This is a genomic window from Exiguobacterium sp. OS-77 (genome assembly GCF_000414195.2).
GTDB lineage: Bacteria > Bacillota > Bacilli > Exiguobacteriales > Exiguobacteriaceae > Exiguobacterium_A > Exiguobacterium_A indicum.
In genome coordinates, this window is record NZ_DF239008.1 from 2822175 (window position 1) to 2937517 (window position 115343).

Sequence of the window (115343 nt, forward strand, 5' to 3'; positions counted from 1 at the left end):
CTACGCTTACAGTAGAAAAGACGTTTTTTCGATTCATTCCGGTTCGACGTGAACATGGATATCGTAGACACCATATTCTTCCGTCAGCGTATCCTCGACACGTGTCGCAATATCGTGCGCCTGATGGATATTCAAGGTGGAGTTGACAAGGATGACGACATCGACGACTTCATTGTTGCCGTAGTTACGTCCTTTGATTGACTTGATCCCTTTGACACCTTCGAGATCGAAGATGACATCTTCATACATCTTCAGCTTCTTCTCATCGAAGCCATCCGTCAGTTCGTGTGACGCTTCCGTAAAGATGTCCCACGCTGTCTTACAGATCAAGAAGCCGACGATGATCGCGGTCACGACATCAAGCCATGGCATGCCGAACTGTGATCCGACGATTCCGATCGTCGTTCCGACACTGACCCACGCATCGGATAGATTATCTTTCGCTGCTGCCATGACGGCTTTGCTTTCAATCTCCTCGGATAACTTCTTATTGTAGCGGTAGACGAAGTACATCACGAGAGCTGAACCGATTCCGACGTATGCTGCGAGAATATCCGGTGACTCCTGTTTGCCTTCAAACAACGTCGAGATCGTATCGATCAAGACTTGAAGACCGACTGCCATCATGATGAAGGAAGCTACGAGCGAGGCAATCGTTTCACTTTTCCAGTGTCCGTATTTGTGATCGTCATCTGCCGGACGTTGTGAAATCCGTAAGCCGATCAAGACAGCGATCGACGCGATGATATCGGTCGCGTTGTTCAAACCATCCGCCCGGAGTGCGGCAGAATCTGCTGTATACCCAATGATTAATTTTAAAGATGATAACAAGATATAGGCTGCGATACTGATCATTGCACCGCGTTCGCCACGTTTTAGGTTATCGTATTTTTGTTGTTCCATTCTCGTCGCCCCCACTTTCTCTGCGATTAGCAAACCTCATCGTACCAGTCGGAAATCGAGTGGGTCTAGAGAAATCATTTTGTTTCGAACTAGGTAATTAACAAATATACAACAATGTTTCCCTATACCAAACCAAATTCGATTGAGTCATGTGGCTCTTTTCAAGAAAATCAGTAGCATTATCTTAAAGAGCAACCAACTTTTTTGACTTGTCAGACTCTTTGACGAACATAATTCGTGCAAGTTCTGAAGGGAATCGGTAGACTAAAGGTACAACACCAAGAGGAGGAGTTCTCACAATGGCAGAATTCATTAAGAGTGAAGAAACATTCAAGGAATTGATTTCAAGTGACGCACCGGTCATCATCAAGTTCGAAGCAGACTGGTGCCCGGACTGCAAACGGATGGATTACTTCATGCCGGACGTCGAGTCACAATTCGACCACTTACCGATCCACACGATCGACAAGGATGAGTTCCCTGAAATCGCATCGAACCACGATGTCATGGGAATCCCAAGCTTGCTCGTCTTCAAAAACAATGAAAAACTGGCGCACTTGCACAGTGCAAATGCTAAAACACCAGAAGAAGTGACAGCCTTCTTAAAGCAAAACTTCAACTAAGCAAAAATAACCTGACGCCGCAGCGTCAGGTTATTTTTATGTATCGATCTGATTTGGGTGCTACTTCAATCCATCTCAGCTTTTCTTAAAAAAGATACGGGTGAAGAGATTCGTAATCGTTCCCGCTATCGCTGCTTCGATCATAGCGACGACTACAATCGCTAAAACATCCTGCATGCCTAGTGTTCCTAAGAAATTAATAAGGTTCAGAATAAAAAATAAAATAAAGAAAATGAGATAATCTCGCTTTCGCATCGTAGTCCTCCTACTCAATACATATTTGTCGTCTTTTGTCGCTACAACACTACCATACATAATGATTTCTAAGGATTACATAATTGAAAGGAACAACGAGCCTCTACAAAAAAGTAGTCTTTCTCCCGCTCGAGAAAGACTACTTTTGCTTATTTAACGTTCACACGCGATACCGTCTTTATCCCGGTCGCTCTTCGTGTTTACGTTATACGTCGCAAGGCTCACGTACGCCTTGTACTTTGTTGCTTTGTAGATCGGTTTTCCATTCTTGTCATACCCTGTCCGATTTTTTAGCCCCGCTTTTTTCGCAACGCCGCCTTTGTACGTCTTTTGCATTTCCGTACAGTTTTTAAAGGCTTTTGCTTTCGTTGCCGCTTCACTAGCTGCTGGAACATGGATCAAGGCGAGACTGACGACACCCGCGAGTACAAGCCGACTCCATTTTTTCATAGGGATTCCTCCTTTTTTTCAAAAAACAACGATTCGTCTTTTGATTATAAGAGGTTATTTTTAAAAAATGGCTATTTTTTTAGAATTTATATCAATGGTTACATTTTTTGAAATTCAGCGAATATAATGCGGACTAACGAGTTCACCTTTTAAAATTGACGTCGGAATCTTAAATTCGACGATGCCCATATATCCTGGAGCGATACTGTACTCGTCAAACGACAGGACTAATTTGTGATCTGCCGTAATATAAAAGTTTTGTTTTGCGGAAATCTGCTTGAACTGCTCGTCCTCCGGTACATCCGGTGTTCCTTCGACGAAGTAGACTTTCCCTTCATCCGTCTTCATTTGCCGACGCATCTCTTCTTTTAGGTAATCACTGATCGTCGTGATATATCCGTCATCCTTGAACAAAGATGGTAATGTCAGGATGAGCTGTTGTTTCTTATCGATCGTATCGTACTGGACGCTTTCTGATGCACTCGCCCGTGTTTCAGTGACGGTTCGACCGATCGACAACAAGTCTTCCGTATCCGTCTTGACGTCATAGCGGCTATCGACGGCAAATGCCCCTTCCTGTCCGTGCGTCTCCTGCTCAAACTTTTCGTAGAGCGCTTGTCCTTCCGCAATATACTTTTCGTTCAATTGTTGCTCGAGTGCCTTGTCCGGTAACGTCACTTGAGGAGCTTTAATATCAGCCGACTGCTGTGTTTTCGTCTCTTTCCAGTCAATCGTCACGATCTCAGTCAGTTGACCAAAAACTGGCACCTTCGCCATCGCGTCCGCAAACGACGCATTACTATTTAATCCACCAACGAATAACGTGATCGCGGCGGCTGTGATCCACACGGAGCGTTTTGTTCGCGAGGGACGCATCCGGCGCTCGACTTGTGCAATCATCTCATCGAGTTCTTTTGGAACCGGTGGTTGTTGGTAAGCTTGTTTCAGATCGTCAAGTTTGTTCGACATCTAACTCATCTCCATTCAATTTCATTTTTAATAAGGTCAATCCTTTATACAGCCGGGACTTGGTCGTGCTTAAATTCAGCTCCAAAATCGTTGCGACGTCTTTTAAGATCAAGTCCTCGAAATAGTGTAAGATGACGACTTCCCGGTACATAACTGGGAGCTCCTCAAGCGCCTGTCGCAAATCGGAATCCGGGTATGTATCTTCTTTTGTCGCGACGAGTTCGATCAGTCGATCCGTATCATAACTGATACTATGCTGACGCTTCCGGATCGCATCAATCGCTGTTCGTGTCAAAATCTGATAGAACCAGGCTTTCATCCGTTCCTCATCTTCGAGTCGATCGAGTGATTGCAACGCTTTTTGGATGCTGTCCTGAATCACATCCAGACTATCCTGTTCATTTTTCATATAACTGTAGGTCAACCAGTAGAGATTCGGTTTGTATTGCTTTAAAAAACGGACGAATGCTTTTTCCCGTTTTCTCATTTGACGAGAGGTCATAGGCCGCGACTCCTTTTTTCGATATCGTTCTGTGTATACATCATTAAGACGGGCGAGTCGAGAAAAAAGTTGACGACACAACAAAAAAAGGTGACACAAGGTCACCTTTTCATGGAGCAGACTTCATTAAGATAAGGATAATCAACAGAAACGGAACGATGAAAAGTAATGGAATACCGACAATCGTGATACATCCAATATCAACCTTTCGCTGTTTTCGGCGTTCACGTTTCCCCGTCCGTTCTTCACGTTCATTTACGGGACTCAACATACAACTCACCTTTTCTACTTAATAATGCAAATGTCGTGATGTATCACTCCACATTTTCACCTGAAGTAAAATGAGCGCGATACCGTATAAGACACTCATGTATAACGAAAATTCACCAAACTGGACATTCGTCCAAGCATTTAATCCAAACAATGGAATGACAAAAATAAAATACAGTAAAAACTCAAGACTCGCTAATAGATCAAACCAAAGTGTCTCTGAAAACATTCCTTCGAGCAACCAGACACTATAAATATACAGTGTCGAAATCAGACCGAACCAAAGATACCTCGCGATTAATCGATACATCTTCTCTTCCTTTATGTAAAACAGCGAGCCGACTAAATAGCCGAACCAGATGACTGAAGCAATGCTTTGCCATCCATTTATCGTTCCGTCGGGATGAAGTATAGCGGACCAACCATTGATGCCAATCATACTCATTAAAATTAACAGAAAGAGCAGTCGATATGGTATGTTCCTTTGACGCATGATATGTTTCCTCCCCAAAGCATAAGTACCTATCTTTTCTTTTACTTAATATTCCATATGATTGGTTTTGTTCCTCTTCCATTTCAATAAATTATTCGTCTCTGTCGTTTAAACCACAACAAGGCAATGGACGTGTCCATTGCCTTGCCTTAGTCATTCCTTCACTTTGAGATTCACATCATCAATCGTTACGTCATGGACAGCGAACGGCGAACCTTCTGCGCGTCCCATCAGGAACTTCAACGCACCTGTATCCGTTTGTTCCATCGTAAAGGTATAGCTATACGTCTTCGGTGTTGTCGTGATTGGCTCGACTTGACTGAAGTAACGCGTGTACGAAGCATTTTCAATCGTCACTTCGATCGGACGCGATACAGTCGACGATGCCGTGAAGCTCAATTCATATGTTTTGCCTTTCGCGAGTGACAAGTTTCCTTGCTCGAGCAAGACACTCCATGGTTCTTGTCCTTCCGCTCCAATCTTTATGCGTGCTGCTTCATTGACAGCTTCGATAGCGGCTTGCGCATCATAGTGGACGTATGACGACCATGACGTCAATCCGTTTGCAAACGAACCGTTTTTCAGTGGTGACGGATCAACCGGCACCGGTGTCACATCAATCAACTCCACATCATCGAGCGAGATTTTCCCGGCTTGTCCACTGAAGTCAAACACAAGCTGATTGTCGTCTGCCGTTTGTGTAGCCGTGAACGGAATGTCGACAGTCGTTGCTTGTTTCGTCAACGGTACAGTCGTCTGCTTCAATTGCTCTTGTGCCCCAGTGATTTTCACCTGAAGTGATTTCGCTTTTTTCGCACCTGCTGTGAATCGAAGCTGATACACATGCCCAGCTTCTAGTTGAAGTCCCTTTTGCGTTAAACGTGCCGTCGTTTTTTGTCCATGTCCTTCATAACGGAAATCACGTGACTCAGGATTAACAGCCCCTGTCGTCCGCTTGTTACCGTTGAAATGCCAGTACGTCAAACGGTCCATCGCCCCTTGATCGAACGTCCCGTTGTAGACGAGATTCCCGTCCGGTAGTGCCGGTTTTGTTGCATCTTCATCGATGACGCCGCTCGGAATCTGTTCGACACGGACGTTCCCGATCTGAACACCCGCTTTTTCAAGTCCGAGGTTGAACTCAAGACGTGCTGCGAGATCCGTCTCTGCCGCCATATCGAATGTGAACGTATGCCGTTTGACGCTCGGTGTCAGAGCAATCGACTGTTCATTCGAATATTTCGTGTACCCACGCTCTGCTCCACCGCCGACTTTGACCATCATCTTCCGGTCTGCTGTGCTGCTCGCGTCAAAGCTGACTTGGTAACGTCCACCTTGCGCGAGGGATACGTTTTGAATCAACTGATGGGAGTACGTCTGTGAACCAGGCTGATCAATCGTGACGTCCGCCATCCGTTGCCCCTCTTTTTCAATGATCGCAAGACTTCCTTTGCCACCGAAGTCCGGGAGCGTGACGTAGTTCCAGTACAGCGGATTAAACGACTGATTCCCGGTGATCATCGTGACCGGTTGTTCAAATGCTGTGTCGTAGACGAGGTTACTATCGATCGGTTGCTTGGCTCCGTCCGGTAACGTCACGTTTTCGTAGCTCGGTTCGACCGGTTCACGGTACGCTCGATTTTTCAAATCATAGACCCGGACGTAGTCGACTTCCATCTCGGCTGGGAACTTCGTCGTCGCATCGACTTCTCCATCGAACCAACCACCGACCGCGAGATTCATGACGAGATAGAAGTTTTGGTCGAACGGTGCCGGATAACTATAATTCGTCGCTGCGTTCAAGCCTTTACTGTACCAATCGTTTTGTGTTTGATAGAGATTGCCGTCAACGTACCAGCGGAGTTCGCCCGGCTCCCATTCGACTGCGTACGTATGCCATTGGTCGATCCGCTGTCCGTCTGGGAAGTGATAGTCTTTCCCCGTGTATTTATTGTTCGGCCAGTTTTCTCCGTAGTGAATCGTTCCGGCGACCTTGTCCGGCTGACTGCCCCAAGCTTCCATGACGTCAATCTCACCGGACGCTGCCCAGGCCCCGTATTTATCTTGCTCCGGTAACATCCAGAACGCAGGCCAAAGCCCTTTTCCGGTCGGCAGCTTCGCTTTGATCTCATAACGACCGTACGTCTTACTGAACAACCCTTTCGTCTTCAGCTTCGCCGACGTGTAATCGTATGTACCGAGATCATCCGTCGTCTTTTCCTGCTTCGCCTTGATGACGAGTTTCCCGTTGCGAATAAACGAGTTATCTTGCTTCGTCGTGTAGTATTGTTTTTCATTGTTGCCCCAACCCGGTGAGACCGGTTGTCCGTTCGCATCCTTGATCCAATTCCCCGTATCATACGTCCATTTCGTCCGGTCGAGTTGTTTTGCCTGAAACTCATCCGACCAGACGAGTTTCCACTTCGTCTCTTTTTTGTCTGCCTTCGCGTCGACCGCTTGACCGCTCAGCAATAAACCAGTCCCGACCGCCAGTGCTACCCATGTCTTCATGTCTGTTTCCTCCTCTTAGTCAAAAAGAGGCAAGGACGAATGTTCGACCTTGCCTCCTTTGTCACGCTTCTTGTGGAATCGTTGCCTTATGTTGCTCGATGACGCCCGCATACCAGTGGGCGCTGTCTTTCCAAATCCGTTCCTGTGTCTCGAAATCGACGTAGAGAATTCCGAAACGCTTATCATAGCCGAAGCTCCACTCGAAGTTGTCGAGCAGTGACCAAAGATAATAGCCTTGGATGTTCATCCCTTCTTCGTTTAAATCAGACACCGCTTGGAGGTGTTGTGCGACGTAATCAATCCGGTTCTGGTCAGCGACGCGACCATCGACCAATTCATCGTCGAATGCCGCACCGTTTTCCGTGATGTAGATTGGTAAATCCGTATACTCGGCACGCAAACGACGAATCAAGTCCTTGAATTCGCTCGGGGCGATATCCCAGCCCATACCTGTCTTGTCGTAATCCGAGTACGCATCCTTCTGCAGGAAATCGTTCGCAGCACTGAACTCGACGAGGTTACGGCTGTAGAAGTTGATCCCGAAGAAGTCACATGGGACGGAGATCGTCTCCATGTCGCCTTCTTCGATGAACGCGTAGGAATGGACGTATTTTGAGAACAAGTTCATCATATCGACCGGATACTGACCTTTGAAGACTGGGTCGAGGAACCACCGATTCGCATATCCGTCTGCATTGTTCATCGCCAGCTGATCGTTGACGGAGTCCGTCTTCGCATACTTCGGTGCCAAGTTCAACGTGATACCGATCGGTGTGACCGATTTGAATTCACCCTTCAACAGTTCGACTGCTTTTCCGTGCGATAACAACAAGTGGTGCACGGCACGAACGGCTTCGTTCATGTCCGTATGACCTGGTGCATGTTGTCCGAGATGGTAGCTGAGGAACCCGGCACACCATGGTTCATTGTGTGTGATCCACGAGTCGACGATCCCGTCGAGCTCCGCAAAACAAGCACGGGCGAAGTCAAGGAACCAGTCGACCGATGCTCGGTTGACCCAGCCGCCTTCTTCATGTGCCCAAAGTGGTAAGTCCCAGTGGTACAGCGTCACGGCTGGCTTGATGCCTTCTGCCCGCAGACGTGTCGCGAGTTTCTTATAGAACGCCATGCCTTCCGGATTGTAGACCCCTTTTTGTGGGAAGATCCGTGGCCAGGCAATCGAGAAGCGGTACGTATCGACGCCGAGACGTTTGATGTGCTGGATATCCTCTTCATAACGGTGGTAATGGTCACAAGCGACATCCCCATTATGTTTCTCGAAGACTTTTCCATCCTCATCACAGAAGGCATCCCAGATCGAAGGCGTACGTCCGCCTTCGTTGTGGGCTCCTTCGATCTGATACGACGACGTCGCCGTTCCGAATACGAAGTTCGGTGCAAATTTCATATGTGTACTCTCCTTTAAGCTACTTATTCTTTAACGGCACCTGCCGAGATACTGCTGACGATATATTTCGAGAGGAACAAGAAGGCGATCATGATCGGTACGACGGAAATCGCGATTCCGAGATAGAGCGAGCCTAAGTTCTCTGCGACTTGTGACCCTTTCAAGAAGCCCATCAAGACCGGTAACGTATACTTCTCTGGGGAGAAGAGTAAGACGAGCGGCATGATGTAGTTGTTCCATGAACCGATGAAAGTAAAGATCGACATCGTCGCGATCGCCGGCATCATCATCGGTAAAGCGATCGTATGGAAAATCCTGAACTCACTTGCTCCGTCCATCCGTGCTGCCTCGATCAAACTCGGATGCAGGACGGTCTGGACATACTGCCGGACGAAGAAGACCGTGAACGGACTCGCAATCGCTGGAACGATCAACGGGATATAGCTATCGAGCAAGCCAAGATTTTTACTTAATTCGTAGAACCCGATTAAACCGAGTTGACCCGGAACCATCATCATGACGAGCATGAAAACAAACATCGCGTTCTTTCCTTTGAACTGATAGAAAGCGAATCCGAATGCTGTCAACGCCGAGAAATACCCTGATAGGACGGTAACGAGAACGGCAATGATCAAGCTGTTCTTGAACCCAGACCAGATGTTGACGTATGAACTGAGGGCGGCGTAGTTCTCAGCAAGTGAGTTCCCGGGAATCAACGAGAACCCGGACAAGACTTCTTCGTTCGAGCGCGTTGCGTTGATGATCATCATCAAAAACGGGATGATACAGGCGATCGTTAAGACGACGAGACCAATATAGATGACACTTTTGCCGAACCAGGCTTTCTTTTGTTTCGGTGGTGGCGTCAACTTGAGCGGGCGTTCGGAACGCTCCGGTTGTTCCTCCGTTTGTGGCACGATCCGACGTGCTTCTGCATTTCGTTCCATCGGTCAGGCTCCTTTCGGCGAACGTTCTTTTCGGAACATCCCTTTGAAGACGATGATTGAAAAGACGAGCGTGATGGCAAACAGTCCGTATGCGACAGCAGCGGCGTAGCCATAGTTGTTGTATTTGAAAGCTTGGTTATAGAGATAGAGCACCATCGTGTTCAAGGCACCATCTGGCGCACCGACACCATCCGTAATCAACATCGGGAGGTCGAACAATTGCAGACCACCGATCAACGACGTGATCATGATGTAGAGCAAAATCGGTTTTAAGAGTGGCAACGTGATGCGTGAGAAAATCTGCCAACGTGTTGCCCCGTCAATCAAGGCTGCTTCGAAGTAGTCCTTCGAGATCCCGGATACGCCCGCCATGACGACGATGAACGAGTGACCGAGCCACATCCATGTCAGGATAAGCGAGACGGAAATTTGTGCGGTCACCGGTTGCGTCAACCAGTTGATCGGCTCCGAGATGATTCCGATTTTCATCAACATCATGTTCAGTGAACCATGCTGCCAGTCGAGCAAGATGCCGAACAATAAGGCGACCGAGCTAATCGTGATCAAGTTCGGTAAGTAGAACGTCGCCCGGAAGAAGGCAAGCCCTTTTAATTTCAATTGGAGATCCGAGAACAATAAGGCGAGTAATAAGGCGCCGCCAATCTGAAGGATGAAGTTAAGACCCCAAATCTTCAGGGTGTTAAAGAACGCTTCGATGAAGTACGTATCCCCGAGTAACCGCGTATAGTTCGCGAGTCCGACGAGTTGTTCGCCTTCAGCGCCTGTGTAGTTCGTGAAGCTGTAATAGAAAGTCAAGGCAACCGGATAGATGCTGAAGATCAAGAAGACGATCCAAAACGGTGCGATGAACAGATACCCATGGCGATCAAGTTTTTTCACAGGTCAAACCCCTTTCTTAAACAAGAAGAGATGAGGCGAGGATCGCCCCACCTACTCTCCTTATTCCGGTACTTTTACGTCCGGGTACGCGTTTTTGACTTTTTTGTAGAATTCAGCAAGTGCTTCGTCTTTTGATTTTTTACCTTGGACGTATTCCATGACCGATGCACCGTATAATGTATCGAGCTGTTGGTCATACTTCGTAACGATTCCTGGTGTGATCTTGTCTGCTTGATCAAGGAAGAACTCGTAGTTGTTCTGTCCGCCGAGGAACTCATCTTTGAAATCTGTTTTGATTTTCTCAGTAACTGGTTTGTACGCTAATACGTCACCTGTTTCTTTTGCCCAGTCCGTTAAGAACGCTTCGTCCTGCGTCATCATCTTGACGAAATCATACGCAAGCTTTTGTTTCTTCGAATCTTTGTAAACACCTAACCACGTACCACCCCAGAAGTATGGGCTTGGTCCGCTTGTGACCGCCCAGTCACCCGCTGATTTTTTCGCGTTTTCTTTGAGGACACTGTGAAGACCCCATGTCGGTAGGACGTAAGAGAAGACTTCTGTTTTTGTCTCTTTACCGTTTTCTTTAACTTTGACTGGTTTATCCATGCCTGCGAACCATGATGGTGACCATTCTGGTGCAAGTGCTGTGTATTGTTTCGTCCGAAGTTCTTTCGCGTAATCCATGTAATCCTTCTTGTCTTGCGTCAAGACGAGCTCTTGCTTATCGTTGACCCAAGGTTGTGGGTCATTTCCTTGTGCGAACCAACGGATCGATCCTTCATCCGGGAACATCTTGTAACCTTTGCTCTTCATTTTTTCAGCGACTTCGAAGACGCCGTCCATCGAGTCCATCATGCCACCGATTTCTTTTGGATCATCTGTGCCGAGGACTTTTTTCGCGATGCTGCGTTTGTAGTAGACGCCACCTGGTGTCGTTTGCCATGACAGCGCACGAACGTTGCCGTCTTTATCTTTTCCCATGTCATAGACGTACGGGATATAGTCATCTTTGACTTCGTCTGCGTTAAACGGTTTTTCAGAGAGGTTCGCCCAGTAGCCGGCATCAACCCATTGTTTGAGGAACGCGATCTCGCCTGTGAAGATATCCGGTGCTCCGACGCCACTTTCAAGGGCTGGTTTCAATTTCGTCGGGTAGTCAGCGATCGGTACGATCGTCAATTCGACTTTGACACCATTTTTCTCTTCGAACTTTTTAATTGGCTCTTTTAACTCATCCGTGAACGACCAGATTTTTAAGACGTCTTTCCCACCGCTCGTCTTTTCTTCGCTGCTACCTGTACATCCAGCAAGGACGCTTGCTGTTAACGCACCGACTGTTAACACGCTAACTAATTGCTTCTTCATCTCATCTCATCCTTTTGTTAAGTATTCCGCTTATAGGTAAGCGGTTTCAATTAATTATTCAAAAATACCGAAAGCGCTTTCGAAAAGGCTTTAAAGAAAATTCCCGAAAGCCCTTTCGGAAAAAGTGATAAAAAATGATTTCGAAATCGCTCTCGCTTTTCCTCACTGACAACGAGCGAGAGCGATTCCGAAACAACCATTGTGTTATTCAGGTACTGGACCTGTCGATTGACGAACCATCAAGTTAACCGGAATGACATCGCGTGTCGTAACCCGTTTTTTGTTGACGATCTGTTCAATCAAGACTGATGCTGCATGTTGACCAATCGTTTCCGTATCTTGTCGGACCGTCGTCAACTTCGGTGTGATGTACTGCGACATGTAAATATCATCGTACCCAACGACTGAGATGTCTTCTGGAATCCGTAACCCGGCTTCATGAATCGCTTCAATCGCACCGATTGCCATTTCATCCCCGGCAACAAAAACTGCTGTCGGTCGTTCAGGTAATGCTAGCAATTCGTTCATTGCCCGCTTGCCTTCTTCCCCGGAAAAGAATCCACCGTTGACGAGATACCCGTCCGGAATCGGCAAATCAAGTTGTTCCATCGCTTGCTGATAGCCTTCAATCCGCGCTCTTCCGGCATCTGTCGACGTATCCCCCGCAATGTGGGCGATCAACCGATGACCGAGTTCGTGCAGATGATTGACGGCGAGCGTGCCACCGGTGATGTTATCCGAGTAGACGACACTACAATCAGCACTGTCCATATCGACGACGACGATTGGAATCGTACTTTGAATCAATTCTTGGACGTGTTGATCCATCTGATCGGAACAGATGACGACGATGCCGTCGACTGCTCGGTGTCGGAAATGCTCGAGGTAGCTCATGTCGCGATTGCGTAAATTCCGCGATGCGAAGATGAGATCATACCCTTGTTGCTCTGTTGCTTTTCGGAAACTTTCAATGATCGCGTTGAAGAACGGATGCATCATTCCGACGCCATGTGCTTCCGAGAACATGACACCGATCGTCCACGAACGTTTCGTCGAGAGCGACTGGGCGTGCGCGTTCGGTAAGTATCCCATCTCGGCTGCTGCCTGGACGATTTTTGCTTTCGTCTTTTCGCTGACATCCGAATAATTATTTAAAGCTTTTGAGACCGTTGTAATCGAAAAACCGGTCATCTTCGCTAAATCATAAATTGTTCCCATGTTACTCACTCCATTTCACCGAAAGCGCTTTCGATAAATTTAGTATACGAAGTCTCTCTGGAAGTTGCAACCTATTTTTTTATAAATATCAGAAAATATGAAAACGTTATCATTAATACTCGATTCACTTCGAAAAGAGTTCGATTTTTCTTTTAATACGAACAAATGTTTGGTATACTTAAAAAAACACACTTCGCTTTTTTAGAGAGGAGCTTTCCCATGCCAATCAATCCGTATCTCGTCTTTAACGGCAACACGCGTGAGGCACTAACGTTCTATGCACACGTTTTCGGTCAAGAACTACCGGAGATCATGGAGTTCGGACCCGGTCCCGGTCCTGACGGTCAGCCCTACCCTGAAGAGATGCAGTCACTGGTTCTACATGCTGAACTGATCGTTCATGGTACCCGCTTAATGTTCTCAGACGCAATGCCGCATGATCCGGTCACGATTGGTCAGAATGTTACCTTGGCACTCCACTTATCTGACGTGGATCTGTTACAGAAGACATTTGATCAACTCGCAAAAGACGGCACCGTCATCATGCCGATCCAAAAGACATTCTGGAGTGAAGCGTACGGAATCGTCGAAGATACGTTTGGTGTCCAGTGGCAAGTCAATCACGTAGTGAGTGAAGTGTCGGTGTAACCTTTAAACTCCTCGAGAACTCGAGGAGTTTATTTTTAGTCTATCAAGCCATGGTATACTTTGAAAAAAAGGGTTAGAAGGAGCGAATCACATGATATCGATGACGTTGCGACAACAACTCGTTCAAGCGATTAACGTACACGTGCATGCTCATTTTATTATCTTATTCGGCTCCGGAGCTACGGGAAACATGACAGACGATAGTGATCTGGATATCGCTTATTTAAGTGACCACCCCCTCTCCGCCTACGATCGATTTTTATTGGCCGGTCAATTAGCACGACTCGCTGGTCGTGAAGTTGATCTCGTCGATATAAAACAGATTGATCCGATTTTGACGATGCAAATCTTCACAGAAGGTTTAGTCATCGACTGTCAAAATCCGAATGAGCTGACACGACAACAAATGCGTGCATATAGCATGTATGCTGCCTTTTCTGAGGAGAGGGCTCCAATCGTACAGTCAATCAAAGATCAGGGGAGTGTTTTTTAATATGAACGATGTGTTGTTAAATAAGATAGCGACCATTGAACGTTGTTTATTAAGAATACAGGACGTCTACCAGAACGAACCTAGTCATTTAAAGGATTACACCAAACAAGATAGTATCATTTTGAACATCCAGCGTGCATGTGAGGCAAGTATCAATATCGCCATGCATCTAGTTCGAACACGGAAGCTTGGTCTACCTAAATCGAGTCGTGATGGATTTCACCTGCTCGAGGAAGCTCAGCTCATCGACGCTTCACTGGCTACTAGTCTCATGAACATGGTCGGATTTCGTAACATTGCAGTACATGACTATCAATCACTGAATCTAGACATTCTTCAAGCAATATTAGATCGTCATCTTAATGATTTTTTGACATTCACTCGAACTGTCATTGAACTAGAAGATTGATTCGCTACGAAGCTTTTTTATAAGTAAAGGCGATTCCGTAAATTGGAATCGCCTTTTGTTTAGCTATCGCTTAAAGAGTGAAATGCATACTTGGCTGAATTAACGGCTCCAACTAGTATTGTCTTATGTATGTGGAAAATTCTCCATTTTCACACACCTCCCTATTGTAATGTAGCCAAACAAAATAGAGTGATCTTTCAAATGTTTCTACAAATTCAAAGCAATCTACAGGAGCAGTTGATGATATAAAATATGTCATGAGCGTTGAAAAAGGACATATGCATTAACTTAATTCATGAATGGAAGAAGGAGTGGGCTTTATGGATATCCAAACCTTTATCTTTTTAGAAAATGAACAGAAACATGTGAACATCACAGAACAAGATCGCATTCAAGTATACATTCAGCAAAAAGAGGATTGGTTAGAGGATGGCTTTTTAAATTTAGACGGTACAATTTCTTTTGCCCAGAATGGAATCATACAAGGAGCCGATTACTCAGACGAACTTGCACCACTGTGGCAGTATTATGCAGACGCTTTGAAAAACTGTCTAGAGTATGGATCTGCTACATTCTATTACCCGAACACACCTATTGAAGTGTGTTTGAAAAAAGTAAATAACAATCGATTTTCATTAACCATTGATCAAGAAGAAGCTGTCTATACTACATTAGATTTCATTCAAGCTTTTAAACAAGCAGCTTTATCTTTTCATCAGCTCATCGAGATCATTTCTGATCAAAAATACGAAGATGATTTACTCGAAAAAATCGAGAACTTGTCATAATGCTAAAAGGCGATTCCGTAACTTGGAATCGCCTTTTACTTAGCTCTCGTTTAAAGAAGTTGAACGCGCAGTCGACTGAATCAATTGCTTTAACCAGGCTTGTCTTGCTTCTACTGAAAAATCTTCATTTTTGAATACTTCTACTCTGAATGGAAGTAATTCAAACAACTGACGCTCCAGTGCTTGCCGTGCCTGTAGAATCGCAATCGTCCCTTTCACTCCTGATAACGAGTGACTCACACCATATGCTTGCTCGGTGTAATAAGCTACGAATCCATCCGCCCATTCTGTCGGACGATCGTTTAGTGCTTTACGGAAGCTTCGTTCTACATTCGGTTGATCAACATAAACGAGAACTGGTTGTAGCGGCGTAATGATCGTTGCTATGCGTTCAATATACGCTCGCAACGTCGCTTCCGGTAGATCGTATTTGATGAGCCCCATCGTCAACGGATTTTGTAAGAAACAGCACTCAAAAACATATGTTGTATCCATCGTTAACGCTTGAGCGACGAATTCTTCCCACTTTTTAAAGATCAATGACTGATGTAACTCAAATGGTAGTTCATAGATATCTCTTGCTTGCAGAAACGCAAGTTCTGCTTCAGGAATATCTATTTCTGACTGCCACTGGCGATATGATACCAGCACGTAGTCATTGAACACCTCAGCAAATCGTAAGACATCGAGTGAAGCGTATTTACTTTGAAAGTCTATCCATTCATTCATCGTTAAGTAAGCGACACTCTCATAATCTGCAGGATGGCTGAGGTCTCCTTCGATATGAAGACGCGTATCAGGTTGTTGCTCTTGCAATAGACGAGTTAATGCTTCAGCTGTTGTTGTTTTGCCAGAGCCGGGGAGACCTTCTACTAGAAACATTTTTACCGACATCACAAAATTCTCCTAATTATATTACTTCAGAATTAATCTTTCTTCTTCAACTACACGTTTGTATATTTTGTATAATTCTACACACTGATTTTCAGTAGGAAAATATCCTTCTGTATTCGAGAACTTTGATAACGCCGTAAATGCAAACGAAGATATTCCTTTTCTATTTTCAACTTTACTACAGTAATTAAATATTTGCTTCCACTGATCTTTTGGTAATTCGAAAATAAAAGTTTGTATTTCAATAATCGAATCTACCTTTTTTAAAGATTTTTCTTGCCTTTTTTCATACTTTACTTCTTCTTGATTTTTATAAAATCTTTTTGGTACATTTAAATCTATTTTTAAATCTTTTATTTGTGTCCAACATCCTTCTTTTTTACACCATTGAGATATATTTGAGTATCCTGTTGGTGGTTTAATGATTTCAAAATGTATTCTTTTAGCTATCTTCTCAATTTCTTCGAATAAATCATTATCTACAGCCTGCTCATCCCAGATAATCTTAAAATTAAAATTCTGTTTCGAGTCTGCAATATAGTGAGCAAGATATGAAATGGTATATGTTACTGTTTGAGCTCTATACCCGCCAGTGTACCAATCTGAATTTGAAATCATACGCTCAATAGTTCTAAATAGTATTATTTTAGATACAGCATCTTGAAAATATTTTTCTGTAATAGCTAAATTATTCTTTTCTAGTAGTTCAGAAATGTAAGTAGCAAAGTCGCTAAAACAGTACTGTGCTCCTCTACTAACGATGTGAGGTTTTTGAAGCCATGAGCTCTCACTTTTCGCTAAAAATGTTTTATCAATCAATTGATTTTTAGGATTTTCTAATAAAAATTGTTTTTGCTTCGATTTACTTAAATAAATTTGTTCATTTAGAAACTCACCTCTAACTCTTTCATAGTACCATCTAGTCTTTTTCTGACTACCATTAATTGGATTCACCCAAGTATGTGATGAGTATTTTTTCATATCTTTATGGAATGGACTATTTGAGAAAAAGTCTGATTTATTAACTTTATTTTGTGTATTTGCATATTCAGCAACTCTTGATACAAATTCGCTATGTTCTTCACCTGCTTCAATTACAGATAATTTCATTTGAACAGAAACTTGACTTACATCTAATCCTTCTTTTTTCTTTGCAGCGTATATAGAAGAAGTTGTTTGTCCTCCATTCACGATTTGAAAATCAAAAAGTTTGACGATATGATCATCCTCAATCAATATTCTAGACGCCGTCGCAGTTATACCATTATTAAAAGCAAAAAAATTACTCGGAGCCCCACTAATTGTGTTTCTTATCCCCTTATTTACAGATCCTTTGAATTGTAAAAATGTACGAACATTTTGTTCTAACAAACGTTTCCCATATTGATCATATATTTCAAACAGTTGATCTCCGCTCAAATAAGTTAAGTAGGATGTATATACCTGAGAATCTGAAGGTATTTTTAAATATGGTATTTTTACATCAACAGCGAAGGTAGTGTCTACGTTTTTAGAGCTATAATTTTTAAATAAATAATCGACATCTACAATTCTAAGTTCTAAATCAGAAATACCATCTATTTCATCTAATTTTTTCCCTTTAAAATTTTTGCTTATTTGACCATCAGTTAAAAGGAAGAATTTAACTTTATTGATTTCTTTATCTTTAAATCTACAATAAATTTGATAAGCCATAGAATAAGCTGGTGAAGTTTCTTCTAATTCTTTGAAAAATCCATCCATACACCTAATCAAGAAATTTTTAAGTCTTTTTATTTTTTTATCTATTGCATCTAAAGTAAGAGTTTGTATTTGATCTTCTTGAAAAAACTCGTGTGTTAGAATCGAGAGAACTCCTCTTTCATCATCAAAGTCATATCCATAGGCTTCAACTGGATTTCTGCCCTTCAAAATTCTTATATCAGCTTCGCTATAGTTTACGGATAACTCACCTGTTGAACTTAGCTCTTCACAAACATATTCAAAAAAAGCTTGCGAGTTTAATAAACCTCTACTATCGGCAATTGATAGTGTAGTTTGAATTAAATCATCATGAAAATCTTCAAGTGTTGTCATCATACTTCATTCCAATCATCAATTAAATAGTCCTTACAGTTGTTTAAATTAAGCTGGTATTTCATATTAATAATTCCACTCGGAATACTTTCTAAGTCGACTCTAGGAAAGTCATTTCTAACATCAAAATTAGAAATTTTATCAATATGAAACTTATAAAGAGTGTCTTTATGGAAGTTATCCTTATAGCCGTACTGAATGATCTTTTGTTCAAAAATGTACATTTCATTGAATAAATTATTATTCTTTAAATCGTGTTTAATTTGCTGAATAAGATTTTCTACAGTATCTCCATTTTCTTTAATGTCCAATGAATATACTCTTAAAACAAGACGATTTTTAGATGAAAATAACTGTTGCGGACTAGATACATGTATAACTTCATTTTTTCCTGTTTTATGAGACTTTACTTCAAGAGCTAGTTTATCTAGTATAAAATCTTGCTTATCTGAATCCGGTCCTCCCCAAGATAACACTGCTTCTTTTAAAGAAGTTTTTTTAGTTAAAACAATACTTAACAATGTATCTAATTCTGAGAAAAGACCCATTTGCAATTCTATCGGAAGAGATTTTTCTTTATTATTCAAAAGAAGATTTTTCCATCTTGTTAATCTATTAAAAACTACAACATAAATCTCTACTTTTTCACTATAATTTTCACATTCCTCGATTAAATCCATGCATAAACTATTAAAAATATCATAATCATATAAACTATTGAGCATTAAATATAAATCCGTTTTATCCTCATTTTTATTTTCAAAAATATCAATATTTTTAAGCTTTAGTTCTTTGATTTTCAAATTTTCTTCGCTATTTTTTAATGACAACTTTAAGCCGTAATTACCCTCCATTTCTTCTTTGATCCAATAAATATCATGATACAAACTTGCTCTTCTTTGACTACCTCTCGCCATATCTTTCCAAGGATTTTTAATCATCATATACCTCGTCTTCAAGCATGTTTTTCATATTTCTAAGGTATACCGAGTTAACTTGCAATCTTACATTTCTCGTCATACTTTTTATTCCACCCGGGAAACTTATCCCAAAAGCTGCAAGATTAACTTTTTCAGCCTTGTCCGTTTTAATTTTAGAGTCAACTAAATGTCCGTCAATTATATGAAGCATTAGTAAAGGTTTTTTCATAATATTCCTTACAGCTTTACGAACGCTGTAAAGTTCTACTTCATTCAACTCGTTCTCTTTTTTTTGCTCCTTAACAATTTTTCGATCCTCTTTATTTTTTCTTTTTATATTTTTTATTTCATTATATTCTTCAACAGTGATTGCGATATTTTCAGCATTACCTGAAGAAACTTGACGATGTTCAATTTCATAAAAGCGCCCTCTATCGTTTATCTTTCTCTCTTGATAGAAGCCTTCTAAATTTTCTATATCTAATCTTTGTTCACTATTACCTGAATAAATAGCTACATCCCAAAAAGTATCTACCGATTCGATGTACTGTTTTATAAATTTAATTGGCATCTTAGATCTCATTCCAAAATCGTCATCTGGTACTTCATAAATAGAGAAGTTATTTATAAATTCTGAGACTACATTTTTAGGAACATCGATCCAGTATCTTGGTTTTGGTTGCGTATAGTAAGGTGTTATTTTATTTTCTATTAAATTCTTAATTAGATTTATATTTTGTTCGTTTTTTTCTTTATCTTTGATTATCCAAGATGTTTCTTTTAAATGACCATCTAATTTCATTTCATAATAAAGAGATTCAGAATTTTTAAGTTTATTTTTAGCTGTTACTTGTAATCCGCTATCCGGATGTTGCTTAACAGCTAAACCAAAATCTCTTGGAGTCATTTCATTTCGAGCCATATCGTTCAAATCACTTACTAAATCTAGAGTCGCTTCAGTTATAGTATTAAATCGATCAAAAATCTCATTAGTTGTATATATTTTACACAAATCTTCGTACCCAGGTCGGTAACCAAACCATCTACCCATTTGCATCAATGTGTCATAAAAAATTGTATTTCTTAAGAAATAACTGACTGATAGTCCTTCCAAAGTGTACCCCCGTGCTAAACTAGTGCCCCCTATTGCAATTACGTTACTAGCAATGTCATCTCGATATTCTAATTTTATTTTTGTATCTTTATGAACTTGAACAATTAAAATTTTAGAAATGAATTTTGCAATTTTTTTAATAATAGATTCCCATTCAAACTCAATATTATCTTTATAGTGAATTTCAAAAGTATTTTTAAGGTCTTCTAAATGTTCATTTTTTTCATAATGTTTTTCTTTTAGTCCGTCAATGCTTATAACTTCACTTAAATCTTTAAAATATTTTTCTACATGTCCTGCAATATTCTTATGAACTTCTGTAAACCTTGTAGCGTGAATTAACATGCTGTTATGTTTGTTTTCTTGATTTCTCAGATGTCTAATTGCAATATTTATCAAAAATGATCTCATTGCCTCTTTCATACTCTCTGGTAAACAGGGTAATTTGTAATCTTTTTTATGATTAAAAGGTATAATATCTTCTACATCTTCTACTTCATAAAAATGCGTTTTTTTCTTATCTAAGAATATTTTTTCTGCTCCAAAATAATTACTAGGTGCACTTAAACAATATATAAAATCTTCTGGAAATAGGTCTTTCCCCAAATTTTCGGTATCTGTATTATGATCTATAAATATGTTTGCATAAGGAGTTGCTGTATAGGCTACATATGAACTTTTTTTAAACAATTTTAGTAATGCTCTTATTTTTTCATTTATTTTTGTAGGGTCTTCCTCATCCTTTGTATTAATAGATGCATAATCTGATTCGTCATCAATTAATAACATTGCATGATTCTCTACTCCTTGTGAATAATGCGTAGTTATCCATTGAATAACGTTTTTTAATGTGCTTGTATTTTTTTTTATTACTACGATTACCGGACTAGTAATGCTATCTAAGCTAATTCCTTGTGAATTCCGATTAGCGTCAGCCCTATTAAAATCTTTCAATTTTGACGTCAAACTTATCGGTCTCTTGTCTTCTCTATACCCAGCTAAATTAGCTACACCAATTTTTTTATCTATATCTCTCCCAATAAAAGAGGCATTAAGTCTTTCCTGCGTTTGATTTCTTAAATTATTCATAGCTCCAGCAATTATGACTATAAATTTATATCCAGCGTCGGCTGCTTTGCATACTAGTGATGAATAGTTAGCTGTTTTTCCTGATTGTACATGCCCTACGACCATTCCATATCTCTCGAATTGATCATCACTAGGGTTTCCTAAATGATTCATTATGGCATCTGTATCTTCTTCGATTACTTTTATAACTTCATTGGGCAATGAATTACTTATGAATTTTTTATAATTATCTGAATAATAATTTTCTCGTTCAATTTTTTCTTTCATTGTCCACCAAGTATAATCTCTCTGCTTTTGTTCCTCTCCCATAACAACTATCCCTAAATTTGTTTGTACATCAAATTCAACTTCTAATTCTCTAACCATAAGTTCCCATTGTTTTTTGTCTAGCTTATCCATTTTCTCTATATTATGTTTACGTTCAAACATTTTTAAAATCTCAGGAACTTCCTGTAACGTTTGATATAGATTAACCTCTTCTTCAATTTGGTTTTCCTTTAAAGGCTTTTCTTTATTTTCTAAGTTTTCTAGTACTTGCTCTTTAAAGATTTGATATGCATTTTTTTTCATAACTACCTCTCCTTCATTCCTTTAAATATTTCTGTTTTCAAAAGTTCATCAATTTGCTCTTTAGTTAGATTTAAATTTAGTAACGCATCAAGTAACTCTTTTTTTTCAGTCTCTTCGATTAACTCTTTTTGTTTTATCTTTTGAGGATCTGTTATTGCATAAGCCTCAATTGCACTAATAGGGATATATGCTTCGATTCCTTTTAAATAAGTACTAAAAAAAGAAATTTCTTGATCACTCATTTCTTTTTTTATATGTACTAATATTGGATGATGTTGATTTATCAAAAATTTAATAGAATCTGTACTATGAGATACTTCCCAAAAAGGAATTATCGTTTTATCTTCTAAAACTTTTGGACGTCTTGTATATACGTTTTTTCCGCGATTTAATATAGAGTTTAAGATTTTTTTTAATTCACCTTTAATAAACATGTTTGGAGATGCAATTGATTTTTTCACATCAATATTCCAAATTTCATCTTGATCATTTGAAATATCTACTCTGATACGAATTAGTCGATGCGCATCAGATATCTTATTTAGTCCCCACCACGTTCCATGTATTAATAAACGTCCGCTTCTATATAAGTAAAAACCTTGAGATTTAGTATATCCGTCATTAGTAGCATATTTATTATATTCTTCGTTTGATAACTTATTATGATGAGGTAAAATATATGGTGTTATTTTTACCGTTTTATTCTCGAATTTTATTAATTGTTCAGGTAAAGTCTGTGTTGCAGTGTTACTTTCATTAAAAGGATTAAATCCTTTAATTAAATTGTTGTTTAAATCCAATAATATTTTTCGGCCTCTAATACTTCCATCTAGAAATCTATGGAATACTAAAGCCAAATGTTCTCTCAATAAATTTAATTCTTCATAATAATTTTCTTTTTGAATAGAGTCTATTTTTTCCCAAATCACTAAAGTCCCAGATTTTTGAGCACTCAACTTTTCTAGTAACGATATATGTTTAAATTCATTTAAATTAGGTGTAATTAATAGCCACTCATTTTCTTTTTCAATTAAATCTAAATCCCATTTCTTAAATGACATTTTATTTTCTTTTTTAGTAATCACAGTTAAGGACTTACATTGTGAAAAAGAAGCAGTTTTTAGACCTAATCCAAATCTACCTAAATCTTTTTTTTCCCGTTCTTCTTCTGGATCTTTACTTCCTAATCTCATAGCTTCAATCAATTCTAATTCTGTCATTCCAAAACCATCGTCTAAAATGCTCAGACTTATTTCTGGATTCATATTTGTTTCTATCGATATTTTCTTGGAGTCTGCCGCAATACTATTATCAATAATGTCTGCTAAAGCTATAGAAAAATTATATCCAAAATCTCTTAACGACTTAATAAAATTACTTAAATTGGGCTTTACAATCTCATCCATAAATTATCACCACCATCAATTAATTAACTATTTATGTATATATTATAATTTAAATTTGATAAAAGATAACGGTTAAATGAAATTTGTTTAAAAAATCCACCTTTAGCTTTAAAGAGACTAAAGGTGGATTTTTTAAATTAAATATTCTAATATTTTTTCAGCAATAGCTTTAGCTAATAAGGGAGGAACCGCATTTCCAATTTGTTGATAACGTTCATCTTTTCTTCCTTCGAAAACAAATTTATCCTGAAAAGATTGTAGACGCGCAGCTTCTCTAATGCTAATAGCTCGAGCTTTTGTAGGATGTTGCCACATCGACTTTCTAACGTTGATTACTGTCGGAGATGGTTCGTCATAATTTAATCGAAGATACACTGTGTTTTGAGTTCTAGAAGCATCAGCATAGGTACTTTTTAAATCGTCAGGCAAACTATGGAAATTTTTCCCGCCATTTTTTAAAATGTTTTTATAACGCTCCAGTATTAACTTTGAACTTTCCGTATTAATATGATCGTAAATTTCGTTCGGTTCCATTCCTTCTCTGTAATACTTATTCAAATCTTTCTTACTACTTGAAACATATACTTTTGAATTGTAAGAATCTATTTTAGTTTGAGGAAGGATGTTTTCCAGGTCTTCGATCGCATCTCGTACAACATTATGAATTTCATCATCACCTTCAGGCAATTCAATAGTGTTACTACTATTTAATATACCAAGCATCATGAAACGATTTCTTTTTTGAGGTACACCAAATCGAGAAGCGTCTAACACTCCACTCGTTATGCTATAACCATAGAACTTGAATATGGCTTCTAAATATTTTACTACGTTATATGAATACACTTGAACAAATAACTTATATATTGTTTTATTTTCAACAATGAATTCAAGACATTCAATATCTTCATCTTTTAGTTCTTGGCACCTAGTTAAAAATCGATTCAAATTCACTAAATCTTTTATGGCTTGATGATTAAAATTATTTAGGGATTCATTATCAAGAAGATTTTTTAATGCCTTAATAGATTCTTGAACAATGTATTGCTGATTTTCATCAGTTATGTTTTGATTATTCAGTTGATTAATAATCTCTAAGATTTCATCCGTTGATTTCTTAGTCAATTTCAACTCTTTATTATTATCAAGTGCTTTTTCTAATAATCTTAATCTTGTTATTAAAAGTGGCTTTATAATAAGTGGAGCTGGAACATCTATTAAAGATTTATATTTTCCTGATACCATCTTCAAACTTTCACTATCGGTACTCAACAGCTCTATGGTGTCCTTATTATAAAGTTTATTATCTTCTTGCGTAATTTGATCTAAATGATGTCTTGAACTAAAATCATTTTGATTATCTGCTTTGTATTCTGTTACAAAAAATTTGTGCACAGATGAATTTATAGATTTTACATTTTCCATTAAAAAGGCAATTGGTTTTACATCTCGTACTGCTCTTACATATTCTTTCACGAGTTTATTATTCCCTGAAATCAAATAATTTTTTTGTCGATTTGCATTAGAAAATCCCTGGCATGGCGGTCCACCAATAATAACTGTGTTCTCAGAATCTCGACTATAATTTTTAAAGTCGATTTTAGTAATATCACTTATTCCTGTTGTAGAAGACTTGATAATAACATCTTTATTTTCATGATTTTTAATATATGTCTGCTGGGCTGCTTCATTTATTTCCACAGCACCAATTACAGAAAATTTTCCTGTTTGCTCAAAACCGTTACTTAAACCGCCTGCACCGGCAAATAAATCTAATACTTTATATTTATGTCCCATGTTTTCTCCTTACTAATTCTCCAGATTCTCTAATAGCAGCATACCTTATGAATTTATTTATATCAACAACTGAAAATTTAATAATTAGTACACAACTGCACTGGTTCAACAAAAAAAAGTACTTATTAAATCGTTTAAAAGTCTGCACAACTCTTAAACAAATCAATAAAATACTCTTCTTTAGTTTATATCATTCTAATGATTTTATGCTTGCTTACTTAACTGATTCACCAACTACATAAAACTTTTCATCATTTCCACGCACTTTAATATAGTCTTCCCAGATATAAAATCTCCATTTTTCATCGTTCGAATAATCTAACGTAATATCTTTAGTCATTCGTCTTCGCAAATTTTTAAATTCCACAAAATATGCTTTGTTCCCTTCGACTCGAACGACCATCATAGCTATATCTGAACGATCTAAAATTTCAACTTGCTTCATAGATAAGTCAAACCAGCCATGTTCCTCATTGTGTAATTTCTATTTTATCATCTTTACATATTTTCAGAAAAATAATTATTTATTCGGTACAATACAATATCTTTTATCCATATTTTTAAATTTATATTGTTTATTGTAAGATTCGTTTGAATCGATAAAGTCTTTTTATTCTCATTGTATTCGAATGGATATCCCATTTTTGAAAAAGGTTGTTTAATCAACAATGCTCCTATTTTTGATTCATTATAACCATTCTTAAATACTTTACCTTGCGCATCCTTCAACTCCCGATACTTTTCCGCATGTAAATACTCATAAAAGAACGGTGCGACTTCCGCTGCCGTGATCGGCTCCATCCAGCGCTCTTCTCCCCGCTCAAGCATCGCTAACAGAACAACCATCTTATAGCTCCGGTTCATGATTGTCTTTTCGACCTGCTCGATCAATTCTCGATTTGAATCGTACGCCTTAATCTCTTCGTCTGATAACTCCTGATGCTCCTTCAAAAAACCAACGTAAGAACCCCACTCTTGTTTATAACCTTGAGGAACTGCCGCATATTCTCCAATCTCAACATACGATGGTCGACGACCGAGTTCGTACTTGATTTGCTCATATTGTTCAATCAGTCGTAACTTCCGCTGACTCGGTTGCCGGAGTCGATGAATCAATTCCAGTGCCCGCGTATCGAACTCAATCACACAACCGGGTGGTGGCGTAATCGGTTCTCTCTCCCCTCGCTTGAACGATTCTTTCATCGTTCCAAGTAGTTTCAGTTTCGTCTCGACGTTACGATAGTTCCCGATCAAATCAATGATGACGCAATGCGATTTATCTTGCGCTAAACGTAAGCCACGTCCGATTTGTTGCGTATAGATGGCGACGGATTCCGTCGGACGACAGAACAGCAGTGTATCGACTTTCGGAATATCGACACCTTCATTGAACAAATCGACGGTAAAGAGGACGTCGATCTCGCCTTGCTCGAATGCTTGCATATACTCTATACGATTGGTTGTCTGTCCCGTCAGTGCAAATGCTGTCGTTCCTTTATCCCGAAATACTTGCGCCAGATATTCCGCCTGCTTGATTGACGAACAAAAACCAATCGTCTTCGTTTGACGATGCTTCTCCCATGAATGATAGATATTATCCGCAACCTCTCGATCAAGTTGTCGATGCTCGAGCTGCGACGCATCATAGGTCCGACCGATTCGTCGAATCTGGGAATAGTCGATCGTGTCATGAATACCGTAATAATGAAACGGCGTCAAAAATCCTTCAGCAATCGCCGCTGTGAAATGCATCTGGAAGGCAACGTTATGGTGACAGATCGCATAGACATCAGCACCGTCCATTCGGTCTGGTGTCGCCGTCAGACCGAGCAGGAAACGGGGCGTGAAATGGTCGATGATCTTCCGATAACTCGTCGCTGCCGCGTGATGGAACTCGTCAACAATGATGAGATCAAACTGATCAGTTGCAAAACGGTCCAAGTGACGCTTTTGCGCCAGCGTCTGGACGGAAGCGAAGACGATCTCCGTCGTCTCTGTGACGGTCCGGTCACTGCCGATATAAAAGCCGGTCTGCCACACCGGATTGACTTTTTGAAACGAACGCTCCGCTTGCACTAATAGTTCTTTTTGATGTGCTAGGAACAGGACTCGTGTAAAGTCTCCCGCAAAGAACGCACTCAGGTAGGTCTTCCCTAGTCCAGTCGCAAGCACTGCCAACGCCCGTGTCCGTCCTTCTTCCATCGTTTCCCGTAACGCGTGCAGCGCTTCTTCCTGCACTCGATGCGGCAGGATTTCTGGTGCAACGACGACCGTTCCTTCGTCATACTCGACTTCCGGTTCCGCGACATATTGACGCGCCGCGTACTCTTGACGGTAAGCATCTAAGACAACCGGATTCAGTTCTTCTGCCGATTCACTGAGGTAAAGATCCATGAAGGCATCGATTGCGTCATCAAGAATCTGTGGAGCGACAGCTTGTGGCAGATGGACGTTCCATTCGATACCGGACCGAAGCGCACTATTCGAGATGTTCGACGAACCGACGATCGATAAGCCAGTCTCTGCGTTTCGAAACAGATATGCTTTCGGATGGAACGAGCGTCCGCCTGACCGATAAAAGCGAACTGACAACCCATCCAGCGAAAGCAACTGCGCCAATGCTTCTGGATCGGTGATGTGTAGATAATCGCCAATCAACAGCCGAATCTCGGCTCCTCGTTGCAAGGCGCGACGAAACGCCGGGACGAGTAAGGCGACGCCTGACTTCTGAGCAAACGCTGCGACGATATAGACTTCCTCTGCCAAATCAATGGCTTCGACGAGTGAGTCATATAAATGATGCGTCGTCAGCTTCGCTTCCGGGATCAATCTTCGACCTCGATCAGGTAGAGGCGTTCTTCGAATCCACCGCGTTGTTGCTGTTTCTTCGCTCGGACGGCTTCCAGTTCCTCGACTGTCACGCCATGTGTCTTCGCTAACGCTTGGATCAGTTCCAGTAAATCAGCTAACTCCTCGACAGCATCTATGTCTGTCGTCGCTTCCTCGTATTCAGCTAGTTCTTCATGCAATTTCTTTTTCGCTTCCACTAGGAATTCATTTTCGTCCAACGTACGGAACGTCGCTTTTTTCCCGTTTTGGTCGATGATGTTTGGAATCGCATCTCGAACTAATTTATGATAAAGTGGCATATCAATTCACTCCTTTGAAGGGTTGAGGGATATCCGAGTCGAATCACTCGGTGTCGTACATATGTATTTTATAAGAGGAGGTTCTTTTCATGTCTACATTCAAACAGATCGACACAACGAACGCCCCTGCTGCGATCGGTCCTTATTCGCAAGGCTTTATTGCAAACGGTACACTCTATGCTTCCGGGCAAATCCCGATTGATCCGACAACAGGTGAACTTGTACCAGGCGGAATCACGGAGCAAACAGAACAAGTCATGCGAAACGTCGATGCCATCCTGAAAGAGGCAGGACTGACACCGGACCGCGTCGTCAAGACAACATGCTACTTAACAAGCATGGAACACTTCGCTTCTTTTAATACGATCTACTCCGATTACTTCGCACCGCACAATCACTTCCCAGCTCGGTCTTGTATCGCTGTGAAGGAACTACCAAAAGGTGCCTTGGTCGAAGTCGAGATTTTAGGACTCGTTTAATCATACATCACGCATTTTGCGTGATGTTTTTTATTTGTAAATCCTTGTAGTGTCCTCTCTATTCAAAACCTAAAAAATAGAAATTTCAAAATTATTTTAATATAAATAAATTATGGTATTAATTTGGGTTTTATGATAGATTATTATTAATTATTACTTATTTTATATTAAAATTTGTTATTTGTTAAAAGTTATAGCATTTTTCCATTTTAATAAGTGTAGGAAATACATAGCAATTCTTATTGAATTCGAAGGGATCGGTTTATCAGTATGAAAAAGCTTCTTAAATTGGTACTTGGTTTGATCATCGCAATCGTCATTCTTATCGTTGCAATGGTCGCATGTACATCATTCTTCGCAAACGAAGTAGACAAAGAGCTCGAAAAAGGAGGAGAAGTCACTGCAGTCGATTCAAAACAGGCTAAAGGCGATAAACAAAAAAATACGCCTAAGCATTTTGCATTCGGCGATACGATCAAAGTCGGTGATGTACAGCTCACGATTTCAAAAGCTCAAAACCAGTCTCCTGCTCAATACAGCGAATCAAAAAATGGCAATGTCGTTGTATTTGATGTAACAGCAATCAATAAAGGCGATGATTCTGCTTTCATCGATGATACGGAATTCAACCTCTATATTAATGATGAACAAGTCGATTCTTATTTCGGAGATGACATGGCAATCAGTGGTGATTTAAACAAAGGTAAGACGTTAAAAGGTAAACTCTTTTACGATGCACCAAAAGGTCAGTCCCTCGAACTTATCTACAAACCTTCTTTCTCATGGAACGATAACGAAGTCATCTTTAAAGGTAAAAATTAATGAGTAAGCGCTCCTAGTTTTAAGGAGCGCTTTTACTTTGTTTTGCTCGTCGGTGAATCGCATGCATCACGATTGGTATTTGTACAACCAGATTCAAGATACTTACTCCGATCACTAGTTGACTGACCGTCAATGGATTGAAGTACCCTTCGCCATATCCTCTCCCTACGCTGAGCGCGATCCCGTATGAAATCGCAAACGAAACTAGATTGCCGATGACGATATCTTTCAGTTTCCCACTCCGCGCAAGTGAATACGATAGAGCACCGAGTCCAAACAAAAATAAGGCATAGCCTAGAAGTGAACCTTCTTTCCAATCAAAATAGGGTCCAAACCAGGCAAAGGGAATCACATACAACCATGTTCGTTTCATCGCTGCCCCTCCTGACTCGCTTGTGATGTGAAAAAACGATACAACGCGTCACGGATGTTCCTCCATCCAGGTGGATAGACATTTGACTTACTAATACAGACGGTTTGGTTATTCGTCGTTACTTCAAGCGTCCAATCCGTCCCGTCTAGCATCTCATGCACTGACTCAGGATACGTCTCCCACGCTACTAGATCATACTTCCTTATCCACGCATCCATGAACGCTAGATCGTCTTGTGTCAGTATACGTTCTCCGGGTGCTGTCAATCGATTTTCTTCATCTTCTGCTCGAACTGTTTGACTTGCACGGTCCCACCAAAACGTCTGTCCTTTTCCCATACCGGACTCGCGGTAATAGACCCGTTTCACTGTCTCCATCACAATCACCCTCTAAATTTGATATTCCCAGTATACCCCATTTGTTATTTTTACCCTGATACAATTTCAATCAGGGTTCTTCCAATTTCTGTTGCTGTGAAACATTTTTCTTCTTCTCTCAGTAGATGGAGTGAAAGGAGATGTTTACTATGCATGTATCCATACAGCAAGCCGGTTATGACGTCGGTCAGCCTGTCTTACAAGAGATTGAGTTTACCTTACAGCCTGGAGCCATCACCGGTTTGATTGGTACGAACGGTGCGGGAAAAAGTACGACGATTCAAGCGATGTTCGGTACGTTGCCTTGGGTCGAAGGAGAGATTGATTTACCCATCTCACTCGCCTATATTCCGGAGCTGCCGACCTATTACGAATATTTGACGCTCGCCGAGCACCTTGAGCTGGTCGCCTCGCTCCACGAGACGGATCATGCCTATACAGAACGACTCTTACAGACGTTCGAACTGCATGCTGTCACGAGTGACTATGTCTCTTCTTTCTCTAAAGGAATGAAACAGAAGGTGATGCTCGTCTGTGCCTTGATGCAACGCGCGGACTGCTTGATCATCGATGAACCGTTCGTCGGTCTTGACGCGGTCGCGACGATTCGATTATTACATTTACTCGAAGCAGAACGGACGCGTGGCGTGGCGATTCTGCTCGTCACCCACGTCCTTGATTCCGCGGAACGTCTTTGTGACGACTTCGTCTGGATTGATCAGGGGCGCATCAAACATCAAGGAACACTCGCTCAAATCGGTGAAGCCTCTGGTCAGCCTGGTGCCCGCTTGTTCGACATCATGGAAGCGATGGTGCTCGAGCATGATTGAAACCTTTTTGAAGCAACGGATCCGTCGACGGCATGCGGAACAGCGTCGCTTCTTTCGAGAAATCTTCGATTGGACGATTTTGCTCTATCTCGTCATTCCAGTCGGTCTGTTCATCATCTATGAGACGATTCAGATCTTAAACGGTCAAGCGGACTGGGTTCAAACGGTTCCGGTCGCTTGGATCTTACTCGGATGGATCTTGTATGGATTCCTGCCCGCTTTTTACGCTTGGTTCGAACCAGCAGATCGCCTCTTCTTCAAACCGGTTCCTGGAGCGATCGTTCGAATGAAGTGGTATTCCGTTCGGTATCATTTCGCGCGGATTTTCTTATTAACGGCCGGCTTACATTTACTCTGTTTTCCGTTACATCGTCTCCGGTTTGACCAATCTAGTATCACAGTACTGCTAATTAGTCTCGCGCTCTCTTTGCTCCAACCATTCTTTAGCTTTTGGACATACCGGCTATCTGGGCAACGGTTCTTGCGGAAATGGAGCGGTCTTCTCGTCCTAGCAACTGGTCGCATCACTCTGTTACTCCTGCTTTGGCTTCAACCGCATCCTGTCCTCTTCGTTGTTGCACTGGGTGTGTTACTATTCGGATCTCTTCATGTCCGGCACTGGTCGCGGCGGGAGGACGGATTAACGGAGGACATTCTGTTGTCGATGAAACGACAGTCGAGTTTATCGACGACCGTCCTTGAATTGAACGGTGCCTTACCGAAGCCGTCTCACCGAAAGCGTCCGTTCCTTCATCTGCGATTATTCAAGCAGACGCATCAGCAACTCCCGCTGATCACGTATCTGCGAGATCCGAGTAAACGTCGTTTCTTACTCCAGCTGTTTGCTGCGACGAACTACGGTCTTCTCGTTTTACCATGGATCGGACGCGGTCTCGTCATTGCCTTCGTTCTGTTCGTCCTGTATCAAGAAGTAAAACAACACGCTCTGTGGTTTAGACAGCAGCGCTTCTATCGGCTCGTTGACTCTCGTATTACAGCTTCTGCGGAAAATAAAGTCATTTAAAAGATATGGGAATCCAATATCTCTTCTCGTATTCCTTTCGTACACTAAAGGTAACCTAAAACGAACGGAGTGTATGCGTATGAAGTGGGGTCTGTATCCGAAAATGTTACTCGCTTTCCTCGGTCTTGCGATCGTACCGATCGTCTTGATCGGTTCGTTTTTGTATGTTGAAACGAAGAGTGCCTTAACGGACGAAGCTTACGCGAAACTTGAGGCGATTCGTGATGCTAAAAAAGCGACTGTCACGCAACATATCGATGAGAAATTTTTGAACCTCGAAGCATTAGCAGAGAACGAACAAGTCCAGCAAGCATTCGCTCCCTTAACGAAACAGTTTGCGGACGGTGGACTGGCAAACGACGCCTACCAACAAGAAGCCAAAAAATTCGATACCTACTTCAATCAATACATCGAGCAGTTCGGCTTCTATGATGTCTTCTTTATTGATCCGGACGGAAATGTCGTCTATACGGCGTTCAAAGAACCGGATCTCGGTCAGAATGTCGTCACCGGTGATCTCAAATCGTCAGGGCTCGGAAAAGCGTATCAGGACGCCTTAACAAAACAAACAGGCGTCATTGCTGATTATGCGTACTACGAACCGTCAAAAGCTCCTGCTGCTTTCTTTGCGATTCCCTATGTCGACCCAAAGACGAACAAACCACGTGGAGTTCTTGCGCTTCAGCTCGCCGGTGATCGAATCAATCAGATCATGAAAACAACGGCTGGACTCGGCAAAACCGGTGAATCGTATCTTGTTGGTGCCGATCAACGCTTACGCTCTGATTTCCGAGCGACAAAACAGACCGAAGTCGGCGAAAAACGGGTCCAGTCGACGCCAGTCAAACAAGTCGTTGCCGGTCAGACGAAAACGACAGAAACAACGGACACCGATGGTCATGAAGTCGTGACGTCCTTCACACCACTAAAAATCGCTGGTCTCAACTGGGGACTGATCACAGAAGTCCATACGGAAGAAGTGTTTGCTTCTTTATCTGATTTCGTACAAAAGCTATTGATTGCGTTAGTGGCGTTAATTGCTTTGGTAGCACTTGCTGCGATCCTCTTCACACGCACGCTCGTCCGACCAATTCGCGCGTTACTGCATAGTGCGGGCGCGATTGCCGAACACGATTTATCACAACCGGTCGTTGCGACGTCACGTGATGAGATTGGACAGCTCTCCCGTTTATTCGAGACAATGCGCCTCTCTTTAATCAATTTGGTACAGCGAGTCGATGCAATGTCACGGACGATTGATGACTCTCTCGCTGAGCTCGTCGTTGAAGCCGAAGAGACCGGACACGGAACAAAAGAGATGGCAACAGCAATGACTGGAATTGCCGCAACCGCCCAGCAACAGTCTGGCGCATTTGATGGGCATACAGCGTCCTTACAATCCTTGACGGCAACAATCGAGCAAACTGCGCAGACATCGGCTCTCGTCGTCGATAGCGCTAGTCGTTCAGAAAATCTTGCAACGACCGGACGTTCGGATCTCCATGCCGTTACGGAACAGATGCAATCGATTCAAAATGCGATTGATGAGGCTGCCGATAAATCACGTCGCGTCCAAATCGCTTCCGAGAATATCTTAGAGATCATCAGCATCATCGAATCGATCGCTAACGAAACGAATCTTCTCTCATTAAACGCTTCGATCGAAGCCGCACGTGCCGGGGAACAAGGCAAAGGATTCGTTGTCGTCGCACGCGAGATTCAGAATCTTGCCAACCAATCGAAACAGTCAATGGTTCGCGTCCAGGAAACAATCGATTCGATCCAACTGGAGACAAAACAACTCGAAGACGCCATGGCACGCGGAACCGTTGCCGTTCAAGACGGTGTCGTTCGCGTCACGGAAGCGACGCAATCGTTTGATTCGATCGTCACCCAGTCAAAAGGTGTCACTGTTGATATGGCCGCCCTTTCGGAAACGAACCGGGATGTCTTATCGACCGCTTCCCACCTCGTCGCACAAGCCGAACAGCTGCGTGCCGGAATCATCGCCAGCGCTCAAGACAACCAACATGCATCCGAGCAATCACTCGCTTTCAGCGAACGAATGGATGTCGTCCATACGCTGACGGAAGAGATTTATACGCTCTCCCGTGAGTTGCACGAGACGATCAACCGCTATACACTGGATTAAACTTGAAAGGAGACATGCCTCATGACGACTCACTTATTCCTCTTTGGAGGCGGTCCTCCTTTTACACCGAACTTACGAACACGATTTGCTACATTAACGAACGGTGGACCGGTCGCGATTCTATACATTCCGCGGATCGGTAAGGACTGGACGCGTTACGCCTCGATCTATACGAAGCCGTTACAGGAAGATGGCATTTCGTCTTTCGTCCATCTGCCACTATCTGACGTACCAACAGACGGACAACTCGCGCAACTGAAGCAGTGTCAAGGCATCATCATCTCCGGTGGCGAGACCGAATTGTATCAGCAATACTTGGTCGGTACACCGATCGGTGACATCATTCAGTCGCGTTTCGTAGATGGTGTGCCGGTCGCCGGCTTTTCAGCCGGTGCCCTCATTTCGCCCGAACGGTGTATCATTCCGGAGATCGACCAACGCGACAATCAACGTCTTCGCTTGCCTGGTCTTGCCTTACTGAACGACGCGGTCATCTGTGTCCATTACGAGACGTGGGGCGAAGCCGCCCATCTCACGCAATCGTTTACGGAAGAAAGCACAGACCGTGCTTTCGGGCTTGCTGACGAGAGCGGAATCTATCTACGCAATCAGCACCTCGTCGAAACAGAAGGAACCGATCCCGTCGTATTATCGCGGAGTCCCGTCAAATGACAGCGATCGTTCCTGCCGTCAAAGGCATCATCATTCACGAGCAGCGTCTCCTGATCGTCCGCCGGGCTGCTGCTGACTTCGGTGGTGGGACGTGGGAATGCCCGGGTGGCAAGATTGACTTCGGTGAACTGCCGCTCGATAGTCTCGTTCGCGAGATAAAAGAAGAGACACAGTTGACAGTTACGCCGGAGCGTCTGCTCTATGCTTCGAGCTTCCTGACGCATCCCGATCGGCAAATCGTTCTCTTGATGTACGTCTGTTCGACGCATCAAACGGACGTTCAATTATCAGTGGAACACGACGCTTATCTCTGGGCGGACGAAACAATGATTCGTCAGTTGATCGCGCCGAATATCTTAGCTGATTTTGAACGACATGATGTATTTTCGTTACTGCATCGCTAAACACAACTGCCCCGCCTGACCAGTTGGTCGAGCGGGGCAATTTTTATTTACAGTAAAGGATCTCGATAACAGACGACGCGATTCCGACCGGTTTGTTTGGCTTCATACAATGCTAAGTCCGCTTTCTGGACGGTCTCAAATACAGTCGACGCTTGATCGGATGAAGCAGCCCCTAGCGATAACGTGACATGAAACACAGGATGCTCCTTATAAACGAAGTGTTGATCGGCGCAGGCAGATCGAATCCGTTCCCCGAGTCGTTCCGCTTGTCGAAGTGGTACGTCCGGCAATAGTAAGACAAACTCTTCACCACCGTACCGACCGACGACGCCCTGTTCCGGACAATACGATTGTAAGAGGTGACTGAGTTGTCGTAAGACGACGTCACCCCCTTCATGACCGTATGTATCGTTGATTGATTTAAAATGATCGAGATCGAGAATGAGGACGGAAAAGACCGTTCCGTTCTGAGCATACTCGGCTAACGTTTCATCTAGCTTCCGGCGGTTTCCGAGTTGCGTCAGTCCATCCGTTAAAGCCAGTTCCTGTTGCGTATGTACGAACAAAAAGTGCTTCCTTAGTTCTTGTAAGAAACGATAGGTGACGTAGCCACCAATCATGATGACGATGATATAGACGAGCGCAATCTCTAAAAACCGCTCGAACGTGTTCGTTAATAAATAGAGCGCCGGTAAGCTGTATGCGATCCCTGTTCCAAGCAACACGAGATAATCCTTCATCCGTTGAGCAGCGAACCGTCGATAAATCGTCGCTGTCACGAGTAACGCGACACAGATCAAGGTTGTCAGAATCAGTCCTTGGTATTCGCCAGCTGGTGTCACTGCAAATCGGGCGCCGATGATGAACAGCATCGTGATGCTACCGCTGACTAATCCGCCGTAAAAGTACGCCGTGACGAGCGCAACGAGACGCAAATCAATCTTTGCAACGTCATAGGAAATACTGTTAAAGATCAACAGGGCACCAATCACACCGGCGATACAACCGATCGCGAGTCGGACTTGTAAGGAAGAGTTAGGCGAGATGCGCTCGATCCGTCTTAGCGGTAAAAACGCAAACAGCAATGTCGCAATCAACAGTGAGAAGTTCAACAACAATGAATTAAGCAACGTAAGCACGACGACATCCTCCTCATTCCATTTCAGATGTTTACTCTATTCCCTCCAAATTACACATTCCCCTCTTTTTCCAAGGTTTTCAAACAAGAGGAGAGGGAATCAAACAAATATGTCTATCGTCTACATCATTAAGGGGGAATCTTTCATGGACCGTCAAGCTGAAAAACGAAAAAGTAAGATGCCATTCTTCATTATTCTCGTTATCGCTATCTTCGTCATCGTTGCTGCTGCGTTGATCATTTATGTCACATCTGAACCAAAAGAAGAGACACAAGCACTTATGACACATCTTGCGACTGTCCTTCCGGTTTACGTGAATTAGATTCACAAGACCTTTACACAAGCCGTACAACACCTTCATACATGTTGCTTTATCTCCTTCCGATAGGTACACGGGAGGAGATGTTTTTTATGCTTATGAAAAAACGATTATTAGCACAACAACTAAATGGATGGTTGATTCCGATCGTTGCCATCGGGCTGATCGTGATCAGCGGTCTCAGCGTTTACGCATCGTATCAACAATCCGTCGCAGCAACTGAGGAACGGCTGATGCGGGAGTTAACCATGTTCGACGCGAATGTCCGGGCAACGTTTCTTGCGTATCCGGATGACGCGACAGACCGCTCGCGTGCCATCAAACGATTGCAACAGCAACAGCGAACCGACTTATCACGTGACGACTATTCGATTCGCTTTCAAAGCCTGAAAACGAGTGAGGCGTTCCGACCGCTAACACTCGAACCGGCAAAACGAAAACAACTACTACAGCACTTAAAAACAGCCCGTACATATGCTTTTTCGAATCAAGACCAGTTTCTTGTCGCAATGACGATTCCGGAACTCGATGACGTCATCTTGCTGACGACTGATCGCGATAAATTAATCGCCCCTGCTCGCGATTTAGCTTGGACACTCGTCTGGGTCAGTGTGATTACGCTTGTTAGCATCAGTTTCTTGATTCGCTCACGAATTAGAAAACAACTCGCCCCACTATCGAAACTCGCCTTACAGATTGAAGAAGCGCATGCGAAGCGATCGTATCGTCCATTAACACTCAAAACGACGACCTTTGAATTACAACAACTCACGTTTCAATACAATCAATTAATGCAACAAATCGGAGATTTAACGGCTGAGATGCAACAAGCGAGTCAGGAACTCGAATCCGTCCAACCCCACTTTTCTTCGCGCTTATCTGCGATGGATCAATCGGTCCAAGCCGTCGATGAAGTCGCCGGTTCTTTACTTGCGCAATCGTCGCAAATGGATCAGACAATCGTCGCCTCGACACGTTTGACCGCTCAAGGGCACGATGCGTTAAGTGAGATGCAAACGACACTTCTCAACAGCCAACATGCCGTAACCCGTTTTCAACAGACTGTTCAGACGAATCACACGACACTTGAGACCTTACAAGAGGAAAGCCAGTTACTGAAGGAACAATCCGCGGCGACAGAGCAGATTTTGCAACAGACCTCACATCTACAGCAGCAAATGGAGACCTCAATCTCACACATCCAACGTGTCGCTGAAGAGACGCGCCGCTTGTCGCTGAACGCGCTGATTGAGGCAACCCGTGCCGGAGAAGCCGGTCGTGGCTTTATCGTCGTTGCCAAGGAAGTCGAAAAACTCGCAATCGATATCCGAACGAGTACAGATCACATCCGTCAAGTCAATCAGACATGGACGGCGGGACTCGATCAAGTCGAACAAGCCATCGTGCAGATGACCGAACGTTTTCTCTCAACATCGCAACAGCTCGAGACGGCAACGGCACACTTGCAACAAATGCTGACTGAAGCGACGACAATTGAGACGACACTGGGTACCGTCGAACAACAACGTCAAATCGTCGTCCACGTTCAGTCGAACATGCAGGAACATCTACAGTCCGTTCAGCAGTTGATGTCGGAGCTCTCTTCTTACAGCCAAGTCCTCGGTGATCAAATGCAACACCACGTCAACCAGCAGACGGAACTGAAGACACATAGTGCGGTACTCGAGTCACGCATCAGTTCGTTGCAACAGACCGTTCGCTCGAGTGAATCGCCATCTTAACAAAAGGAGCGCCTCCCATCTCTGGTAAGCGCTCCTTTCCTCTGTTCTCAGCCGATATAACGTGCTTCCTTTTTATCGATGATATTTCGAATCCGGTTCTCCGTCACCTGATACTGCTCTGCCAGCTGACGAATCGTCTTCCCTTTTTCATACTGCGCGCGAATAGTTCGAATCTGAAACGATGACAGCGTCACATGTTGACCTAACAAGAGATCAAACTCGCCCAGCAGTTCAGTATACTGTTGATCGATCGAAGGCAGGACGTCTAAGTTCGATAACTGATCGTCAGCCCGTTTGTCGTTGCGCCGGACGAGTTTCGCTTCCGTGACGTCAGCCGTTAGAAAAGCTTGTGCAACGAGTACACCGACCTGCACGCGTTCTCCTCGACCACGTTGATAAAGCGTGACTTTGCGATACCCTTCCCGATTGAGTCGCGGACGGAGCAAGACACCTTTTCGTCGTTGCTGGACACCGCGACACGTTACGATCGTCCGGTCGAGCGACCTTACGCGACCTAGCGATGAGACTTCATATATACCTATATAGCCGATGACGGCTTTCCATTGTTCTTGCATGATTGTCCTCCTTCAGACAAGGACACGACAGGACTTCATATCTGAATTATATCAAATTACGAACAAACGTTCTAGTGATGTCACTCGTCGGAATGTGCTATTCTTAGCAGAAAAAGGAAATGAGGTTCGTCCATGAAATTTGTCTTATTACTTGGTCCGCAAGCGGTCGGAAAGATGACGATCGGTCAGGAAATCGAACGGTTGACGGAGATGAAAGTTTTCCATAACCACCAGACAATCGATCTGTTATTGCCTTATTTTGATTTCTCTGAACCTGCACACCATCGCCTAAAAGATACGATCCGGCGCGAGATGTTCAAGGAAATGGCGAACAGCTCGCTCGAAGGTGTCCTGTTTACGTTCCTCTGTCTATTCGGCGTCGAAGGCGGCGGTCTTGAGTTCATCGAAGAGACAGTTGAGTTATTCGAACAAGCAGGTGCTGACGTCTACATCGTTGAACTCGATGCGCCGGTCGCAACTCGCCTGCACCGAAACACGACTGAAAACCGATTGACGCACAAAGTAACGAAGCGTGATCTCGCCGCTTCTGAACAAGACTTACGCGAGACGGCGGATGGATACCGAACACGCTCGCTGCCAGGCGAACTACCAGACGTTAACTATCTCTTCCTCGATACGGAACAATTAAGTGCACGTGAAAGTGCAGAAACGATTTGCGATCATTTCAACTGGTCCAAAACAACGGTCTAATCACAAACAAGCCCCGTCCTGCTTAAGCAGGCGGGGCTTTAATGATAGAGTTTGCGTTCATATCGATTCGCCTGCAACTGAAATCCGTTCCGACGCCAGACCGCCGCACTGCCCGCTTCGCCGTAAACATACGTCAGTAATAACGTCCGTGCGAGATACGACAAAATCGACGTCAACGCTTCTGTAATGTATCCGTGCTGATCATCCTCATCAGTCGTCGTATAACGTAAGTTTCCGGTCGATGCATTCCATGTGAAGGTAATCGTCCCGACAATCGTTTTCTCACGCAACGCATGCAACGTCCACTTGCAACCCGATTCTTCATCCGTTGCTTCGACAAACAATCGTGACGTCGTAAAATCCGGATGTCGTCCTTTCATTCAGCTCTCCTCCTCGACCTCAAACGTTGCTGTCGCGTAAACCTCTCCGTTAATTAAAATCGTTAATGTATGTGTACCAGGATAATGGACACGCGTCGTCATGTTCCGAAACGATTGGCGTCGTTCAACTTGTAAGACACCTTTAACTTCCCGCTCCCGCAGTTGAAACACCTTCCGACTCGTTCCACGTTGTTTGACGTAATCGATCGCGTATTCAAGACGCAGACGTTGCTCGACGGAACTGTTTACTTGAAACGAAAACTGTAACTCTTGACCAATCGTCACTGGTGAGACGACCAAGTCCGTCACCTCGACCTCACCTTGCGTAACGTGTCCGAACAACTGTAATACTTCTGGATTTCCGCGCTTCAGTAACGTCCGGGAAGCGTGACGTAAAATCCAGTCTGTATTCGGATCTGTTCCTAAGTGACGTTCGATTCGCTCGATCAGGTATTCCGGATGTGTCTTTGAAATATCGTTCAAGTGATTGGCGACACTTTTTCGGACGTAAAGTGACGGATCCTGTAGTAAGGCGTCAAGAATCGGTAACGCCGGACGCGGATCAGCAATCAAACGCGGAATCGCTTGTCCCCACGGCAGACGCGGGCGTGTTCCTTCAGACGCTAAGCGCCGGACGTGTTCATCGTCTGATGTTGTCCATTTAAGTGCCTGCTCGAGGAAACGTTCCTGATCAGCAAGTAAAAAGCGACGAACGGCGAACTCCGACGTCGAATGTTGCGTCAACTTGGCAAGTATCTCTATCGCAAGCGTCCAGTCAGAAAGGTCTGCCGTTCGTTCGACATACTCTGGAAAAACAATTCCCGGTAGCCCAGTAAACTGCGGTGCGAGTCGCTCTAGCTCCGACACCGAGTCCGGAAACGGTGGCAAGATCGTCTCCAGCGTCTCCGCCACACGACGGACACGTTGTTTAAACGCGAGTTCTTCCCAGTCTCCCTGCTCGACTCGTCTTCGAAAATCCGGTACATCGACCGCTGCTCCTAAGCGGTCGAGCCAACTCGGTGAAAATACATCTTTAATCAAACTCATCCTTCATCCAGTCCTCTCTGTGTGCGCTCCAGTTTGAGCAATGTTTCCTTGCGTGCGAGTCCACCCGCGTATCCACCTAAATCTCCATTCGTCCGAATGACCCGATGGCACGGAATGACGATTGCCAGTTGGTTCGCTCCATTCGCTCGTGCGACGGCACGAACAGCAGTCGGTTGACCGATCCGGATCGCCAGCTCTTGGTACGAGATCGTCTCCCCACTCGGAATCCGCTCGAGTTCTTCCCAGACGCGGCGTTGAAATGGTGTCCCGTACCGCATCAGTGGCGTCTGAAACGATACCGGCTCTCCTTTGAAGTAACGACGGAGCTCCGCTTCGATCTGTCCAAAGACCGGTGATTCCCCGGGAACGATGACAGCGCGCGCTTTTTGACGTAATTGTTCGATTTCCCGCTCCAGTCCACGTCGGTCGACGAACTCGAGCAGATGTAAGAGTTGATCGTCGGCAATCGCCAGCATCGAACCGAGTGGTGTATCAAGCCATTTCGCGCGTAAGACCTGCCCGTCAAAGCGCGACGGTGCCTGCCCGAGAATCCGTGCTGACGCCTCACGAAAACCACTACTCGATTCATAACCTCCAGCCAACTGCCCTTCGATGATCGGCTTACCGGTCCGGATCTCCTTCATCGCAAGCCCCATCCGTCGTGCCCGAGCATACGCGACGAACGTCATTCCGAAGCGTTTCTTGAACTGGCGGCGTGCCGTTGATTCATCGAGACCAAGTGCTCGAAAATCGGCTTCCTTGAATCGTTTGTCTGGTTCTGCCTCGACCGCTTCGATCAAGCGTTGAATCGTACCATGATCGCCGGGATAAGCAAGCGGATGACAACGACGGCACGGTCGATAAGAGGCAAGTAATGCCTCTTGCGCCGTCTCAAAAAACTCACAGTTCTCTGCTTTCGGTTTTCGTGCCGGACACGTCGGACGGCAAAAGATGCCGGTCGTCTTGACACCAACAAAAAACGTTCCTTCGTACGTCGCGTCCCGGCGAACGAGCGCTTCATAATACGTGTGATGTTCCATCGCCTTCCCCTCCTTTGTCCTTAGTATACCGGCTTGTCCGGTCATCATGTCGCCGAAAATCAGGCATTGATATGTTTAAGATTCACTTAAGAAACATCGTCCTGTTTTCGAAAGGGACGATGTGCATACTACATGATATACTCAACGGAAAGTAGGGTTTTCATGTTTGATTTCTTAAAAGAAGCACTTCACGCACCACTCCGTGTCGGAGCCATCGCACCGAGCAGTCCACGTCTGGCTGAAATGATGGCACGACGCGCCGTCGCCGATCGTCCACGCCAAATTCTTGAAGTCGGAGCGGGTGACGGAGCGATCACCAAAGCTTTACTGGCCGCTCGTTCACCGGAGACACATCTCTTGATTTGTGAACGGAGCGAAACGTTCCGCCCGGCACTCGAGCAGTTGCTAGCTCAAGAAACGAATGTCACTCTCTTCATTGGTGACGTTCAAGGATTATCCGATTCATGGAGCGAACAGATCGACGTCATCGTCAGTGGTCTCCCGTTCGCGTCGTTCCCGGCAGCGTTGCGGCATGACTTATTAGCACAATTCCAAACGTTACTACGACCAGGCGGTCACTTCATCGCCTTTCAATACACCCGGTTCCAGTTCAAGATGTTCCGGGACTATTTCCAAGAACACAGTTATTCGCACACGCTCTACAATCTGCCCCCGGCTTATGTTTTCGAGGGGGTACAACAGGAGGAATCTACACATGCCCACGCTCTTGATCGTTGACGATGAAGCAGACATCCGTCAATTGCTTCGACTGTATTTAACCAATGAAGGGTACGAGATCCTCGAAGCCGAAAATGGTGAGGAAGCGTTAGCGACTCTTGCAACGCGTCCAGTTGATGCGATGTTACTCGACGTGATGATGCCCGTTCGCGATGGCTTCTCGACCGTTCAAGCTGCGCGCGCTGCCGGTCACACGTTACCCGTCTTGATGCTGACAGCGAAACGCGAAGACATGGATAAAATTCAAGGTTTGACCTTCGGGGCGGACGATTACATCGGTAAACCGTTCAATCCGCTTGAAGTCGTCGCCCGCGTCAAGGCGCTGTTACGCCGCGTCAGTCAGTATCATGTCCCGACTACTGCTTCAGCGATTCAGGTCGGTCCGTTCACACTCAAAGAAGACGAACGCGTCATCTTTAAATACGATGTACCGCTCGCCCTGACACGCCGTGAATTTGATTGCCTGGCGCTCTTTTTGAGTCACCCCCGTCGTGTCTTCTCGGCTGAAGACCTGTATGAACGGGTTTGGCAGGAGGAAGCACTTGGTTCCGCGTCGAACGCTGTCATGGTCCTGATCCATAAGCTCCGCGACAAGATTGAGGATGTCCCGAAAGAACCGCGCCACCTCCAGACGGTCTGGGGCGTTGGTTATAAGGTTGAGCCATGAGACGGATCAAACTAACTGTTTGGATGCTCGTCTTACTCTTACTCGCCGCGGTTTTAAGTACGGCACTCGCCTGGTTGCTTGCGAGTCAGTTGCCGCTCGGTACGAAGACGGTTCCTCGGTACTATTACACGACAGAGCAAGAAGTCGTCCAAGACGTAAAACGTGATATCGCCCGTTACGAAAACGGGCAATCACCGAACGGTCCTTACGAGTGGGCCGTTTACAGTGCCGATAGTCGTCGCCTCGATGCATCTGACAAGTTTCCGGAAGACTTGACGCCCAGCCGGTTACTCGCTGCTCAAACACCGACGGAGCGAGAGCCGTCCGACATAGGAACGATCCGGACATTGCACCACATCGAAGCGATTTCCCTACCAAATGGGGCGTCCGGTTTTTTCCTGACGGTACAGACAGATAAACCGAGACTCAATGAATATCAAATCGGGAATTCGAACGCCTTCTTCGTTTTACAAGTCGTCTTGTTCATCCTCTTTTTACTACTCTTGACGCGTTGGATTGCCGGATTGTTCCGGGAACTCGAGCGACGACTCGAACGGTTGACGGTCGAACCGCCACCAACTGAATCACTCCCACCGGTCAGAGGACCGAAGGAGTTTAAACTGTTCGCCCAATCGATCGAACGAATCGAACAGGAACTCCGAACGTTACGGATGCGTGATCAGGAGCGGTTCGTAGAACAGTTGCGCTTGATCACTAGTCTTTCGCATGACTTACGGACACCCTTGACCTCAATCCAAGGTTTCATCCAGTGGCTGACGGAAAAACATGAGACGTTATCCGCGACAGAACGCGCGGAACTTCTAGCGATCGTCACCCGCCAGTCGGAAACGCTCGCTGCCCGGATCGATGAACTGTTCACGCTCGCTAAATTATCGAACACCGATTATCCAGTCGAACGGACATCGCTTGATCTCGTCACACTGACGGAACAAGTCCTGGAACTGTTTCCTGGCACTTCTTCTACTGTCAATGGTCCTGCACACGCGACTCTCTTCGCCGATCCGATGCTCTTACGGCGCTTGCTTGAGAATTTGATTCGCAATGCGACGCTTCACGGGACCGGTGATCTTCGGATTACCATCAACGACGACGCAGAAGGTATCCAGCTGATCTGTTCAAATGCGATTGAATCGACTTATACGCTAGAGGAACTAAACGAATGGCTAACACCGTTCGGGACGTCCGATGCTTCCCGCTCGTCTGGTGGCTCCGGCATCGGTCTGTCGATTGTTCAGCAAATCATGGCGCGTCATGCGGGGAACGTCGCGTTGACTTCACAAGACAACCGCTTCATCGTGACCTGTCGTTTTCCACATATTTCATAAGCCTGCATCCGATGTGCGCATCGGGTGCTTTTTTGGTCAGGTTGTTACTTCTTAGACACTTCTTTGAAATTGGAATTCGATACACTAAAGACTGTTAGAAATTAGTTGTCGTTTTAAAGGAGTTGTTCGTGTCTTATGAAATCCTCGTCTCGTTCGATTACATATATGCCAGGGCTTGATGGCTTACGTGCCTTCGCTGTTCTATCTGTCATTCTCTACCATCTGTCGGTTTCATTCTTCTCCGGTGGTTTCCTCGGTGTTGATCTCTTTTTCGTCCTATCCGGTTATCTGATTACCGGTCTCTTGTTACGCGAGTGGCAGACGACCGGACGCCTCGATTTGAAACGATTTTGGATTCATCGCTTCCGTCGCCTGTTCCCGGCCCTATTCGTCATGCTGTTACTCGTTCTCGGGTACGTAACCATCTTTGAACGCGAACTGTTGCATACGGTTCGCCAAGATAGTGCCTTTGCGCTCATTTACGGGACGAACTGGTGGTATATCTTCCATGACGTCTCCTATTTCGAGTCGTTCGGTAAGCCATCACCGATTCAAAACCTTTGGTCGCTCGCAATCGAGGAGCAGTTCTACCTGCTATTCCCGATCTTACTTTGGTTCGGAATGAAAAATCGTCGCTTGTTCCTGCAATTGATGGGCGTTGCGATCGGTGCATCCGTGCTTGCGATGGCGATTCAGTTCACACCTGGTGAAGATCCAAGTCGTGTCTACTATGGCACGGATACTCGGTTATTCGCCCTATTGATTGGGAGTCTACTCGCTTTCGCGTGGCAACCAACCCGCTTTAAGCTCGATATCCCAAAACGTGGTGTCCGATTACTGAATCAAATAGGTGCCGTTACTTTGCCACTCTTGCTTATATTGATGATTGTCACAAGTGAGTTCGGAAGCTTCTTATACCGGGGTGGCTTTTTCCTTGTCGCCGTCCTTGCTGCACTAATAATTGCTACAATTGCTCATCCGGCGTCGATTTGGAGTCAATGGTTTGCGCATCCAGCACTTGTTGCGATCGGTAAACGATCGTACGGTCTATATCTGTGGCATTTTCCCGTCATCACACTGATAACGCCAGTCGAGCAAATCGGCACGTTCTCATTACTTCGGACCGTATTGATCGTCGTCGTGCTTGTCGCCTTAACTGAAGCATCGTATCGCTTTATCGAACGTCCGATTCGTCAGCACGGACTATCCGGTTATTTAGAACGTCTGTCGTTACATCCGCGACAGTTACGTCAGTTTTCAACGATGCAGTGGACGAGTGTTGCCGTGTTGACGATTCTCATCGTCAGCTTCATCGGTAACTTATCGATTCTTGCTGTCTCCGATACGCCGAAGCCAGAACCTGCCTTTCATAAGGTAGCGGCACCAAAAGAAAAACCGAAGCCGATCCTGAAACCGACGACACCAAAAGCAAAGCCCGATCAGCGAAAAATCTGTCGACCGACGCTTGCGATCGGGGACTCGGTCTTACTCGGTGTCGAAGATTATCTCGGCAGTACGCTCAAGCAATTGACGATTGATGCGAAACTCGGTCGTCAGCTGCGAGAAGCGATTCCGCTGAGTGAGCAGTATGCCGCGTATAATCGACATGGACGCCAAGTCATTCTCCACCTCGGAACGAACGGTAGCTTCCGAAAGGATCAGTTGAACAGTTTGCTCGATCAATTCGCAAATGCCGATCACGTCTATCTGGTCACTGCACGCGTCCCGCGTCCGTGGGAAGCAGAGGTCAATCAGATGTTACGCGAGGCATCGAAACGGAAGCGAGTCGAACTGATCGACTGGCATGCTGTTGCCGTCAAACATCCATCTTACTTCGAAGCAGATGGTGTCCATTTGAATATCAAGGGCGCACGTGCCTATTCGAAGATTCTTGCGAAAGCAACGAATTGCGCTGTTTCAACGAAATAAGACCACGTCAAACAAGGTAGCGGAACGATCCGCTACCTTGTTTTTTATACTCATCCTGTCGCTAGCAACCCAAGATAAATCAAACTGACGCTGAATAAACTCAGCAAGATACCCACTGCATGCCGACGATATCCGAGTAAAAGCAGTGGTAAGGTTGCAATCCCCATCATCAAAACCCATCCATTCCCCACTGGATCACCGGTCGGTAGTTGCCCTAGCGTCGGTTGTTCGAGACGGCTGAGTGAAGCACTCGCCATGAACAGCAATACTAAAATGATACTCTCCATCCGGAGTAACGGACGCGGATCGTACGTTGAGTCAAAACGCAACCGACGCCGAACAAGCGTGCCATTACAGAAAGCATAGAACAAAAGCGGTAACAATAAAAGGTGCTTCAGCAACAACGCTTGACCGTATGGCACGCCCCAGAGATTCGGATAACGTTCAAGCGGAATCGCCAGTTGCATCAGTAACAGCCCTGACAGGATGACACCCGTAAAGGCGATCCGGGCAAACGGACTGAACCAACTTAAAAAGGCAGACCAATGAACGGTCGAGCGAGCACCGATGGCTACCCAAAACACGACACCGATCCAAGCTGTCACACATAAGAAGTGACTAAACTGAAGCGTCCACCCGAGCGCACCGTATTTGGCCGCCGCGTGACTCGTTCCTGCGATGCCAATCCATAACGGGATCGTCAAGAGTGCGAGCAGGATGGATCGTCGCTTTTGCCATGCGAATACGATCAATAGGAGTAAAGCAGAGAAGTAAACGACAAGAAACATCCGACCGATATGCAACTCCAGTAATCCTGTTCGAAGAGCCTCTGTCATCGTTTGCGTCGAAAGTAGAAAACGAACGGCACCAAAGACCGGGATGCTCGTTCCAAGAACGAGCATCCCGAGTCCCGCTACCGCCCACGACGTACCGTCCATTAATAGCGGTTTTCGTTTCGTTGGGATGAAGCATAATACCAAATAGCCCATCCAAAGCGCTCCACCCATATAGACGAGTAGTTCTCCTAGAAACGCACTCATGTCGAACGACGACGTAACACGAGAAGGATGACGATACTGATTAACAGTCCCCCGACGATCCATGGGAGCAGTGTCGGAACGAGTCCTTTTGAAACAGGCTCTGCTTCAGGAACGACTGCTGCTTTTTTTTCCATCGGCTCAGCCTTTTCTACAGTGCTTGTTTCAGCTTTTGCCGCACCCAGTACCGTAAAACGGATCGTTCCTTTCACGGGATGACCATCATCTGAAATCGACGCCCACTTGATCGTGTATTTTCCTTCCGTTAAAGGCTCTGAGACGACAGCACTCAGTTCATTTCCGATGATAAGTGGTTTCGCAAGGGCTTGTTCAACTCCATTCGCGTCTACTACACGTAAGGTGCTCGTTTTTTCAACAGCCTCACTGAACGTCAAGCGGATCCGATTGACGGGTTCAGATAATGCCGATCCATCTGCCGGATTCGAGCTTTTTAAACTCGTGTGTGCTTCGACCGATATGGGCAACAGACAAATGAGGAACAGAAGGGCAAATCGGATGATGCGCATGTCGTTTACCTCCTTTCTGCTTGATGTGTACAAGAAAACCCGCTGTCACCAGCGGGTCGTCCTTTATTGTTGCGGGCGACGACGGAGTGCGAAGAATCCAAGGATCGATGCTGCTGCGATACCAAGCAGTGACCAGACGATACCTGTCGTCGATGCTTTTTCTTGCATACCACCGAGACCAGTGTTCGGCATTCCAGATGGTGCACCTTTGAATTTATCTGGGAACTGATCGACGATTGCTGTCGCAGTCCCTTCCCCTACACCGTACATATGCGCGTACGCTTCACGAATCGCTGGGTACGTTTTGTCGTAATCTTTTTCATTATAGCTATTGAAAGCAAGCAAGAGTTGGTCAATGTGAACCTTTAATCCTTCTTCCAAATCTTTCGCTTTCAAACGTCCTTCTGTTGCTGCATCGAGGAATGCTGCCTGTTCAACACGGTACTCATCAAGTTCCTTCACAGCCATGTCGCGTGCTTGATCATCTTTCGCACCTGTTGCTTTGACATAGTCAACGAAGTAGCCGATGTGGCTCGACCAAATCTTCTTGAATTGTTGCGCTGCTTCACTACCATAAACAGAGCCAATCGAAGCTGTCAGGTCATCCGTATTTTGATTCAAGGCACCGGCCGCAGCGTCAAAGTCTTTTGCTCCGTCAATTCCTTTTTGCATCGCGAGCACTGCAAGCGCCGCGTGTTCAGAGAAGTTTCGGTTCAGTCCGGCACGAAGATCAGCTGCTGGTGTATCAACTTTCGTATTTTTGAATTTATCTGGGTACTGATCGACGATCGCACCAGATAACCCTTCTCCCACCATATACATATGCTCGATTGCTTTACGTAGATTACTGTAGGCAGCATCATAATCACCAGCAACGTAGCTATCAAACGATGTTAACAGTTGCGTGATATGGACTTTTAGTCCTGCTTCGAGATCCGCTGCCTTCAGACGTCCTTCCGTTGCTTTATCGAGGAACGCAGCCTGTTCGACACGATACTCATCAAGCTCTTTCAATGCTTTTTGTTTCGCGTCTTCGTCCTTGGCACCAGTTGCTTTGACGTAATCGACGAAGTAACCGATATGGCTCGCCCAGATTTCTTTGAAGGCAGCGCCTGCTTCTTCCCCGTAGACGGAACCAACAGCTGCCGCTAAATCATCCGTGTTTTGATTCAAGGCACCGGCTGCCTGCTCAAAATCTTCTTTACCATCAATTCCTTTTTGCATCGCAACGACTGCGAGATACGCGTGTTCAGATAGAATTTGATCGAGTGTCGCTCGTAAATCCGATGCTGGAGATGAGACATCGAGGGAGACTTTCCCTGAACTGTGAGACATCTTACTATGGTCCTCATGACCATGTGCACTAACACCTGCTGCTGGAATCAACAATGCGGCACTAAGCGGAACAGCGAGATACGACTTTTTCATCTTCATCTTATGAACACCCCTTTGATTTTTTGGACTTCACATAGATAACGTAAGGAGTTCACGAATGGTTTTATCTTTTTACATTTTTTATTTAAAATATTTTTTCTAACGAAATAAACTTATGCAGCACTTTCATTATTTTTTAGTTTTTATTTACTCATTTCGCGAAACAGCCAACTTATTTTCTAATCATTTCATTAGAATCTTCTTATAACCTCATCTTTTATCTTTTATAGAACAGGAGTGGACTTATGAAACGGATTGTCATTGGCGCAGTACTTGCTTCGCTCGTCGTCTCGCAAGCAGTTGGACCTGTCGAAGCAAAAAGTAAAGCGAAGAAGAAACCTGTCGTGCAAGTCGATCGAGACAAAAATGGGATTCCAGATGCTTGGCAAAAACAATATCATTTGGGATATGGAAAACAAGTCGCAACAAAAGATCACGATCGCGACGGTTTGATGAATGTACAAGAGTATCAACTTCGCCTCAACCCCACTAAATCGGATTCGGACCGCGACGGAATCAAGGATGGGAAAGAGGATTCGGACCGCGACTTACTTACGAATCAACAAGAATACACAGCGCATCTAAATCCATTGAAGAAGGATTCCGATCAAGATGGTATTTCTGATGATAAAGAAGACCAAGATCAGGATCGATTGACGACACGAGAAGAATTCATCGTGGGTACGCAGCCACTGAAAAATGATTCAGATCGTGACGGCATCAAAGATAACGAAGAGGACCGCGATCAAGATACGCTTCTGAATGAAGACGAATTCGAACTTGGTTCTGATCCAACCAAAGCAGACAGCGATCAGGACGGGACTCGAGATGATCAGGAAGATACGGATCACGACGGGGTTCAGAATAATCAAGAACTCAAACGGATCATGATCAAAGTGACGGATACGAATAAGAAAAAGTTCGAGTGGCGTTACAGTAATGAACATCAACGGAAAGAATTGCGCTTTAAAGACGAGATCGGTATTACTGACGTTGCGACGTTAAAAGATCGTCTTCTCGTCACACCATCGATGACGGAAGAAGAATTATTAACGTTAGTCGCACAGGCACTTCAATTGCCAAACATCAAAACGTTACACGTCCAGATCAAGTTCTATAATGGACAGGAACTCGAATCAGAAGATGAGCACTCGGATGACGATGATTCTTCGGATGACTCAGAAGATGATGATCAAGATGATGATTCAGACGATCATGGAGACGATGACGGGGATGATCACGGAGATCATGGTGATGACGATTAATCGTCTATACGAAAAATGAGAGGACGGAATAGTATTCCACCCTCTCATTTTTTATTTCCTTATTCTTCAATGATGGTGACCGCTACTTCCGCCAGCTGGTTTTGCTCCACCTTGTAAGATTTTTAAATCTTCTTTCGATAACTCACCGACGATGAACTGCCGTGTTGGCATGATCATCGCACCTTCACTGCTTGCATGCGCTTTGACATAATACAAGCCGGATTTCGGTAGTGCCTTCGCAATCGTATAGACACCTGGCTTTGTCTCCTCTGCCGGTTCCATACTATAGCGTACTGTTCCATCCGCTTTCCAGATTTCAAAGTGGACATAATCGACTTTTTGAACCGGTTTGGCTTCACGCCAGACTGTTGCTTCAAACGTCTGCTTTTTCTTGGCATCCGGTTGTAAGTCCTTTGGGATATTCATTTTGATCAATAACGGCTTAGCTACGGCATACTGTTCTGCTGCATCGGAATCGACCGCACAGCCAGCAAGACTCGTCGTCGTGACGAGCAGTCCGCCGAGCATGAGTGTTTGTATCGATTTACGCATTGAAGAACCTCCTTACACTCGGAATACGACGGATGACGAGGAAATCGACCAGCCAGACGACGAGCAACGAGAGTCCAACAAGCGGGAAGACGATTCCCAGCACGACAAGCACAGCGAGGAATCCTTTCAACATGAATGCTTTCGGTCCTTTCGGCGCCCCCATCCCTTTACTTGGTTTTCGCTTCAGCCAGAGATAGAAACCACTGACGGCCACGAGAATGATTCCGAGACAAATCAACAGACTAATTAACTGATTGAACCAGCCGAATTCCGTTCCCTTGTGGAGTGTGATCCCGGTCGCGACGATCTTTCCGACGACACCATAGTTGTCATAACGATAATCAGCGAGCACGGCACCGGAATATTGATCGAGATGGATCGTCGCTTCATTCTGTGCTTTCGCTGGATATGCAGACAGCGTATAGACACCGCTCGGGTCACTTGGAATACTGATCTTAAAGCTTGGATCCATCCCTTGTTGTTTGCCGATTGCAACGATGTCATCGATCGAAGCTGGAACAGCACCTTCGACTTTTGATTGCGGGACATCAAGTGTTTCGGCAGCCCACGGGACTTCCGCGATATCCTTCGTTTGAAGTGTTGACGTCGGTGCCTCCCCACCCCAGATGGACGGTGGATAACCAAGCCCTTGGTTCGTGACAAGGGACTGGAAGTTCGTTCCCCAGAAACCGGACCACGGTAAGCCAGTCAAGATCAGGAACAGCATCCCTGCTGTGATCCAGAATGCTGGAACAGCGTGGAGATCACGACGGAATAACTTCTTGCCTTGACGAAGACGTGGGAACAAGACACCTGACAGTCCCTTTTGCTTACGCGGGAACCATAGGAACAGTCCCGTCACGATCAAGACGATTGCCCAACAGGCGACGAGTTCAACGATCCGATCGCCAGTCGTTCCCGCCATCAGTTCCCCGTGGATCTCTTCGATTTTATTCATGATCCGGTCATCGTCAGATAATGTTCCGATGATCTTACCAGAATACGGATTGACGAAGACCGTCGCCGACATGTCTGGTGACGAGACCTTCACTTCACTGGATCGATCGTCGGATTCACCCGGTCGGTACGACGTGACAAGTGCATCGGGATACTTCGCTTTGACGCGATCAATCTGTTCCGTCGCAGTGATGCGATCTGCTTGTGGTGTAACTTCATAATACGATTGATACAGGACGTTTTCGATTTGTGGCTTAAAAAGATAAATGGATCCTGTCACAGCAAGCATGACTAGGAACGGTGCAAAAATGATACCAGCATAAAAGTGCCACCGCCAAATCGTCCGGTAAGCAGAAGAAGTCGGTGCTTTTTTGACCGTCTCTTCCGTCTGCATGAGATTCATATGTATCCTCCTCTGGAAATAAATATGTCCACTCTGTGAACACCTCCTAGTATAAGCGTTTACAATCCAATTTCAGCCACTTGCTTGTGACGATAAATTGCCAATACAGTGTGTAAATCACGTAGCTTTTAAGAAGTGAAAAACGTCTTTTTTTGACAATGATTTCACTTTTCTTGTAGATTACTTCTTATTTCAAAAAACTATCCTTATTCATAAAACCAAACTTCATCTAAAAAAGCGAATCCTGACCTGGATTCGCTTGCTCGTGTGATGTTTTTATATTGAAGAACTTTCCTCGACTGATTCCTTTTGACGCCGATGATATACGATACCTGTTACTACTAGACCGATTAAGATGACTACGATCGCACTGATGATTCCGGGATTCACCTGAAGCCAGTTCCACAGCTCCGACCACGTCACAGCTTTTCCGATCCGGACGATCAAAAAAGTCCAGAGTCCTGTATAAACGCCTGCTGCTAAGAATGTCATCACTAAATAACGCGGTAACGGATAACCGAGGAGTCCAGCGACATAATGAATCGGATGTCTGACGCCGGGTAAGAAGAACGATAGTCCGATTGCCCATAACCCGCGTCGTTCGATGATCGTTTCTGCTCGTTCTAAGAAACGTGACTTCATCCACCGTTTGACGAGCGGAATCTCACGGAAGAACCGAGCAAGTAGATAAAACCACGTAAAGGCGATGAAGAAGACCGGCCATGCGGTCAACCAGATGACGACCGGGTACATCCCCTCTCGTAATCGAAGTGCTGCAAAACTCATCATCAAGACATCGTCCGACAATGGGGTGAACATGATTCCGCCAGCCAGGCGGACGAGTGCCATGATATCCATCACGTATCCCTTCTTTCTGTTTCTCTCTACTTTCAGTATCCCCGATTTTTCTGAAGTTGAGCCCTATCCATTTCTTAAGTTCTTCTTTAGTTATACTTTTCCGATCAAAAGAGATCATCATCGATGATTTAAAGTCACTTAGACCGTAGGACATGTATACGCAATCGTTCAATAAAAACTCCTTTTCCCACATCGAGAAAAAGGGTTTCATCCGTCCGTTCGAGAAGGGGTACAACGTACATCTGAACGCTCATCTGATAGGAGGAATTTCCATGTTACATCGCCGGAAGACCTATACGATTCGTCCCGAACGCCTAGAAGAATTCACTGAGTTTTTCCATACCTATTTGTACCCGCTCCAAGTCAGCCATGGTGCCCGTCTTGTTGGTCGCTGGGTGACCGAGGCAGAAGATGAAGTTATCGCTATTTGGGAATATCGCGACCGTGAACATTACGAACAAGTCGATCGTGATGTCCGCAACAGTGCTTTACGTCGCGAAGCGATGAAGAAGCGCGCGCGTCTCGGCAAAAACCTCTATATCAAATCCTATGAAGATTTCATGACAGCGACCGGTACGTATGCTCCCCCTCGCGCGATCGTCAGCGTGACCGCGTACATCACGAACGATGCCGATGAAGTCCTGCTCGTCCGCAACCTCCACCGGGGTGATACGTATGAGATGCCGGGTGGACAAGTCGAAAATCACGAGTCGATTCTTGACGCCATCAAGCGAGAAGTCAAAGAAGAGACCGGTATTGATGTCACAATCGATGGCATCACCGGTATCTATCAAAATGTCTCAAGTCACGTCCTTTGTGTCTGCTTCCGTGGGAAAGCCGTTGGTGGTGAACTCGCGACACAAGAAGGCGAAACGACGGATGTCGGCTTCTTCCCACTGACACGTGACTCGCTGAGTGAGTATATCAAACGGGAACACTTTCAGTTGCGGACGCTTGATGCAATGGATCCCCATTACTTCCCGCATGCCTTATATAAAGTCAGACCGTATGAACTGATCAGTCGGTACGACGGTAACGCAACGTCGTCTTCACGGTAAACCAAAAATCCCCTTACAGTGTTTTCACTGTAAGGGGATTTTTTTCGGTTACGTTGTCAATCGAGCGGTAATTCCGGCATCATCGGTGACATAGACATCGCCTGCTTGATCGGTAACGGTATAAGCGGAAGACTTCAACGCCTCGATCGCTGCTTGGAGCGTCGCTTGATCCGGATAACGTAGTGTCCAGTAGACGAGTCCGACCGCATCTTCCGGATTCGTCGGTGCGTTGACACCAGACCAGACGTTCAGACCGATGTGATGGTGATAGCCACCGGCAGCAACGAACAATGCACGCATCCGCGAAGCGTCAGCGGCAACGTCAAAACCGAGCGTCTCGACATAAAATGTCCGCGCTGCTTCGAGTGTCTTGACGTGGAAATGGACATGTCCCATGACCGTATCGCTTGGCATGCCGTACCAATCTTCTTCTCCCGCTTCGACGAGCATGCTTTGCCAATCGACGGGATCCGTCGTCATCTTAACGTCTCCATTGGCTTCGTATGTCCACGTCTCACGCGGACGATCGGCGTAAATCTCGATTCCGTTCCCATCTGGATCCGATAGGTAAAAGGCTTCGCTGACGAGGTGATCGCCTTGACCAATCTCAATTCCTTGTTCGATCAAGTTCCGGATGACGAAACCAAGTTCTTTTCGGTTCGGTAGCAAAATCGCAAAATGATATAATCCGGCGACCGAGTTCGGTGGAAAACGGCGGGCATTCGGATGGACTTCAAGCTCAACGAGTGGTGTATCTTGTGCGCCGAGCACCGTCAACTGATCCGTTTGCGTTAGCACGCGTAATCCGAGTGACGTTGTATAAAATGAAATCGAACGGTCGAGGTCCGTGATACGCAAGCGAACAGGACCGAGTGTGATTTGTGGATGAATGGACATCTTGTTTCCTCCTTCAATGAAATAGCTCGTATCCCTATTATTACGCGGAAGCGATCGAAGCGGAAGTAGGCACGAATAAGTGGTATAGTATCCTAAACGATACCATGAAGGAGGAAGACCGATGGAAGAGACACCAAGCTGTCGCGTCGAGACAGCGCTCGAAATCTTGACCGGAAAATGGAAGCCGTCGATTTTACTCGTCTTGATCACACACGGAACGCTCCGCTTCAGTGAACTGAAACGACAATTGCCGAACATTACGCAAAAAATGCTGACGGCTCAACTGCGTGAGCTCGAACTGAACGATATCGTCCATCGCGAGATTTATCAAGAAGTCCCACCCCGTGTCGAGTACTCTCTGACGGATTATGGTCGGACGCTCATTCCAGTTCTTGACGCGATCAATGCATGGGGTGAACAACACGTCCTTCATCTCGAACATAAAGAAAAACTCGCTTCTGCTTCTCAATGAGAAATCCATTTCGATGTGATTTCTCATTTTTTCATGGAAAAACCTGTCTATTTTCCCGTATACTGACTTAATAGACTTCTGTTTTTAGAAAGGAATGAGTCCTCATGCATCAACTTCATGCGATCGAGCAACTGGTTGCTCGACTCAAACAAGATCCTGCAGTCGAAGCTATCTTCTTGAAAGGATCTTTTGGACGGGGAGAAGAAGATGTTCATTCAGACATCGATCTATACTGTCTCGTATCGGAAGAACGTCAATCAACATTCTTATCACGTCGCTTGTCCCACCTTTCTGCTTATCGTTCGATCATCTGGAAAGATGAGATCGATATCATCGCGCCGCAGATGATCGTCGTCTATGATGATCTGCTACATATCGATTTGTTCACGGTGACGCTTGACTCGCTGAACCATAAGGATCAATTGCGTGTCTTGTATGATCCACAAGAACAGTTGACGGACTTTACCGATACTTGCGACTTAACGCTTTCTGCTCAAGAAGCGACCGATGAAGCGATCGACGCAGTCTGGTTCTTGTTCCAATATAAAAAAGCAGCAGCTCGCGGAAATGACTTATGGGCAGTCGAGATGCTCCGTAGCGCCTTGATCAAGTTCGCAAAAGTCTTACTCCATCATCATGCTCCTGAACGAGCGCAACTTGGATTAAAGACGATTCCGACGACATTGCCAGACCATCCACGCCTTGCTCTTGAAGCGGTCTATGACGTCTTGACACCCGCAACGCACGCTGAAGCGGCTCAACGTTATCTAGCATGTCTAGAGACTGAACGGAACGCGCTCGACCAGACGCTCGCCTCTCATCCAGAGACGCTCGCTTTACTCGATCGATTAACGCCTGAACTCTCGATCCAACAATCAGGACGGTAACAAGAACGGGCTGACTCAAAAGTCAGTTTCCACAAAGATAAGAGTGGCAGAATGATGATCTGCCACCCTTATCTCGTAACAAAAAGAATGACGCGTCACACGCCACTCCTACAGGAACAAGCGCATTTATGCGCTGTCAGAGACAAACAAGACCCGCTTTCCTGCTTAAATGAAGCAGGAAAACTAGCTTGTGTCTCGCCTGAGGAAAGGGCGTGAAAAGACGCGTCATTCTTTTATTGAGTCTCTTCTATGGTCACTCATTACTGTGTCAATTGAATCTCTTTTGATTGTCCACCTGCCCAGCCAAAGCCAGACGAGACTTCAAGCATCGGATTTTTCACCTGTTTCGGTAATTCAAAGACGATGTTGCCGGTTTTCTCGATATTCGGGTTGATTGTCTCTAAGAAGAAGCCCATCCCGTCTTCATTCGCATAAAGATCGAGTACCGTATCGGCTGAGTATTCCGTATCGCCGACATTGACTTTAAACATGTTGCTGTCGACGAATCGCTCTTCCTTATCTCCGTTTAGAATCGTCAGACCGATGACTAAGAATTGTCCTGATGTTTTCTTTTCTCCGAGAACGTTCGACAACGTATCGACCATCTTGACGTCGTTGACGACGTACGTCAGTTTCCCGACCTTTACCTGATCATTCACCCCGTACGTTTTCTTGACCGGTTTTGCAACTGCTTTTGCCTTCACTGGTTTTGCTTCTGATTTGACTGCTTCTTGTTCGACTTCTACTTTTTTCTCCGGTGCTGCTTGTTCTTCGTCATCTCCTAGATTCCCGAGAATAACTGCGCCGATCACGATAATTCCTGCCCACTTCAATCCTTTTTTCATGTTACTTCCTCCTTTTAATGTGGCTGACTCACGTCTGATAGCCCTAGTATAGGAAGAAGCAACCCCTTATCCTTTATACTTTTTTAACCAGGTTATTTTTTGTTTATGGTTCGATAAAAAGATTGACAAAAAATAAAAGAGAACGCTGATTTCAGCGTCCTCCTCTTCTTATTCTCCCTTGACCCGAATGACGATTTTTCCTTTTGCGTGTCCTTCTTCGCCATAATCATGTGCTTCCTTAATTTGATCTAGATCAAAGATCCGATCGACGACAGGTTGTAGCTCGCCACGTTCGACAGCTTTAGCGATATGTCGTAAACGTTCACCCGTCGGTTGCATGAAGACATACGCAGAACGTGCATTATGCTCTTTCGCTTGTTCTTCATCTGGTGGTGTGGAAATCGAGACGAGCATGCCGTTCGGCTTCAGCACCTGATACAGTTCCCCTTGCTTGTCGCCACCCATCGTATCAAATACAAAATCGACGTCGCGAACACGATCGGCCGGATTTTCCTGTTTGTAGTCAATGACTTCGTCGGCTCCAAGCGCTTTTACCCAGTCAACGTTTTTCGTACTTGTTGACGTGATGACGTACAAACCGTTCGCTTTTGCGAGTTGAATCGCGACCGTTCCGACGCCGCCTGATCCGGCACCAATAAAGATCCGGTCACCTGGCTTCGCATCCATCACTTCGAACATGACCTGCCACGCTGTATGTGAGACGAGTGGAAGAGACGCTGCTTCTGCGAAGCTGAGCGATTCTGGTTTTTTGACGACGAGATGGGCATCGACCGCGACGTACTCGGCATATGTTCCTTGGCGAGCGATTTCCGGACGGCTGAAAACAGCGTCCCCGACTTGAAGATCGGAGACGTTTTCTCCTACTTCCTGAATCACACCGGCAACGTCCCAACCGATGACGAGCGGCATTTCGTAGCTCAACATCTGACGCAAGTATCCTTCGCGTAGTTTCCAATCGACCGGGTTTACACTCGCGGCGTAGACTTCGATTAAAACATCATCCGGTCCGATGACCGGCTTGTCCAGTTCTCCGACCTTGAATTGTTCCGATCCACCATACTGTTCAATGTAAGCTGCCTTCATCCGTTGACTCCTCCTTCAATATTCGTTCCCTATCTTCTTCCCCGTCCGTCCTACCGACAAACAGTCTGAAGATACACAACAGCTCCCCATCAATCGATGAGGAGCTGTTTCGTTAACGATTCGTTTGCTGAAGAGTGGATGCCGTTTCGTTCAAGGCATGGATCGCATGCTGCAGCTCCATGACCTGACCGACTTGATGACGTGTCAAGCCGGATAGTGACTCACTTTGTGCGAGCAACGCATTCATGAACGTATCAAGTTGACCGGCTGCTGTCGTGATAGCAGTAAGACTACTCGTCATCGTCGCGAACTGAGTCTGCGCCGACTGGATTGATCCAACAACTTCCGTTGTATCCGTCTCGATCGTCTGTAGCGCTAACTGACTCTCGGCCATACGCTCTTCCTGCTCACGTAACAATGTCGTACTCGCATGAATCGAGTTCCCTGTCTGCGTGACGTCCTGATCAACACGTTCGATGATCGCATTGATTTCCTTCGACGCTTCTGCCGTCTGTGCTGATAGATTACGAATTTCTTGCGCAACGACCGTAAAGCCTTTTCCGAACTCGCCGGCACGAGCTGCTTCGATCGATGCGTTAAGACTAAGCAGGTTCGTTTGCGCCGCAATCGCATTGATGCTCGACGTGATGGCGACGATTTCCTGGAAACGTCCAGCAAGCTGTCCGAACGACGTGACCGAATCATCCATGCTCGTCGTCAATTGTTGCAGGGATTGTCCGGCAAGACCAATCGTCTGTCTGCTCTTTTCGGCTGTCGTTCGCGAGGACGAACTGCGCTCGAGTGCGTGATTGACCGAAACGGTCACATCCTCCATCCGATTGACTTGCTGATCATTCAATTGACGAATTTCACGAATCGCTTGGACGCTTCCCGCTGCATCATGTGCTAGCTGTTGCATCGCCAGATCAACCTGACTGAAGGAATCCTTTGCCGCATCAACTGTTTCACTCATCTCTTCCGTGAACGTCGTTACTTCCGTTGCGGTTGCTGCCGTTTGCTCGAGGGCAATTTGCGACGTCGCCGCGTAGGCTTCCGACCGTTCTTGTTCTTGGCGGACGGCTAACATGACGTTCCGTCCAAAGACGGCGACAAAAACAGCCGCCGAGAAAATCATCAAATAAATGACATAGGCGACGATCAAATCGAATGTATTCATAAAGACAATCGTTCCTAGCATTGTGAATACTGCCATCTCAATGAGTCCAAGGATTCCGGCGAGAATGACCAAACGCGGAATTAAATAGACGATTGAAATCGTCAAGTAGAGATAGACGATCGTCCAAATGCTTGGCGACGGCAATGTCACCAAAACGAGAGCGAGTACGAAATACGTTAACGTCACTTGGACGTACTTCCCGCTCGGACGATGTCCAAGTAGGCGGTTGCCCACAAGCAACGCGACCGTCAAGATCAAACCACCGACTAAAAACTGATAAAACACACTGATTGGGACGTAATTCATTTGCGCAAATAAGAAAATCAATGGATGCGCAATCGTAATTAACGTTGCAATCAGGCGGGACAAAATCTTTGTACTTTGTTGCTCGAGGGCAGATACCATCTTGTTCAAACTCCTTCACCTTATTAAAGTCATACAGTTGTTCATCGGCAGAAAGAATTCATTCGTTAAGTCTCTCGAGTGACTTTTTTTCTTGACGCTTTCTTGAAAGCGGGAGTACGGTTAACGTAGACTTTTTCAGAAAAGAGGATTTCTATGCTGTATGTACTCGTAGGTCTCGCAGGTGTTCTCGGTGCCTCGGCACGGTATGGGCTCGGACTGCTGATTAGCGACTTCACGACTGGTCCGTTTCCGTGGGCGACGCTTGCGATCAACTTGATCGGGAGTTTTCTTCTCGGCTATGCGACACACTTTTTATTTCGAACGAAACTCTTACATCAATATGCGATCACAGCCATCGGCACGGGTTTCATTGGTTCCTTTACGACGTTTTCGACATTCAGCGTCGAGACGGTGACCTTACTTAATGAACATCATTTAGCGGACGCGTTCCTCTACGTACTCGTCAGCCTATTTGGCGGTTTGTTCCTGTCTTATGTCGGTTACGCGCTCGGAACACGACGACTGCGTCACGTGACGAAAGGACGTGAGTGAATGACGCTACTTGCTCTCGCCATCGGTGCTTTTTGCGGCGCCATCAGTCGGTTTGCCGTCAGTCAATGGATGAAGACGGTTTGGAAACGTGAATTTCCACTAGCGACGTTCCTGATTAACGTAATCGGTTCGTTTTTGCTTGGTCTCGTCATCGGTGCGCATCTCGATACGACATGGACGTTACTCTTAGGTACCGGTTTCCTTGGATCATTTACAACGTTCTCGACGTTCAAAATCGAGACGTTGCAGTTATTTCAGGACGGAAATCGTAAAGTACTTACCCTCTACCTCATCTCGAGCTACGGTTTCGGAATTCTTGCAGCGTTCCTTGGAATTACACTTACAGCTTGAACGAAACAAGAGGCGACGGAAAAATCCGTCGCCTCTTGTCGTATCCGTTTCAGTTTAATCATTCATCCAGAATAGACCGACCGTCTCTGCTCCGGCATGCGTCCCGATTGCTGGTCCGAACGTGCCTTCGAGAATCGTCAAATCCGGAAACTTCGCTGCGACTTGTTGCCGCAGTTCCGCTGCCATTTCCGGTGCCATCGTCGTCGCGACATAAATCCGGTTCTTGTAGAACGTGTGCTGACGCATCGATTCATCGATTTGTTTAACCATTTCGATGTAAGCTTTCTTTAAAGAACGTGCTTTTTTGAATGGTACGATTTTTCCTGCTTCATCCGTCGTGATGATCGGTTTGATGCTGAGTAGGTTCGCAAGGAACAAGTCACCGGATGAGACACGTCCACCCCGGCGCATCGTCTCCATATTACCGACGATCATATAGAAATGGGTCTTTTTCGTCAACGCTTGTAAGGCTGCGACGATTTCCTCGACGGATTTCCCCTGTGCCGCGAGCTCCATCCCGTAACGAATGAACTCTTGTTGGTTCTCAAACGCTGTATGAGAGTCGATGATATGAACCGGGAAGCTGGCTGCTTCCGCTGCTGATGCTGAACTTTGGACGGTACTTGAGAGCCCGTTCGTACAGTGCACTGCAATCGCACAGTCATAACCTTCTTCTTTCAGACGTTCATATGTTCCAACGAACTCCCCAAAGATTGGTTGTGATGTTTTGGCAATCAGCTTTTTGTCCGCATCTAGCGCACGGAACAAACGCTCGACCGTGATCGCATTCTCTTGGTACGCCGTATCACCGAGTAAGATTTGAATCGGTACGACATTGACGCCGATCGCTTCTGCCTCTTCCTTCTTGAAATAGGCCATACTATCGGTCACCCATGCTATTTTAGTCATTTTCCTTAGCCTCCGTTAGATTCTTCTCGCTTTATCCTACCATATACAGAAGTGGAAATCGCAAGAAACGTCATGACATCATCTGAAAATGAAACGATGTACGCTTATGATAGTGCTCATCGGCATGCAAGACGACGGAAGGAAAATTCGGTTGGTTGATCGCATCCGGTAATCCTTGTGTCTCAAAACAGATTCCGAGGTATGGGGTTGCGCGTCTTCCACAAATCGTAAACTCGCCCGACAAATGATTAGCAGTATAGACGACGACTCCCGGTTGATCCGTCACGACGCGCAATCGCCGCCCACTGATTGGCTCATCGAGAACGATTTCTCCACCCTCTCTAAGCAGGAAGGGATGATCAACCCCACTACCTGCTTGGCGGAGTTGTTCATCTGATGCATGTGTCACTTCATGCAGGGGACGGGTATCGAGAAAATCAAAGACGGTGTCTGTCACCGGGAGAATATCACCGGTCGGTACCGCATCTTTCGTCAACGGAACATAAAAAGGTGCATCCATTCGTAACAGATGCTGTTCAATCGTCGTCTTCGCCTCACCCGTCAAGTTAAAGTACGTATGATTCGTCGGACTGAATGGTGTCGAAGCTGTCGTCTCCGCTTCATAATGGATATGCAGGACGTTCTCGTCCGTCCATTCGAACGTCAGCGTGAACGACAAGTGCCCCGGATAGCCGTTCTCCCCACTCGGACTATCTAAACGTAGAACAAGTTTGTCGTCGTTGATTTCGTGCGTGAACATTCGGTTCGCCCAATTTTCGCTTCCTCCATGGAGGTGATGTTCACCCTCATTTTGTTCGAGTACATACGTCATTCCTTCCAACGCAAACGCACCATTTGCAATTCGTCCTCCGACGCGTCCGATCGTGGCGCCTAAGTGATGCGGATCATCTTGGTATTCTGATAGGTCGTCAAACGCGAGTACGACATTTTCGACCATTCCATGTTGATCCGGAACCCGGATGGCAAGAATTTTTGCGCCTCGGTTCAAGATATCGATACTATGCCCATGCACATTCTGTAACGTGAATCGTAACAAGGACTGATCTCCTAGTTGCCCTACTTCTGTTGTCGTAATCATCATTTGCTTCCTCCTGTACGATACGTTTTCCTGTTTTCGTATTTACCCTCGGAACGAGACAAAAAAACAACAATGGCAAAATGCCACTGTTGTTAAAGAGACGGGAGAGGTAATCGCACTTCGATCCGAGTTCCTTGATGAATGATCGAGTGGACGTATAATGTTGCAGCCGGACCGTATGTCACGTTTAATGCGCGTCGAATCAGGAACAGGTTCGAATCCCCCGCTTCCTGTTGATCCAGTTGTTGCATCACGGCAAGCGGCATCCCTTGTCCGTTATCCGTGACTTCGATGACCCAGTCTGTCGTCGCCTTGAAGGCACGGACATCAATCCGGTGATGGCGCCCTGCCTTTACGAACGCATGACGCAGTGCATTATCGACGAGCTGTGTCACAAGGAACGGGAAAACGAAGTATTCTTCAACAGCGGTCTCGATATCAAGATCGACCGTGATATCGGCGGAGGTCAGTTGATTCGGGCGACGTCGTGTTCCTTCTAGTGATAAATAGGCTTTCAGGGTCGCCAGTTCCTCGCGTAGTGGATGTTCATCATGCCGCGTCGCTGTCGTCAACAGTTGAAGCAGTGCATTCAATTGATGTTTCACGGGAGTTCCCGGATCAGCTGTCCGCTGGATTTCTTCGATGATGCCTTTCAGATAGCTGACGTGTAACATCGGTTTCATCTTTCTTCCGCTTAACCGGAGCAACTGATCTTCTCGGTACATATGCAACTCTCGTGCTAATAAACGGACGAGTTGTTCCGTCATTCGCTCGACGGTGTCGTCAAATAAGTCTTTCGAAAAGTAACAGATGACGCCTGCCTTTTGACCGTTAATGCGCATAGGATGAAAGCTCAGAATTTGTCCCGTCTGCTCGTCTTCCTGTCGGACGGGTTCTTCTGCTTCGATCCATCGTTGCTCCTCGCGTCTCGGTTGCTCGCCACAGACTGCTGGTTGCTGGTCCGTCATATCGATGACGACCTCTGTCGCCCCGAGCACGACGATCCGTTGCATCTTTGTCTCCTTCAATAACGTCGCTCCGATCTGTCGCGCGACTTCCGAAGTCAATCCCTGCTTTCGTAAGGGTTGTAATGCTTGCAATAGACGATCGGATCGCTCGGTTTGCCGGACGAAGAGTGCTCCTTCGAGTCGAAGTTGTGTCCGTAAAATCATGATGAACAGTACGACCCCACATATGTTTGCGAACAGTAATCGAAAAGCGGCACGACTCATCAAATCAAGTGCTTTTGCCGTATCCGGTGCAAGTAATAGCGTGATTCCACTCTCAAACAGCAATGCTGTCAAGACGATACCGATGGGCGGAACAATTGCATAACCATCATGCAAACGCCAGCGTTTTCGATACCAGCCGCTCGCAAGTCCAGCGAGCATGGCGATGATCCAACCGGCTTCTGCCCCTAACGAACCGAGTACGTAGCGGTGTAGACCAACCAAACATCCCGTGATGCCGCCAATCACGGGTCCACCAATCAATCCGCTCGTCACGATGACAGCGAGTCGGGTATCAAGCAACAAGGCATCTTTTTCGACGGCTAATCCGAGTAACGGATCAATCGTCGTATCTTGCGAAAGTTCAATTCCTGCGTAGTTCATCAAAATACCGGATGACACGAATGCGAAGAGCAGTGGAAGATTCATTCCGCGGTCCATCTTGAATATGTATCGGGAAATGCGCCACTGGGACAATAAAAAGGCTAACAGTGCTAACATACCTAAACGACTCAGTAAGAATGGAATCTGCTCGAGCACGGAATACCTCCTCGTTTCATAGGACGCGATTTAACAATAAAGTAGCTGTAGATTACATTCCCGCTCCTCTCTGCATTCTCCTATCATGCCTGCCGAAAGTTCGCACAATCCGTCCATTCTTGATTTTTTGACTGATGCGATGAAAAAAAGCCGGTTCCTCCATGAGGAACCGACCATCTTATGCTTCTGCTTGTTCAGCTGGATGCAACCAAATCTTGACGCGGTTGATTTGATAGTTTTCCATCTCCATCACTTCGACGGAGAAGTCTGGTGTGTCGATATGCTCACCTGGCTGAAGATCGATGTTGTGCATCTGAATCCAGCCACCGATCGTATCGACATCTTCGACATTCGTAAAACGAATATTGAAACGCTCTTCCAAGTCAGCGAGCAAGACTGTACCGTCGAGTAGGAACTCGTCAGATTTGACCTGTTCGATTTCTTCGACTTCATCTGCATCGAATTCATCACGGATTTCACCGACGATTTCTTCGAGTAAGTCTTCCATCGAGACGAGACCTGCTGTTCCGCCGTATTCATCGACGACGAGAACGAGATGGGTGCGGGTCCGTTTCATCTTGCGAAGTGTCTCTTGAAGCGACGTCACTTCCGAAACAACCGGTAAATCCTTGATATAGTGTGTCACCGGATGCTCATTGCCGTTCGCATAATCCGTCAAGACTTCCTTGACGTTGACGTATCCGAGAATCCGGTCCTTATCATTTTCTTCTGTAACCGGGTAACGCGTGTACGGATTATCCATGAAGATTTCCATCAGTTCATCTTTCGTCAAACGTTCCGAGATCGTCTCCATCCGCATCCGCGGCACCATCAAGTCTTTGACGATGTGCTCATCAAACGCAAAGACGTTTTGCATGAGGGCAAGTTCCGTTTGGTTGATTTCACCACTTTGGAAACTTTGCGCCATGATGATTTTCAATTCATCTTCCGAGTGGGCTTGTTCATGCCCTGCTGGTTTGACACCGAACAGACCGAGGAATAAGCGCGCTGAACCGTTGAGTAACCAAATGAATGGGTACATGATTTTACCGAACACATAAAGTGGACGGGCAAACAACAATGTCATGCGTTCTGCATACTGAATCGCAAGCGTCTTCGGAGCGAGTTCACCGATGACGACGTGTAAGAACGTTACGGATACGAATGCGATACCAAACGACAAGAGTGTCGAAACAGCAGCAGAGATTCCGAAGTCGTCGAAAACAGGATGCAAGATCTTTTCAACGGTTGGTTCACCAAGTGCCCCAAGACCAAGTGCCGTGACCGTGATACCAAGCTGACAGGCAGACAAGTAGTAGTCGAGATCGCCCGCGATTTTTTTCGCAAGAACGGCACTTTTGTTCCCTTCTTGAATCATTTGATCCAAACGCGACATCCGAACCTTAACGACAGCAAATTCCGATCCGACGAAAAACGCCGTCAACGCAATCAACAAGACCACTAAAAATAAATTGATGAATAATATAGTATCCAAAATCCCCTAAACAGGGGTCACCTCCATTGTTTTGTATTAAAGCTGTGCAATCAAGGAAGCAATCAATGTCAGACGCCGGGACAGTTCTAAGCGGATCGCTTGTTTTTCGACGTCCGTCGAATGTAACAAACGCTGCTCGAGTCCTTCAACCGTCGCCTGAAGTTGTTTCACTTCCTGATAAATCGTCTCCCCTGTTTTTTGTTCCCGTTCCGTAAAAGAAGCAAGAATCTCTTGCAGGGAAAGTCGTTGAGACTTCAAATATTCAATCTTTTCGATTTGATGAATGACCGATTCGTCATACAGACGGTAGCCAGACGCGGTACGTTCTGGTGTTAACAGACCGAGTGATGTGTAATAATCGATCGTTCGTTTTGATAAGCCGGTGGTCTCCGCGACCTGACCGATTCGAAGTAACGCCTTCCCAAAAGATTCTCACCTCCTTTCCATAGCTAGTTCTTTTATCTTATCATGTCAAAACCATACAGTAAAACGTCGCGCTTTTTTAGAGAAAAAAAACGACTACTCCCGTTCGCACGAGAATAATCGTTTCATCCCACTTTTTCATACGGTTGCGACAGGTTCCTCGACTGGTACACCGACGATCGACCGTTCCAGTAATTCAACGACATCGTACGTGGCAACCGCCTCATCGACTTCCTTCGCCTTCGTGCCGTCACTGAGCATCGTCAGACAGTAAGGACATGCTGACCCAATGACAGACGGTTGGACCGTCAACAATTGTTCTGTCCGTGCGACGTTGACGCGTGCGCCGACTTTTTCTTCTTGCCACATCATCCCGCCGCCAGCACCGCAACACATCCCTTTTTCGCGGTTGCGTTCCGTCTCGACGAGCGTGATTCCTGGAATCTTCTCGAGAATATAACGTGGTGCGTCGTAAATATCATTGTAACGACCGAGATAACACGAATCGTGATAAACGACACGCTCCTTGACTTCATGGAGCGGTGTGATGCGTTTCTCGTCAATCAGTCGTGCGAGCAATTCAGTATGGTGATACACTTCAACGTCCGGACTCAGTCCGAAGTCGGGATACTCGTTTTTAAATGTATTGTAGGCATGCGGATCAATCGTGACAATCTTTTTGACACCATATTTCTCAAATGATTTGATGTTGGCTTCCGCGAGTTCCTGGAACAAGACTTCGTTCCCGATCCGGCGCGGTGTATCACCTGAGTTTTTCTCATCGTTTCCGAGAATCGCAAACGAGATGTCTGCCTCATTTAGAATACGTGCAAACGCCATCGCGATTTTTTGACTTCGGTTATCGTACGATCCCATCGCACCAACCCAGAACAGGTACTCGAAGTCTTCGCCCGCTTTTTTCTTCTCCTTTGCTGTCGGAACGACGAGTTCATCCCGGTTTTTCCGCCAGTTTTCGCGTTCTTTCCGGTTCATCCCCCACGGATTACCTTGACGTTCGATGTTCGCCATCGTCCGTTGCATCTCCGGATCCATCTTGCCTTCCATCATGACGAGATGACGACGGAGGTCGATGATCTTATCGACATGTTCGTTCATGACTGGACACTGATCTTCACAGTTCCGACACGTCGTACACGCCCAGATTTCTTCTTCCGTAATGACGTTCCCAATCAATGAATCGGGAACGATATCCATCTGTCCGGCTGCTGCCAGTGAAGCGATTTGGTTGCCTTGCGATCCTTCAAACGCAAAGGCAGGTGCCCATGGCGAACGTTGAGTGATTGCTGCCGTTTTCATGTTGAGATGATCCCGTAATTTAACGATCAAATCCATCGGCGACAGCATCTTCCCCGTTCCGCTCGCTGGGCACATATTCGTACAGCGTCCACACTCGACGCAAGCATACAGATCAACGAGCTGTTTCTGATTGAAATCTTCGATTCGGTTGACCCCGAAGCTAAATTCCGCTTCGTCGTCTTCTGCCTCTTCCATGACCGATAGATCAATCGGCGCCAAACGCCCGACTTTCGATGTTCGACCGAGCCAAACATTGGCTGTGCCGGCAATCAAGTGCGCATGTTTACCTTGCGGGATATAGACCATGAAGCTAAGTAAGAACAGTAAGTGCGCCCACCAGAAGAAAACGAATAATCCGAACGCAACTGATTCCGGCACCCAACTGAATAAGAACGCGATGCTTGAAGCAACTGGTTCACCGAGCGTCGAATGATTCTCATAAACAAGGAAGAATCCATTTCCGAATAGGACGGCGACCATCAAACCACCGATGAAAATCAATGCAAGACCTGCCATGAAGTTTCGTTTTAAACGAACGAGCTTCTCGACGTACCGGCGATAAAATCCCCAAACGACGGCAATCAAGATGACGAGCATGACGATTTCTTGAAAGAATGTAAAAATCGGATAAAGCGGACCGAGTGGGACGTGCGGGAAACGCTGACCGACGGCGAGTCCTTTCCAGATAAAATCAATCGCTCCGAATTGAACAAGTAAGAAGCCGTAGAACATCATGACGTGGATAGCGCCACTTTTCTTATCCTTTAATAATTTCTTTTGACCGAAAACGTTGACTAAGACCGCGTCCAGTCGTTCTTTGTTCGTCAGTGTCCATTCCGCCTTTTTCCCCCGTTTAATGGCGGCATAACGACTTTTGACGAGTGACGTGAACAGATAGCCCGCATAGCCGATGACGAGTAGGAAGGCAATCCAGTTAATGAGTAAAAACGTATTCATGTTCGAACAAACCCCTTTCCCCCTAAAGCAGTTGTGTTGAAATGAGTATAGCATATAATGAATGGCTATTCATTCATTTTTTTCATTTAGTTTTTACTGTGTCACAGAAGCAGATAAGTACTCAAAAAAAATCAAGCAGTGGATCATCCACCGCTTGACTTAATCACATTCAATACGTCATTTTTTTAATTTCATCGCATTGGCCATCAGACCAGGGATGTCCGTATTTTCATGCAACCCACTGAACTGTTCGCTTTGTGGACCGTACGCGTAGAGCGGAACGTCAACACCTGTATGCACGGCAGTCGTCCAGCCGACATACGCTCGTTTACTGATCATCTCATTCAATGTCATGACGCGTTTCTTCGCATCCACTTTTTGCAACGTCTGAATTTCTTCAGCCGTCAAATCAAACGTCGTTTCTCGTTTGACGACAGTTGCGATGTTCGATAAGTCGTCGTTGAACTGACGAACCATCTCATCTCCCGTCGCCTTGACGTTTTTCAAGACTTCCGGTTTCGCTACGTACTCATCGTATCCACCGACTGACATACCACCTGTATCATGGTCACCGGCAACGACGACTAAAGTATGTTTATCTTTTGCAGCAAAACGAAGCACTTTTTCGACAGCCTGGTGGAACGCTTCTGCATCCTTCATCGCCCAAGCAGCATCATGCGCGTGACCCGCCCAGTCGATCTGACTTCCTTCTACCATCAAGAAGAAGCCATCGCGGTCTTTCTTCAATGTTTGCAGGGCTTTCGATGTCATCGTCGCAAGACTCGGTTGATTCGTGTTTTCCCGGTCCAGTTCTGGTGCCATTCCTTCTTCTGCAAACAATCCAAGAACTTTACGACCGTCCGTCTCATTCAGACTTTCGAGTGAATCCGCATACTGGTATCCTGCTCGTTCTGCTTTCTTCACTAGATTACCAGCCTCTTGAACGCCACCATTTTTCTGATCAAAAAAGAACTTCTGACCGCCACCCAGTAAGACGTCGACTTTCATTTCATCCATGTATTGCTTCGCGATGTCCGCTTCGTTCGCGCGCGTTGCGACGTGTGATGCAAAAACAGCTGGTGTCGCATGGGTGATAGCTGATGTCGAGACAAGTCCTGTTGCTTTGCCCGCTTGATCCGCCCGATCAAGAATAGACGCCACTTCTTTTCCACTTGGATCCATACCGATTGTTCCGTTGTTTGTTTTTGTTCCTGTTGCCATCGCCGTTCCGGCAGCAGCTGAATCGGTCACTTTCGTGTTTGCCGAATACGTCCGCATCATTCCTTTTAAGTGACCGTCGAGTTCCGTCTCCTCGCCTCCTTGATACCAGCGATAATTCGTTGCATAGGCAGCCGAATAACCGTCCGGGATCATGAAGATGACATTTTTAACCTTCGCTTGTTTCGTGTTTTGTTTTGCCTCGACCGGTTGAGCCGATTCATATGTATAGCCCGCAACTCCCGTCATAAGCACTGTTCCGAGAATACCTGTCGCCATCCATTTCCTGTTCATTTGTGTTTCCTCCCTGTTCACGATGATGGTTTCATCATACCGAGCGAATGTAAATGAACGATGGAGACGGCTTTAAGGAATGTAAAGAAACGATAACAGCCGAGTTACCACTTCATCTCTTCAAACATGTAATAGCCTTTGTGCTGTTCTTCTAAATATGCCGATAATGGAAGACGGACGTCTTCACTCGTGATGTACTCCGCTAACTCTGTTTGGTTGATCCACTTCGTCTCAATGATTTCTTCATCGGGATCATTTGGATCAAGTACACCACTCACTTCGCAATCAAAATAAGTCACGAGGCTGTGCGCTTGATAGGTCGGCATGAAGTTCTCCGTTAAGAAGGCAAACGACGACGATGTGACCGTCAAGCCGGTTTCTTCTTCCACCTCGCGACGCAGTGCTTGCTCGAGGGTCTCTCCAGATTCAATCTGTCCACCGGGTAAGCTCCAGCGTTTCTCCTGACCCGATTGATTATGGACGATGAGCAGTTGATCGCCCTTGCGGATGATCGCGACGATGATTCGATAAAGTGGATACATGGTGCTTCCTCCTAAAAAGACCAGCTTGCCTAAAACAAGATGGTCCACTGATTGTTTATTCTAGACCGAGCGACTGTGGCAGACGAACTGCACGTGCGAAGGCATTTTTATAGTCCTTTTTCGCGACTAACTTTTCGACTTCTCGGATTGCTGGATGCTGTTCGTCCGCGAACGCACCAAGAATCGTCAAGTAACGCTCGTATACTTGATCGTCTTCCTGACGTGCTTTCAAGAGTGCTGTATACAGCATGACGGTATCTTCACCGTATAAGACAGGTAGTTCTTCGTTAATTAAAAGCAGTGTATCAATCGCTTCTGGATCGACCTTCGGATTATATTCCGTGATGACCTGCTCTGCGAGTCCTTCGAGTTGATCGCGCCATTCGTTGTAACGCGGCTCATCGTTCTCGAGCCACTCAAACCATTCCTCTTCCAACATCTGCTCCATTTGACGTACTGTTTGTTCAAATGCCATTCGTCTCACTCCGTTCCCAAGTTAAATCAATCATATACGTACCGACTGCTTGTCCATTCATCTTTAATGTATAGCGAAACTGCATCTGCTGCCGTTTCATCTCAATCGTCTTCGTGTCCGTTTCCATCAACATCTGACCGAATTGACTGCCATATTGGCTTTTGGTCGTCTCTCCTAAAATGAAGACGTGATGCATCGCAACAGGACCTTTGCGATTCAAAGCGATCTGGTCTTTTGACCATTTGATGGTCGTATCGATCGGTTGTTCATCCGGCTGAACGAACTTCACGGCAAAACCGTCTTTTGTTTCGAACAATGTGCCGTCCGCCTCAAGTTCGACCGATTCACGCATCGGACCATCTTCGATCGTCGTCACTTGTCGTAATGACACCGGGTACTTTACTGGTTTCACTTCTATCACCTCATCGTTTAGCGTACACGATTTTTTCGTCTGATGCACCTTCTGCTTACATGCAAGAAAAAAACGGATTCGACAACTATCGAATCCGTTCAAAACATATTAGCGCACACGGTACAGACGAGCTTCGAATGGACGAAGTTCCAGCTCTGTTCCTTCATGGTGCATCGTCGGATAGTTGCCGAGCAACATATTGTCCGAGTGCAAGATGATGTCCGTATCGATTTCTGCTGTTTCGCCTTTTAAGTTCGTAACGATCAAGAATTGTTCGTCACCAAACGTCCGTGTATACGCGTAGACTTTCGTATCTTCCGGTAAGATGAGATCATACGCGCCGTAGATCAATGTCTCTTCCATCTTACGGATTTGGATCATTCGTTTGTAGAAGTTCAAGATTGAATCTTCATCTTGTTCTTGCGACGCGACGTTGATGTCCGCGTAGTTCGGGTTGACACCAAACCATGGAGATTGATTTGAGAAGCCACCGTTTTGCTCGTTCGTCCACTGCATTGGTGTGCGTGAGTTATCACGAGACGAGTTCCAGATGACTTCCATGATTTCCTCATGTGTCTTCCCGGAAGCGAGTTGCATCTCGTACATGTTTTTTGTCGCAACATCATCATAATCCGAGATGTCCGGGAATTGAACGTTCGTCATCCCGATCTCTTGTCCTTGGTAGATGAACGGTGTGCCTTGCATGAAGAAATACATCATCGCAAGCGACTTCGCGCTCTCTTTCCAGTACTGTTCCTCGTCACCCCAAAGGGAGACCGAACGAACCTTATCGTGGTTTTCGAGGTATAACGCATTCCAACCTGTTGCTTCAAGTCCTTTTTGCCATTTCGTCAGCACTTGTTTCAGTTTGACGACGTCGACGCCTTTTTCTGCATCTGCACGCCAGAGGTCCATGTGCTCGAACTGGAAGACCATGTTCATCTTACCGTTCTCTTCTCCGACCCAGAGATCCGCTTCTTCCGGTGTGACGCCGTTTGCTTCTCCGACTGTCATGATATCGTATTTCGAGAACGTCTCATCCTTCAACTCTTCGAGATACGCATGGATGCCTTCGACGTTCATATGCATATCGAATGAAGGGACATACGGCATACCGAGCGGATTCGGGAGATCAGCGAATGATTGATCCTTGTTGATGTGACTGATCGCATCGATTCGGAAACCGTCGATACCTTTATCGAGCCACCAGTTGATCATCGTATAGACGGCTTGACGCATGTCGCGGTTTTGCCAGTTCAAGTCTGGTTGACGACGAGAGAAGACGTGCAGGAAGTACTGCTCAGTCTTTTCGTCATATTCCCATGCTGATCCACCGAAAATACTTTCCCAGTTGTTCGGTTCTCCACCATTGACCGCATCTTTCCAGATGTACCAATCGCGTTTCTCATTATCTTTTGACGAACGTGATTCAAGGAACCACGGGTGTTCATCCGATGTGTGGTTAACGACGAGATCAAGCAAGACCTTGATGTCGCGCTTATGCGCTTCTTCCATCAAGAGATCGAAGTCCGTCATCGTACCGAACTCATCCATGATGTCTTCATAATCACTAATGTCATATCCGTTATCGTCGTTCGGTGACTTGAACATCGGGCAAATCCAAAGAACGTCGACGCCAAGATCCTTCAAATAATCCAATTTTGCGATGATACCCGGAATATCGCCGATTCCATCGTTGTTTGCATCGTAAAAGCTGCGTGGATAGATTTGGTAAGCAACTGCTTCTTTCCACCAAGCTCGTGTAATTGTTTGTTGGGCCGTTTCAGGGCGCGGTATCATTTGTGTCATGTGTCGTGAATCCTCTCGTAGGTCAGTCTTTGGGGTGTTGTTTTCATCAGTTATTGAACTTCTATACACATAGCGCAACCGATTGCGCAATTCCTCTACCTTCATCTTATCAAATCCACTTTTAAAGTCAATGTTTCGGGGGTGATTCCACCATTTCACATCAACGGTTGTCACTCTTCGTTCACACTGAATATTTCAGATCGTTTTACATTACATTTACTGAATTATCCTACACTGTTTATCGGTCTATTTCTACCCTTTTGCATAACCTTTCCTTCCGAAAGTGAATCTTTTTTTCTTCGTTCGGGTATACCCTTACCAATGCATGTAAAAAAGGGGGATTTTCAGGATGAAGGGACAATTCTTTATTGGTGGACAATGGCTAGATCACGGACGAGAACGGACGGATGTTACGAATCCAGCAACTGGAGAAGTCGTCGGTAGTGTACCAAACGGAACAAAATCAGACGTCAACGACGCAGTAGAAGCAGCACGGAAGGCATTTCCTGACTGGTCGAAGCGGACAGTCTACGAACGTGCCGAACTTCTCGAGAAGTTATATGCGAAGATGATTGAGAAAAAAGATGAACTGGCTCGCCTGATGACGCTTGAAATGGGGAAACCGCTCGCTGAGTCAGAAGGTGAAGTGCAGTATGCCGCAAACTTCGTCAAATGGTTTGCAGAGGAAGGAAAACGCGCTTATGGGCGTGTCATTCCAACGCATGATGCGAGCAAACGACTTCAAGTCATCAAACAGCCGGTCGGTGTCGTTGCTGCGATCACACCATGGAATTTCCCGGCTGCCATGATTACCCGAAAGCTTGCTCCGGCACTCGTCGCCGGATGTACGTTCGTCATCAAACCACCAACAGCGACTCCGCTTACCGCGCTTCGTCTTCTTGAACTCTGTCAAGAAGTCGGGATTCCAGAAGGCGTCGTCAATGCCGTTACAGGTAGCGGGAAAGCGCTTGGTGAATCACTCGCGACACATCCACATGTCGATAAGATCACTTTCACTGGTTCAACCGAAGTTGGACGGACGCTGATGGCTCAAGGAGCAGAGACGATCAAAGCGATGTCGCTTGAACTTGGCGGACATGCACCGATTCTCGTCTTTGATGACTGTGATCTCGATTTAGCTGTCGCTGAGACGATTAAGTCGAAATTCCGTAATGGCGGTCAAACGTGCGTCTGCGGAAACCGGATTTACGTATCCGACTCGATCTATGATGCGTTCGTTGAAAAACTCGGGCAAGAGACAGCGAAGCTGAAGACCGGAAATGGTCTTGATGCTGAGACGAAGATTGGACCGATGATCAATAAAGCGGGTTACGATAAAGTCAAAAAACATGTTGATGATGCGACATCCGCTGGTGCACGAGTCGTCACGGGCGGAACAGGAACGACGGATGAGGAGAACGATGTCTATTATTATGAAGCAACCGTTCTCGCGGACGTAAAACCCGGCATGCTGATCATGAACGAGGAGACGTTCGGACCTGTTGCTCCCGTCCAGCGTGTCAGTTCTGATGAGGAAGCGGTTCGTTACGCCAACCAGACACCATTCGGTCTCGCTTCGTATGTCTTTACGAAGGATTACGCCCGTGCGATTCGCGCGATCGAAGGGCTTGATTACGGAATCGTCGGCTGGAATGATGGTGTTCCTTCTGCTGCGCAAGCACCATTTGGTGGAATGAAACAATCCGGTCTCGGACGCGAAGGTGGTAGTGAAGGACTCGAAGCCTATCTCGAGACGAAGTACATTTCAATCGGTGGACTAGCGTGAACGCGGCGGATTGGTTCGTCCAATGTTTAGAGGCAGAGGGCGTCACGCATATCTTTGGTGTTCCCGGTGAGGAAAACATCACATTACTCGAATCACTCAGTCGTTCGTCGATCACGTTCATCACGACGCGTCACGAAACGAATGCTGCGTTCATGGCAGCGATGTTCGGTCGCCTGAGTGGACGACCGGGTGTCTGCCTATCGACACTTGGTCCCGGTGCGACCAATATGATGACCGGTATTGCAAGTGCGACGATGGATCATTCCCCTGTCGTCGCGATCACAGGTCAAGGAGCGACAGCACGGCAACACAAAGCATCGCATCAAATATTTGACCTCGTAGACCTCTATCGTCCGGTCACGAAGTCTAGTACATCCGTTCTGTCGGCGGAGGTCATTCCGGAAATCGTGCGACGTGCCTTCGCGACAGCAAAAAGTGAAAAACCAGGGGCAACCCATATCTCTTTTCCAGAAGACATCGCAACACAAGAACGTGATCAAGCAGCGACACCCTTACAGCAGGACAGTACACCAACGCATCTCCATTCCCTGACGATTGATGATCCTGACGCCTTACGTCTGATCGAACGAGCAAAACGTCCGGTCATCATTGCTGGATTTGGCATTCATCGGCAACAAGCACTTGATGCGTTTCGAGCATTCGTCGAAAAGCTCCAAGCTCCCGTCGTCGAGACGATGATGGGAAAAGGAGCGATTTCTTCACACCATCCGCTTGCCGCACACACAATCGGTTTACCAGACGTCGATTACAACCAACGGATTCTCGATTCGAGTGACCTCATCATTACGGTGGGCTACGATATTACGGAGTTACCTCCGCAAAAATGGAATCCGAAAAAGACACCGATCGTCCATTTGGATACGAATCCTCACGAAATCGATGCTTATTATCCGGTTGTCGCGAACGTAGTCGGACCACTCGTCGATATGCTGACTGTATTGACTCCTTTACTGCCCGAGCGTGCGTGGAACGACTGGCAACAAGATCGCGATAAATTACGCGACGAGATTCAAGAAACGTACTCGCTTGCCCTGCCTTTACATCCTCAAAGTATCGTCCGTGAACTCGAACGAACTGTCGGGGAGGATGGCATGGTCTTCTCGGACGTTGGTGCACACAAAGTCTGGCTCGCACGCCATTATCAAACGACACGTCCGGATCAGTTATTCATTTCCAACGGATTTGCTTCGATGGGCTATGGTTTATCGAGTGCGCTCGCAGCCAAGCTGTTATATCCGGACCGGCGAATCGCCTGTGCCGCTGGAGATGGTGCCTTTTTGATGAATGGACAAGATCTCGAGACCGCTGTTCGTCTGAAGCTTCCGCTCGTCGTATTGATTTGGCGTGACGGAACCTATGGACTGATTGAATGGAAACAACAACAAGCGTTTGGGCGTTCGTCTTACATCACGTTTGACAATCCAGACCTCGTTCAACTGGCTCATGCTTTCGGCGCACTCGGTCTCCGTGTCGGTGAACACGGCTCCCTCGCACATTGTCTTGACCAAGCATTTGCAAGTGATGGACCCGTTTTGATTGACTGTCCGGTCGATTACCGGGAAAATCTAAAGTTAAGTGAACGTCTCCGGACGTATGGAGGATGATATACATGACACAACCACGTAAGCTGCAATCCATTTCTGATTTTGATCAATTTGCGTCCGAACACAACGCGTTCGTGATTTGCAAACACAGCACGACATGTCCGATCAGTGCCGCAGGATTCTCGGAGTATACGAAATTTGCAGATGAAACGTCTGTTCCAACAGCGTATCTTTTCGTCCAAGAAGCTCGGACCTTATCGAATCACATCGCCGAACATTACAGCGTTCGGCACGAGTCACCACAAGTCTTGTTCATTCAAGACGGTAAATCGGTCTGGACAGCCTCGCATTACGACATCACGAAAGATGCACTCGAAACGAACGTCCAGTAATGCTTGCTGTGAAACGAGCCTCCGGCTGTTTCAAACTGAAGACAAAGCGCAATTTTTCTTTAACGAGAAAGATTGCGCTTTTTTGTTTACCACGAATCGTTATCCTAGGAAGCGATGTCGAGTGTACAACATGCTTCTTTCCTTGTTTACTTCACTAGAAAAACGCTTTCAATCTTACATAAAAAATAAAATTATCTTTCTTAGCTATTATTATTTGTAATTCGAACTAAATCGGATTAAGATAAACTACAGATAGAACGACCGTATAGAAATATGTACTGTTAGTTTAGTTAGGAGGATATTCATGCAACAAAGTGCAACTCACACAGCTCGAGCTCCTTACGGAATTCTCGCCGTTTTGATGATCGGGGCATTCATTGCTTTCTTAAATAATACATTGCTCAACATCGCCCTGCCTTCGATCATGAAGGACCTAGCGATCGAACCATCAACTGCTCAATGGCTGTCGACTGGTTTCATGCTCGTCAACGGTGTCTTGATTCCGACATCTGCGTTCTTGATTCAAAAATATTCGGTTCGTCGCCTCTTCTTACTCGCGATGACTCTCTTCTCGGCTGGAACGATTCTTGCCGGCTTCGCAGAAGTCTTCCCTGTCTTGCTTGCAGGACGGATGATTCAAGCATCTGGTTCTGCGATCATGATGCCGTTACTGATGAACGTCATGCTCGTCAGTTTCCCGATTGAAAAACGTGGGACTGCGATGGGCTTCTTCGGATTAATCATGATGGGGGCGCCAGCGATCGGACCGACGTTGTCTGGTTGGATCATCGAGCACTATGATTGGCGGATGTTGTTCCACTTCATCACACCAATCGCCTTGATCGTGCTCGTTGCTGGTTTCTTCTTACTTCGTGACGTCAAGGAGCGGTCTGCCACTCGGATTGATCTCGCTTCCGTGGCACTTTCGTCACTTGGTTTCGGTGGCTTATTGTACGGTTTCAGTTCTGCCGGCTCTAAAGGTTGGGATAGCTTCCACGTCTATGGAGCGCTGATTGTCGGGGTCATCGCACTCGTAACATTCATTTATCGTCAGCTCCATATGGAACGTCCGATGCTCAACTTCAAGATTTACCGTTACCCGATGTTTGCCTTGTCTTCTGCCATCTCGATGGTCGTCACGATGGCGATGTTCTCGGGCATGTTATTGCTTCCGATCTATGTCCAGACGATTCGCGGTATCTCACCACTCGATGCGGGTCTCATGCTATTACCAGGTGCCATCTTGATGGCCGTCATGTCACCGATCAACGGGAAACTGTTTGATAAAATCGGTGGACGTCCTCTTGCGTTGACTGGTTTGTTCATCACAGTCGTTACCAGTTACTACTTCAGTCAGCTCGAGATGGATACGACGTATACGCATCTGATCGTCCTGTATTCGTTACGGATGTTCGGGATGTCAATGGTCATGATGCCAGTCTCGACGAACGGTTTAAACCAGTTACCAACGCGCTACTATCCACACGGAACAGCGATGAACAATACGTTGCAACAAGTATCCGGTGCGATCGGAACAGCCTTGCTCGTAACGATCATGTCGACGCATGCGAAGACACGTGGGACAGAACTCGCGGCTGAAGCGGCGAAGAACATGACGAGTCAACCGACAGCTGAAGCGGCTGCTGCTCTGAAACAGCAGATTACGATGCAAGCGACGCTTGACGGAATCAACTATGCGTTCTTCATCTCGACGTTCATCGCTGGTCTAGCATTCGTCCTTGCCTTCTTCATTAAACGGGCGACACAAGCCGAAGATATCATCAGCGATCAACGCTCATTGAACGAAACGATCGTCAAACCACAAGTTTCCAATCAGTAAGTGCAAAAGCAGTTGCCTCTCGCGACTGCTTTTTTTATTTCTTAAGCTATATACTGGTACCCCCCATACCTATATGTTAGAGTAAAGATAACAACAAGATCACCAAAGGAGGCACGACTATGACACACGATCACCCCGTCGTTCCACGAACGAATGAAGAACAAGATGCGTTGATGAAGCGATTGAAGCGCATCGAAGGACAAGTCCGCGGGATTGCTAATATGGTCGCTGAAGATCGGTATTGTATCGACATTTTGACGCAAACGGCATCAATCCAAGCAGCTTTGCGGCAAGTCGAACTACAAATCATCGAACGCCACGTTAAGATGTGCATGCATGAAGTCGCCACCCGTCAAGATAGTACGGACGCTTACGTCGATGAATTGATGTCGGTCATCGCTCGATTGAAAAAGTAAGGAGGGTTTTCTGATGTCAAAAACGATTGAGTTTGATATTGAAGGCATGACGTGTGCCGCCTGCTCCGCCCGGATTGAAAAAGTCCTCAACCGGATGGACGGGGTTGAAGCAACGGTCAACTTGCCGCTTGAAACCGCTCGTGTTTCGATTTCTGATGCCTATGACGATCAAGCGATCATCGAAAAAATCCGAAAAATCGGCTACGGAGCAACGGTCAAACAAGCACCACACGCAACAAAATCGAATCGCCGGATGCTGTATCGCTTTATGATCGCGGCCATTCTATCGTTACCGTTGCTCGCGAGCATGCTGACGCATATTCCAAACAGTCCGTTCCACCTTCCATTCTTAATGAATCCGTGGCTACAGTTTGCTTTAGCGACACCGGTGCAATTCATCATCGGAGCGCCCTTCTATAGTGGGGCTTATAAAAGTTTACGGAGTGGGAGTGCCAACATGGATGTCCTCGTTGCACTCGGAACATCGGCAGCCTACTTTTATTCCGTTGCTGAAATGCTACTCGTCTCTGATATGCCGCATCTCTACTTTGAGACGAGTGCGATTCTGATTACACTCGTCTTACTCGGCAAGGTCCTCGAAGACCGTGCGAAACAACAGACGACGGGAGCAATTAAAAGCCTGCTCTCCCTACAAGCAAAGGAAGCCGTCATCTTAGAGGACGGACAGGAACGAACGGTCTCCATCGATGCAATTCAAACCGGGATGATCTTACTCGTAAAACCTGGGAATAAAATTCCGACAGATGGTATCATTCGCTCAGGCGACGCGTATCTCGATGAATCGATGTTGACCGGTGAATCTGCGCCTGTTCATAAAACGGTTGGAGCATCCGTCATTGGCGGTACGCTGAATACGAATGGATCTTTACAAGTCGAAGCGACAAAGATCGGACAAGCGACGGTTCTCGCACAAATCATTCGTGTCGTCGAACAAGCGCAGACTGAAAAGGCACCGATTCAACGACAAGCCGATCGGATTTCTGGTGTGTTCGTGCCGATCGTCGTTGCCATCGCGCTTCTGACGTTAGCCGCTTGGTGGATGATCAGTGGATCCTTTGCGGAAGCGATTCGTCCTGCCATAGCGGTGCTCGTCATCGCTTGTCCATGTGCACTCGGACTTGCGACACCGACTTCGATCATGGTCGGAACTGGAAAAGGGGCTGAACGAGGGATTCTCTTTAAAGGGGGCGCTCAACTCGAGAATCTTCAACATGTCGATGCTGTCGTCTTTGATAAGACCGGAACACTGACAGTCGGTCGCCCTGTCGTCGTCGAAACGTTCGGTACGGAGACAGCGCTCGATTTCGCTGCTGCGCTTGAACGGCAATCGGAACACCCTCTTGCTCGCGCCATCACAGCAGAACGGGATGTCGTCTTTGATATCGAACGGTTCCACGTCGAATCAGGACGTGGGATCACGGGACAAATCATGGGACATGATCTCATCGTCGGATCGGCGCGAATGATGCAGGAACGAAACATCATTCTTCCTGATTGGACATCACCTGGAGCGACTCTCGTATACGTCGCTGTCGATGGAGAAGTCGCGGCCGGATACGCCATCCGTGACGCATTGAAAGATTCAGCGAAAGAAACGATCCGGCGTTTGCGCGAGACAAAAGAAGTATATCTCCTGACCGGTGATCGCCGGGAAGTCGCTGATCATTTAGCAACAGAACTGGGACTGGATCCAGCGTTCGTCTTTGCTGACGTTTTGCCGATTGAAAAGGCAGATGTCATTCAGTCACTTCAACAAACGAAACGTGTCGCGATGGTCGGAGACGGTATCAATGATGCCCCTGCTCTTGTAACGGCGGATGTCGGCATCGCGCTCGGTAGCGGCACGGATGTTGCCCTTGAAGCAGCAGACGTGACATTGCTTGGACACGACTTAAAACAAGTTTTACTTGCGATCGAGCTGAGTGAGCAGACGATGAAAAACATTCGTCAAAATCTCGTCTTTGCACTCGGTTATAACACGATTGGTATTCCGGTCGCCTTTCTTGGTCTGCTTGCCCCATGGCTTGCGGGTGCCGCGATGGCATTCAGCTCTGTCTCTGTCGTGACGAATGCGTTACGATTAAAACGTACCCCACTATCTAAAGGAGGAACATCATCATGAAAGAAACAACATTATCTGTTATCGGTATGACATGCAATCACTGTAAAGCAAGTGTCGAATCAGCTTTATCTGAAGTCGAAGGTGTACAACAGGCTACTGTCTCACTCGAACAAAACCAGGTTACAGTCCAGCACGAGGATGTTCCTCGTGAACGTCTCGTCGATGCGATCGAAGAAATCGGCTACGATGTACCGACTGCTTAAATTTTCATGCCAAACTGCTTCTAACACGCAGTTTGGCTTTTTTATTTTTTGAAAAGCGGGAATGTACGGAGTAAGGAGGGGTTCGTATGGTACCGAAAATCGAATTCGTAGAACACTTCGACGACAACAAAGGAAAACGATTTAAAATCGAACTTTGGAATCTCGGAACCTTCACATTCAGTGCCGAGTCAGCTCGTGGACCTGTCACCCGTTTCACCTCCATTGACATTCAATTCGTTCAAGCTTGCGTTCAACGAATGCGCTCGATCGTGGACGCCAAAAAAGCATTTCAGGAAGACCAACCAGTCTAATCCTGTTCTTTTTCCATTCTCCTCATGGCGCTTGCCATGAGTTTTTTTGTTTCCGGTCAATGTTTTTCAATATTTTTGTCTTTTTTTTCGAAAACCAGTATCGCTTCGGCAAGATGAACCGATAAGAAACAGACATCATTTTATTCACATCTTGAGTATTGGAGGCAACTACGTGCGTAATCCTTTTAAAAGTAAGACTACTTCGGCTTATCAAGCTACCATCGGCTTTCCTGATTCCCGTCTCATTACGAAGACGGCAGATCCTGATCTCACATCCCGTCTCGTATACATGGGGTATACAGAAGAACAGCTACAGACACTTAAATCGATGGCACCTGTCGTTCAAGGCATCTTAGATGAGGTTCTTGAACAGGTCCTCGATCATCTTCTATTAAATCCTGAGATGGCAACCATCGCAAAACAATCGTCGACACGCGAACGACTGAAGAAAGTCTTTGCTGACTACTTCACGAGTCTACTGACAGGAAATATGAACGAGTCATTCCTCGCGATGCGTACGCGAATGGGACAGACACATAAACACAACTTCGTTCCCGTCACTTGGTTCATCGCTTCGTATGCTGCGTTTCAGACGTTGTTGATTCCAAAAATCGTCGAACACTATCAGCATGACCCAGCACAACTGACAACAGCTGTGCTTGCATTGACTCACGCAATGAACTTAGACGCTCAGATCGTGACGAGCCAGTACGTCGATTCTCGCTTGAATGAAGTGACGACGGCGAACGAGTCACGCCGTCAACTTTTGACGGACGTCGTTCGTGTCAGTCAAGAAGTCGCAAGCTCAGTTGAGCACACGGATCATGCCATCATCGAGACGAGCCGACGTGCTTCACAAGTATTAGCAGAAACAGCTCAGACGGAGCAGACAAGCCAGCAACTCGTTCAAATGACGATTGCTAACGAACGACAGATGCAACAGATGGAGCAACAATTCGCTCAATCGACACAACAAGTTGGTACTTCGCTTGAAAGCATCCATGAATTGAAGACGACATCGGATGAGATCGTCCAGATGACGCAAAGCATCGAAGCGATCGCCAATCAGACGAACTTACTCGCGTTGAATGCTTCGATTGAAGCAGCACGTGCCGGTGAACACGGTAAAGGATTTGCTGTCGTCGCGACGGAAGTTCGAAACCTTGCCGAGAATGCGAAATCGTTGAGTAGCAGTATCAACGGTCTGATTCAAAAGAACAATGGTAATATCACACAACTCGTTTCTCAGATGGAAGACATTACACGTGCCAACACCGCATCTCAGCAAGAATTGCAACAAGTTAAACAAGGAATTCAAACCGTTAAGAGTGAAATGGAGAATTCCCTCACCTTGTTTGGACGCAACAAAGAAAACCTCGGGCAAATCGTCGAGACGATCCAAGGTCTCAGTAAGACGACACAAGGCTTGACGACACTGACGACGGATCTTGTCGCTGCTTCCGAAACACATTAAAAAATAGGCAATTCTTATTCTCGGTTTTAACCGAAATAAGAATTGCCTATTTTACTTTACTCGTCTTGTTCTGCTGTGACGACAAGACGCTGATCGTATCCTTTTGATTCTGAAAACGTACCTATACATGAAATGAGCGTCAGTTTATTCATGACGGTTGCACCGAAGATTGATCCGACAGGTGCTTCATCGACAGGATAGGACATGACGTTCGTCACCACGTACGATACCTGTTGTCCTGTTTTTCCCGTCACTTCAATCCGTTGCCCTTTTTTCATCTTGGCTAAATCATAAAAAACAGCGGGACCTTCTTGATCATCCAAATGTCCGGCTAGCACGACATTTCCGGTTTGTCCGGCTTTTGCTCCGTATTTATACCAAGCGACCTGATCGGTCTGTTTCGGAACATCCATCCGTCCTTGTTTATCCTTCCCGACGACTTCGATGTTCGCTTTCACATCGAGCGTCGGAATTGTAATACGCGTTGGTATGAACGCCTCTTCGTCCACCTTTTCGGATGGCGTGGACGAAGAAGACGTCGTTGTTTCGGTTTGTTTTGGTTTTTCCGGCTTTGTAGCATCTGGAGGTGATCCCGATTGACATCCGGCTAATACGAGTAAGAGAAGAAGACTACTCTTAAGCGTTTTGTTTACGACGGACGACATACGCTGTTCCTACTAACAAGGCAGCTGCTGCTGCGACTGCCCATGGTGTAGCAGAAGCCGTATCAGATGAACCACCAAGTCCTGTTTCTGGCATTGATGCCATTTCACCACCGTCTGGGATCAAGAGGACTTCAAATGCTGGTTCGCCTTCAAGTAAGCCGATTGCGAGTGCTGTATAGTTTTTGCCACTGTCGAGTTTGACACCATCCAGTGCTTTGACGACATCCGTTGCGCCTGCAGGACGGACTTCAAGGTCATACGTACCTGCATCGAGTGTACCGTAGTCAGAGACTTTTGAGAATTCAAGGTTACTGAAGAGTGGGTCTCCACCTTTTGGTGCGACATCAACAGCTGGCGCATCTGGTGCAAAGTGTGCGACACGAACCATTGATTTTCCATCTTCGCCTTTACCATTGTCTTCCATGACCGCGAGTTTGATATCAGCTAATTTGCCGATTGCTGCGACCGAATAGAATTTACCAGCTTCTACGTTGAGTGTTTGAGAGAGCACAGGATCTTTCGTAGTTCCTGCAGCGAATACTTCTACTTTATGTTCGCCAGCTGGTAGTGTGAGATAATCTGTGACATCTTTGAATTTTGCTCCTGATACCGCTTTTTTGCCATCGACCGCGATATCGACTGCCGGAGCATCTGGTGAAGCATGAATGACACGAACCATTGCGTCATCTGCTGCGCCTACTGGTAGCACGAATAGTGCAAACAGCAACGTAGCGGTCACAAACGATAAGAGTTTCTTCATCTTTTTTCCACCTTTCTGATTGTCAAATGTACATCGCTCTCAAACCAATGTTCTTACACTTCAGAACATTTCCTTCGTGGTGACATCTTAAACTTAAGATACTGCCGTAAATGTGTAAAGATTTCAGTGTGCTATGAACTTGTTCTACAAACACATTGACTTTTTCTTTCTTTTCGAAATAAAATATCTTAAATAACAATAGAAAAGAAGGTTAAAACCTATGGATTCCTACGATTTAAAAATTATTACTTTTTTGAAAAGGGATGCCCGGATGAAATGGTCAACACTTGCACAACACATCGGCTTATCGGCACCGGCTGTTGCAGAGCGCGTCGCACGCTTACAAGAGCAAGGTATCATCCGTCAGTTGACGACGGTTCTAGACCCCTCCTCCTTTGACTATCGTCTTGCTGCATTCGTCGCTGTTTCACTCGAGCGACCGGAACATCGAGCGCCATTTCTAAAACGGATTCAAGAACTTGAGTATGTACTGGAATGCCATCACGTCGCCGGGGACGATGATTACCTACTTAAAATCCGTTGTCGGGATACAGAACAACTTGATGAAATCATCACCTACCACATCAAAGAATTAGCAGGTATCCTGCGGACGAAAACGACGATCATCATGCGAACGGAAAAGGAGTCCCTTCATTTTCCGTTACCCGAGGTGGACTGATGTTTACGACTGGTTTTGGAATCGGGTTTGCCTTAGCCGCCCCCGTCGGTCCGATTGGCCTCTTATGCATGCAACGAACTCTTCGACATGGACGAATTTCCGGAATTGTTTCCGGACTCGGAGCCGCAACGGCAGACTTTACTTATGGATTGCTTGCCTTATCTGGTTTTTCACTCGTCCAATCTTTACTCACCCAAGCATCCTGGATGCAACTGATCGGCAGTCTGTTTTTGTGTTACATCGGCTGGTCGATGTTTCAAGCTTCTTCGACCGCCTCAATTTCCGATACAGCCTCGTCACGGTTAAGTAGCTATCTATCCGTCTTACTCCTGACGTTCTTGAACCCCATGACGATCACGCTATTCCTGGCGTTGTTCGCACGATTTAAATTGACGATGACGAACGGACAGGATGCCTTTTTGTTTCTAATCGGTATTTTTCTCGGTTCTGCCACTTGGTGGGTCATCTTGGCGAACATCACACACCTGCTCAAGCACCAGCTTGCGACACCCACTTTACGTATCATCCAGTGGACGTCTGCCAGTCTAATCATCGGATTCGGTGCGTTCGGGATCATTCAATTCTTCCTCTAAACAAAACAAAAGAGACCGACATCACGTCCGGTCTCTTTTGTTTTTTCATTTAATGAATCCAATCATCATTTCGCGTAATACTTTCGCTGCCGCGATCGCTGTCATGTCGGATTGATCGTACGCTGGGCATACTTCTACCAAATCCGCGCCGATGACGTCGACGTCTGCTCGTGCGATCATATGAACGACTTCAAGTAGTTCCTTCGTTGTCACTCCACCGATTTCTTGTGTACCTGTCCCTGGTGCTGCTGACGGATCGAGAACATCGATATCGATCGTGACATAGACCTTTTTACCGGCAAGTGTCGGAAGAACTTGACGAAGCGGCTCGACGATCTCGTATTTGAAGAGGTTGTAGCCTGACGTTTTCGCCCATTCGAACTCTTCTTTCATACCTGAACGAATTCCGAATGAATAGCAGTTCTCTGGTCCGATCAAGTTTGCGATTTTCTTAAGTGGCGTCGAGTGCGACAATGGCTCTCCTTCATACTCATCGCGTAAGTCCGTATGCGCATCAAAGTGAAGCACGACGAAATCATCGTAGTGTTTATCGAACGCTTTGACGACTGGCCACGTGACTAAATGTTCGCCACCCATACCGAGCGGGAACTTGCCTGCTGTCAGTAACGAATCGACGTATTCTTCAATCATATCAAGTGATTTTTGAGCATTCCCGAATGGTAACGGGATATCTCCCGCGTCAAACAACTTCGCGTCAGCGATGTCACCATCTAAGTACGGGCTATATTCTTCTAAACCAAGAGATACTTCACGGATACGTGCCGGACCAAATCGTGAACCCGGACGGAAACTGACCGTCCAGTCCATCGGCATGCCGTATAAAATTCCTTTTGCATCTTCGTGAGTCGGTTGACTCGCGATAAAGACTTTTCCTGAATATGCTTCATCAAAACGCATGATCCATTCCCCCTGTTCATTTGCCGTTTGCTGATACAAACGTCTGTTTACCTGACAACAGAGCGATTTCGAAGATCGAAACCGCTCTGTTCATGTGTGCTATAGTGACTGAGCTCAGCCGTTCGTCAAATCTTTAACGAATTTCGGAAGTGCGAAAGCTGCCGTGTGAAGCTCAGGCGTGTAATACTTCGTGTCGATCTCGTGGAAACGCTCTGGTGCAACAGCAAGCGGATCGTGTTTCTTTGATCCGATCGTGAACGTCCAAAGACCACTTGGGTACGTCGGAACGTTAGCGATGTAGAGCTTCGTGATTGGGAAGATTTCTTTAACATCACGTTGGACATCACGGATCAAGTCTGGTGTGAACCATGGGTTATCCGATTGTGCGACGAAAATACCGTCTTCTTTCAATGCTTTTGAAATACCAGAGTAGAAGCCTTTCGTGAACAAGTTGACCGCTGGACCAACTGGTTCAGTCGAGTCGACCATGATGACATCATACTCGTTTTCTGCTTCTGCGATATGCATGAATCCATCCCCAACGATGACTTCGACGCGTGCATCGTCCAATCCACCTGCAATGTTCGGGAGGTATTTTTTCGAATACTCGATGACTTTTCCGTCGATTTCAACTAAAACAGCTTTTTCGACGGACGGGTGTTTCAAGACTTCACGGATGACTCCGCCGTCTCCTCCACCAACGACCAGAACCGATTTTGGATTCGGGTGTGTGAACAACGGGACGTGCGCGACCATCTCGTGGTAAACGAACTCGTCCTTATCTGTCGTCATGACCATTCCGTCAAGTAACAACATCGTACCGAACTCGTCCGTTTCAACCATCTCTAGGCGTTGAAACTCCGTTTGTTCGCTCTCATAAACGTGGTTGACACGGAATGTGATACCGTAATCTTCCGTTTGGTGTTCCGTGAACCATAACTTTAATTTTTGTTCCATTTGCGATAGAACCCCTTTCTTTCATCAAGACAAAAGTTGTTCGTATGCGAGTGGCGTTTACGGCGCTTCTTAATCATACAAATGCGAGTATACCGAATTTCGAAAGAAACTTCTATATAATTCGAAAATTTTTGTCTTCTGTCTTTACTCGACGAACGTCACGATTTCATCAAGTGGACGACGCTGCTTATCACGTTTTGGTTCGTCTGCCCGGTAACCGAATGCGACCATGACCGGCACCGTGAAAACAGAACGATCGAGCAGTCCACGATCGACGAGTAATTGCTCGACGGCTTGCTGGTCGAATCCTTCGATTGGACATGAATCGATACCGATTTGTGCTGCCGTCGACATCATGTTTCCGAGTGCGATATAGGCTTGTTTTGCTGCCCAGTCTTCCATCGCTTTTGGGTTATCACCAATCGCGAAATCCTCCTCTAAAAACAGACCATAACGCTTCGTCCGTCCGGCCTTTGCTTCTTCGGATAGACCAAGGAAATCCATCATCTGCGTGACATGTGGACCATTTGCCTGCATTTGTTCTCCTGTCCGGGCGAGGAACAAGACGAAGTGACTCGCTGTCGGCAATTGTCCTTGTGCGCCCCAAGAGATTTCTTTTAATGCGTCTCGGATTTCTGGATTTTGAATGACGAGCATATTCCATGGCTCATATCCGAACGAGCTCGGTGACAGACGCGCCGTTTCTAAAATGAACCGAAAATCGTCTTCTGGGATCATTTGACCATTAAATGTCTTGGTCGCATGACGAGATTGAAATGCTTCGAGAATCGCTTGTTTTTGTTGTTGTTTTTCCATTGGAAATGCCTCCTTCAAAATGATGACTGCTTTTGTTATATCAAATCTGATTTCAGACCGCCTCTGATTTGCTCACATCAAGCTTTACGTTAGTTTTAAGACGAAACGGGAAATAATAGTATTAACGTTTTCCTTTTTTTATTTCCACATTATTTTAAAAACGCTTGATTGCAATCTTTTTTGCTTATCCTTCCATGAAAAACATTGATCTCTTTGTTCTCATTTCCCGGTCGATTTGCTTTTCCACACAAATGTTTGTTACGGTAGTACCCTGCGTGATTAGGTTTTGTTATCGGATCGACGGGGTAATGATAATGTCGTTGCCATCATTTGATACAGAACAACTATGTAAAATTCGAAAGAAGGTGTTGAACACGATGGAAAATAATCGAAAAAGTAAGATCACAAAAGTCTTTATGGTATCCGTCATTTTCTGTGTGCTCTTTACCATATGGGGAATCTTACCGGAATCCCTAATCGGTGCAGCTAGTCTCGGAAATGTCACAGCTAAAGCACAATCCTTTGTTTCTAACGGATTTGGCTGGCTTTATCTTCTCGGCATGAGTGCTTTTTTAATCATTGCTATCTTTTTAATCTTTTCCCGCTTCGGTTCCATCCGACTCGGTAAGGATTCGGATCGTCCTGAATATGGTCTCATTTCTTGGTTTGCTATGCTCTTCAGTGCTGGTATGGGAATCGGGCTTGTCTTCTGGGGTGTCTCAGAGCCATTGACGCACTTCCATACACCGCCAGTCGCAACAGATGATCCAACGGAAGCAGCACGCCTCGCAATGCGCTATTCATTCTTCCACTGGGGATTACATCCTTGGGCATTATACGCGATCGTCGCGCTTGCTATCGCTTACTCGACATTCCGAAAAGGACGTCCAGCTACGATTGGTGACACTGTCGCTTCATTGATGAAGCCTCGGTATGCTTCTGCCGGTAAAGGTACCGTCGAAGTACTCGCCATCGTCGCAACAGCATTTGGTGTCGCGACGTCGCTCGGTCTCGGTGCACAACAAATCTCAGGTGGACTGAACTTCCTAACGAGTAGTATTCCTAACTCCTTCCTGACACAAATGATCATCATTGTCGTTGTGTCTGTCCTTTACATGATGAGTGCGGCATCCGGACTCGATAAAGGAATCGTTCGTCTCAGTAACGCCAACATCGTCCTCGCCGTTCTGTTGATGATCGGCGTCCTGTTCCTCGGACCGTTCAGTTTCATCATGGACCTCTTCGTGCAAACAACAGGTGCTTATTTGCAAAACTTACCGGTCATGAGTTTCCGGGCATCTGCCTTTAATCCAGACGAACGAGGCTGGATCAACGATTGGACGATCTTCTACTGGGCATGGTGGATTTCCTGGTCACCATTCGTCGGTACGTTCATCGCCCGTGTCTCGAAAGGACGGACGATTCGTGAGTTCGTCATCGGAATTATGCTCGTCCCAACGATCTTTGGTCTCCTTTGGTTCTCTGTCTTCGGTGGATCAGCGATTTGGAACGAATTGTTCCAAAATGTCGATCTGATCTCGACGGTCAACGATAAAGGAGTCGAAACTGGTATGTTTGCTCTATTTGAAACATTCGGTGGCTTAGGCACGTTCCTTAGCATCGTCGCTGTCTTCTTGATTACGACGTTCTTCATTACGTCGGCTGACTCCGCGACATATGTTCTCGGTATGCTATCGTCTGGTGGTAGTCTCATGCCAAGCTTACGCATCAAGCTTGCTTGGGGTATCATCCAGTCTTCAATCGCCGCCGTCTTACTTTATGCCGGAGGATTGAGTGCCCTACAGGCAGCAGCTGTTCTAGCCGCCTTCCCGTTCATCTTCGTCGTCGGAATGATGGTCATCGCCCTGTTCAAAGATTTATCGGAAGAACCCGATGCGCAAAAAGAAGTCACAGACTTAAAACAAGATGCCTAAATCGTTTTGAATTCCTCCTTCCGTCGCATACGGAAGGAGGTCTTTTTTGTTATCCTGAATTATGCAAAGTAGAAAGAAATGAGGTGGCTCATGCGAAAACGTACACGCTGGTTAGTATCCCTCAGCGTCCTCGCATTAGGAAGCTGGTTTTTATATCGTGAAAATAACATCATTGATGTCTCACAGGTGACGGTTACGTCAAATCGCTTACCGGAAGCATTTGATGGTTATCGTGTCGTCCAAGTAGCAGATTTACATGGCAAGGCGTTCGGGAATGAACAAGAACGACTACTGAAGAAAATTGATCGCGAAAATCCGGATCTCGTCGTCATGACTGGCGATTTGATTGACTCGAGGCGAAACGGTGAAGAAGCTGCCCTTACACTCATGAAAGCGCTCGTTGATCGATACCCGGTCTACTTCGTCACCGGGAATCATGAGGTTCGGCTCAATCTAACGATTTTGCCAAAGCTTGAGCAACTGGGTGTCACCGTTCTCCGAAATCAATCACGTGTCATCGAATACCAAGGTCAATCAATTTCGCTGATCGGTATCGATGACCCGACGACGACACGGTGGCGCGAAGGGCTATCAGAACCGGATGGCATTCGTCAAAGTCTCGATCAAGCATTGCAAGACGTATCACCTGATGCGTTTCGACTTTTGCTTGCGCATCGTCCGGAATATAAATCCTTGTATGCCGAGCGTTCCGTTGATCTCGTCTTATCCGGTCACGCCCACGGCGGACAGATCCGCCTGCCGTTTACGGAAGGTCTGTATGCGCCTGGTCAAGGATTCTTTCCAACCGTGACGGCAGGTCGCTATCAGGAACAGCAGACCGAACTGATCGTCAGTCGTGGTCTCGGAAACAGCCTGTTTCCGTTTCGTCTGTTCAATCATCCAGAACTCGTCGTCTTGACGCTGAAACGACCATGAAAAAAGAACGTGTGCCGCGGCACACGTTCTTTTGTTTAGACCAACGCTTCATGTAAAGCAGCGTCAGCATTTTCCCACATCTCAGGTTTGTGTGTCTGCAAGAAATCACGTAACAATTCTTTTGAACGCTCATCCATATGATCGACGACAATCCGTCCTTTAAGAGATTTATCCATCTTATTGACGTGATCAGCAAGAATCTTGAATCCGCGACGCGCTTCCGCATCGACTAGCAGATCGCACGCAGCCACACCGCCGTAATAGAATCCTTCTGGCTTACGACCGACCGTCACCCAGACGATCCAGTACAGTTTGCCATTCGGCGTATCGGCTTTATCCGTCGTGAACTTGACGCGTTTCTCGATTGCTGCTTTCGCGTGCATCGCACCCATGTCGATGTAAGCTTCACCGTCTTCAGGAGAAATGATGACGGGTGACATACTATTTAAGCTAAGTGTCCCGACACCAAATCCACCATGACCGTCTGTTGAGTTATCTGAAATGATATTGAAGTTAATCTTTTTTTCCATCGTGTTTTGTCCCCTTTTAATCCTGTTGCTTCTATCATACCGTATTCCGAGGTGTCTGCAACCAGTCACTCATAGCGAAGTAACTGTAATTGTTCCTCTGATGCTCGGCGAATCGTCGGGAGACGGTAACACGTCATGGACGCAATTTCCTCATGTGCCGGAGGATTGACCTCTTCAAGATGAAGCAAAGCGCGGTCAAACAGGGTTTGCGCCGCGCGACCGAACAAGAAGAGACGTTCCAGCGAGGAACACCGCGACCGAATCGCACGTAACTGATGCGCGAGTTCGCGTACCTTCGCCTCGACCTCTTCTTCCATGTCAGCCGTCGGTTTTCGATTTTGAAACAACGGTTTGAAACGTACATCGTCTTCAAGCAACGTCAACATCCCGTATCGCTTTGCTTCTTTTTGATTCAGCAGTTGAGCGAGTTCTTTATCCGTTACGAGTCGTCCGAATGGAATGTTCTGTTCAAAGACGATATCTGCGACTTCGAGTCCTTTAGCACCAGACAACGGATAATTCGTATCTTCCGGTAACGCCCGATCAAAAATCAGTAACGTATGAATCTTCTTCCGTATGATTGCGTCCATATGTCTCTCCTTTTCTGTCGTATGTGTATGACTACCTTCGCTTCCGACAAGAATAGCTCCTACCTTATACCCTTCTTTTTCGAAAACGATGTTCGAATTGACGAATCCCCTATCGAATGCGCTATACTGATGGCGTATCGTCATCATGCTAGAGGGGGAAATGAAGTCATGCCATATGTTACGGTTAAAATGTTATCGGGTCGTACAGTCGAACAAAAACGCGCTTTGATTGAAAAAGTCACGGAAGCGGTGTCGGAAACGACGAATGCTCCTAAAGAAAACATCACGGTCTTCATCGAAGAGATGGAAAAAACAGATTACGGTCAAGCTGGCGTCATGTTCGCGGATAAATAAACAACAAGAGACGTCCGGTCGTTACCGTGCGTCTCTTTTTCCCATCTACTTGATCTCTAAGGAGGAATTCTTATGACTACTGTTACTGTACTTGGTGCGACCGGTCGAACGGGTCGACCTTTGATTGATCGATTATTAGAAGATGGCTACGACGTTCGTGCACTCGTACGTTCCACGTCACCGGGCTTACCCGTCCATGATCGCCTTCATATCCTGACGGGAGATGCGACAAATCCAGATGATCTCGAACAAGCACTCGCAGGAAGTACCGCTGTCTTCAGTTGTCTCGGTACCGATCAACAGCAGGTACTCTCGACAGCGATTCCACATCTCGTCACGAAGATGAAGGACGTAGGTATCGAACGGATCGTCTTCATCGGTACAGCAGGCATTCTCGATGCATCAGAAGAACCAGGAAAGTATCGTTTCCAATCGAGTGAGTCCCGTCGACGCTCGACGATTGCAGCAGAGGATCACTTGAAAGCTTATTTGACCTTAAAGGATGCAGACGTCGACTTCACCGTCATCTGCCCAACACAACTGACGGAAGACAACGCACTTGCTGCTGACGACCTGTTGATCGAGGCGACACGCTTCACTGCACCGACAGGACCGATTCCCCGGGAAAACGTCGCGCAGTTCGCCGTTGAAGTCTACCGTGACGGAACCCATCATCGCGTCCGTGTCGGGATTGCGTCGCACGGTACGACTAAATGACAGACAAAAAGAGCAATGGATCAATGATCCATTGCTCTTTTATAAGTGTATCTCTTAAAGCAAGACGCTGACGACGATTGCCGTCAAGACACTGACGAGTGTTGCGCCGTAGAGTAACTTCAGACCAAAACTAGCCGCAACGCTTCCTTGGCGGTCGTTCAATCCTTTAACCGCACCAGCGATGATTCCGATTGACGAGAAGTTCGCAAACGAGATCAAGAAGACAGAAACGATTCCGAGTGTGCGTTCCGAGAATTCTTTTGAGTATTCTGGAAGGCTCAACATCGCAACGAATTCGTTCGTGATCAATTTCGTTGCCATGACACTACCGGCACTGACAGCTTCCGCCCATGGAATACCCATGATGAAAGCGAACGGTGCAAAGATGTATCCGAGGATTTCTTGGAACGAGATGTTTAGAACCATCAAGAAGATATCGTTGACCATACCGATCAAGGCGTTATAACCGATCAACATCGCACCAACGATGATTGCGACTTTGAATCCATCCATGATGTATTCGCCGAGCATTTCGAAGAACGTTTGTTTTTCTTCGACGATTTCAAGAATATCTTCTTCCGGATCAACCGTGTATGGGTTGATGATCGAGACGATCATGAAACCACCGAACAAGTTCAATACGATTGCTGTAACGACATATTTCGGTTCTACCATCGTCATGTATGCACCGACGATCGACATCGAAACCGTCGACATCGCTGACGCACACAATGTGTAGAGACGGTTTGCTGGTAATTGACCGATTTGTTTTTTAACTGTGATGAATACTTCTGATTGTCCGATCGCAGCTGAAGCAACCGCGTTGTAAGACTCAAGACGTCCCATACCGTTGACTTTTGATAGGACGAAACCGATACCGCGCATTAAGAGTGGTAAAATCTTCGTGAATTGTAGAATCCCGATCAAAGCAGAGATGAAGACGATCGGGAGCAAAACATTGATGAAGAATGGTTGTGCGCCTTCGTTCGCTAAACCACCGAAGACGAAATCAATTCCGATTGCCGCATAACTAAGCAGTTTTTCAAAGACTTTCGCGACGCCACGAATGACGATATATCCGAACGATGTATTGAGTAAAATGAACCCAAGTACGAGCTGAAGAACTAGCATGACCGCAAGCGGTTTCAATTTGATGCCTTTACGGTTACTGCTGACAAGGAGTGCCAAGCCGAAAACGATAGCCAGTCCGAGTAGTGCGATAAGATATTTCATGAAGTACCCCTCTATCTATTAGTTGTTTATCAGTTGTACATTCGTACGATGTCTGACGTTTAATCTCTTTCCAAGTAATAGAATAATCAATATTTCGAAGAACTACAAGAGGAAAAGTTCATTTAGTAACCGCTTTCGTTATTTTCATAGACTTTCAAGACAAACTTTTCCAAGCGTTCCCGAACATTGTCCTGACTAAGGTTTTGCCTTCCATATGCTTTCCACCCCGGATAGACGTCGATCGTTTCAGGTCCAAAATCAAAAACAGCCCGAATATCCCACGCGTGATCGTAAGAACGTTTCGTCTGTTTGAGGTAACTTTTTAAAAAATGATCCGCCATCTCAATGGATTCAAGCAAGGCAAGATTCAAACGACAATGCGCAAGGTCGACTTCAATGGGACCTACACACGCATTAATCCAATCAATCGTATGGCACGTTCCATTCATTTCGTATAACACATTGACCGGATGAAAATCCCGATGAATGAATCGGATCGTTTGACTTTCGTCCGGTTCGACCGCCAGTAGCTGACGCCATCTCTCCGGATGCTGCGTCCACGTCGGAACGTGACGTTCCGTCGCATACGGCTGATAGACGTATCGAGATTCTGGTACCGGTAGCGCATGGATTGCCGCGAGCATCTGTGCCAATCGTTCGACATACTGCTCATCCACCTGATCAAGCCGGATCTCTCCCGGTGAACGCGTCATATATAACCACGGCGGTACTTCGTCTCTAACATCAGTTTGATAGTCCAACACATCTGGTGCTAAGTCACCTGCTGCTTGTAACGCAAACACCTCGTGCAAGACAAGATCCGGCTCCTCATGTAGCCAGTCTTGATTCGTATGGACACGAAGAATTCCCTCACCGACCCGAAAAACAAGGGAGGATGTCGCGCCTTTTAAGACTTCGACCTCTCCTCCCTCCTGTCCAAGCTGTTGCAAGATTTTCGTAAGGACAGCGGACGATATCATGATGTCACACTACCAATCAATAACTGGTCGATCTGCATCTTCTCATTCGCATGTTCGCGCAAGTCGTGCAAAATTTCTTGCGGGAAGAACAGCTTCTCATCCGTCTGGCGTGACGTCGCGATGGCTTGAACGAGTGGTGAAACTTGCGAAATCTCTTTCATCTGCCCATCCTTCATCTGTAACATGATCGGTTGCTTACTAATTTCACCGTTATCTCCATATAAATCGTAAGGAAGACGACTGAGTTTATCTTCAAGCAGATAATACGTCGGATTCAAGCCGATTGCTTCAAACAACTCACACAACTTATCGTGGACGAGTTCACGCTTTTCAGCCGGATAATCGACATACTTGAACAACTTTCGGTCAACGAATCGCCTCGAGAGATCAGCAAGGATTGGATCCTGCTCGTTCGCCCACTGCTGAAAGTAAAAGTAGACGATCGTCTCATCGAGCCCAAGGAAATCACGCAACTCCATCTTCTGATCAAATAGCGGCATCAAATGAATCGGTGCAATCGCAAACGGATATGCGGACAGGTACAACTCCTGCGCCCGCTCAAGAATAGCCTTTAATAGGTAATCACTCGACCGTGTTACCGGATGCAGGTAGACTTGCCAATACATCTGATACCTTCGCATGATGTAGTCTTCGATCGAATGCATCCCTGATTGTTTGACAACCATCTGATTATGGGCAGGACGCAATACCCGAAGCATCCGCTCGAGATCGAATTTTCCGTAGCTGACACCGGCAAAGTGCGCATCGCGTAATAAGTAATCCATCCGGTCGACGTCAAGTTGTGAGCTGATCATCGTGACGAGCAGTTGATTCGGATGCGTCTTGTTGATGATTGACGCTACTTCTTCCGCAAATCCGTCTCCGACTTGGTCGAGGACTTTCTTGATTTCCGTATCCCCGAGGATGATCCGCTCTGTCCACGTCTCGTGGTTAACACCGAAGACGTTCTCGAATGCGTGCGAAAACGGACCGTGTCCGACATCGTGTAAGAGTGCCGCAGCCAGCGTCAACTCCCGGTACTGATCGTCCCAATCGGCACGACCGTTGAAGACATCGATCAGTTGGCGCGTGATTTCATAGACACCGAGCGAATGATGGAACCGTGTGTGCTCTGCTCCATGAAACGTCAAAAATGATGTTCCCAGTTGCTTGATCCGGCGTAGTCGCTGAAATTCACGTGTACCGATCAGTTGCCAAATTAACTGATCACTGACATAGATATAGCGATGAACAGGATCTTTGAAGACCTTCGTTTCCTTTAATTGTCCTAATGATTGATACATATGTTTCTCTCCTTTAAATCGAGTCTATGTCGTTGTTGTTCGGTTTTGTTTCCAAGGATTCCTGTCTCGCGCGGCGCTTCGCACAGAAACTTTACACACCCTGTGCTATAATGATGTCGCAAATCTACAATAAAGGAACGAGCCTATGGGAATCGAACTCTTAAAACAAGAACATTATCGTATTTTTGATCAAACGTCACTCGGAACTGCTTTCCATGCGACACAATCGTTTGCGATGGACGACACATTATGTGCCTCCGTTGCAACAGAAGGAGCCGCACTCCGCTCTTGGATTCACCACGAAACCGTCGTCCTCGGCATCCAGGATGCCCGTCTTCCTCATCTTGCTGACGGTGTAGCCGTTCTGCATGAACATGGTTTCTCGCCCGTCGTTCGTAACTCAGGTGGTCTTGCCGTCGTCCTCGACGTCGGTGTCTTGAATATTTCACTCGTCTTACCTGAACGCGGTGGGATTGATATCGACAGCGGTTATGAAGCGATGCTTGCGCTCGTTCGCCGCATGTTCGCACAAGAAACGGACGCGATCGTCGCTGGTGAAGTCGTCGGATCGTATTGTCCCGGTTCTTATGACTTATCGATTGCCGGTAAAAAATTCGCTGGTATCTCCCAGCGTCGTGTTCGTGGAGGAGTTGCCGTTCAAATCTATCTTTGTGTCAATGGAAGCGGAAGTCAACGCGCCGCTTTAGTCCGTGACTTTTACGCGGCAGCGCTTCAAGGTGAGACGACGAAATTCGTCTATCCGACTGTCGTTCCGGAAACGATGGCTTCCCTCGAAGAACTACTCGGCATCTCATTGACGGTCGAGGAATGCTTACGTCGTGCGTATGAAGCGTTACTTGCGCTCGGCGCTGATTTGACACCAGCGACTTTGACAGAACTCGAGAACGAGCGGTTCGGTGTCAACTTGAGTCGAATGCTTGATCGAAACGAAAAAGCCCTAGGTTAAGAAAGGAGAGAACGTGATGATCCGATTGATCACAGACAGTGGTGCTGATGCACCAAAAGACATGTTAGATGCTTATGCTTTTACGGTCATGCCGTTCGGCGTATTGATCGACGAAGACACGTTCTTCGATGGAGAATCGATATCTCCGAAACAACTGTATGATAAGATGCGTGACGGTGCAGCACCGAAGACATTCCAGGTAGAAGTCAGCCGGATGGTCGAGGTGTTCACGCGTCACTTCGAACAAGGGGATCCCTTCCTCTACCTCGCTTTCTCGAGCGAATTATCGGGAACGTATCAAACCGCGAAGATGCTAGCAGAGGAACTCGCCGAAAAATATCCGAACGTGCCTTATCTCGTACTCGATACGAAAACCGCTTCGACAGGACAAGGATTGTTCGTTCTCGACGTCGCAGAATACGCACAAACGCATTCGTTTGAAGAAACAGTGGCTTATGCTGAAGCCAAGGTAAATACGATTCGTCATCTGTTTACAGTCGAATCACTCGAATATTTGATGCGCGGTGGACGTGTTTCGCGAGCTAGCGCCTTCATTGGTGGTCTCTTATCGATCTTGCCACTATTGACAGTCGAAGACGGGAAGTTGATCCCAAAAGAGAAGATCCGTGGTCAGAAAAAAGTCATGAACCGAATCGTCGAGTGGATGGAAGAAGCACGTCCCGCGATTGACGGACATCGAATCATGATTGGTCACGGGGATTCGATCGAACGGGCAGAACAGTTAAAACAATTGATTGAAGCACAGTTTTCACCAAGCGAAGTCATCTTGACGATCGCCGGCGCAGCGATCGGTTCACATACTGGACCGGGACTCGTCGTCATTGGGTACGACCTTCCACGTTAACGGCATTTATTCTTACTTCATTAAACGAGGCTGACTCAAAAAAAGAATGACTCGTCTGTTCACGCCCTTTCCTCAGGCGAGACACAAGCCAGTTTTCCTGCTTCATTCAAGCAGGAAAGCGGGTCTTGTTTGTCTCTGACAGCGCATAAATGCGCTTTTTCCTGTAGGAGTTGCGTGTGACGAGTCATTCTTTTTATTACGAGATAGGGGTGGCAGATCATCATTCTGCCACCCCTATCTTTGTAGAGACTGACTTTTGAGTCAGCTCCGTTTTTTATGAATTGTATCCGAAGAACAGCAGTGCCATGCTTAATCCAAGCGAGGAGACGATGAACACGATCGCCATCCCACCCATTCCGAAGACTAACAGTTTCGGTAAATCACGTCGCTTCTTAAGAAGGGCAGTCAATAACCCGACGTTGATCAAGAAGACGACGAGGAACGGAAGCAACAGCATCCAACGATCTTGCAGTAATGCCAAACCATCCATGATGAGATATCCTTTCAGAAACTACTTCTACATAATGTCTAGTAATTATATCAGTCTTCTGTTTTCGACGCTGCCACCGCATCATGGGAATTCAAGTTGACCGTCAACGGTTTTGCTGTTCCTTTACCGGAGAAGTTCTCGATCAACTCTTTGACATCTAATCCTGACGACGCTTTTAACGTCTCTTGCAGTGATGCCATCAAATCCGTTGCGTAACCTGTGACACGGTTCGCACCGCCACCTTCACCACTACCTGTATCAACGACTGTGATTTTATCGATGTTGCCGAGTGGTGCTGCAATCTCTTTCGCATACTCTGGCATCATCCGAATGACCATATCGAGAATCGCCGCTTGCCCGAATTGTTCGAACGCCTGCGCGATTTTTTCTTTTGCTTCTGCTTCCGCAAGACCTTTCAGACGAATGATCTCCGCTTCCGTTTCCCCTTGTGCCCGCTCCGCATCCGCTTTTGCAAGACCATCCAGACGAATTCGTTCTGCATCCGCTTTTGCCGATGCTTCGATCCGGTATTTCGTTGCATCTGCTTCCGCATATTGCTTCGCACGGTCCGCTTGGGCAGCTTGTTCAATCGAGTAACGATCCGCGTCAGCGCGTTTTTTGACTTCCGCGTCGTATTGTTTCTCACGACGGAGGATTTCGCGTTCTTCGAGCTCGATTTGTTTTTGACGCTCGATGATTTTGATTTGCATCTGTTGCTCCGTAACTTCTTGTTGTGCGCGTGCATTCTCAAGATCATACGCTTGGTCGGCTTTCGCCTTCGCGATATCTTGTTCGCGACGGTAGTCTGCCATCTTCAACTGATTTTCTTTTTCCGCTTCAGCGATTTCTGTCGCACGTTCGAGTTCTGCTTTTTTCGCATCTTTTGAAGCTTCCGCCCGTTTGATGCGCGTCTCTTTTTCCGCGTCTGCCGTTGCGATATCCGCATCACGGCGCACCTGTGCAATCCGCGGTTTCCCGAGTGATTCTAAGTATCCGTTCTTATCACGGACGTCTTTGATCGTAAACGAAACGATGACGAGTCCCATCTTCGCCAGGTCTTGAGACGCGACCCGCTGGACTTCTTGTGAGAACTTATCACGGTTCTTATAAATTTCTTCGACGGTCATCGACCCGAGAATCGAACGCAAGTGTCCTTCAAGAACTTCACGCGCTTCCCCTTCCCGCTCTTCCTTTGATTTCCCGAGGAACTGCTCCGCTGCCGTTGCAATCTCAGAAATCGAGCTACCGATCTTGATGATCGCTGTACCGTCTGCCATGACCGGTACACCTTGCTCCGTATAGACTTCGGGTGTCGTGACTTCGAGTTTACTCGATAACAAGCTCAGTGGTGTCGCTTGTTGGAAGACAGGTAACACGAATGTTCCGCCACCTCGAATAATTTTTACCCGGTTACCGGACTCATCCGTATTGACGTTGCGTCCTCCGAGATAACTACCGGATACGATCAACGCTTCTTCCGGACCGACCGTTCGGTACTTCGTGATGAATAAGACTATTAAGGCAACGATCAACGCGACCGCGACGATCGATACGATTAACACTGGATTCATGTAAACATCTCCTTTTTCCATTGTTGGGGGTACGTCACGACAGACGCGACGCCTTGTTTGATCTCGATGATGAGCACCTTCGTTCCTTGTGGTAAGGCAGGTCCTTCAAATAGAACGGCTGATTTCGATACGCGCCCTGAGACGTCATCAAGTAAGATTTCACCATATCCTTCAGTCGGAATCGGCACGATGACGGTTGCGCTGCGACCTTCTAGCATCTGTTCCGAAAATCCAAGCGACTGTTCGGCTTGTGCCATCGGAACGAATAAAAAGATATGCATCAGCGTCGTCACTAATAACGCAATCACACTGCTGATGATTAAAATCAACATCGAACGCAGCGGACTGAGCTGTTCGAGTCCGAATCCGATCGCTGACGTGATGATGACAAAAGATAAGATCAACGTGGGATGAAAGATTTGGTCGACGCCTGGAATGACGTCTGAGAATAGGATGGACACAAACACACCACAAGCAGCGGCCGCTAACGCATATAAATAAAGTGTACTAACGTCCATCTTCGTTCACCTCGATGTAAGGATGTGAGCCATACAGTTCGTGGTAAGCCCTTTGATAAGCAGCCCGGTTTTCCTCAAACAATAAACGAGCCACTTCTTTGTCTCGTTGATCGATTGCCTCTTCTTGACGACGTAAGTATTTTTTCTGTGCGGCAAAATGACGTGCTAATCTTGCCTCAATCGACGGCTCTCGTTCACGCTGCAACTCCTGTTTCATCGCTCCACTCCTTTCTGAAGTACTGGCTTTCTTTCTCTTCTACGCTTATTTTTTAGAAAATGTTTCAAAATGAATTCCAATTCTTTTCCTTTCATTAAAAGAAAAAAACGTTCATCCCATACAGAGGACAAACGTTTTTGAATAATTAGCGTTTATGAACGATTCGGTCGACGAACAATCAGACCATAATAGAGAATGAGCGCCAGGCAATCTAAGGTCATGATGATCAGTCCCATCGGAACAGCCGATTGTTCTCCCATGATCCCGACGAGTGGTGACACGAGCGAACCGACGAGCATCGGCAAGAGCCCTAAAAGAGCCGAGGCACTGCCTGCCGTTGCTCCGTAATTTTGCATCGCTAAGGTAAAACCGAGCGTCGAGATCAAACCGACGCTTGAAACGACGAAGAATAGTGGAATCATAACGAAGATCAGCTGATTCGTTAACGTCAAGGCGAGGAACAATAAGATGCTCGCACTCGCAACGATCGTCAAACTGATTCGCATCAGCCGCTCTGAATCGACACGACCCGCAAGACGACCGGCGATTTGTGCTGCTAAGATAATTCCGATTCCGTTTAAACCGAACAAAAAACTGAACTGTTGCGGCGAAGCGCCATAAATATTTTGTAAGACGAATGGTGAACCCGAGATGTAGGCAAACATCGCGCCCATGACGAATGCTTGCGCGAACGCATAGCCGATGAAGACGCGATCCGTCAACAAGCGTCCGAACGTCTTCAACGTCGTCGTCAGGTTTCCTTCGACACGTCTATCAAGCGGGAGCGTTTCCGGTAAACGGAGTGCGACGGCAAGTAACATCATTGTGCTTAAAATCGCAAGCAAGTAGAAGACGAAATGCCAGTCACCGAACCGAAGCAACTGTCCCCCGATGACGGGTGCGAGAATCGGTGCCGTTCCGTTGACGAGTGACAAGGCAGCAAAAAACCGCGTCAATTCAGGTCCGTCAAACAAGTCACGAACGATTGCCCGGGAAATGACGATTCCTGACGCTCCAGCTGCCCCTTGGATGAATCGAAGCGCGATCAACACTTCGATCGTCGGTGCCATCGCACAGGCGAGAGAAGCGAGCAGATATGCGAGCAGAGCAACCATCAGCGGTCGTTTACGTCCGCGAACGTCACTCAGCGGACCAACAATCAATTGTCCGAGCGCCATTCCGAGCATACAAGCCGTCAAACTTAATTGGATCAGTGATGCACTCGCATCAAACGAGCGTGACATATCTGGAAAAGCAGGTAGATACATGTCGATCGAGAGCGGTCCGAGTGCAGCAAGCGAACCGAGGATCAAGATCAACGTTAAGCGGCGTGGGGTCATGGTTTCTTTCGTCATGACGTCACGTAATCCAAATCATGCAAGACATAAGCGAGGAAAAAGACGACCGATGGATTTTCATATGTCATCTGAACCTTTTTGAGTTGTGCGCGGTAACCGGTCTCATACTCGACCCCGTTCAACTTCCGTTCCATGTTCATTTTAATCAATGCGTCGAGTTTATCGATCACATCGACCATCTGTCCTTCGTATGTCTCGTCTTTTGCTTCCACGACGAACCGACGGAACGGTGCTCGGATTTCTTTCGGTAGATTATTGATCAACGTCTCTCCTTCTGCCCGTTCGTAAGCTTCGAAGGCTGCTGCTGTGACCGGTGTCGCATGTTTGACAGGTCCAAGAACATCTCCCGTCGTTCCTTCAACGAGATCATGACACAAGAGACGCGAGACGACTTCTTCGATGTCGATCGTGACGCCGTACTTCTCTGATTCAATCAGACCATTGAAGATACCAAGCGAGGCTGCTCGAAACGCATGTGTCGCGTCGTTATCATCAATCGTGTTGAAACGTCCTTTCCAGCGCCGAATCGTATCCATCATCAAGACGTTTTCAATGAAATGAGACATCTCGTCCTCTTCCATGACCGACTGTGTCAAGCGACGGATCGAAACGAGTGGGTGTCGTTCTAGAACAGCCTGTAATTCCGCTGCCTTTTGTTCGAAAAAGACGGACTCTGTCATCCGTGCTTCCCTTCGTGCGTACAACATCGCATCGAACGTATCGATGGCTTCGACGATCCGTCCTTCCGGTGATTCATCTTCTGCATGTACGAGGTATGTCGTAAACGCTGGTTGAAGCGACTTTGAGAGTAAGGCAACGAGCTGTTCACTTGCTTGTTGTTCCATTGCCTGAATGTGTGCATGTAACGTTGGCTCTTTTTTTGTCCGGTGTTTAATTGGTCCAGTGATGACTTCGTTCATATCATGGAATAGAGCTTTTCCGAGCAATGTCAGGCGATCGACTGGTGTTTGCCCGTCTGCTTCTTCTAAATAGCTTGCCATCAAACTGAATAAGGCAACACGAAAGCTGTGACTGGCTGCGTTGTCCGGAAAACGTGGTGCATATTCATCCCACCGTGGAACGTTTTGCATCCGTGTCAGCATTCGAATGAAATTACCGTTTTGCATGAAATCTCTCCTAACGAAAGACGGACAGAGAGTACCCTGCCCGCCATTGTATTATTTTGCTGATTTGGTTGAACTACTTCCGCTACGGAACCAACCGATGATTAAAATCAGGGCAAGTACGACCCAGAAGATCGTTTGCCATAGTGTACTCTCTGGAAACTCATGCGGCAAGACGTCGATTGACGGATGCGCGAGTGTCATGACGACCAGTTTTACACCAACCCATGCAACAAGCCAAAAGGCAGCTTCTTCGATGCCTGGTCGCTTTTGGAGCAAGACGACGAACCAGCTCGCGAAGTAACGCATGATGACGAGACCAATGATCCCACTGAAGAAGACGACCCAGAATTGTCCTGTATTCAGACCACCGATCGTTCCACCAATTATCGGTAGTGTCGTCGCCATGGCGACAGCAGCAAGCGTCGAGTCGACCGCAAACGCTAAATCAGAGAACTCGACTTTCACGACCGTCCACCAAAAGTTCGGTGAGGCTTTTTGTGAGGCAATCGTGTCCGGTACTTGGTGTTTATTCGATCGTGCCTCGACGATTCCTTTAAACGCGACATAAAAGAGATAAATTGCCCCGAGTGCCTGAAGCTCCCAAATCGTCGCTAAGTACGAGGCAAAGAAGATTGCCACGAAACGTAAGACGAGTGCTCCGACGAGACCATAGAAAAGCGCCTTTTTACGTTGATCGTCTGGTAACGGTCGGACGAGGACCGCCATGACCATCGCATTGTCGGCGGATAGTAATCCTTGCAAAATGATCAGTACGAGCCCGACGGTCGCATACTGTGTAATTAATCCAATATCCATACTAACGAATCCCCTTTATTGTTCAGTCTATTTATTATATGCCGGTCGATCGGAAAGAAAAAGATGAAAGCTCGACTCAAGTACTTAACCTTGTGTTTTATTCCCATTGTTTAAGAAAACCTAACACAAAAAAACGACCCGTCATCGACGGATCGTTTCCATTTCTTATAAGTTTTGATCAACTTTCTTTTCAGCATCTGGATTTGGTTTCGTTTTTGGTGAAGAGAACCAACCCCAAAGAGCAAGACCGACCATGACTGTCCAGAAGAAAGCCTGCCACGGTGTACTGTGGGCAAATCCTTCAGGAAGTTTTAAGGCTTCAAAGATTGTTCCTTCGATTGATGCGTGGTATTTCGGGTGTTCGAGCGCAAGAACGGCTAGCTTCACACCAACCCAGGCAACAATCGCAAACGCTGCTGTCTCAAGACCTGGGCGCTCTGCGAGTAATTTAACAAAGACACGTGCTGCGAAACGCATCAAGACGACACCCATCAAACCACCTGTTAAGATGACGATGAAGTGACCTGTGTTCAAACCACCGATTTCGCCTGATCCCCAGTTTGGAAGGGCAACGGCAAGTGCTACTGCTGCAAGAATCGAATCGACAGCAAACGCTAAGTCTGCAAATTCAATCTTCGCAACTGTCCGCCAGAATTCACCTTTTGAAACTGGCTCTTCCGACTTCGGTTCTTCATCTAGCTCATTTTCAGCCCCATGGTTCTCACCGAGCTTTCTGGCTTTAACGGTCTTATAAATATGCCGTAGTCCCATGATGAGCAAGTACGCCGCTCCAAGTGCTTGGATTTGCCAAATATCGACGAGGAACGAAATCGCGAACAATGCCGCGAATCGTAAGACGAACGCTCCAGCTAGTCCATAAAAAAGTGCTTTCTTTTGTTGTTCTCCTGGTAAGTGCTTGACCATGACCGCGAGTACGAGTGCATTATCCGCTGAAAGTAATCCTTCAAGCGCGATCAAGACGAGTACGACCCAGGCATACTGTAATAATAACTGCCAATCCATCTCTGTCATCCCTTTCTCTTACTACCTGTAAAATAAAAAAACTTCAATTATTGACCATGACGAAAAAACAATGATTACACGTTCACCTGAACATATACTATAGGATAGTATACCCGATTGCAAGTAAGTTATTCCTACAGATATAGAATGTGTCGATTTTGAGTCGTGCGAGTTTCGTTTATCGAACGTTCGTGATAAAATTCAAGACAATACTTCTAGCGATGAAAAGATGAAACACATTTGCGGAATCATCAGACTTGCTCGTCTCTAGCATTCCTGTCATGTTATTACTATTGAAACACTACAAAAGGACAAAGGGGCCAATGAATATGTCTACCTACCCGATTACGTTACCAACAAAAGAAGAGCGCCATAAGCTGTTCGGTTCGGTACCACCGATCAAAGGAACAAAACCGACTGAAAAAGATAAGATGGTCGACTTGCAAAATACACCGAAGAACTTCTTGTTCGCACTAGACGCTGTCGGAATCTCGAACGTCAAACATCCTGTCGTCATCCAAGACGGAGACAACACACAAGCGACTGTGGCGACGTTTGAACTGTCGACATCACTCGTACAAGACCGTAAAGGGATCAACATGAGCCGTTTAACGGAGCAACTTGATCAATACCACAACGAAGGTTGGACGGTCACGAACGAGTCACTCATTCAATTCGCGCGTGATTTAGCAGACCGCATGGAACAAACGGAAGGTCAATTGACGATCCGTTATCCATGGTTCTTCACACGTAAAGCACCTGCAACAGGTCTTAGCGGCTTGATGAATGCTGAAGTATGGCAAACAGTCAGCGTCAACACGGAAACGGACGAAGCGACGTTGTCTGTCGGCTTGACGATCAACGTCACGACACTTTGCCCATGTTCAAAAGAAATCAGCGAATACAGTGCTCACAACCAACGTGGTTACGTCACGATGGAAGCATCGTTACGTGATGAAGCAGAAGACTTTGACTGGAAACAATCATTGCTTGATGCTGCGGAATCCAATGCCTCAGCGCCACTTCACCCAGTACTCAAACGTCCGGATGAAAAGCGCGTGACAGAGATGGCATACGAAAATCCACGTTTCGTAGAAGATATGGTTCGCTTGATTGCTGCTGATTTGTACGAAATGGATCCAATCGCTTCGTTCTACGTCGAATGCCGTAACGAAGAAACGATTCACCAACACGACGCGATCGCACGGATCACGTTCGATAAAGACGCACAATAAGTAAGTCTGCCGTACTCCCTCTTAATCCGAGGGAGTACGGCTTTTTTTGTATACCGGCATTGCCCTCCGTTTTGCGAGCGTTTACACTTAACTCGAATGGAGGAATGCACATGTTAGAATTGATTCCTTTTTTACTCGAACGACTTGGTATCATGATCATCTTAGCGTTCATCCTCGCCCAGTGGGGACCGACACGACGGCTACTGCGTCAACCGGAAGCAGGCTGGCAATTCCGTGTTCTCGTCCTGTTTTTTGCGACGTACGGCATTTTAAGTAACTATACAGGGGTCAAAGTCGATTTAGCTGAATTCTTACCCCATGCTTGGCTCGAAGAAGTCGACGGAACATCAGCGATTGCAAACACACGAACGATGATCGTCGTCATCAGCGGACTGCTCGCTGGTCCGCTCGGTGGATTGATGACCGGACTCATCGTCGGGGTTCACCGGTATTCCCTCGGCGGATTCACAGCGTTCGCTTGCGCGCTTTCGACCGTCATCGCCGGTGGTGTCAGCGGTCTCTTACGCTCCTATTGGCGCGACCGTCTCAGTAGCCAAGCATTATTGCCCGTGTGTCTGACTGCTTTTTTAATGCTGTTTGAAATGTCGTTGATTTTACTATTCGCCCGCCCCTTTGATGCGGCAGTCGAACTCGTCCAGTTCATCTTCTTACCGATGACACTGATCAACGTCCTCGGTGTCTGGTTGTTCTTATCGATCATCCGCCTTGCTGCGCGAGAAGAGGAAACGGTTCGGGCACGAGAAGCCGAACGGTCGTTGCATATCGCCGATTTGACGCTTCCGCATCTGACGCGTGGTCTACATATCCATACGGCAGAAGCTGTCGCGGAAATTCTGTTGCAGCAAACGCGAGCCGAAGCCGTCTCACTGACGGATCGTTCCATCATCCTGGCCCATATCGGTATCGGGAGCGACCACCATCAAGCTGGGAGTCACTGGACGACGAAACCGACTGAGCATGTCTTGCAAGACGGACAAGTTCGTCTTGTGACGGAACGACTCGATATCGGCTGTCCCGTAACGGATTGTCCGCTTCAAGCCGGCATCATCGCTCCGCTCATCGTCGGGGAAACGACGATCGGGACGTTGAAAGTCTATTATCCTCATGCCGAATTGCTCGACGCCGTCGAAGTCGAACTCATTGAAGGATTAGCGAAACTGTTCTCGACACAACTAGCACTCGGGAACGCAGAGCGGCAAGCCGGTTTACTGAAGGATGCCGAGATCCGGGCACTCGAAGCACAAATTCATCCCCACTTCCTGTTTAATGCGATCAATACGATTTATGCACTGTGCCGGACGGATGTCGAACAAGCACGCACGTTGTTGCTCGAATTGTCGACGTTCTTCCGCAGTAACCTCCAAGGCGCACGATCGACGAAAATTCCGCTCCAAAAGGAACTCGAGCACATCGAAGCATACACATCTCTTGAAGCCGCTCGTTTTCCGAATCGCCCGTTTCTCGATATCGATTTAGCAGACGAGACGACGGCTTTACTCGTTCCACCGTTCATCTTACAACCATTGATCGAAAATGCGTTCCTTCATGCGTTTTCTTCTGAACAGACAGGATATGTCGGGGTGACGGCATGGTGTGAGGCAGACCAGCTGTGTCTCGAAGTCGTCGACAACGGACGCGGGATTGACGCCTCGCGCCTTGCCCGTCTCGGTCGAGAAGTCGTTCCGTCCTCAGGCACCGGTACCGCATTATTCAATACGGCAGAACGGATTCGAAGTTTATATGGTGAAAAGGGACAGTTTACGATCACGAGTGACGGTCAAAACGGCACGACGATCGCGATTCGTCTCCCGATTGAAGTCAGAAAGGAGATTCAGCATGCGCACCTTGTTGATTGAAGATGAACCGCTCGCACGTGACGAGCTCCGTTATCACGTGACCGCAGCCGGTCTTGAAGTCGTCGGGGAAACCGGTAGTGTCGAGGAAGCCGAACGACTCGTTCGCTCCCTTCAACCCGACTTAGTCTTTCTCGATATCGAGCTGACGGACGGAAGTGGTCTTGAAGTCGCTAAACGCTTAAAGTCGATGCCACGTCCTCCGGCTCTTTTGTTTGTGACGGCGTATGATGCTCATGCGCTTGAAGCGTTTGAGCTCAATGCCTATGACTACATCTTGAAACCATATGATCCGGCACGGATTGTCCGTGCGATTGAAAAAGTCGCGCGACCGCTGCCGAAAAAAGCCCCTCGCCTTGAACGTTTAGCCGTTGAGACGGGCGAACAACTGAAATTATTGTCTCCTCAAGATATCAATTATATCGTCGCTGAGAACGGAAAGACGAAGATCGTCACAGAGCACCATGCGTATCCATCGAACGAGACCTTACTCGAACTTGAACGAAAGCTTCAAGATCATCGCTTTTTACGGGTTCACCGCTCATACCTCGTCAACTTATCAGCAATCGATGCCATCGAACCTTGGTTCAACGGAGCCTATAATTTAAAAATTCATCAGATTGATGTGCCAGTCAGTCGGACGTATGTCAAACTACTGAAAGAAGCGCTCGGTATTTGAGCGCTTCTTTTTTGTGATTCAAGGTCCATTTTCAACCTTTCATCGAACGAAACCGACAACTCATCTAAAAATCAAAGAAAGCGCTTCCATAACTTGTATACTAAATCCATCATAGTTCATTCAAGAGGAGGAATTTTAGATGAGCGCTACTCCAATCGTTATTGCTGTCATCTGTATCTTATTAATCGCGTATCGTCTCTACGGCACGTTCATGGCTGCGAAAGTCTTAAAAATCAAAGATGATCGCGAAACGCCCGCTCATAAATTAGCGGATGGAAAAGATTACGTCCCAACGAACAAATGGGTCTCGTTCGGACACCATTTTGCGGCAATCGCTGCTGCCGGTCCACTCGTCGGACCTGTCCTTGCTGCTCAGTTCGGATATCTCCCCGGCTTACTGTGGCTCTTAATCGGTGCCGTCATCGGTGGAGCGGTCCATGATATGGTCGTCCTTTTTGCTTCGATGCGCCAAGATGGTCAATCGCTCTCTGAAGTCGCTAAAAAAGAATTAGGTCCCGTCGCTGGTTTTTGTGCCGGTCTTGCGATGCTTTTCATCATTACAATCACGATGGCTGGTCTATCGATGGTCGTCTTACACGCCCTTGAACATAACCCATGGGGTACATTCGCTGTCTTCTCGACGATTCCGATTGCGATGTTCGTTGGGATTTACTTACGTAAAGGTGGTAACTTAGCACTTGCTTCAACAGTTGGTTTCTTACTGATTCTAGCTGCGATTGGTTTTGGTCCTCAGTTAACGGAAACATTCATCGGCGATTGGTTCGATCTGTCGTCACGTCAACTCGCGATTGCTTTACCGATTTATGCATTCTTCGCTGCTGCACTGCCAGTGTGGCTCTTACTCGCACCTCGCGACTATCTATCGAGTTTCATGAAAATCGGTGTCTTCCTTGCTTTGATCGTTGGTGTCTTCATCATCAACCCAGACATTCGATTCCCGGCATTTACGAAGTTCGTTGATGGCGGTGGTCCAATCATCGCTGGTCCAGTCTGGCCATTCATCTCGATCACGATTGCCTGTGGTGCGATTTCTGGTTTCCACGCTTTCGTTGGTTCTGGTACGACACCGAAGATGATCAATCGGTGGAGTGACATCAAACCGGTCGCCTTCGGTGCCATGCTTGTCGAATGTCTTGTTGCCGTCATGGCGTTGATCGCTGCGACATCGCTTGAAGTCGGTGATTACTTCGCCATCAACTCAACACCAGAAGTATTCGCGACGCTTGGTATGAGCACGGTCTATCTTGATGATTTATCCCGTGAAATCGGTCTCGATCTGGCAGGTCGAACAGGTGGTGCCGTCTCACTCGCCGTCGGTATGACATTCATCTTCCGCGCCATCCCGTGGTTCAAAGAGATTGCCGGATTCTTCTTCCAATTCGTCATTCTATTCGAAGCGGTCTTCATCTTAACCGCAATCGATGCAGGAACACGCGTCGCCCGTTACTTGATTCAAGATTTCTTCGGGGAGTTCTACAAACCACTCAAACGTGTCGACTGGATTCCAGGTGCGATCTTCGCTTCGGCACTCGGGACGTTCTTCTGGGGCTATCTCCTGTTTTCGGGTGACATCGGTTCGATTTGGGCATTATTCGGGGTATCGAATCAGCTGATGGCTTCAATCGGCTTGATCATCGGAACGACGATCATCTTGAAAATCGCCGATAAAAAAGTCTATGCGCTGACGACGTTCATCCCGCTCGTCTATCTTCTGATCACAGTAACGTTCGCGGATATCTGGATGGTCGCAAACGTCTATGCGAATCCCGATTCTCCAGGTTTCAGCATCTTGAATACGGTCTTGTCCGTAACGATGGGACTGCTCGCGATCGTCATCACGATCTCAGCCGTCAAGAAATGGATTGAACTGTTGAATTCACCACGTTGGGAAAATCAAAAACGATCTGCGTAAGCGGATTGGTCATATGACAAAAGGCAGTGGACGCATCCACTGCCTTTTTCGTATCTCATTTTTAAAACGGATTATAAAAGCGATTACCATCATAGAAAGTGACGACGAATGACAAAACCGTCAAAAGTAGCACACAGCCGATCGCGACATAATCGATTCGTGTCATCGTCTGTTGGTTGTACCACGTTCGCTTTCGTCCGGCACCGAATCCACGGAGATCCATCGCATTGCTGACGGTCTCAATCCGCTCCAAACTCGTAAATAGCAACGGAAGTAAAATCTGGATGCTATTGCGTGCCCGCTGCCAAAGGGAGCCGTGTGAGACAGCAATCCCTCGTGCTTCTTGAGCGTTCGCGATCGTCCGGAAATCCGCTTGAACGTCCGGAATATAACGGAGCGCTAAGGAGACCGCAAATGCGATCTTATACGGAACACCAATCCGATTCAAAGAAGAAGCGAACTCCGTCGGATGGGTCGTGACGAGAAACAACACAGCAATCGGAACGATCACACTGTATTTTAAGATTAAATTGAACAGATAAAATAATTGTTCTGCGGTCATCGTAAATCGTCCGATTCCTTCAAGTAAGACGTGACGCGATCCGTAGATTGCCACGCCCTGCTCTGGTTCGAACAGATAAACAGCGAGCGCATTAATCAGGACGAAAATCGCTGTAAAGATCAAGACGAAGCGGACTTCCCGAAACTGGATACGCGACAATCGGAATAACACGATACTGACTAACCCCATTACAAGTAAGACACGTGTATCATAGGTGAACATCGTTGCTGTCGTAAATAATAAGAATCCGATCAGTTTCGTCGTTCCCGTCAATCGATGAATCGGTGACGTTTTTTCAATATAGCCAAGCATTTCTACAGCCATTGTTCCCGCTCCTTTCGCTCCGCCGTAATCACGGACTCGACGAATCGTTCCGGATCGACTTCGAGGTGTTGCGCTAGCGTAAAGAGCGATGTTTGTTTTAAATGGGCATGATGCAGCAATTGTTCTTGATTCAGCAGTCCAAATGATGTTCCAGCATAACGGATACGCCCAGCTTGCACGAGGCAGACTTGATCGCTGTATTCTAAGACGAGATGCATGTCATGCGTGATGATGAGTAACGTCATTCCGTCCTGCTTCAATCCTTCTAAAAAGTCCATCATATCCGAATAATGCCGATAATCTTGACCGGCTGTTGGTTCATCGAGAATCAAGATATCCGGTCGTCGAACGAGAATCGAAGCAATCGTCACTCGTTTCTTCTGACCAAAACTCAGTGCTTGGATCGGCCAATTACGAAACGGATATAATCCGCAACGACGTAATGTCTGCTCGAGACGCTCGTTTTCTTCCGCCTCACTCAGTCCGAGCGCCTGCATCCCGTAGCGGATTTCCTCCTGCACGAGGTGTTTTGAAATCATATGATTCGGATTTTGCAGAACGAATCCGATCGTTCCTGCTCGCTCTGCGATCGATTGGTTCGTGATGTCGATTCCGTCAAGCAGGATCCGACCAGCTGTCGTCCGTTGGTAACCACTCAACACTTTCGCAAGCGTGGATTTTCCGGCACCATTCTGACCAACGATCGTCGTCAGTGTTCCTTTTTGAAAAGTCGCCGTCACATTCTCAAGCACCGGCGTTCCTTGACGATAATGAAACGCCAACTGATTGAGTTCAAGCAATGAAGTAGAGGTTGCAACCTCTTTTTGGGGTGCTTTCTCTAAACGCTCTAACACGTTCGTCTGGTTGAATCGCTTTAAAAAGGGATCGATGCGGCTCGGCTGATCTGAAGGTTGAACGGCAAGCCCAGCCCAGCGTGCGGCACTGACATAGAGAGGTTCACGCAAGATCGCTTCTTGCAGTTTTCCGTTACTTAAGATGACATCCGGATGATCATCAGCGATGATTTCGCCATCGACCATGACGATGATGCGGTCAAACGGAATGACGAGTACATCCTCGATCCGATGTTCGACGACAATCAATGTGCGATTCGTATCACGTTGCAGTCGATCCATAAGCGTCATCGCCTCTTGTCCCGCTACTGGATCGAGATTCGCGAGCGGCTCATCAAACAGTAAGATGTCCGCATCTTCGACGAGGACTCCGGCTAATGCCGCCCGTTGTCGTTGTC

At 46.4% G+C, this 115343-nt stretch carries 116 protein-coding genes (1 of these 116 only partly in view); 46 read left to right on the forward strand and 70 right to left on the reverse strand.

Translation table 11 applies throughout. The features are described 5' to 3' along the window. Positions 1-33: 33 nt before the first annotated feature. Positions 34-903, reverse strand: coding sequence for a cation diffusion facilitator family transporter (locus EXG77_RS14395; RefSeq protein WP_023466924.1), 870 nt, complete (start codon positions 901-903; stop codon positions 34-36). A gap of 299 nt (positions 904-1202) precedes the next feature. Between EXG77_RS14395 and EXG77_RS14400 the strand changes: the two genes are divergently transcribed. Next, the gene (locus EXG77_RS14400; RefSeq protein WP_023466923.1) at positions 1203-1526 is read left to right on the forward strand and encodes a thioredoxin family protein; all 324 of its coding nucleotides are present in this window, start codon (positions 1203-1205) and stop codon (positions 1524-1526) included. A gap of 75 nt (positions 1527-1601) precedes the next feature. Here EXG77_RS14400 and EXG77_RS14405 read toward each other — a convergent pair whose 3' ends face one another. From EXG77_RS14405 to EXG77_RS14455, 12 genes are all read right to left on the reverse strand, one after another. Beyond that, positions 1602-1781: a hypothetical protein gene (locus EXG77_RS14405; RefSeq protein WP_035399099.1), complete on the reverse strand. Its 180-nt coding sequence runs from the start codon at positions 1779-1781 to the stop codon at positions 1602-1604. A 153-nt stretch (positions 1782-1934) separates the two neighbouring features. Further along, a complete protein-coding gene (locus EXG77_RS14410) occupies positions 1935-2231 on the reverse strand; it encodes an excalibur calcium-binding domain-containing protein (protein WP_035399100.1) in 297 nt (98 codons plus the stop codon). Between the two features lie 114 nt (positions 2232-2345). Then, the gene (locus tag EXG77_RS14415; RefSeq protein WP_035399101.1) at positions 2346-3200 is read right to left on the reverse strand and encodes an RsiV family protein; all 855 of its coding nucleotides are present in this window, start codon (positions 3198-3200) and stop codon (positions 2346-2348) included. Further along, on the reverse strand, positions 3184-3687 hold the full coding sequence (locus EXG77_RS14420; protein WP_035399241.1) for an RNA polymerase sigma factor: 504 nt from the start codon (positions 3685-3687) through the stop codon (positions 3184-3186). The genes EXG77_RS14415 and EXG77_RS14420 overlap by 17 nt, the downstream gene beginning before the upstream one ends. A gap of 124 nt (positions 3688-3811) precedes the next feature. Continuing rightward, positions 3812-3973: a hypothetical protein gene (locus EXG77_RS16355; RefSeq protein WP_156357227.1), complete on the reverse strand. Its 162-nt coding sequence runs from the start codon at positions 3971-3973 to the stop codon at positions 3812-3814. Between the two features lie 18 nt (positions 3974-3991). Further along, positions 3992-4465 carry a hypothetical protein gene (locus EXG77_RS16275; protein WP_145981743.1) on the reverse strand — a complete coding sequence of 158 codons (474 nt, stop codon included), beginning with the start codon at positions 4463-4465 and terminating at the stop codon, positions 3992-3994. Between the two features lie 153 nt (positions 4466-4618). Further along, the gene (locus EXG77_RS14430) at positions 4619-6976 is read right to left on the reverse strand and encodes a carbohydrate binding domain-containing protein (protein WP_035399105.1); all 2358 of its coding nucleotides are present in this window, start codon (positions 6974-6976) and stop codon (positions 4619-4621) included. A gap of 61 nt (positions 6977-7037) precedes the next feature. After that, the gene (locus EXG77_RS14435) at positions 7038-8384 is read right to left on the reverse strand and encodes a GH1 family beta-glucosidase (protein ID WP_035399106.1); all 1347 of its coding nucleotides are present in this window, start codon (positions 8382-8384) and stop codon (positions 7038-7040) included. A 23-nt stretch (positions 8385-8407) separates the two neighbouring features. Then, complete coding sequence (locus EXG77_RS14440; protein ID WP_081637442.1) at positions 8408-9331, reverse strand: carbohydrate ABC transporter permease; 924 nt, start codon at positions 9329-9331, stop codon at positions 8408-8410. A gap of 3 nt (positions 9332-9334) precedes the next feature. Beyond that, on the reverse strand, positions 9335-10231 hold the full coding sequence (locus EXG77_RS14445; protein WP_023466912.1) for a carbohydrate ABC transporter permease: 897 nt from the start codon (positions 10229-10231) through the stop codon (positions 9335-9337). Between the two features lie 60 nt (positions 10232-10291). Then, positions 10292-11599, reverse strand: coding sequence for an ABC transporter substrate-binding protein (locus EXG77_RS14450; protein WP_035399107.1), 1308 nt, complete (start codon positions 11597-11599; stop codon positions 10292-10294). Positions 11600-11803: 204 nt separating this feature from the next. Further along, positions 11804-12817, reverse strand: a complete 1014-nt coding sequence (locus EXG77_RS14455) for a LacI family DNA-binding transcriptional regulator (RefSeq protein WP_035399109.1) — start codon at positions 12815-12817, stop codon at positions 11804-11806. Positions 12818-13036: 219 nt separating this feature from the next. Here EXG77_RS14455 and EXG77_RS14460 point away from each other — a divergent pair, with 219 nt between their 5' ends. From EXG77_RS14460 to EXG77_RS14475, 4 genes are all read left to right on the forward strand, one after another. Continuing rightward, the gene (locus tag EXG77_RS14460) at positions 13037-13465 is read left to right on the forward strand and encodes a VOC family protein (protein ID WP_035399110.1); all 429 of its coding nucleotides are present in this window, start codon (positions 13037-13039) and stop codon (positions 13463-13465) included. A gap of 91 nt (positions 13466-13556) precedes the next feature. Then, on the forward strand, positions 13557-13958 hold the full coding sequence (locus tag EXG77_RS14465) for a nucleotidyltransferase domain-containing protein (protein ID WP_035399111.1): 402 nt from the start codon (positions 13557-13559) through the stop codon (positions 13956-13958). Position 13959: 1 nt separating this feature from the next. After that, entirely contained in the window at positions 13960-14367 is a 408-nt protein-coding gene (locus EXG77_RS14470) for a DUF86 domain-containing protein (protein ID WP_035399112.1), read from the forward strand. Positions 14368-14687: 320 nt separating this feature from the next. Further along, on the forward strand, positions 14688-15155 hold the full coding sequence (locus EXG77_RS14475; protein ID WP_035399114.1) for a hypothetical protein: 468 nt from the start codon (positions 14688-14690) through the stop codon (positions 15153-15155). A gap of 39 nt (positions 15156-15194) precedes the next feature. Here the strand turns inward: EXG77_RS14475 and EXG77_RS14480 are convergent, their stop codons facing one another. From EXG77_RS14480 to EXG77_RS14520, 9 genes are all read right to left on the reverse strand, one after another. Beyond that, positions 15195-16049 carry a hypothetical protein gene (locus EXG77_RS14480; RefSeq protein WP_052017216.1) on the reverse strand — a complete coding sequence of 285 codons (855 nt, stop codon included), beginning with the start codon at positions 16047-16049 and terminating at the stop codon, positions 15195-15197. A 21-nt stretch (positions 16050-16070) separates the two neighbouring features. Then, positions 16071-18125 carry an AIPR family protein gene (locus EXG77_RS14485; protein ID WP_035399115.1) on the reverse strand — a complete coding sequence of 685 codons (2055 nt, stop codon included), beginning with the start codon at positions 18123-18125 and terminating at the stop codon, positions 16071-16073. Then, entirely contained in the window at positions 18125-19066 is a 942-nt protein-coding gene (locus EXG77_RS14490; protein ID WP_035399117.1) for a PD-(D/E)XK motif protein, read from the reverse strand. Before EXG77_RS14490 ends, EXG77_RS14485 begins: the two co-directional genes overlap by 1 nt. Next, positions 19059-21818, reverse strand: a complete 2760-nt coding sequence (locus EXG77_RS14495; RefSeq protein WP_035399118.1) for a Z1 domain-containing protein — start codon at positions 21816-21818, stop codon at positions 19059-19061. The genes EXG77_RS14490 and EXG77_RS14495 overlap by 8 nt, the downstream gene beginning before the upstream one ends. Before the next feature lie 2 nt (positions 21819-21820). Beyond that, entirely contained in the window at positions 21821-23224 is a 1404-nt protein-coding gene (locus EXG77_RS14500; protein WP_035399119.1) for an ATP-binding protein, read from the reverse strand. A 132-nt stretch (positions 23225-23356) separates the two neighbouring features. Further along, positions 23357-25021 carry a DNA cytosine methyltransferase gene (locus tag EXG77_RS14505; RefSeq protein ID WP_052017217.1) on the reverse strand — a complete coding sequence of 555 codons (1665 nt, stop codon included), beginning with the start codon at positions 25019-25021 and terminating at the stop codon, positions 23357-23359. A 214-nt stretch (positions 25022-25235) separates the two neighbouring features. Further along, positions 25236-25466 (reverse strand): hypothetical protein, encoded by a 231-nt coding sequence (locus EXG77_RS14510; RefSeq protein WP_035399121.1) that lies wholly within the window; start codon positions 25464-25466, stop codon positions 25236-25238. Between the two features lie 53 nt (positions 25467-25519). After that, positions 25520-27850: a DEAD/DEAH box helicase family protein gene (locus EXG77_RS14515; protein ID WP_035399122.1), complete on the reverse strand. Its 2331-nt coding sequence runs from the start codon at positions 27848-27850 to the stop codon at positions 25520-25522. Then, on the reverse strand, positions 27847-28170 hold the full coding sequence (locus tag EXG77_RS14520; RefSeq protein WP_035399123.1) for a nucleoside triphosphate pyrophosphohydrolase: 324 nt from the start codon (positions 28168-28170) through the stop codon (positions 27847-27849). The genes EXG77_RS14515 and EXG77_RS14520 overlap by 4 nt, the downstream gene beginning before the upstream one ends. 89 nt (positions 28171-28259) lie before the next feature. Between EXG77_RS14520 and EXG77_RS14525 the strand changes: the two genes are divergently transcribed. Both EXG77_RS14525 and EXG77_RS14530 read left to right on the forward strand, forming a co-directional pair. Beyond that, positions 28260-28649 carry a RidA family protein gene (locus tag EXG77_RS14525; RefSeq protein ID WP_035399124.1) on the forward strand — a complete coding sequence of 130 codons (390 nt, stop codon included), beginning with the start codon at positions 28260-28262 and terminating at the stop codon, positions 28647-28649. 270 nt (positions 28650-28919) lie between these two features. Next, on the forward strand, positions 28920-29471 hold the full coding sequence (locus EXG77_RS14530) for a DUF4352 domain-containing protein (protein WP_035399126.1): 552 nt from the start codon (positions 28920-28922) through the stop codon (positions 29469-29471). A 19-nt stretch (positions 29472-29490) separates the two neighbouring features. Here the strand turns inward: EXG77_RS14530 and EXG77_RS14535 are convergent, their stop codons facing one another. Next, positions 29491-29844 (reverse strand): hypothetical protein, encoded by a 354-nt coding sequence (locus EXG77_RS14535; RefSeq protein WP_035399127.1) that lies wholly within the window; start codon positions 29842-29844, stop codon positions 29491-29493. Continuing rightward, positions 29841-30221: a hypothetical protein gene (locus tag EXG77_RS14540; RefSeq protein WP_035399128.1), complete on the reverse strand. Its 381-nt coding sequence runs from the start codon at positions 30219-30221 to the stop codon at positions 29841-29843. Before EXG77_RS14540 ends, EXG77_RS14535 begins: the two co-directional genes overlap by 4 nt. Positions 30222-30370: 149 nt before the next feature. On the opposite strand from EXG77_RS14540, the gene EXG77_RS14545 reads away from it, so the two are divergent. The 5 genes from EXG77_RS14545 (at position 30371) to EXG77_RS14565 (ending at position 35303) form a co-directional block, all read left to right on the forward strand. Beyond that, complete coding sequence (locus EXG77_RS14545) at positions 30371-31051, forward strand: ABC transporter ATP-binding protein (RefSeq protein ID WP_052017218.1); 681 nt, start codon at positions 30371-30373, stop codon at positions 31049-31051. After that, entirely contained in the window at positions 31044-32075 is a 1032-nt protein-coding gene (locus EXG77_RS14550; RefSeq protein ID WP_035399130.1) for an ABC transporter permease, read from the forward strand. Before EXG77_RS14545 ends, EXG77_RS14550 begins: the two co-directional genes overlap by 8 nt. Positions 32076-32148: 73 nt before the next feature. Beyond that, positions 32149-34227 (forward strand): methyl-accepting chemotaxis protein, encoded by a 2079-nt coding sequence (locus tag EXG77_RS14555; RefSeq protein WP_081637444.1) that lies wholly within the window; start codon positions 32149-32151, stop codon positions 34225-34227. 21 nt (positions 34228-34248) lie between these two features. After that, entirely contained in the window at positions 34249-34899 is a 651-nt protein-coding gene (locus tag EXG77_RS14560; protein WP_035399132.1) for a Type 1 glutamine amidotransferase-like domain-containing protein, read from the forward strand. Further along, complete coding sequence (locus EXG77_RS14565) at positions 34896-35303, forward strand: NUDIX domain-containing protein (RefSeq protein ID WP_035399133.1); 408 nt, start codon at positions 34896-34898, stop codon at positions 35301-35303. The genes EXG77_RS14560 and EXG77_RS14565 overlap by 4 nt, the downstream gene beginning before the upstream one ends. Before the next feature lie 47 nt (positions 35304-35350). Here EXG77_RS14565 and EXG77_RS14570 read toward each other — a convergent pair whose 3' ends face one another. Then, positions 35351-36442: a GGDEF domain-containing protein gene (locus EXG77_RS14570; RefSeq protein ID WP_035399134.1), complete on the reverse strand. Its 1092-nt coding sequence runs from the start codon at positions 36440-36442 to the stop codon at positions 35351-35353. Positions 36443-36587: 145 nt separating this feature from the next. Here EXG77_RS14570 and EXG77_RS16485 point away from each other — a divergent pair, with 145 nt between their 5' ends. Continuing rightward, entirely contained in the window at positions 36588-36764 is a 177-nt protein-coding gene (locus EXG77_RS16485; RefSeq protein WP_167341066.1) for a hypothetical protein, read from the forward strand. Between the two features lie 89 nt (positions 36765-36853). Further along, entirely contained in the window at positions 36854-38503 is a 1650-nt protein-coding gene (locus EXG77_RS14575) for a methyl-accepting chemotaxis protein (protein WP_035399135.1), read from the forward strand. A gap of 47 nt (positions 38504-38550) precedes the next feature. On the opposite strand, the gene EXG77_RS14580 is transcribed toward EXG77_RS14575, so the two are convergent. Next, the gene (locus EXG77_RS14580; protein WP_052017219.1) at positions 38551-39078 is read right to left on the reverse strand and encodes an NUMOD4 domain-containing protein; all 528 of its coding nucleotides are present in this window, start codon (positions 39076-39078) and stop codon (positions 38551-38553) included. 132 nt (positions 39079-39210) lie between these two features. Here EXG77_RS14580 and EXG77_RS14585 point away from each other — a divergent pair, with 132 nt between their 5' ends. Then, on the forward strand, positions 39211-39789 hold the full coding sequence (locus tag EXG77_RS14585; RefSeq protein ID WP_035399136.1) for an AAA family ATPase: 579 nt from the start codon (positions 39211-39213) through the stop codon (positions 39787-39789). A 38-nt stretch (positions 39790-39827) separates the two neighbouring features. Here the strand turns inward: EXG77_RS14585 and EXG77_RS14590 are convergent, their stop codons facing one another. Genes EXG77_RS14590 through EXG77_RS14600 form a run of 3 tightly spaced genes read right to left on the reverse strand, consistent with a single transcriptional unit; the run spans position 39828 to position 42256 of the window. Continuing rightward, a complete protein-coding gene (locus EXG77_RS14590; protein ID WP_052017220.1) occupies positions 39828-40169 on the reverse strand; it encodes a GNAT family N-acetyltransferase in 342 nt (113 codons plus the stop codon). Beyond that, on the reverse strand, positions 40170-41216 hold the full coding sequence (locus tag EXG77_RS14595; protein ID WP_035399137.1) for a DNA alkylation repair protein: 1047 nt from the start codon (positions 41214-41216) through the stop codon (positions 40170-40172). It lies immediately after the preceding gene. Further along, positions 41213-42256 (reverse strand): bifunctional transcriptional activator/DNA repair enzyme AdaA, encoded by a 1044-nt coding sequence (locus EXG77_RS14600; protein ID WP_087681842.1) that lies wholly within the window; start codon positions 42254-42256, stop codon positions 41213-41215. The genes EXG77_RS14595 and EXG77_RS14600 overlap by 4 nt, the downstream gene beginning before the upstream one ends. A 162-nt stretch (positions 42257-42418) precedes the next feature. Here EXG77_RS14600 and EXG77_RS14605 point away from each other — a divergent pair, with 162 nt between their 5' ends. From EXG77_RS14605 to EXG77_RS14620, 4 genes are all read left to right on the forward strand, one after another. Further along, positions 42419-42994, forward strand: coding sequence for a class I SAM-dependent methyltransferase (locus tag EXG77_RS14605; RefSeq protein ID WP_035399138.1), 576 nt, complete (start codon positions 42419-42421; stop codon positions 42992-42994). Beyond that, positions 42972-43661, forward strand: a complete 690-nt coding sequence (locus tag EXG77_RS14610) for a response regulator transcription factor (RefSeq protein WP_023466854.1) — start codon at positions 42972-42974, stop codon at positions 43659-43661. Before EXG77_RS14605 ends, EXG77_RS14610 begins: the two co-directional genes overlap by 23 nt. After that, complete coding sequence (locus EXG77_RS14615; protein WP_035399139.1) at positions 43658-45007, forward strand: sensor histidine kinase KdpD; 1350 nt, start codon at positions 43658-43660, stop codon at positions 45005-45007. Before EXG77_RS14610 ends, EXG77_RS14615 begins: the two co-directional genes overlap by 4 nt. A 135-nt stretch (positions 45008-45142) precedes the next feature. Continuing rightward, complete coding sequence (locus EXG77_RS14620) at positions 45143-46936, forward strand: acyltransferase family protein (protein WP_035399140.1); 1794 nt, start codon at positions 45143-45145, stop codon at positions 46934-46936. Between the two features lie 50 nt (positions 46937-46986). Here EXG77_RS14620 and EXG77_RS14625 read toward each other — a convergent pair whose 3' ends face one another. The 3 genes from EXG77_RS14625 to EXG77_RS14635 form a co-directional block, all read right to left on the reverse strand. Next, positions 46987-48039, reverse strand: a complete 1053-nt coding sequence (locus EXG77_RS14625) for a copper resistance D family protein (RefSeq protein ID WP_081637447.1) — start codon at positions 48037-48039, stop codon at positions 46987-46989. Continuing rightward, entirely contained in the window at positions 47973-48500 is a 528-nt protein-coding gene (locus EXG77_RS14630; protein ID WP_052017221.1) for a copper resistance CopC family protein, read from the reverse strand. The genes EXG77_RS14625 and EXG77_RS14630 overlap by 67 nt, the downstream gene beginning before the upstream one ends. A gap of 63 nt (positions 48501-48563) precedes the next feature. Next, on the reverse strand, positions 48564-49934 hold the full coding sequence (locus tag EXG77_RS14635) for a hypothetical protein (RefSeq protein ID WP_023466846.1): 1371 nt from the start codon (positions 49932-49934) through the stop codon (positions 48564-48566). Between the two features lie 245 nt (positions 49935-50179). Between EXG77_RS14635 and EXG77_RS14640 the strand changes: the two genes are divergently transcribed. After that, positions 50180-51199, forward strand: coding sequence for a hypothetical protein (locus EXG77_RS14640; protein ID WP_052017222.1), 1020 nt, complete (start codon positions 50180-50182; stop codon positions 51197-51199). 66 nt (positions 51200-51265) lie between these two features. On the opposite strand, the gene EXG77_RS14645 is transcribed toward EXG77_RS14640, so the two are convergent. The 3 genes from EXG77_RS14645 to EXG77_RS14655 all read right to left on the reverse strand — a co-directional run bounded on the left by EXG77_RS14645 (position 51266) and on the right by EXG77_RS14655 (position 53969). Beyond that, positions 51266-51751, reverse strand: a complete 486-nt coding sequence (locus EXG77_RS14645) for a FixH family protein (protein ID WP_035399141.1) — start codon at positions 51749-51751, stop codon at positions 51266-51268. Beyond that, the gene (locus EXG77_RS14650; protein ID WP_035399142.1) at positions 51744-53111 is read right to left on the reverse strand and encodes a PepSY domain-containing protein; all 1368 of its coding nucleotides are present in this window, start codon (positions 53109-53111) and stop codon (positions 51744-51746) included. Before EXG77_RS14650 ends, EXG77_RS14645 begins: the two co-directional genes overlap by 8 nt. A 276-nt stretch (positions 53112-53387) precedes the next feature. Further along, complete coding sequence (locus EXG77_RS14655) at positions 53388-53969, reverse strand: DedA family protein (RefSeq protein ID WP_035399143.1); 582 nt, start codon at positions 53967-53969, stop codon at positions 53388-53390. A 272-nt stretch (positions 53970-54241) separates the two neighbouring features. Here EXG77_RS14655 and EXG77_RS14660 point away from each other — a divergent pair, with 272 nt between their 5' ends. Then, positions 54242-55027 (forward strand): NUDIX domain-containing protein, encoded by a 786-nt coding sequence (locus EXG77_RS14660; protein WP_050676870.1) that lies wholly within the window; start codon positions 54242-54244, stop codon positions 55025-55027. A gap of 48 nt (positions 55028-55075) precedes the next feature. Here the strand turns inward: EXG77_RS14660 and EXG77_RS14665 are convergent, their stop codons facing one another. Further along, the gene (locus EXG77_RS14665; RefSeq protein ID WP_035399144.1) at positions 55076-55924 is read right to left on the reverse strand and encodes a VOC family protein; all 849 of its coding nucleotides are present in this window, start codon (positions 55922-55924) and stop codon (positions 55076-55078) included. 121 nt (positions 55925-56045) lie between these two features. Here EXG77_RS14665 and EXG77_RS14670 point away from each other — a divergent pair, with 121 nt between their 5' ends. Beyond that, on the forward strand, positions 56046-56396 hold the full coding sequence (locus EXG77_RS14670) for a helix-turn-helix domain-containing protein (RefSeq protein WP_023466835.1): 351 nt from the start codon (positions 56046-56048) through the stop codon (positions 56394-56396). A gap of 104 nt (positions 56397-56500) precedes the next feature. After that, the gene (locus tag EXG77_RS14675; RefSeq protein ID WP_035399145.1) at positions 56501-57283 is read left to right on the forward strand and encodes a nucleotidyltransferase domain-containing protein; all 783 of its coding nucleotides are present in this window, start codon (positions 56501-56503) and stop codon (positions 57281-57283) included. A 260-nt stretch (positions 57284-57543) separates the two neighbouring features. On the opposite strand, the gene EXG77_RS14680 is transcribed toward EXG77_RS14675, so the two are convergent. The 3 genes from EXG77_RS14680 to EXG77_RS14690 form a co-directional block, all read right to left on the reverse strand. Beyond that, positions 57544-58128, reverse strand: coding sequence for a DUF4352 domain-containing protein (locus EXG77_RS14680; protein ID WP_052017223.1), 585 nt, complete (start codon positions 58126-58128; stop codon positions 57544-57546). Between the two features lie 168 nt (positions 58129-58296). Next, positions 58297-59232 (reverse strand): NADP-dependent oxidoreductase, encoded by a 936-nt coding sequence (locus EXG77_RS14685; RefSeq protein ID WP_035399147.1) that lies wholly within the window; start codon positions 59230-59232, stop codon positions 58297-58299. 112 nt (positions 59233-59344) lie between these two features. Next, positions 59345-60814, reverse strand: a complete 1470-nt coding sequence (locus EXG77_RS14690) for a methyl-accepting chemotaxis protein (protein ID WP_023466831.1) — start codon at positions 60812-60814, stop codon at positions 59345-59347. Positions 60815-60967: 153 nt separating this feature from the next. Between EXG77_RS14690 and crcB (EXG77_RS14695) the strand changes: the two genes are divergently transcribed. Then, a complete protein-coding gene (gene crcB / locus EXG77_RS14695; protein ID WP_023466830.1) occupies positions 60968-61366 on the forward strand; it encodes a fluoride efflux transporter CrcB in 399 nt (132 codons plus the stop codon). Continuing rightward, positions 61367-61717: a fluoride efflux transporter CrcB gene (gene crcB / locus EXG77_RS14700; RefSeq protein WP_035399149.1), complete on the forward strand. Its 351-nt coding sequence runs from the start codon at positions 61367-61369 to the stop codon at positions 61715-61717. It abuts the gene before it with no gap. Between the two features lie 54 nt (positions 61718-61771). Here crcB (EXG77_RS14700) and EXG77_RS14705 read toward each other — a convergent pair whose 3' ends face one another. The 11 genes from EXG77_RS14705 to EXG77_RS14755 all read right to left on the reverse strand — a co-directional run bounded on the left by EXG77_RS14705 (position 61772) and on the right by EXG77_RS14755 (position 74394). Next, on the reverse strand, positions 61772-62626 hold the full coding sequence (locus EXG77_RS14705) for a DegV family protein (protein WP_023466828.1): 855 nt from the start codon (positions 62624-62626) through the stop codon (positions 61772-61774). 70 nt (positions 62627-62696) lie between these two features. Further along, positions 62697-63725, reverse strand: a complete 1029-nt coding sequence (locus EXG77_RS14710; protein WP_081637451.1) for an aldose epimerase family protein — start codon at positions 63723-63725, stop codon at positions 62697-62699. Positions 63726-63817: 92 nt separating this feature from the next. Then, the gene (locus EXG77_RS14715; protein WP_035399151.1) at positions 63818-65494 is read right to left on the reverse strand and encodes a LytS/YhcK type 5TM receptor domain-containing protein; all 1677 of its coding nucleotides are present in this window, start codon (positions 65492-65494) and stop codon (positions 63818-63820) included. Between the two features lie 178 nt (positions 65495-65672). Further along, on the reverse strand, positions 65673-66989 hold the full coding sequence (locus tag EXG77_RS14720; RefSeq protein WP_023466825.1) for a hemolysin family protein: 1317 nt from the start codon (positions 66987-66989) through the stop codon (positions 65673-65675). 36 nt (positions 66990-67025) lie between these two features. Next, positions 67026-67394, reverse strand: a complete 369-nt coding sequence (locus EXG77_RS16625; RefSeq protein ID WP_035399153.1) for a MerR family transcriptional regulator — start codon at positions 67392-67394, stop codon at positions 67026-67028. A 156-nt stretch (positions 67395-67550) separates the two neighbouring features. Next, positions 67551-69686: a (Fe-S)-binding protein gene (locus EXG77_RS14730; RefSeq protein WP_035399155.1), complete on the reverse strand. Its 2136-nt coding sequence runs from the start codon at positions 69684-69686 to the stop codon at positions 67551-67553. A 177-nt stretch (positions 69687-69863) separates the two neighbouring features. Then, the gene (locus tag EXG77_RS14735; protein ID WP_035399156.1) at positions 69864-71198 is read right to left on the reverse strand and encodes an alkaline phosphatase; all 1335 of its coding nucleotides are present in this window, start codon (positions 71196-71198) and stop codon (positions 69864-69866) included. 104 nt (positions 71199-71302) lie between these two features. Continuing rightward, on the reverse strand, positions 71303-71740 hold the full coding sequence (locus EXG77_RS14740) for an NUDIX domain-containing protein (RefSeq protein WP_023466821.1): 438 nt from the start codon (positions 71738-71740) through the stop codon (positions 71303-71305). 55 nt (positions 71741-71795) lie between these two features. Beyond that, the gene (locus tag EXG77_RS14745) at positions 71796-72215 is read right to left on the reverse strand and encodes a hypothetical protein (RefSeq protein ID WP_023466820.1); all 420 of its coding nucleotides are present in this window, start codon (positions 72213-72215) and stop codon (positions 71796-71798) included. After that, positions 72205-72627: a DUF1934 domain-containing protein gene (locus EXG77_RS14750; protein WP_235147615.1), complete on the reverse strand. Its 423-nt coding sequence runs from the start codon at positions 72625-72627 to the stop codon at positions 72205-72207. The genes EXG77_RS14745 and EXG77_RS14750 overlap by 11 nt, the downstream gene beginning before the upstream one ends. Positions 72628-72735: 108 nt before the next feature. Beyond that, complete coding sequence (locus tag EXG77_RS14755; protein WP_035399261.1) at positions 72736-74394, reverse strand: alpha-glucosidase; 1659 nt, start codon at positions 74392-74394, stop codon at positions 72736-72738. A 391-nt stretch (positions 74395-74785) separates the two neighbouring features. Here EXG77_RS14755 and EXG77_RS14760 point away from each other — a divergent pair, with 391 nt between their 5' ends. The 9 genes from EXG77_RS14760 to EXG77_RS14800 all read left to right on the forward strand — a co-directional run bounded on the left by EXG77_RS14760 (position 74786) and on the right by EXG77_RS14800 (position 84566). Continuing rightward, positions 74786-76222 carry an NAD-dependent succinate-semialdehyde dehydrogenase gene (locus tag EXG77_RS14760; RefSeq protein WP_023466816.1) on the forward strand — a complete coding sequence of 479 codons (1437 nt, stop codon included), beginning with the start codon at positions 74786-74788 and terminating at the stop codon, positions 76220-76222. Then, complete coding sequence (locus EXG77_RS14765) at positions 76219-77847, forward strand: acetolactate synthase large subunit (RefSeq protein WP_035399157.1); 1629 nt, start codon at positions 76219-76221, stop codon at positions 77845-77847. Before EXG77_RS14760 ends, EXG77_RS14765 begins: the two co-directional genes overlap by 4 nt. Positions 77848-77852: 5 nt before the next feature. Continuing rightward, positions 77853-78179, forward strand: a complete 327-nt coding sequence (ytxJ, locus tag EXG77_RS14770) for a bacillithiol system redox-active protein YtxJ (protein WP_023466812.1) — start codon at positions 77853-77855, stop codon at positions 78177-78179. Positions 78180-78483: 304 nt separating this feature from the next. Beyond that, positions 78484-80019, forward strand: a complete 1536-nt coding sequence (locus EXG77_RS14775) for a DHA2 family efflux MFS transporter permease subunit (RefSeq protein WP_023466811.1) — start codon at positions 78484-78486, stop codon at positions 80017-80019. 119 nt (positions 80020-80138) lie between these two features. Then, entirely contained in the window at positions 80139-80435 is a 297-nt protein-coding gene (locus EXG77_RS14780; protein WP_023466810.1) for a metal-sensitive transcriptional regulator, read from the forward strand. A gap of 13 nt (positions 80436-80448) precedes the next feature. Continuing rightward, a complete protein-coding gene (locus tag EXG77_RS14785) occupies positions 80449-82578 on the forward strand; it encodes a cation-translocating P-type ATPase (protein WP_035399159.1) in 2130 nt (709 codons plus the stop codon). Further along, complete coding sequence (locus EXG77_RS14790; RefSeq protein ID WP_035399161.1) at positions 82575-82781, forward strand: cation transporter; 207 nt, start codon at positions 82575-82577, stop codon at positions 82779-82781. Before EXG77_RS14785 ends, EXG77_RS14790 begins: the two co-directional genes overlap by 4 nt. 86 nt (positions 82782-82867) lie before the next feature. Further along, the gene (locus EXG77_RS14795) at positions 82868-83092 is read left to right on the forward strand and encodes a hypothetical protein (RefSeq protein WP_023466807.1); all 225 of its coding nucleotides are present in this window, start codon (positions 82868-82870) and stop codon (positions 83090-83092) included. A gap of 172 nt (positions 83093-83264) precedes the next feature. Beyond that, on the forward strand, positions 83265-84566 hold the full coding sequence (locus EXG77_RS14800; protein WP_023466806.1) for a globin-coupled sensor protein: 1302 nt from the start codon (positions 83265-83267) through the stop codon (positions 84564-84566). Between the two features lie 56 nt (positions 84567-84622). Here the strand turns inward: EXG77_RS14800 and EXG77_RS14805 are convergent, their stop codons facing one another. Together EXG77_RS14805 and EXG77_RS14810 are read right to left on the reverse strand one after the other, a co-directional pair. Continuing rightward, positions 84623-85231, reverse strand: coding sequence for a class F sortase (locus EXG77_RS14805; RefSeq protein ID WP_035399163.1), 609 nt, complete (start codon positions 85229-85231; stop codon positions 84623-84625). Then, entirely contained in the window at positions 85203-85991 is a 789-nt protein-coding gene (locus tag EXG77_RS14810; RefSeq protein ID WP_023466804.1) for a DUF4397 domain-containing protein, read from the reverse strand. Before EXG77_RS14810 ends, EXG77_RS14805 begins: the two co-directional genes overlap by 29 nt. Positions 85992-86211: 220 nt before the next feature. Between EXG77_RS14810 and EXG77_RS14815 the strand changes: the two genes are divergently transcribed. Further along, complete coding sequence (locus tag EXG77_RS14815; protein ID WP_023466803.1) at positions 86212-86670, forward strand: Lrp/AsnC family transcriptional regulator; 459 nt, start codon at positions 86212-86214, stop codon at positions 86668-86670. Further along, positions 86670-87263, forward strand: a complete 594-nt coding sequence (locus EXG77_RS14820; protein WP_023466802.1) for a LysE family translocator — start codon at positions 86670-86672, stop codon at positions 87261-87263. Before EXG77_RS14815 ends, EXG77_RS14820 begins: the two co-directional genes overlap by 1 nt. 45 nt (positions 87264-87308) lie before the next feature. Here EXG77_RS14820 and speB read toward each other — a convergent pair whose 3' ends face one another. The 3 genes from speB to EXG77_RS14835 form a co-directional block, all read right to left on the reverse strand. Continuing rightward, on the reverse strand, positions 87309-88181 hold the full coding sequence (speB, locus tag EXG77_RS14825) for an agmatinase (RefSeq protein WP_023466800.1): 873 nt from the start codon (positions 88179-88181) through the stop codon (positions 87309-87311). Positions 88182-88295: 114 nt separating this feature from the next. Then, a complete protein-coding gene (gene speE, locus EXG77_RS14830; RefSeq protein WP_023466799.1) occupies positions 88296-89138 on the reverse strand; it encodes a polyamine aminopropyltransferase in 843 nt (280 codons plus the stop codon). 144 nt (positions 89139-89282) lie between these two features. Beyond that, the gene (locus EXG77_RS14835; protein WP_035399166.1) at positions 89283-89954 is read right to left on the reverse strand and encodes an NAD(P)H-dependent oxidoreductase; all 672 of its coding nucleotides are present in this window, start codon (positions 89952-89954) and stop codon (positions 89283-89285) included. 377 nt (positions 89955-90331) lie between these two features. Here EXG77_RS14835 and EXG77_RS14840 point away from each other — a divergent pair, with 377 nt between their 5' ends. Together EXG77_RS14840 and EXG77_RS14845 are read left to right on the forward strand one after the other, a co-directional pair. Continuing rightward, on the forward strand, positions 90332-91888 hold the full coding sequence (locus EXG77_RS14840) for a BCCT family transporter (RefSeq protein ID WP_035399263.1): 1557 nt from the start codon (positions 90332-90334) through the stop codon (positions 91886-91888). Between the two features lie 90 nt (positions 91889-91978). Further along, the gene (locus tag EXG77_RS14845) at positions 91979-92824 is read left to right on the forward strand and encodes a metallophosphoesterase (protein ID WP_035399168.1); all 846 of its coding nucleotides are present in this window, start codon (positions 91979-91981) and stop codon (positions 92822-92824) included. A 35-nt stretch (positions 92825-92859) separates the two neighbouring features. Here the strand turns inward: EXG77_RS14845 and EXG77_RS14850 are convergent, their stop codons facing one another. Both EXG77_RS14850 and EXG77_RS14855 read right to left on the reverse strand, forming a co-directional pair. Then, complete coding sequence (locus EXG77_RS14850; protein WP_023466794.1) at positions 92860-93354, reverse strand: YwhD family protein; 495 nt, start codon at positions 93352-93354, stop codon at positions 92860-92862. 65 nt (positions 93355-93419) lie between these two features. Next, positions 93420-93944 carry a hypothetical protein gene (locus EXG77_RS14855; RefSeq protein ID WP_023466793.1) on the reverse strand — a complete coding sequence of 175 codons (525 nt, stop codon included), beginning with the start codon at positions 93942-93944 and terminating at the stop codon, positions 93420-93422. Between the two features lie 168 nt (positions 93945-94112). Here EXG77_RS14855 and EXG77_RS14860 point away from each other — a divergent pair, with 168 nt between their 5' ends. Both EXG77_RS14860 and EXG77_RS14865 read left to right on the forward strand, forming a co-directional pair. Next, on the forward strand, positions 94113-94298 hold the full coding sequence (locus tag EXG77_RS14860; RefSeq protein WP_023466792.1) for a 2-hydroxymuconate tautomerase: 186 nt from the start codon (positions 94113-94115) through the stop codon (positions 94296-94298). A 72-nt stretch (positions 94299-94370) separates the two neighbouring features. Next, complete coding sequence (locus tag EXG77_RS14865) at positions 94371-95015, forward strand: NAD(P)-dependent oxidoreductase (protein ID WP_035399170.1); 645 nt, start codon at positions 94371-94373, stop codon at positions 95013-95015. 54 nt (positions 95016-95069) lie between these two features. Here the strand turns inward: EXG77_RS14865 and EXG77_RS14870 are convergent, their stop codons facing one another. The 3 genes from EXG77_RS14870 to EXG77_RS14880 all read right to left on the reverse strand — a co-directional run bounded on the left by EXG77_RS14870 (position 95070) and on the right by EXG77_RS14880 (position 98532). Next, complete coding sequence (locus EXG77_RS14870; RefSeq protein ID WP_023466789.1) at positions 95070-96248, reverse strand: NupC/NupG family nucleoside CNT transporter; 1179 nt, start codon at positions 96246-96248, stop codon at positions 95070-95072. A 122-nt stretch (positions 96249-96370) separates the two neighbouring features. Further along, on the reverse strand, positions 96371-97228 hold the full coding sequence (locus EXG77_RS14875; RefSeq protein WP_035399171.1) for a phosphotransferase family protein: 858 nt from the start codon (positions 97226-97228) through the stop codon (positions 96371-96373). Next, on the reverse strand, positions 97225-98532 hold the full coding sequence (locus tag EXG77_RS14880) for an HD domain-containing protein (RefSeq protein ID WP_023466787.1): 1308 nt from the start codon (positions 98530-98532) through the stop codon (positions 97225-97227). The genes EXG77_RS14875 and EXG77_RS14880 overlap by 4 nt, the downstream gene beginning before the upstream one ends. Before the next feature lie 145 nt (positions 98533-98677). On the opposite strand from EXG77_RS14880, the gene EXG77_RS14885 reads away from it, so the two are divergent. After that, on the forward strand, positions 98678-99499 hold the full coding sequence (locus EXG77_RS14885) for a biotin/lipoate A/B protein ligase family protein (protein WP_035399173.1): 822 nt from the start codon (positions 98678-98680) through the stop codon (positions 99497-99499). Positions 99500-99515: 16 nt separating this feature from the next. Then, positions 99516-100364: a DegV family protein gene (locus tag EXG77_RS14890; RefSeq protein WP_035399175.1), complete on the forward strand. Its 849-nt coding sequence runs from the start codon at positions 99516-99518 to the stop codon at positions 100362-100364. 274 nt (positions 100365-100638) lie between these two features. On the opposite strand, the gene EXG77_RS14895 is transcribed toward EXG77_RS14890, so the two are convergent. From EXG77_RS14895 to EXG77_RS14930, 8 genes are all read right to left on the reverse strand, one after another. After that, positions 100639-100854: a hypothetical protein gene (locus tag EXG77_RS14895; protein WP_035399176.1), complete on the reverse strand. Its 216-nt coding sequence runs from the start codon at positions 100852-100854 to the stop codon at positions 100639-100641. 50 nt (positions 100855-100904) lie between these two features. Beyond that, positions 100905-102425 carry a flotillin family protein gene (locus EXG77_RS14900; RefSeq protein WP_023466783.1) on the reverse strand — a complete coding sequence of 507 codons (1521 nt, stop codon included), beginning with the start codon at positions 102423-102425 and terminating at the stop codon, positions 100905-100907. After that, a complete protein-coding gene (locus tag EXG77_RS14905) occupies positions 102422-102943 on the reverse strand; it encodes an NfeD family protein (RefSeq protein ID WP_023466781.1) in 522 nt (173 codons plus the stop codon). Before EXG77_RS14905 ends, EXG77_RS14900 begins: the two co-directional genes overlap by 4 nt. Further along, on the reverse strand, positions 102933-103160 hold the full coding sequence (locus EXG77_RS14910; RefSeq protein ID WP_035399178.1) for a hypothetical protein: 228 nt from the start codon (positions 103158-103160) through the stop codon (positions 102933-102935). The genes EXG77_RS14905 and EXG77_RS14910 overlap by 11 nt, the downstream gene beginning before the upstream one ends. Positions 103161-103312: 152 nt before the next feature. Then, positions 103313-104515: a multidrug effflux MFS transporter gene (locus EXG77_RS14915; protein ID WP_035399180.1), complete on the reverse strand. Its 1203-nt coding sequence runs from the start codon at positions 104513-104515 to the stop codon at positions 103313-103315. Then, a complete protein-coding gene (locus EXG77_RS14920) occupies positions 104512-105645 on the reverse strand; it encodes a YfbR-like 5'-deoxynucleotidase (protein ID WP_023466777.1) in 1134 nt (377 codons plus the stop codon). The genes EXG77_RS14915 and EXG77_RS14920 overlap by 4 nt, the downstream gene beginning before the upstream one ends. Before the next feature lie 51 nt (positions 105646-105696). Further along, on the reverse strand, positions 105697-106461 hold the full coding sequence (locus tag EXG77_RS14925) for a TerC family protein (protein ID WP_035399182.1): 765 nt from the start codon (positions 106459-106461) through the stop codon (positions 105697-105699). A 165-nt stretch (positions 106462-106626) separates the two neighbouring features. Further along, positions 106627-107484, reverse strand: coding sequence for a TerC family protein (locus EXG77_RS14930; protein ID WP_035399265.1), 858 nt, complete (start codon positions 107482-107484; stop codon positions 106627-106629). A gap of 329 nt (positions 107485-107813) precedes the next feature. Between EXG77_RS14930 and folE2 the strand changes: the two genes are divergently transcribed. The 4 genes from folE2 to EXG77_RS14950 all read left to right on the forward strand — a co-directional run bounded on the left by folE2 (position 107814) and on the right by EXG77_RS14950 (position 113205). Beyond that, complete coding sequence (gene folE2, locus EXG77_RS14935) at positions 107814-108719, forward strand: GTP cyclohydrolase FolE2 (RefSeq protein WP_035399184.1); 906 nt, start codon at positions 107814-107816, stop codon at positions 108717-108719. A gap of 110 nt (positions 108720-108829) precedes the next feature. Next, complete coding sequence (locus EXG77_RS14940) at positions 108830-110596, forward strand: LytS/YhcK type 5TM receptor domain-containing protein (RefSeq protein WP_023466773.1); 1767 nt, start codon at positions 108830-108832, stop codon at positions 110594-110596. Beyond that, on the forward strand, positions 110577-111272 hold the full coding sequence (locus EXG77_RS14945) for a LytTR family DNA-binding domain-containing protein (protein ID WP_023466772.1): 696 nt from the start codon (positions 110577-110579) through the stop codon (positions 111270-111272). Before EXG77_RS14940 ends, EXG77_RS14945 begins: the two co-directional genes overlap by 20 nt. A 139-nt stretch (positions 111273-111411) precedes the next feature. Continuing rightward, a complete protein-coding gene (locus EXG77_RS14950; RefSeq protein WP_023466771.1) occupies positions 111412-113205 on the forward strand; it encodes a carbon starvation protein A in 1794 nt (597 codons plus the stop codon). Positions 113206-113266: 61 nt separating this feature from the next. Here the strand turns inward: EXG77_RS14950 and EXG77_RS14955 are convergent, their stop codons facing one another. Both EXG77_RS14955 and EXG77_RS14960 read right to left on the reverse strand, forming a co-directional pair. Beyond that, positions 113267-114091 carry an energy-coupling factor transporter transmembrane protein EcfT gene (locus tag EXG77_RS14955; RefSeq protein ID WP_035399186.1) on the reverse strand — a complete coding sequence of 275 codons (825 nt, stop codon included), beginning with the start codon at positions 114089-114091 and terminating at the stop codon, positions 113267-113269. Then, positions 114082-115343, reverse strand: the 3' portion of a protein-coding gene (locus EXG77_RS14960) for a DUF3744 domain-containing protein (protein WP_035399188.1). 442 nt of this gene lie beyond the right edge of the window; the window shows 1262 of its 1704 coding nt (coding positions 443-1704); its start codon lies beyond the right edge, outside the window — the gene reads right to left on this strand; it ends in the stop codon at positions 114082-114084. Before EXG77_RS14960 ends, EXG77_RS14955 begins: the two co-directional genes overlap by 10 nt.

Coding starts and splice junctions, on each gene's coding strand:
- EXG77_RS14530 (WP_035399126.1), top strand. CDS start 28,920: ATGAAAAAGCTTCTTAAATTGGTACTTGGTTTGATCATCGCAATCGTC.
- EXG77_RS14440 (WP_081637442.1), bottom strand. CDS start 9,331: ATGGAACGAAATGCAGAAGCACGTCGGATCGTGCCACAAACGGAGGAA.
- EXG77_RS14545 (WP_052017218.1), top strand. CDS start 30,371: ATGCATGTATCCATACAGCAAGCCGGTTATGACGTCGGTCAGCCTGTC.
- EXG77_RS14540 (WP_035399128.1), bottom strand. CDS start 30,221: ATGGAGACAGTGAAACGGGTCTATTACCGCGAGTCCGGTATGGGAAAA.
- EXG77_RS14730 (WP_035399155.1), bottom strand. CDS start 69,686: ATGAATACGTTTTTACTCATTAACTGGATTGCCTTCCTACTCGTCATC.
- EXG77_RS16275 (WP_145981743.1), bottom strand. CDS start 4,465: ATGCGTCAAAGGAACATACCATATCGACTGCTCTTTCTGTTAATTTTA.
- EXG77_RS14650 (WP_035399142.1), bottom strand. CDS start 53,111: ATGAATCTCATGCAGACGGAAGAGACGGTCAAAAAAGCACCGACTTCT.
- EXG77_RS14845 (WP_035399168.1), top strand. CDS start 91,979: ATGCGAAAACGTACACGCTGGTTAGTATCCCTCAGCGTCCTCGCATTA.
- EXG77_RS14620 (WP_035399140.1), top strand. CDS start 45,143: ATGAAATCCTCGTCTCGTTCGATTACATATATGCCAGGGCTTGATGGC.
- EXG77_RS14905 (WP_023466781.1), bottom strand. CDS start 102,943: ATGGACGTTAGTACACTTTATTTATATGCGTTAGCGGCCGCTGCTTGT.
- EXG77_RS14525 (WP_035399124.1), top strand. CDS start 28,260: ATGTCTACATTCAAACAGATCGACACAACGAACGCCCCTGCTGCGATC.
- EXG77_RS16485 (WP_167341066.1), top strand. CDS start 36,588: ATGGACCGTCAAGCTGAAAAACGAAAAAGTAAGATGCCATTCTTCATT.
- speE (WP_023466799.1), bottom strand. CDS start 89,138: ATGGAACAAAAATTAAAGTTATGGTTCACGGAACACCAAACGGAAGAT.
- EXG77_RS14880 (WP_023466787.1), bottom strand. CDS start 98,532: ATGTATCAATCATTAGGACAATTAAAGGAAACGAAGGTCTTCAAAGAT.
- EXG77_RS14480 (WP_052017216.1), bottom strand. CDS start 16,049: ATGTCGGTAAAAATGTTTCTAGTAGAAGGTCTCCCCGGCTCTGGCAAA.
- EXG77_RS14400 (WP_023466923.1), top strand. CDS start 1,203: ATGGCAGAATTCATTAAGAGTGAAGAAACATTCAAGGAATTGATTTCA.
- EXG77_RS14735 (WP_035399156.1), bottom strand. CDS start 71,198: ATGAACAGGAAATGGATGGCGACAGGTATTCTCGGAACAGTGCTTATG.
- EXG77_RS14925 (WP_035399182.1), bottom strand. CDS start 106,461: ATGGATATTGGATTAATTACACAGTATGCGACCGTCGGGCTCGTACTG.
- EXG77_RS14485 (WP_035399115.1), bottom strand. CDS start 18,125: ATGACAACACTTGAAGATTTTCATGATGATTTAATTCAAACTACACTA.
- EXG77_RS14500 (WP_035399119.1), bottom strand. CDS start 23,224: ATGGATGAGATTGTAAAGCCCAATTTAAGTAATTTTATTAAGTCGTTA.
- EXG77_RS14535 (WP_035399127.1), bottom strand. CDS start 29,844: ATGAAACGAACATGGTTGTATGTGATTCCCTTTGCCTGGTTTGGACCC.
- EXG77_RS14600 (WP_087681842.1), bottom strand. CDS start 42,256: ATGGAACATCACACGTATTATGAAGCGCTCGTTCGCCGGGACGCGACG.
- EXG77_RS14410 (WP_035399100.1), bottom strand. CDS start 2,231: ATGAAAAAATGGAGTCGGCTTGTACTCGCGGGTGTCGTCAGTCTCGCC.
- EXG77_RS14835 (WP_035399166.1), bottom strand. CDS start 89,954: ATGGAAAAACAACAACAAAAACAAGCGATTCTCGAAGCATTTCAATCT.
- EXG77_RS14745 (WP_023466820.1), bottom strand. CDS start 72,215: ATGGCATTTGAACAAACAGTACGTCAAATGGAGCAGATGTTGGAAGAG.
- EXG77_RS14780 (WP_023466810.1), top strand. CDS start 80,139: ATGACACACGATCACCCCGTCGTTCCACGAACGAATGAAGAACAAGAT.
- EXG77_RS14840 (WP_035399263.1), top strand. CDS start 90,332: ATGGAAAATAATCGAAAAAGTAAGATCACAAAAGTCTTTATGGTATCC.
- EXG77_RS14930 (WP_035399265.1), bottom strand. CDS start 107,484: ATGGATTGGCAGTTATTATTACAGTATGCCTGGGTCGTACTCGTCTTG.
- EXG77_RS14590 (WP_052017220.1), bottom strand. CDS start 40,169: ATGAAAGGACGACATCCGGATTTTACGACGTCACGATTGTTTGTCGAA.
- EXG77_RS14865 (WP_035399170.1), top strand. CDS start 94,371: ATGACTACTGTTACTGTACTTGGTGCGACCGGTCGAACGGGTCGACCT.
- EXG77_RS14855 (WP_023466793.1), bottom strand. CDS start 93,944: ATGGACGCAATCATACGGAAGAAGATTCATACGTTACTGATTTTTGAT.
- EXG77_RS14955 (WP_035399186.1), bottom strand. CDS start 114,091: ATGGCTGTAGAAATGCTTGGCTATATTGAAAAAACGTCACCGATTCAT.
- EXG77_RS14805 (WP_035399163.1), bottom strand. CDS start 85,231: ATGTCGTCCGTCGTAAACAAAACGCTTAAGAGTAGTCTTCTTCTCTTA.
- speB (WP_023466800.1), bottom strand. CDS start 88,181: ATGCGTTTTGATGAAGCATATTCAGGAAAAGTCTTTATCGCGAGTCAA.
- EXG77_RS14615 (WP_035399139.1), top strand. CDS start 43,658: ATGAGACGGATCAAACTAACTGTTTGGATGCTCGTCTTACTCTTACTC.
- EXG77_RS14505 (WP_052017217.1), bottom strand. CDS start 25,021: ATGGGACATAAATATAAAGTATTAGATTTATTTGCCGGTGCAGGCGGT.
- EXG77_RS14645 (WP_035399141.1), bottom strand. CDS start 51,751: ATGCGTAAATCGATACAAACACTCATGCTCGGCGGACTGCTCGTCACG.
- EXG77_RS14815 (WP_023466803.1), top strand. CDS start 86,212: ATGGATTCCTACGATTTAAAAATTATTACTTTTTTGAAAAGGGATGCC.
- EXG77_RS16355 (WP_156357227.1), bottom strand. CDS start 3,973: ATGTTGAGTCCCGTAAATGAACGTGAAGAACGGACGGGGAAACGTGAA.
- crcB (WP_035399149.1), top strand. CDS start 61,367: ATGACGCTACTTGCTCTCGCCATCGGTGCTTTTTGCGGCGCCATCAGT.
- EXG77_RS14670 (WP_023466835.1), top strand. CDS start 56,046: ATGGAAGAGACACCAAGCTGTCGCGTCGAGACAGCGCTCGAAATCTTG.
- EXG77_RS14405 (WP_035399099.1), bottom strand. CDS start 1,781: ATGCGAAAGCGAGATTATCTCATTTTCTTTATTTTATTTTTTATTCTG.
- EXG77_RS14655 (WP_035399143.1), bottom strand. CDS start 53,969: ATGGATATCATGGCACTCGTCCGCCTGGCTGGCGGAATCATGTTCACC.
- EXG77_RS14850 (WP_023466794.1), bottom strand. CDS start 93,354: ATGGAAAAAAAGATTAACTTCAATATCATTTCAGATAACTCAACAGAC.
- EXG77_RS14705 (WP_023466828.1), bottom strand. CDS start 62,626: ATGACTAAAATAGCATGGGTGACCGATAGTATGGCCTATTTCAAGAAG.
- EXG77_RS14430 (WP_035399105.1), bottom strand. CDS start 6,976: ATGAAGACATGGGTAGCACTGGCGGTCGGGACTGGTTTATTGCTGAGC.
- EXG77_RS14625 (WP_081637447.1), bottom strand. CDS start 48,039: ATGGATCGTCGGGGGACTGTTAATCAGTATCGTCATCCTTCTCGTGTT.
- EXG77_RS14415 (WP_035399101.1), bottom strand. CDS start 3,200: ATGTCGAACAAACTTGACGATCTGAAACAAGCTTACCAACAACCACCG.
- EXG77_RS14775 (WP_023466811.1), top strand. CDS start 78,484: ATGCAACAAAGTGCAACTCACACAGCTCGAGCTCCTTACGGAATTCTC.
- ytxJ (WP_023466812.1), top strand. CDS start 77,853: ATGACACAACCACGTAAGCTGCAATCCATTTCTGATTTTGATCAATTT.
- EXG77_RS14895 (WP_035399176.1), bottom strand. CDS start 100,854: ATGGATGGTTTGGCATTACTGCAAGATCGTTGGATGCTGTTGCTTCCG.
- EXG77_RS14560 (WP_035399132.1), top strand. CDS start 34,249: ATGACGACTCACTTATTCCTCTTTGGAGGCGGTCCTCCTTTTACACCG.
- EXG77_RS14785 (WP_035399159.1), top strand. CDS start 80,449: ATGTCAAAAACGATTGAGTTTGATATTGAAGGCATGACGTGTGCCGCC.
- EXG77_RS14555 (WP_081637444.1), top strand. CDS start 32,149: ATGCGTATGAAGTGGGGTCTGTATCCGAAAATGTTACTCGCTTTCCTC.
- EXG77_RS14690 (WP_023466831.1), bottom strand. CDS start 60,814: ATGGTATCTGCCCTCGAGCAACAAAGTACAAAGATTTTGTCCCGCCTG.
- EXG77_RS14760 (WP_023466816.1), top strand. CDS start 74,786: ATGAAGGGACAATTCTTTATTGGTGGACAATGGCTAGATCACGGACGA.
- EXG77_RS14885 (WP_035399173.1), top strand. CDS start 98,678: ATGGGAATCGAACTCTTAAAACAAGAACATTATCGTATTTTTGATCAA.
- EXG77_RS14940 (WP_023466773.1), top strand. CDS start 108,830: ATGTTAGAATTGATTCCTTTTTTACTCGAACGACTTGGTATCATGATC.
- EXG77_RS14465 (WP_035399111.1), top strand. CDS start 13,557: ATGATATCGATGACGTTGCGACAACAACTCGTTCAAGCGATTAACGTA.
- EXG77_RS14870 (WP_023466789.1), bottom strand. CDS start 96,248: ATGAAATATCTTATCGCACTACTCGGACTGGCTATCGTTTTCGGCTTG.
- EXG77_RS14640 (WP_052017222.1), top strand. CDS start 50,180: ATGAAACGGATTGTCATTGGCGCAGTACTTGCTTCGCTCGTCGTCTCG.
- EXG77_RS14495 (WP_035399118.1), bottom strand. CDS start 21,818: ATGAAAAAAAATGCATATCAAATCTTTAAAGAGCAAGTACTAGAAAAC.
- EXG77_RS14450 (WP_035399107.1), bottom strand. CDS start 11,599: ATGAAGAAGCAATTAGTTAGCGTGTTAACAGTCGGTGCGTTAACAGCA.
- EXG77_RS14915 (WP_035399180.1), bottom strand. CDS start 104,515: ATGACGAAAGAAACCATGACCCCACGCCGCTTAACGTTGATCTTGATC.
- EXG77_RS14550 (WP_035399130.1), top strand. CDS start 31,044: ATGATTGAAACCTTTTTGAAGCAACGGATCCGTCGACGGCATGCGGAA.
- EXG77_RS14610 (WP_023466854.1), top strand. CDS start 42,972: ATGCCCACGCTCTTGATCGTTGACGATGAAGCAGACATCCGTCAATTG.
- EXG77_RS14635 (WP_023466846.1), bottom strand. CDS start 49,934: ATGAAGATGAAAAAGTCGTATCTCGCTGTTCCGCTTAGTGCCGCATTG.
- EXG77_RS14860 (WP_023466792.1), top strand. CDS start 94,113: ATGCCATATGTTACGGTTAAAATGTTATCGGGTCGTACAGTCGAACAA.
- EXG77_RS14910 (WP_035399178.1), bottom strand. CDS start 103,160: ATGAAACAGGAGTTGCAGCGTGAACGAGAGCCGTCGATTGAGGCAAGA.
- EXG77_RS14585 (WP_035399136.1), top strand. CDS start 39,211: ATGAAATTTGTCTTATTACTTGGTCCGCAAGCGGTCGGAAAGATGACG.
- EXG77_RS14810 (WP_023466804.1), bottom strand. CDS start 85,991: ATGAAGAAACTCTTATCGTTTGTGACCGCTACGTTGCTGTTTGCACTA.
- EXG77_RS14740 (WP_023466821.1), bottom strand. CDS start 71,740: ATGTATCCACTTTATCGAATCATCGTCGCGATCATCCGCAAGGGCGAT.
- EXG77_RS14795 (WP_023466807.1), top strand. CDS start 82,868: ATGGTACCGAAAATCGAATTCGTAGAACACTTCGACGACAACAAAGGA.
- EXG77_RS14520 (WP_035399123.1), bottom strand. CDS start 28,170: ATGCCACTTTATCATAAATTAGTTCGAGATGCGATTCCAAACATCATC.
- EXG77_RS14820 (WP_023466802.1), top strand. CDS start 86,670: ATGTTTACGACTGGTTTTGGAATCGGGTTTGCCTTAGCCGCCCCCGTC.
- EXG77_RS14665 (WP_035399144.1), bottom strand. CDS start 55,924: ATGTCCATTCATCCACAAATCACACTCGGTCCTGTTCGCTTGCGTATC.
- EXG77_RS14575 (WP_035399135.1), top strand. CDS start 36,854: ATGCTTATGAAAAAACGATTATTAGCACAACAACTAAATGGATGGTTG.
- EXG77_RS14875 (WP_035399171.1), bottom strand. CDS start 97,228: ATGATATCGTCCGCTGTCCTTACGAAAATCTTGCAACAGCTTGGACAG.
- folE2 (WP_035399184.1), top strand. CDS start 107,814: ATGTCTACCTACCCGATTACGTTACCAACAAAAGAAGAGCGCCATAAG.
- EXG77_RS14595 (WP_035399137.1), bottom strand. CDS start 41,216: ATGAGTTTGATTAAAGATGTATTTTCACCGAGTTGGCTCGACCGCTTA.
- EXG77_RS14605 (WP_035399138.1), top strand. CDS start 42,419: ATGTTTGATTTCTTAAAAGAAGCACTTCACGCACCACTCCGTGTCGGA.
- EXG77_RS14680 (WP_052017223.1), bottom strand. CDS start 58,128: ATGAAAAAAGGATTGAAGTGGGCAGGAATTATCGTGATCGGCGCAGTT.
- EXG77_RS14565 (WP_035399133.1), top strand. CDS start 34,896: ATGACAGCGATCGTTCCTGCCGTCAAAGGCATCATCATTCACGAGCAG.
- EXG77_RS14945 (WP_023466772.1), top strand. CDS start 110,577: ATGCGCACCTTGTTGATTGAAGATGAACCGCTCGCACGTGACGAGCTC.
- EXG77_RS14630 (WP_052017221.1), bottom strand. CDS start 48,500: ATGCGCATCATCCGATTTGCCCTTCTGTTCCTCATTTGTCTGTTGCCC.
- EXG77_RS14460 (WP_035399110.1), top strand. CDS start 13,037: ATGCCAATCAATCCGTATCTCGTCTTTAACGGCAACACGCGTGAGGCA.
- EXG77_RS14790 (WP_035399161.1), top strand. CDS start 82,575: ATGAAAGAAACAACATTATCTGTTATCGGTATGACATGCAATCACTGT.
- EXG77_RS14890 (WP_035399175.1), top strand. CDS start 99,516: ATGATCCGATTGATCACAGACAGTGGTGCTGATGCACCAAAAGACATG.
- EXG77_RS14580 (WP_052017219.1), bottom strand. CDS start 39,078: ATGCAAGAACAATGGAAAGCCGTCATCGGCTATATAGGTATATATGAA.
- EXG77_RS14470 (WP_035399112.1), top strand. CDS start 13,960: ATGAACGATGTGTTGTTAAATAAGATAGCGACCATTGAACGTTGTTTA.
- EXG77_RS14710 (WP_081637451.1), bottom strand. CDS start 63,725: ATGATTACGACAACAGAAGTAGGGCAACTAGGAGATCAGTCCTTGTTA.
- EXG77_RS14675 (WP_035399145.1), top strand. CDS start 56,501: ATGCATCAACTTCATGCGATCGAGCAACTGGTTGCTCGACTCAAACAA.
- EXG77_RS14685 (WP_035399147.1), bottom strand. CDS start 59,232: ATGAAGGCAGCTTACATTGAACAGTATGGTGGATCGGAACAATTCAAG.
- EXG77_RS14900 (WP_023466783.1), bottom strand. CDS start 102,425: ATGAATCCAGTGTTAATCGTATCGATCGTCGCGGTCGCGTTGATCGTT.
- EXG77_RS14475 (WP_035399114.1), top strand. CDS start 14,688: ATGGATATCCAAACCTTTATCTTTTTAGAAAATGAACAGAAACATGTG.
- EXG77_RS14510 (WP_035399121.1), bottom strand. CDS start 25,466: ATGAAGCAAGTTGAAATTTTAGATCGTTCAGATATAGCTATGATGGTC.
- EXG77_RS14420 (WP_035399241.1), bottom strand. CDS start 3,687: ATGAGAAAACGGGAAAAAGCATTCGTCCGTTTTTTAAAGCAATACAAA.
- EXG77_RS14455 (WP_035399109.1), bottom strand. CDS start 12,817: ATGGGAACAATTTATGATTTAGCGAAGATGACCGGTTTTTCGATTACA.
- crcB (WP_023466830.1), top strand. CDS start 60,968: ATGCTGTATGTACTCGTAGGTCTCGCAGGTGTTCTCGGTGCCTCGGCA.
- EXG77_RS14660 (WP_050676870.1), top strand. CDS start 54,242: ATGTTACATCGCCGGAAGACCTATACGATTCGTCCCGAACGCCTAGAA.
- EXG77_RS14490 (WP_035399117.1), bottom strand. CDS start 19,066: ATGATTAAAAATCCTTGGAAAGATATGGCGAGAGGTAGTCAAAGAAGA.
- EXG77_RS14920 (WP_023466777.1), bottom strand. CDS start 105,645: ATGCAAAACGGTAATTTCATTCGAATGCTGACACGGATGCAAAACGTT.
- EXG77_RS14395 (WP_023466924.1), bottom strand. CDS start 903: ATGGAACAACAAAAATACGATAACCTAAAACGTGGCGAACGCGGTGCA.
- EXG77_RS14950 (WP_023466771.1), top strand. CDS start 111,412: ATGAGCGCTACTCCAATCGTTATTGCTGTCATCTGTATCTTATTAATC.
- EXG77_RS14435 (WP_035399106.1), bottom strand. CDS start 8,384: ATGAAATTTGCACCGAACTTCGTATTCGGAACGGCGACGTCGTCGTAT.